The following is a 115,343-nucleotide window of genomic DNA, read 5'->3' on the forward strand; positions in this document are numbered from 1 at the left end:
AGTCTTGTGACATACCCATTGATAATTCATGTAATGGATATTGTGGATATGTTTCTTTTAATCTTTCTAATAATTCTCTTGTCTGTCTAAAATAAATTCGTGTATCTTCTGGTTCAATATTTGGTGCCATCATCATCAGTCCATCAACAATCAAAGATGGACATTTCATCAAATAATTCATCACTTCATCCATTTCTTCTATATCAAACCCATGTTTGCTTTCCTCTCTAGCAATATTTACTTGTAATAATATATGAACTTTTAAATCATGTTTTTTTGCCTGTTTTTCTAATTCATCAATCAAATGATAACTATTCATAGAATGAATCAAATCAACCTTATCAATAATATATTTCACTTTATTCTTTTGTAATGTTCCAATAAAATGCCAATGTCCTTGACCATGATATTGTTCATATTTTTCCAAAAAAGCCTGAACTCTATTTTCACCAAAATAAATACATCCGCATTCTTCTAATTTTTCAATTTCTTTTTCATCAACATATTTTGTTGCTGCAACAAGTTTAGCTGGTTTCACTTTCTCTAATATTTCTTTTACTGCTTGTTCATTGACATACATAAAAAAGCCTCCCATCTTTATTCGATATTTCTATTATATAATCTTTTTAACATAACTTAAATTATAAAATCATACATTTATCAAAAAGAGTTCATAAAATCGTGTTATAATGGATTCATAAATGAGGTGAAGTCAATGAATGATTTATTAGAAAGATATTTAGGTGCTGTCTGTTCTTATTTCTTCGGTCAAAAACGTCAATATGTTTATCATGATTTAAAACAACAAATTAGTCAATCTGTACACCAATATGAAGATATGGAAGATCTTCTTATAAGTTATGGGCATCCCTTAAGTGTCGCTTATTCTTATGGTTATCGTCCTATCGTTTTTCATCATTTTAATCCATATATTGTCAATCTCATTGAAAAATTTGTTTTTATTATTTCAGGAATCTATCTTTCTTTATCAACGATTTATTATCTTGAACAATTTGGTTGTTTATCATTTCAATCAACAAACAATGTTGTGACAACAATGAATACTTCATCTATCTTTGAAGCTTTTCTTTCTTATCCAATCATTATAATGATTGGTATCATTGCCATAGCAATCTTAGCTTTAATCATATTGGATAAAAAAGAGCCTATTCCTCAAGATTTAAATCTCCGTTGGAATATACAAGATCTGGATCATTTACCCCATCCATCCCATTATCCAAATCATACTATTGAAACCATCTTTATGATTATATTTATTGCTTTCTTTATTTGTTATGGTTTTTTCTTTTCTAGTGATATTATTATTAAAATACAACATGAATCATATCAAATGATTCATATGATGACCTATTTCTTTCAACCATTTATTATGATCATTATTTTTGATTATTTTATAGATATGACCAAAAAAATATATACCAAAAAATATTTAAAATATAGCTTTATCATTAATTTATTTACTATTGTTTCTTTAACAATCTTTGTTGTGAATTCTCATTTTTTAAGTCAATATTTATTACCTATAAATACAAATTTTCAATATATTCTTGTTAATGCATTTATTATTACAGCTTTATTCTTTATCTACTTTATTTCATTATATAAATTAGTGAGAAACATAAAATCATATCGTTTCTTATTTAAAAAATAGACCATAGAAATGATTCCATTTCTATGGTCTTGTGTTTTTATCTTATTTTTGTACCATTTGGTAAGTTTTCTACAGACACAAGTTCTAACATTTTTTTCTTAGATCCTGCAAGAATCATACCTTGAGATTCAACACCTCTTAATTTTGCAGGTTTCAAGTTAGATACAACAATAACTTTCTTACCAATCATATCTTCTGGTGTATAGAAGTCAGCAATACCACTGACAATCTGTCTTGTTTCTTTACCAATATTGATTTGAGAAACTAACAGCTTATCAGCATCAGGATGTTTTTCACATTTTTCAACTGTTCCGACAACAAGTTCAATTTTCGCAAAATCATCAATTGTAATTTGGTTTTCATCCTCTTGTTTTTCTTCTTTTTGAGGATATAAAGCTTCAACTTTCTTTTCTACTTCTTTAGGATCTAATCTTGCAAATAACTGTTGTGGTTTTTCAGTGACTTTTGTTCCTTCTTGATATAAACCAAAAGTATTTAAATCTAAGAAGTTTCTTTGATCTGTATTGATTTGATCTAAAATCTTTGTAGATGTTGAAGGCATATAAGGTTCTAAGGCAATCGCTGCAAAACGAATCGCTTCAATTAAGTTATAAAGAACTGTAGCCAAACGATCTTTCTTGCTTTCATCTTTTGCAAGTGCCCAAGGCATTGTATCATCAATATATTTATTTGTTCTTCTTAATAAAACAAAGATTTCATCTAAGGCTTTAGATGCTTTAAATTCATCCATATAAGCTTGAACTTTCTTTGGCATAGCTAAAGCGATTTCTTTTAATTCATCATCAACAGGTTCATTGACTTGTGGATTTGTCACAATACCATCAAAGTATTTATTTGTCATGGCAATGGTTCTATTGACTAAGTTACCTAAAATATTAGCTAAATCAGAATTAATACGTTCAACTAATAAATCCCATGTGATACTTCCATCGTTGTCATAAGGAATTTCATGTAAAACATAGTATCTGACAGCATCGACACCAAAAATTTTAACCAAATCATCTGCATAGATTACATTTCCTTTAGATTTAGACATTTTACTTTCACCTTGTAATAACCAAGGATGTCCAAAAACTTGTTTTGGTAAAGGAATATCTAAAGCCATCAACATAATAGGCCAATAAATCGTATGGAATCTCACGATATCTTTACCAATTAAATGTAAATCTGCTGGCCAATATTTCTTATATAATTCACCATGATTTCCATCAACATCATAGCCAAGTCCTGTAATATAGTTTGTTAAAGCATCAATCCATACATACACAACATGTTTAGGATCAAAGTCTACAGGGATAGACCATTTGAATGAAGTACGTGAAACACATAAATCCTGTAAACCTGGTTTTAAGAAGTTATTCATCATTTCATTCTTTCTTGAAACAGGTTGAATAAATTCAGGGTGTTCTTCAATGTGTTTGATTAAACGATCAGCATATTTAGATAATTTAAAGAAATAAGCTTCTTCTTTGGCATCATGAACTTCTCCACCACAATCAGGACATTTTCCATCAACCAATTGAGATTCAGTAAAGAATGATTCACATGCTGTACAATATTTTCCTTCATAATGTCCTAGATAAATATCTCCCTGATCATATAATTTCTTAAAGATTTTCTGTACTTGTTTTACATGATATTCATCTGTTGTTCTCATGAAACGATCATATGTTGTATCCATCATATCCCAAATTTCTTTGACAACAGCTGCTTTTTCATCAACAAATTGTTTAGGCGGAATACCAGCTTCTTGAGCTTTTAACTCAATCTTTTGCCCATGTTCATCAGTTCCAGTCTGAAAATAAACATTGTATCCTTCCTGTCTTTTACTTCTTGCAATAGCATCAGCTAAAATAATTTCATACGTATTACCAATATGTGGTTTCCCTGAAGTATAAGTAATCGCCGTAGTTAAATAATAATCTTTTGGATCTTTCATCATATCTCCTCCTTCAAAATAAAAAACGTCCTTATAAAAGGACGTATTATACGCGGTACCACCTTTTTTTATATCTGTCGATATACCCTCAAAACTTTAACGCAGTTAACGTTTATCTCTCACTATTCAAGATAACAGCTCCCAGCCCATCTTCATAAAAGTTATGTCCTGATTTGCACCAACCATCAGTTCTCTACAACGCCCTTTTAATCTCTGCTGTTCTTTGCCTTTTTTATACTCTTAAACATTATCAAATATTTTTTTTAAAGTCAATAAAGTTTCATAACTATTTTTATAAACCACAAAATAGAGATCTATCTTTTCTATTTAAATAAACGAAATAAATGATTTCATAACAATTATAATGATATAATAAAATAAATAAGAATAGAAAGGACTGATTTTATGGGTTTATTTAACAAAAAGAAAAAGATTGACGTTTGGGAAGATGCTTATAAAGCCACACCCCATTTTTATAAGCAGTCTGATGGGAGTGTATTTGGTGCGATGAGTTTAACTGAAGGTGTGAAAACAATGTTCTTAAAACAGCCTCAAATACATTTTGAAGTTGAAGGTCAGCGTATATCACAATGGAGAATCGCTCTTATCGATGCGACAAATGATTCTATGATAGGTGATATGGATTATTTTATGGCTTTAAAGAAATTACAGCCTTATATCCTTGCTGAAGATAGCAATTTTATTTTAGTAAGAGGATTAACTTTAGATGAATTAAAGAGCTTATAAAACAACACATCATAATGATAATCTTGTTATTGTTTGAATGATCTCATCAAAAACAGATATGGAATACATGAAAGAAAGGTGAAAAATAATGATTTTAGGTATTATTTTAGAGTTCATTGTTGTTTCTTGTATCATAGTCAAGATTTTGAATATAAAATATCGTGACCAAGAGCATTTAAAAAAAGCTAATTCTCTTTTCACTGCTTTGTTATTGATTTATCTACTGATTATCAACACGCAAAGAGATAGTGTCATCTCTTTTATTTCTTCTTATTCTATTATATATATCATAACTTTGATTATTTATATTGTTCTTATCATTATTGAAACAATAAACATAATGAGGGGAAAAGGATAATGTATAAAAAATAATGGTCAAGTTTTATCTTTTTACTATCACTTTTTTAAATGTTATAATATTGATAAGGAGTGAGTGCATATGAAAAAGCTGATTATTTGGGTTGTGATGCAGTTTTTATATCGTGGTATGAAAGTTCTTTATCATGATGATCCACGTATGAAAGAGGAATTAGACGGATGGAAACAAGATAAAGTTTTAACATTACAAGTCATGCATGGACCTTCCATCACAATCAAGTACACATATCAAAAAGGATTGCAGAAAGTCAAAAATGTAAAACCTGATATTTGTATTACCTTTAAAAGCATTCAGACAGCTTTGCTTGTTTTTACAGGTATGATGAGTGTCAAGAGTGCTTATTTAGAACATCGTTTTTCTTTAAGAGGAGATGTTTTTGAAAGTATGAGATTTGTCAGATGTGTTGATTTGGTGGAAACTTATCTTTTCCCTCGTTTTATGACAAAACGTATTTTAAATCATCAGGAAAAGAAATATAAACCGACTTTATTGATTTATATAAAAGCTTTATTTGCTTAGGAGGGATTATTATGTATTTTGAATTTGTCAATAAAACAAAGGTATGTGCTGGGCAAAATGCTTTAAGCCAACTTGAATACGAATGTCAACAATATCATATGAAACATCCTCTGATTTTAACAGACCATGTTTTATATCAACTCAAATATGTTGATATTCTTACCAAACATTTATCATTAGATTATAGTCTATATACAGATATTCCTGTTGATTCTTCTATTCATACAATTGAAGATATTCAAGATTATTATATTAAAGAAAATTGTGATGGATTGATTGCTTTAGGTGGTGGAAGTGTTCTAGATACTGCTAAAGGTGTTTATTTGATGTTATCACAGGAATGTGAATCCATTGAAGATATTTTAGGTTTTGAAGATTTAAAACTTGGTAAAGATGTGCCATTCTTTGCTATTCCAACAACAAGTGGTACTGGTAGTGAAGCGACATGTGTTGCTGTAGTCAGTCATCCTGAAAAGCAAGTCAAACTAGAAATTATTTCTCAACACATTCAAAGTCATGTGGCTTTTCTTGATCCTGTTTTAACACAAAATCTTCCATTAAAAACAACAGCTTCTACTGGTATTGATGCTTTAACACATGCGATTGAAGCTTACACATGTTCACAAAAAAATCCTATCAGTGATGCCTATGCAATTTTAGCTATCCAAACCATATCACAAAATATTTTAAAAGTTGTTGAAAACCCTAAAGATGAAAACATTCGACTGAATTTAGCTTTAGCTTCTTATGAAGCAGGATGTGCTTTTTCAAATTCAATGGTTGGTATTGTTCATGCGATTGGTCATGCTTTAGGTGCTGTCTGTCATATTGCACATGGTGATGCAATGAGTATGTTATTAGTTCCTTGTATGCGTTATAATCTTGAAGTCAATAAAGACTTATATGGGGATTTATTATTATATCTTGGACAAAAAGAACTTTATAGTCAAACACCAAAAGAACAATTAGGACAAAAAGCTATTGATTATATTGCTTCTTTATTACAGACTTTACATGAAAAGACAAATCTTCCTATTTCTTTAGAAAGTATTGAAAATTTAAATGAACATATAGACGAAGTCATAGAAAAAGCATTAAATGATGGGGCATTGATTGTTAATAATAAGTATGCAAATAAACAAGACATTCGTAATATATTGGAGGGTCATTATGGATATTAAAGAATTAGTTCAAACACAACGTGAGTTTTATCAAACACAATATACAAAAGATGTAAACCATAGAATACAAACACTTAAATCTATAAAAACTTGGATTTTAGAACATCAAAATCGTATTATTGATGCTTTAAAAAAAGATTTAAATAAAGATGCAGTAGAATCTTATATGTGTGAAATTGGTTTGGTTTTAAGTGAATTAAATTATCAGTTAAAACATATTAAAAAATGGAGTAAAAACAAATATGTCTGGACACCTTTAGCTCAATTTTATGGAACAAGCTTTGAATCTTATGAACCTTATGGTGTCACATTAGTTATGAGTCCTTGGAATTATCCTTTTATGTTATCGGTTGAACCAGCAATAGGAGCTATAGCTGCTGGAAATACTGTCATTATTAAACCAAGTGCCTATGCTCCTCATGTATCACATGTCATTAAACAAATGATTGATGAAAGTTGTAATGAAAAATATGTGGCAGTTGTAGAAGGAGGTAGAGCTGAAAATACTGAGCTTTTAGAACAACGTTTTGATTATATATTCTTTACTGGTAGTGTGACTGTAGGTCAACTTGTTATGGAAAAAGCCAGTCGCTATTTAACGCCTGTTACATTAGAATTAGGTGGTAAGAGTCCTTGTATCGTTGATGATGATAAAAGCTTAAAACTGGCTGCTAAACGTATTGCTTTTGGTAAGTTCTTAAATGCTGGTCAAACATGTGTTGCTCCTGATTATTTATTGATTAAAAAAGAATATAAGGATATGTTCATTCAACATATGAAAGATATTATTCAAGAGTTTTTTGGAGATCAGCCATTAAATAATAGTCAGCTTGTCAAGATTATTAATCAAAAACATTTTGATAGACTCTCTCATTTATTAGAAAATCAAGATATCGTGATTGGTGGAACAGGAAATCCAGAAACTTTACAAATAGAACCAACGGTTGTAGATCATGTTGATCAAAATAATCCATTAATGCAAGAAGAAATTTTTGGTCCTATTCTTCCTATTCTGACTTATTCACATATAGATGAAGCTATAGCTTTTATCAACCAAAGAGAAAAACCTTTAGCTTTCTATATCTTTTCGCATGATAAAGCCATTCAAAAGAAACTATTAAAACATTGTAGCTTTGGTGGTGGTTGTATCAATGATACAATTATCCATCTTGCAACAAGTGAACTTGGTTTTGGTGGTGTAGGGCATAGTGGTATGGGTGCTTATCATGGTAAAAAGAGTTTTGAAACTTTCTCACATACAAGAAGTATTGTAAAAAAAGCAACATGGATTGATTTACCAATGCGTTATTATCCTTATAATTCTTTTAAAGATAAATTGATTCGTATGTTTGTGAAATAATTTTACACAATCTTAACATATCCTTAAACAAAATCATGTATAATATCTTTATATCATTCATTTGGAGGTATAAATTATGAAATGTCCCGTATGTAAAGATGTCACATTATTAATGAGTGAAAAGCATGGTGTTGAGATTGATTATTGCCCTGAATGTAGAGGTATCTGGTTAGATCGTGGTGAACTAGATAAAATCATTGCAAGAGCTTCAGGAGAACAAAAACAACATGCATCTAAAGATCATGACAAATCACATAAAAAGAAAAAAAGCTCTACCTTATTAGATATTCTTGAAATCTTTGGTGGAGAATAAAAAAACTGCAAGAATAAGCGACATAAGCTGTTCTTGCGGTTTTTATTTTTCTAACTGTGATGTACAATGTGGACAACGTGAAGCTTGTATATGGATTTCTGATTGGCAATAAGGACATATTTTTGTTTTTGGAGCAACTGGTTCTTCTTTCTTACCAATTGACATTAATCTATTAAACATCTTTAATAAACAAAACAAAATAAATGCCATAATCAAGAAATTAACAACTGATGAAATGAATGATGAAGCAAAACCAGCTATATCTTGTAAAGAATAGATTCTTCCACCAGTAAAGAAATTTAAAATAGGGTTTATAAAATTATCAGTTAATGATGTCACTATTCCCGTAAAAGCACCACCAATGATAACCCCAATAGCCATATCGAGCATATTTCCACGCATTGCAAATTGTTTAAATTCATTAATAAACTTTTTCATAAACTCGCCTCTTTTCTTTAGACAGAATAACATATTTTTTGATAATAGAAAATAAAAAGAGTCAGTTTTTGACTCTAATTATTAACCCCATGATGAGGTGTAAATGATGTATCATCAATACCTTTAAAAGTATATCCTAATTTTTGATAATGTTCAATAATCTTTGGTAAAGCTTCCACTGTTGTTGATTTTGCAGCTGTATCATGCATTAAAAGATTAATATTTTTTGCTTTACTTGATGTTCCATTTTTCACTAGGACTGAAACAGCCTGATTGTTTCTTGCAGCATCTGTTGAATCAGCATTCCAATCATAATACTGATAACCTCTATTTTGGACTTCTGTCACTAATGTTGTCATTAATCCTTTACAATAACTTGCAGATTTTGTATTTGAACTTCCTCCCGGAAAACGAATATATTTAGGAACAAATCCTATTTGTTCTTTAACCATTTGTCCAATTTTATTTAAGTCTTCAAAATAAGCATCAACAGAAGCATAAACTTGATCATATTTATGTGAATAAGTATGTAATCCTATTGTATGTCCTTTTTCATAAGCTTCTTTAATATATTTGTTATATTTCTTTCCATTACCAGTGACAAAGAATGTTGCTTTTGCATTATATTTTTCCAATATATCAAGAATTTTCTTTGTATTTTGTGATGGTCCATCATCAAATGTTAGATAAACAATCTTTTCTTGAGAAGCTGGTACAGCTTTGGAAACAACCTTTTTTAAAACTTTAACATTTCTTGAAAAAGTTGCTGTATTTCCACTACGATCTTTAACTGTATATTTAACTTTATAAGTCCCTTCTTTTTTCAAATTCACTTCACTTGAATCAACTGTCACTTCAGGCTTTGGATCTCGATTATCTGTTGCTGATAAACCAGAAAGATAATCTACTTCTCCATTCACTTTTACAGTCAAATCATGTAATCCTTTTAATTGAGGCTTTTCTTTATCCTTAACAATATTCACTTCTATTTCTTTTTCTGTTTTATTACCTGCTTCATCTTCTACAACAACAGTCATTTTTTGTTGACCTTCTTTGGTAAAATCATAATCCTTTTTAAAATATGCTTTTGTTTTTGTAGAATCTTTAATATCAGATACAACATCTTTTATATCAACTTTCATTCCAACATCAATATCTAAATTCTTTGTTTTATATGTTGGTGCCTTTGTATCTACAACATGAACTAATAAATCATATTCTTTATCATTCAGTGTATATTTTATCTTATACTCACCTAATTTTTTTGTATTTACTTGACTTGAATCAATTTTAATATCACTCTCTTTATACTTTCCATTCACCTTTTCAATATAAGTCAATGGATCAGCTAATTTCTCATTAATTTCTATATCTATTTGATTCTTTTTAAACTGAATGTTTGGCTTATTGAATAATCGAAACACAAAAAACATCATAACCACAATACATAAAACACCAGCTAATAATATGAAATTTCTTTTTACATTTTTCTTTAATTTTAAACTCATATTTAACACCTTTCCTTACTGACCATCATATCAAATAGTTTTGAAATTTTTGTGGATATTTCTACTTATTTATATTATTCTGTGTTGAATTGTCTAAAAGATGAGTTTGTACTTCTTCAATAATTCCTTTTGCGATAGCTTTTCCCATTTCCTGTAATTTTTCATCATTACTTAAATAACTATAATCATTATCATTATTTAAATAGCCCAATTCTATAAGAACTGATGGAACCATATTATCTCTTAATACTTGTAAAGACTTTCCTCCATCTAATATTCCCCTATTTTTAGAATAATTTAATATTTCAATGTTTTTACCAATATTTTGTGCTAAGCTATGACTTTCATCATTTTTTTTATAAATTTCAAAGCCTGATACTTCATCAGATTCATCAAAAGAATTCACATGAATAGAAACAAAATAATTGGCATTATTTTCAGCACTTTTCGCAGCTCTTTTTTTCAGATCATCAATCTTATTATCGGATAATGAAATATCCGTTTCTCTTGTTAAAACGGCTTTAATATTTGCTTCATCTAAAGCTTGTTCAATTGCTTTTGATGTTGTAAGGGAAATATCTTTTTCTAATACATTACCCACATTAGCTCCCGGATCCCAATCTCCATGTCCCGGATCAATCACAACTGTTGCAATATAATTTTTAGGTTTTTCAATTTCTGGCTCTACGACTTCTTCTTGAACATCAGGTGTTAATAATGACGTTATACTTTGAAACGCCCATGTTATTCCTTTATATAGACCAAACCCTATAACCAATGCAACAACACATACAATAATAACTCTTTCTACTCTTAATTTTTTCTTTTTTCTAACCACATCATCACTTCCTTTTATAATCGTTGTTATTTTATCATTTTTTGTCATATATTCAAATAAAATAATTTTTTTATTTATTGAGAAAATAAAAATCATACCGAAAATCTCGATATGACTATTTTTTAGATTCAATTAAATCTAAAGCATCTTGTAAAACTTTTTTTCCATTCATCATTCCATAATCTTTCATATCAATAACAGCAATTGGTTTTGTTTCATCAAATAATGAACGAATGTGATCTTCTTGAAAACGAACTTGTGGACCTAACATAATTGCATCTGCATCTTTTCCATAAATAACAGTATCAGCAATTGGTCTGGCTTCAATATCAACATTTAAATGTCTTTCTTTTGCAGATGCCAACATTCTTTCAACTAATAAACTTGTTGACATTCCTGCAGAACATACTAATAAAATTTTCATAGCTATTCCTCCATCTATAACTATACCAATTTCAATTGAAGATGTAAAATATTTTAAAAAAACATAGAGAAAAAATCTCTATGTTAGTGTGTTGTTTTCACGTTAATTCTTGTGATTGCTTTCTTTAATGCTATTTCAGCACGTAAAACATCAATATTTTGTGATGATTTCAATCTTTCTTCTGCTCTTTGTTTAGAACTTTTCGCACGTTCTAAATCAATCTCATCTACTGATTCAATAGCACTAGTGATTATTGTCGTATCATTTTCACCAACATATACAAAACCACCTGCAATTGCAAAATATTGTCTTTCATGATTTTCATCAATATAATTCATTTCAGATATTTCAATATGACTTGCCAAAGGAATATGATGAGCAAGAATACCAATTTGTCCCGTTGCTGTTCGTAGATTTAACATCTCAACATCAGTTTCTTTATAAACACCAGCAGGTGTTACAATCTTTAATTTAAATGTTGTCATTTGTTAATGTCTTTGCCTTTGCAACTGCTTCTTCAATAGAACCTACATTATGGAAAGCCTGTTCTGGTAAATGATCCCATTTCCCTTCAAGAATTTCTTTAAATCCTTTGATTGTATCTTCTACACGTACATATTTTCCTTCCAATCCTGTAAATTGTGAAGCAACAGTAAATGGTTGTGACAAGTAATTACGAACACGTCTTGCCCTAGCAACAGTCACTTTGTCTTCTTCACTTAATTCATCCATACCCAAAATAGCAATAATATCTTGTAAATCTTGGAATCTTTGTAAAATCTGTTGAACACCATGAGCAACTTCATAATGTTCTTTTCCAACAATTAATGGATCCAATGCACGTGATGATGAATTCAATGGATCAACGGCTGGATAAATACCCAACGCAGCAATAGAACGATCCAAAACAACTCTAGCATCCAAATGGGCAAAAGTTGTCGCTGGGGCAGGGTCTGTCAAGTCATCAGCAGGAACATAGACAGCCTGTACAGAAGTAATAGACCCTTTCTTTGTTGATGTAATACGTTCTTGTAATTGTCCCATTTCTGTCGCAAGTGTTGGTTGGTAACCGGCCTGTGATGGAACACGTCCTAACAAGGCAGATACTTCTGAACCTGCTTGAGTAAAACGGAAAATATTATCAATAAACAATAAAACATCTTGATTTTGTTCATCTCTAAAATATTCTGCCATTGTCAATCCTGTTAAACCAACTCTTAAACGTGATCCCGGAGGTTCGTTCATCTGACCAAAGACAAGTGTTGTTTTATTTAAAACACCACTTTCTTTCATTTCATAATACAAATCATTACCTTCTCTTGAACGTTCTCCAACTCCAGCAAATACTGATAATCCACCATGTTGCGTAGCAATATTATTAATCAATTCCTGAATTAAAACTGTTTTACCAACACCTGCTCCACCAAATAAACCAATCTTTCCACCTTTAATATATGGACAGATTAAATCAATAACTTTTATTCCTGTTTCTAAAATTTCTGTTTCTGTTTTTTGATCGGCATATGATGGGGCATTTCTATGAATTGGCATTTTTTGAATATCATCAGGTAATGCTTCTTTTTCATCAATAGGTTGCCCTAAGACGTTAAACATTCTTCCTAACGTTTCATTTCCAACAGGTACACAAATAGGATGTTGTGTATCTTTAGCTTCTAATCCTCTTTTTAAACCATCAGTCGATCCCATCGCAATACAACGTACAACATCATCACCAATATGTTGAGCAACTTCTACCGTCAATAATTCATCATTATTTTGAATTTCAATTGCAGTATTTAATGATGGTAAATGTCCATCATCAAAAACAATATCAACAACGGGTCCGACTGCACGTACGATTTTTCCTATATTTGACATGCTGCACCTCCTTATTGAGCATTAGCACCAGCGACTATTTCACTAATTTCATTAGTAATAGCACTTTGTCTAGCTTGATTATATTTCAATAATAATTCTTCTATTAAATCTTCTGCATTATCTGTTGCATTTTCCATAGATGTTCTTCTTGAAGCATTTTCACTTGTTATAGACTCTACTAAATATCCATAGATCACTGATTGTAAATACATTGGTATTAAATCATTTAAAACAGTTTGTGGATCTGGTTCAAATAAAGTTGCTTTATGTGTTAATGATTTCTTTTCAAAGTTTTTTGTATCTACAGGTAATAGTTTCATCACATAAGGCTGGAATGTCAAATTGTTAATAAACTTTGTATAAATCATTTGAATACTTCCAATCTCATGATTTTGATAACGCTTTGTTAATTCTTGAACAAGTCTTATCACATCTTTAAAATCTAATGTTGTATTTAAATGAAGATATTGATCATGATAAGGAATCTGATGATGTTTTAAATAACTTGCTCCTTTACTTCCTATCATATATATTTCATCTTCAACTTGAATATATTCACTCATTGCTTTAAAGACATTCGCATTATAACCACCACATAAACCTAAACTGGAAGTCACAACAATATAAACTGTTTTTCCTTGTCTATTTTCCTGTAAATAAGGACTTTCAACCATCCCTTGATTACTTGTAAGAATCTCACTAACAACTTCCTGTGTTTTACTATAGTAAGGTCTTAACTCATCCATCTGTTTTCTTGCTTTTCTTAATTTAGAAGTTGCAACTAATTGCATAGCTTTTGTAATTTTCTTTGTTGATTCTACTGATTTTATACGTCTTTTAATAGACTGCATATCATTAGCCATAGACTAACCATCCTTATTCACTTTTAAAAAGTTTTCTACAAAAGCTTTCATTACTTCTTTCATCTTTAATGTTAATTCATCATCAATAGATTTTTCTTGTTGTATTTGATCAATAATTTCTGGATGTTGATTTTGTATAAACTGATATAATTCATCCATAAACATATTGACTTTTGTTACTGCAATTTGTTTTGTATATCCATATTTTAAAGCAAACAATGTTACCACTTGTTTAGCAACACTTCTAGGAGAGTATTGTGCCTGTTTTAAAACTTCACGAACTCTTTGACCATGTTCGAGTGTTGCTTTTGTTGCAGCATCCAAATCACTACCAAATTGCGCAAATGCCTGCATTTCAGTATATTGTGCAAGTTCTAATTTTAAAGAACTTGATACTTGTTTCATAGCTTTGATTTGAGCTGATGAACCAACACGACTGACAGATAATCCCGTATCAATAGCCGGTCTGATTCCTGAATTAAATAAATCCTGCTGCAAGAAAATCTGCCCATCTGTAATTGAAATCACATTTGTTGGAATATAAGCAGAGATATCTCCTGCCTGTGTTTCAATAATTGGTAAAGCAGTAATAGAGCCTCCACCATGTTCTTCATTTAAACGACAAGCTCTTTCTAATAAACGTGAATGCAAGTAGAAAACATCTCCCGGATAAGCTTCACGCCCCGGTGGTCTTTTTAATAATAAAGATACAGTACGATAAGCAACCGCATGTTTAGATAAATCATCATAAACAATCAAGACATCTTTACCTTCTTCTAACCATTCTTCTGCCATTGCACAGCCCGCATAAGGTGCAATATATTGAACAGGTGCTAATTCACTGGCTCCAGCAGATACAACTGTTGTATATTCCATTGCTCCACCTTGTCTTAATTTTTCTACAATTTGGGCAACTGTTGAATTTTTCTGACCAATCGCAACATAAATACAATATATATTTTGTCCTTTTTGATTTAAAATAGTATCAATCGCAATCGCTGTTTTCCCAGTCTGACGATCTCCAATAATCAACTCACGCTGTCCTCTACCAATTGGAATAATCGCATCAATACATGTAATTCCTGTTTGAAGTGGCTGATCAACAGATTTTCTTGTCATAACACCCGGTGCAATCTTTTCAATAGGACGTGTATGCTGATAAACAATTTCTCCCTGTCCATCAATTGGTTGTCCCAAAGGATTAACAACTCTACCTAAAAGTCCATCACCTACAGGAACTTCAATAATTCTTCCTGTACGCTTCACTTCATCTCCTTCTTTGATTGTTCCTTCATCACCAAGTAACACAGCTCCAACAGCATCTTCCTCTAAATTCATGACCATTCCATACACTTGACCCGGAAATAACAACAATTCTCCAAGCATTGCATCATCTAAACCATGAATTAAAGTGACACCATCACCTACTGTCATAACTGTTCCAATATCTTTAGATTCCAGCTGATCAGCAAAATGTTTAATTTGTTCTTTAATTAATGCACTAATCTCATCTGGTCTTAAATCCACATTCTCACCTACTTTCTTAATAATTCCTGTTTCAATAATCCCATCTTATAAGAAAGAGAATTATCATAAACATGATTATCAATTTCAACTTTAATTCCACCTATTAATTGTGTATCTACTTGCTGTTTTAACAATACCTGCTTATTCAATTGAGTAGACAAAGCATCTTGAATCTTTTTAATCTGATCTTCTGTCAATTCATAAGCACTCCATACTTTTCCTACTTGAATACCCAAGGCATCATAACACAACTGCTGAAATTGTTGACAAATCAAAAGAACACATTGAATTCTTCTTTTTTTAATTAATAATAATAAAAACTGATAAACATATGTTTGTATCTTTCCATGAAAGCTTTGTTTCAAGACTTGATATTTATCCTCATCTTGAATCGCAACATGACTAAAAAACTGAAGAATACTTTTATCATGAAAAACAGCTTCAACTGCTTCCATATCTTTTTGATATTGCTTGATGGCATTTTCTTCTTTAGCTAAAGCAAATAAAGCTTCAGCATATCGTAAAGCAACTGTATCCATTAATGAACAACCTGATCAACAAATTCTTCAACCATCTGTTGATTTTCCTGAGAATTCATTTCTTTACTCATCACTTTTGTTGCTGCCTCAATTGCAATATCCACCATTTCTTTTTTCATTTCTTCTCTTGCCTGTTGTTTTTCAGCTTCTATTTCTTTTTGTGCCTGTTCTATTTTGCGAGCAGCTTCTTCTTTTGCTTTTGTTAGTAAATCATCACGTACTCTCAAAGCATCATCTTTCGCTTTTTCTATAATATCATGATACTCCTTAGCTGATTGACGTGCCTGTTCTTCACTTTCAAGCATTAATTGCTTCGCTTTTTCTTGAGATGTTCTCGCATCTTCAATCTGTGATTCTATAAAATCAGCACGTTTTTGAAAATATTTTTGTACTGGAATCCAAAAGAACTTCTTAAAAATAATCAATAAGACACCTGTTGATATTAATTGAATCACAATCGTCGCAAGATTAGGAAACAACTTTCCTGCCACATCAATACTCATTGTATGCCTCCCTTCTTATAAAAAGCTTTTCCTTTTTATAAATATAAAGATGGGAATACGAAGATTAAAATAATTGCTATTAACAATCCATAAATCGCAACAGTTTCTGTTAAGGCAATACCTAAAATCATCATTGTTCTGATTTTACCTTCAGCTTCAGGATTTCTCCCTACAGCTTCAACAGCTTTACTTGCTGCAATACCTTCACCAATACCTGTCCCTAAACCTGCACATACTGCAATCCCTGCAGCAATCGCAACTAAACCAAAATCTGTCATATGTTTTTTACCTCCATTATATTTTTTATCTATCAAAACTATTTCTATAGTTAAGATCAATCCTCATTTTCCATCATAATTAATATAGATGAAATGGTTACAAATACTAATGTCTGAATAACACCAGCAAATAAATCAAAATAAACATGAAATACCGGAGCAATCACTGGCCCTAAAAAGTTGACCGTTGTTGGTAAAATCAAACCAGATAACCAAGCAGTAAACTGATAGAGCAGTGACATTAAAATACTCCCACTTAAAATATTACCAAAGATACGGAAAGATAACGAAATTAAAGGAGCTATCGTTCCAAAAATATTCGTTGGTGGCCATATATTACCGACAATATATGATTTGACCCCTTTTTTTCTAATAGCATTAAACTGTATCAAAACAAATGTAATGATTGTCATTGCAAGTGTAATCGAATAATTGGATGTTGGTGCATCAAAACCAATCAATCCACTAATATTCGCAACAATCAAATAACAAAATAACATTGCAAAATAAGGATAATAATTCTTTTCAAAATGACTAGGCATAATAGATTTAAAATAGTTATAAATCATTTCTACACCTGTTTCTACAACCAATACCAATCCCTTAGGTCTTTTGGTCGCATCCGCCAAAGCAACTTTTCTACCAGCATAAATAAAAAAGATTGCTAATATAGCCATGATAATCAAAGAAAATATCAACTCTACCTGTATAACAATATGCATCTATTTCAACTCCTTTCTTGTTTTTAAATTTAACCATTGTATCGTAATTGGGGTAATTAAATAACCAAAGAATACACTCAAAAGATGAATATAATCTTTAAAAAGAATAGCACTTAAAAATCCCAACGTCATTAAAATTAATTTTGACAAAAACATCAAAATAATAAGTAAAATATGATGTCCTTCCTTTAAAATTATATCACTGGATTGAATAGTTAAAATAAAATTGATATAACATATCATATATCCTACAATGACACCAATAGGATAAGAAAGACTTTTGAATAGAAAACCTACAAAACAAAAAATGAGCAACATGATTAAAAAGATTTTTTTTGATTCTCTTTGAACATCTTTTTCATTCACATTGCTCACTCCTTTGAAATATCATCTTTATTATACCATGTTTCAAAATCATTGACAATTTATTTGATATTCCTTTATTGATCTGTACCAAATAAACGATCCCCTGCATCACCAAGACCGGGAACAATATATCCTTTTTCATTCAATTTTTCATCCAATGCTGCAACAATCAAATCCACATCAGGATGCTTTTGTTCCATCACTTCAATACCTTCTGGTGCTGCCACTAAACAAGCAAACTTAATATTCTTCGCTCCACGCTTTTTGATATTTGTAATAGCGGCGCAAGCACTACCACCTGTGGCTAACATTGGATCAAGAACAAGCACATCTGCTTCTTTTAAACATGATGGAAATTTCGCATAATATTCTTCTGGTTGTAGAGTTTCCTCATTTCTTGACATACCAATATGTCCTACTTTGGCAGTTGGAATAATTGTTTTAAAACCATCAACCAAACCAAGTCCAGCTCTTAAAATAGGTACTAAAACAACTGGTCTTATTAATTGTTTTCCTGTCATAGGGCATATAGGTGTCACAATTTCAATATTTTGTAATGGTAATGATTTTGTCACTTCATATGCCATTAACATTGCAATTTCATCTAAATTTTGTCTAAATTCCTTTGTCCCCGTTTCTTTATTTCTCATAATTGTGAGCTTATGGTCAATAAGTGGGTGATTTAAAATTGTTGTTGCCATGAATCAAACCTTCTTTCTTTTATTTCTACTACTTTTTATTATATCAAATTATAAATACAAAGCCTACCATAATAACAACAAACTCAAAAAGAGAGTATTTTCTATAAATTTATTTGACACTGGTATAATCAATTGATAACATGTGTTTATAGGGAGTATATGGTTATATAAAAAGAGAGGAAGTGATGAAAATATTGGAATAAAAGCCGTGAAATTATGGGGTTAATCTCATTTTATATATGTAAAGCATCATATATAAAATGTAACTATATAGAAAGAGGTCATTATGAAAATACGCTTAAAAATATTATTTATAATTGTTGAAATTTTATTATTCGCATCATTTTTTCTAACTTGGTTTGGTGATGGAGATATGGTTGTTTTAAGAGGCGTAGATTTTGATGTATTTATGGGTTGGCTTATTTTCTTTTATATTGGGACATGGTTTTCGCTATTTTCTACATCAAAAAAGATTCATGTTACATCTCTAATAGCGTCTATCTGTGTTTTCTTATTAGAAATATATCAATTCTTAACTTGGCACTATTTAACTATAACCGGATATATAAGCCTCGCATTTTCTTTTGATATGACATCTCTTGGATTTTATTTATCTTTATTCATTTGTTGTATCAATATTGTTTGTAAAATCATTGGGATGAAATTATGTACTCATTCCATAATAGAAAAGAAATGATTTGATACTGTTGATGATTCATCAACAGTATTTTCATATACCAAAAAGGATTAACTTCATTCTTGAAATTAATCCTCATACTTATTAAAGATAAGATTTCCCTTGATACATTCTCACTTTATCTGTTAATGCTTTCACTCTTTTTAAACATGCTTCTTTAACTTCATCTGTTTCATCATTTTTTAAACGATAAGCAATGATTTTACCAACTTCTCTAAAATCATCTTCATTAAAACCTTTCGTTGTCATTGCTGGTGTTCCTACTCGAATACCACTGGCTTTAAAAGGTTTTTCAGTATCAAATGGAATCGCATTTTTATTAGCTGTAATATTGATTTCATCAAGTAATCTTTCTGCTTTTTTACCACTGATTCCACAACTTGCTTTAACATCAATTAAAATCAAATGATTATCTGTTCCATCAGCAACCAATCTAAATCCTTCTTCTTTTAAAGATTGTTCTAATGCTTTAGCGTTTTTAATAATCTGTTTCGCATAATCTTTAAACTCTGGTTGTAAAGCTTCATAGAAACATGCCGCTTTTGCAGCAATAATATGCATCAATGGACCACCTTGCATACCCGGAAAAACAGCTCGATCAATATCTTTCCCTAATTCTTCTTTACACATAATGACACCACCACGTGGTCCTCTTAAAGTTTTATGTGTTGTTGTGGTAACAACATCAGCATATGGGAAAGGTGATGGATGTAAACCAGCAGCTACAAGTCCAGCAATATGTGCCATATCTACCATAAATAAAGCCCCATTATCATGAGCAATTTGAGCCATATATTTAAAATCAATGATTCTTGAATAAGCACTTGCTCCTGCAACAACCAATTTAGGTCGAATTGTTTCTACCTTATGTTTATAATCTTCATAATCAATTGTTTCTGTATCACGAGAAACACCATAACTATAAAATTCATAATTGATTCCCGAATAATTTAATGGATGTCCATGGGTTAAATGTCCTCCATCAGCTAATGACATTCCTAATACCTTATCTCCATGATCTAATAAAGCTAAGTAAACGGCTGTATTGGCTTGTGCTCCACTATGAGGCTGAACATTAGCATATTCACAACCAAATAATTCTTTTAAACGATTGATTGCTAAGGTTTCTACTTCATCAACAAACTGACAACCACCATAGTATCTTTTACCCGGATATCCTTCAGCATATTTATTTGTTAAAACACTACCAGCTAATTCTAAGATTTCCTCAGATACAAAGTTTTCTGAAGCAATTAACTCAATATTATTTCTTTGTCTGTTTAATTCTTTTTCAACGCTCTTAAAGACTTCATTATCTCTCATTTTATTCACTCTCCAAAGCCATCATCTTGGCAATTCTTTGATCATGTCTACCACCTTCATAATCAGTATGTAACCATGCATTTAATATTTCTAACGCTAAACCTTCACCAATAACTCTTTGACCCATTGCTATCATATTTGTATCATTGTGAGCTCTTGTCGCTTTGGCACTAAATACGTCATGAACCAATGCACAACGAATACCTTTGACTTTATTACAAGTAATTGAAACACCTATTCCTGTTCCACAAACAACAACACCTTTTTCACATTCTCCATTTGCGACAGCTCTGGCAGCCTTTGCAGCATAATCTGGATAATCACAGCTTTCCTCATTATACGTTCCAAAGTCTACAACTTCATATCCTTGTTTTTTCAAATCTTCCATTAAAACATTTTTTAAACGAAAACCACCATGATCACATGCAACTGCTATTTTCATTTGATTACCTCCTCTATATCCTCTTTTGTTATTTTTCCTGCTCTTAATATTTTGATTTCATCCTGACTCACATCAACAACTGTACTGGCAATGTTATCGGATGTCTTTCCATCAACAACCAAATCAATTCGCCCATCTAACTGCTCTAAAACTTCTGCTGTTGATGTTGTATTGGGATGATTTGACAAATTTGCACTTGTTACCAGCATCGGGCCTACTTTTTCTAATAATGACAAAACAAATGAACTATCTGGTATTCTGATACCAATAGTTGGCTTCCCATTTGTCATGGCTTCACTCACAGTTTCTTTTTTCTGAAAGATGAGTGTTATCATTCCCGGCATAAAATGCTCTATTAATTTTTGTGCTTTTTCACTCACATAGGCATATTGAGAAATATCTGCTTTATTTGCAACCATCAATGTAATGGCTTTTGAATAATCTCTATTCTTTGCTTCCATTAAATGATCTAATGCTTTTTCATCTTCAAAACGAATGCCTACACCATAAACTGTTTCTGTTGGAAAAGCAACAATACCACCCTTTTGAATCACATCACAAATCTCATTCATTTGATTTTCTAATACAACTTTTGTCATCTTCATCACCTTAGCTGATATTCTAACACAAATGCTGCTAAAATTATACTAATATCACCTGAAAATTAAAAAATAGGCGATAGATTCTTTATTTTTCTATCGCCTCACTATTATTCTGTTTGACTATCAATAGATTTTTTAAACCAATGAATACACTTTTGAATGATTCTCCAAATAAATAAGACTTCACCCCAAATCATAACTGCAATACCACTATAAACCAACATCAGTGAAAATGTGGAAAGATAGTAATCAGCCATAGAACCACCTAAAATCATTAAGACTCCCAATCCAAAAATTTCTATTAATTTCTTCATAAAAATCTTCTCCTCTTATATATCATAACAAAAAGATATGGAAACATTATGACTAAATCTGTGATTTGATAACTTTCCATTCCTCTTCTAGCATTGACATCAAAATATCATCTACATACTGATTGCCAACTTTAATAGCATCTCTTAATACACCCTCATGTTTAAAGCCTACTTTTTCATAAGTATGAATAGCTCTTTGGTTGAAGACAAAGACATCTAAAGAAACATGATGTCATTTTAAAATAACACTTTTTCAATAATATGCTCCCTTTAATCAAAGAAAATAAAATCATAATGATCTTTTGCTTCTACAAAGCGAATAACTTCATCACGCTTATAAGATGATGGGCTCTCAATAAATTTTATAATTTATAAACCCCATATTTTTTATAAAGTCTTGCTCTTTTCAGTTTATTCAATATTCATTTTTTATTGTACAATGACTCTTTGTAAATGAGGAATTATGAGCATGCTTTTTTATTTGAAATATTTTCTTCATTTTCAATATGATATTCTATATATGAATTTGTAAAAGAAAACCCATATGATATTTTCACATGGGTCAAAATTATTATTTATTTGTATAAGATTATTTTATAGTTCGTAATCAATAATAACTTTAATTCCTTGTCCTGAAGCCGCAAATTCTAATGCTTTACTGATATCTTCATGTTTAAATTTATGTGTCACCATAATAGAAGCAATTGGCGTTTTTTTATTTAATATATGATCAATAACTTCAACAATTGTCTCATGCGTATAACCTTGAGAACCATAAATAATTGGTTGGGCTGCAATAAAAGGTCTTCCTTCTAATTCAACCTTTTGGAATACTGAGATTATTGCATATTTTGTATGATTTCTCGCATAATTAAATACTTCTGATAATAATGGTGGAGCTCCTGCTGCGTCTACATACATATCCACATCAGGAATTGGATCATAACTTGGATAAGTACCAAAAATCTCTATTAATTTATCCTTCAAATTTTCAGTAGAGGTATTAATTGTTTTTACTCCTAATAATGCTGCTTTGGATAATCTCAATTCATTTCTATCTACGACAACAACATTTTTTATACCTCTTCCAAGCAATCCCGCAGTAGCCCCTAATCCAATAGGACCTGCACCTAGCACAACAATCTTGTCGTCAAGTTTAGGATTAAATGCTAATGCTCCTTGGGCTCCAACAGACATTGGTTCAATAATAACCGCTTGATCTAAATCGACATCATCATCAAGTGGGTATAGATTCACACCAATTTTTGCATTTTGTACCAAAGCATATTCAGAAAATGCCCCTGCCATAGTTGAACCAGCAACTCCATACGGTTGACTCATGACAGGATCAACAAATACTTTTTCTTCTAATTTAATATCATCAGATACATTTTTTCCTTTTTCGACAACAATACCTACAAACTCATGCCCAAATTGTGATCCGGGAAATACACCATAGTTTTCACCACCATGATAATAGATACCAACATCAGAACCACAGATTCCAGCTCTTAACACTTTCACAAGAACATCATTTTCTTTGACTTCTGGAATAGGTCTCTCTTCAACAGTCACATTTTGAACAGAATTATAAATTGCACATTTCATCATTTTTGTCATAAAAACATCCTCCTTAAAAATATTTTAACAAAATAGATTAAGTGTTCAATTTACATTTTCTATAAAATGTGTAATATCAAGACTACCAGTTTGTTTTTTTATTAATGATAGACTCATGCATATTTTCGTAATTTTTATGTGAATCAAGATAGACTTCAGTCATAAATTCAGGTGATTCTACCATCCCATTATTCAACCATTTCTTGAGAAGCATCACTTGAGTAGAAGCATATTTATATGATAAATAATCTAATTTGATTTGATCTTGAATAATATCTTTATATAAATAAGAAAATACTATTTGATTTCTTTCAATAATTGTATCAAATAAAGAATTTTGTTCATCATCTTTTATAGCAACGATGAAAAAGTTTTTGTTTTTAAAAAAAGCTTTATAAATCTCTGTAATAAACATTTCTGTAGTCATTTTTTTATCAAAACATTCTTTAATTGTACTTTCTATAGTCTCAATATATATATCTTCTGTTATAGATTGTCGATCTGCATAATAATTATAGAAAGAACGTCTTGATATTTTGGCTCTTTTTACAATATCTTTGACAGAGATTTTAACTGTTTGTTTTTCAATGGCCAATGCAATAAAAGCATCTTTAATTTTTTCTTTTGTTGTCATATATAATCATCCTGTATTTCATTATTACTATTTTTCTATTTTCATCATATAAATTATTTTAAAAGAATATTTTGGATAAATTCCAGTTAAAGAACTTTTTCATCTCATCTTACTAATACTATATTCCTTAAGACAAAACTATCTAAAGTTTTAAGATGTTTTTTTAGTTAAGTCAACAGCAATTCATAAAACATCATTGATTAATTGTTTTTCTATCTCATCAATCATGAAGCTTCTCTTTTTAAAAATTCAATTTCATTATATGATTATATTATTTTTTAAAGAGAAGAATAATATAAATTGATAAAAAATAGAAATCAAATGAAAAGATAGTTAGAAATACCTATTGTATTGTCGCTAATTATACATAGTATTTATATATTTATCTTTCTATATAACTACTATTTTAACACTATTCTCAAATTCCATAAATATAAAAAGCATTTTTATTCATTGTTTATATATTCTTACTTTATACTAAAATGTAAATTTCAATCATCTTTATAAGATTCATCAGTATCTTCATTTTTTGATATTCTTAAAATATATCCATCTTTTTGATACATTATATTTTCACTACCTATATTAATTATAGTTGAAAAAGGGTATTATTTTCCTATAAATTTATGTTATGATATTATCATTAAGAAAGGAATGATGATATTGAAAAAGAAAACTCTTGCTTATGGTGCTTTAATATCTGGAGCTATTATTGGTTTTGTTGGAGTCACTGCAATTGATTTCGCATGTCGTAAAGATACACCTTTAAATAAACAAAAACCTAAAGTAGATCCTCGTATTGAAAAATATATTCCTTGGCTAAAACAACAACATTTTGAAACATGGGAAATGACTTCACATGATGGATTAAAACTGAAAGCTAAATTTTTAAAAGCAGATAGGGATACTAATAAGGTATTGATTGCAGTGCATGGTTATCGTTCATATAATTTGAAAGAATATGCTTATTATATTAAATTTTATCATGATTTAGGATTCCATATTTTATTACCCGATAATCGTGCCCATGGTGAAAGTGAAGGAACATATATTGGATTTGGGTGGTTAGATAGATTAGATTGTATTCAATGGATTGATCAAGTGAAAGAATATTTTCATAAAGATTTACAGATTGTTTTACATGGTATATCAATGGGAAGTGCTACTGTTTTAATGGCAAGTGGTGAAAAACTACCTGATGATGTCAAATGTATTATTTCAGATTGTGGTTTTACAAGTGTTCTTGATGAATTCAAACATGAATTAAATCAAAGACATATCCCTGCGCCACTTATTTTACCAACAGCAACTCTATTAAGTAAAAAACGTGTAGGATATAGCTTTAAAGAAGCTTCAACAATTGAACAAGTAAAAAAATCTAAAACACCAACTTTATTTATACATGGTGATCGTGATAATTTTGTGCCAACTTATATGGTTTATGATCTTTATAATGCATGTAGTGCTGATAAAGATTTATTAATCGTTGAAGGTGCAGGTCATGCTCAAAGTTATCTTGTTGATCCAAAACTATGTGAAAGTACAATTATAGAATTCATGAATAAATATATTAAAGAATAAATGACTGAAAACCAGTCATTTTTATTATCTTTGATAAAATGGACATCTTTCTTTGATACATTGTTGATTCAAATAAGAAAACTCACATTTTTCATCTGTATCTTCTAAGACAATATCATAATGTTCTTTGACAAACTGAATAGCTGTTTTTAATGAAAGAAAAGCATTTCTTTTGCAACATCTTGGTCCTCCAATTTCGGCTATATTACCAAGTGCTAAAGAAGTCAATCTTAAGTTATCCTTATAATATTCATTATCTGATAATGGAGTTGTTTGATGAATAATCGCTAAAGCCGCTCCTACAGAAGAACCAGAGCCACAAATTCCCCATTGGCCACATGTTGCTCCTGGCATTTTCTTTCCTCTTTTTTCCATCTCATCTAATGCCTCTTTAAAATCAAATTCAACACCAGCATTATGCATAGCTGTTAAAAAGGCATATCCATCAATAATATGATGTATAGGTCCATGAATAGGAATATCTTTTATTTTCATTAATGACTTTACTATTTCAATGGGATTGATACTCTTTTCATTCAAACATATTTCTTTGATCATCTTCATTTGTTCATCCATAATTTCATCTCCTTTACTTCATTGTATAAAAATATATACTTATAATCAAACTTTAAATAAAAAGATGAAATGATATTTCATTCCACCTTATGCATATTTTCTTTTATAAAGTATATAACAAGTATAATAACTGACAATATTCAATATAACAGCAAGTATACATCCTATCATTAAAATTTGATTTAACTTTAAATTCAAAAGTACATCAATACCAAATAATATATGAATACAAATATACCCAAACGCAAATATAATTGTCAGAATCATATAAACAATTGTTCCTTTTTTATTTCCTAACCAAAAGAAACCAATACTTGATAAAGCATTCATAATAAAAGCTGAAACAAAACCAATTGCCCATATAAAAAAGCCATTTTCTAAATTAACAGTATGAAAAATATATGTGTGAATAAATGTAATAGGTAAAGATATACAAATTTGAACGCAGAGTGTAAAAAGAAGAATAGACAACATTTTTGCTTGTATAATCTGTTTTTTTGTTACTGGAAAGGTTAATAGTATTTGATTATATTGAGAAATATCATCTTGTTCCATAGAATATTGTAGTGTCGATACACCTATCATTGGTAATGCAAGATTAATAATCAATAACAAAGAATATAAGTTATTTAATAGAAAAGTCATTGTCAATAAAAACAATAGAGAAATACACATACCAATAATATTCTTTTTAATACAAAATGTTTCATAAAAATCTTTAATCATAACCCCTAACATATCTCTTTCACTCCTTTTGCATAAAATAACATGATTTCTTCTATTGTTGGCCTCGTTATCTCTAAATCTTGAAAAACAGATTGTATCTGTTGTCGATTTTTAACAAGAATAGATATACTATAAGGTTCTTGAATATAAGCAACAATATCATCTTGAGATAATGTGTTTAATAAATCTTTTGTTCCATGAATAATTCCATAATTTTCATTCATTTCATCATAAGTTTGCATAAAAATACATTTTCCTTTATAAAGATAAACAATATAATCTGCAATTTTATCTAAATCACTTGTAATATGTGATGAGATTAAAACTGTATGATTTTCATCTTCTGTAAAAGCTCTAATGAGATTTAATATTTCATCTCGAATAATCGGATCTAAACCACTTGTTGCTTCATCAAGTATCAAAATTTTCGCATCATGACTAAAAGCAATTGCAAATTCAAGTTTCATTTTCATTCCTCTTGAAAATAACTTTATTTTTTTATCATAAGGCAATTCAAACTTCTGTAAATAACTTTGATAAAGTTCATGATTCCAGTTTTGAAACGTGTGACTTAAAATACGTTCAATCCAGCGTGGTGTCAATTCCAAATCATAATGTGTGGTATCAAAAATAACTGCTAAATCTTCTTTAATATTTTTTTCATTCTGTTTAAAATCTTTACCAAAATATGTTAATTTATCATATTGTGAGTCTACAATACCTAATATTGACTGAATCAATGTAGATTTTCCTGCTCCGTTTTCACCTATAATTCCTACAACTGTTCCTTTAGGAATTTTCAATGACACATGATTTAATGAAAAATCTTTAAATACTTTTGTTAAATGTTCTATTTCTATTGCAAAATCCATAATTAATTCTCCTCGTTAATATCTTCAATCAATTTCAATAAGAAATCCTTAGAAAACCCACTCTCTTGTGTTAAAGTATAAGCTTCTTTTAAAAGTTCTTTGATTTTCTTTAAGTTTTCTTCACGTATAGAATCCTGATTAGGTGTTGATACAAAGGCACCTTTTGCAGGAACAACAACAATAAATCCATCTTTAGAAAGTTCATCATAAGCCCTTTGTGTTGTAATAATACTCACATGTAAATCCTTTGCCAACTTGCGCATAGAAGGTAAAGGAGTCTGAGGTTTGAGTTGTCCATTCATAATCATCGCTTTGATTTGTAAGACAATCTGTTCATAAATAGGCTTAGAACTTGTTTGACTCAATATAATTTCCATGCATGTTCTCCTTATTTTATATATACTGTATATATCTTACATATACAGTATATAAGATTATCACCATACTGTCAATACTGTTTATATACAGTATAACAAAAAAACCATTCAGTAATGAATGGTCTGATTATCGAATAAAATTTGTTCTATGAAATTTTTCTTTTTCTGGTAATCCATATTTTTCTTTTCCATCATAAATACTCTTTAATAAAAATGACATATTTCTTGCGAGAACACGCATTGTTTGTAATCCTTCTTCATCTTGTAAAACTTCTCCCTGTTCCCTTCCATGAATCGCATTCCAATATTGTGTAGAAGCAATCGGCATTCCAGATATTGCAAAGAATTTGTTGATTTCATCATAAGTTGATGAAATACCACCACGTCTTGCAACAACAACACTTGCTCCTACTTTCATTGTTTTATCAAAAGATGTACTATAAAACAATCTTGTTAGAAATGATATCAATGTTGAATTAGCAGAACCATAATAAACAGGAGTTCCTACAACGAATCCATCACATTGTTCAAATTTCGGAGCTACTTGATTGACAAGATCATCAAAAACACATTGATTCTTTCCTTTTTTACACGTCATACATGCTATACAACCTCTAATATCTTGATGACCAACATGAATAATCTCTGTATCAATACCTTCTTTTTCAAATATCTTAACCATTTCATCCAGAGCTATTCTTGTATTACCTTTTACATGTGGACTTCCATTAATCATTAATACTTTCATTTTCAAATCTCCTCCTCATTATTATTTTATATAATCAAACATAAAAAGTACAATATCAATATCACATACCACTATAATCAAAACGAATAGCAAAAAAAGCCTCAATGTTAAATCATCAAAGCTTTCTCTACTTTATTTATTTCATCATTTCAACAACACTACGAATCATAGCCCCGGTTGCTCCAGTACCATCTTGATCAGCGGTTCCAGCGATATCCAAATGAATCCATTGTGTATCTTTTTCAATAAATGATTCTAAGAAATTCGCTGCAATACTTGCTCCAGCACCGGGTTTACCAGCAGAATTTTTAAGATCTGCACTATTTGATTTTAATTTGTCAAGATATGCCTGATCTAACGGTAATCGCCATCCTTTTTCATCTGCTGCTTTCATAGCTTCTTCAAATTCATGATAATAGTCATCGTCATTAGCAAAAACTCCAGTATAAGCATCTCCTAATGCTGTGACACATGCTCCAGTCAAAGTCGCAAGATCAATAAGTTTCTTTGCACCTAATTGTTGTGCATAAGTCATCGCATCACATAAGATTAAACGTCCTTCAGCATCAGTGCTTACAATTTCTACTGTTTTTCCAGATAATGTTGTGATGACATCTTGTGGTTTATATGCCTTTCCACTGACAAGATTCTCAGTGACTGGTACGATTCCATACACATTTGTTTTCGCTTGACTTCTTGCCAGTATCTGCATAACTCCTAGCACATCTGCTCCTCCACACATGTCATATTTCATTCCATAGCTATTTCCTTTAAGATTGTATCCTCCTGAGTCAAATGTCAGCCCTTTTCCTATCACTGCCTTATATGCATTGTCACCATCTCCATTATGCTTAAGAACAATCATATATGCAGGAATATCACTTCCCTGATTGACTGATAGGATTCCTCCTGCTTTCATATCTTCTAGCTGTGCCTTATCAAGAATGGTACATTCCATACCATAATCTTTAGCCAACTGAATGGATTCCTTGACCATATCATCTGGTGTCATTAGATTAGATGGTGTATCAGCCAGTCTTCTGGCATAGTTGATACCTTCGCCATAGATAATAGCTTCATTGATTTCATCTTGAACATCTACTGATGCAAGAACATCCATATCCATGATAGGTTTCGCATCATGTCCGATCTTTCTTTCTTCATATTGAGCTAAGATATGTGATTCTAACCAGACTCTTACCAATGTTGATTGATTGTCTAGATGATTCACAACAAGCTGTACAGGTTGCTTGATATCTTTGGATACAGTAGTAGCTATCTTTCTTAGCTTGTCTGTTGTGATTTCATTTTGTTTTCCCAGACCTACAAAGAGAATATAAGAGAAAGGATATTTTCCAAAAGTATGAATCTGAGTGATTTTAGAAAAGTCCTTATCAATATCTTGAGTAATATCATATCCTAGTGTATCAATGATATCCTGGCATACAGATTGTTCTTGATATATAGGATAAATCATAATGTTATTGTTGAATTGTTTGATTTGTTGCATAATTTAAACCTCCTTATGACACCTATTTTAACACTTTTATTGTCTTAATAGCAATTGTTTAACATACAACTCTTATTTCTTAAAGAAAAAAGCCTTTTGTAGGCTCTTTTCAAAATAACCAATCCCATATTAAAGATTTGGTTTTTAAATCTTTTGTAGTTTCACAATAATTAACTTTTAAATCACCAGTTAAACTTTTTCCTAATCCATCACCTAATATAATGGTATAGACACCTTGTTTAAAAGTTGCATGATAATCATCTTGATGATCAGCTAAAGCCTGATCTGGATTATCAACACCTTTGACCCATTCTTTATAATCTATAAGTAATTCATTTTTTATTTCATACATTTCATTAATATCTTCTTGTTTATAACTATTTGAAATAATTTTATATTTAGGATTTTGACTTTTTGCTTCAACACTAACACATAACATGCAGACAAGTATAATAAAAATAAGCTTTTTTAGATTGTTCATAATTTCACCTCATAGTGGAATTATGAACAATACTTTTTTATTTTATACATTATTATTAATAAATTCTCATATATATCTCATATAAATCACTGATAACAAGTTTATTTTTCTTATTCAATTAACCAATCCATTATGTTATATAATTTTATACCATTATATGACATAGTTTCATTATCTAAGGATAAAATAATTTTTTCATAATTATCGTTGACTTTTTCTAGTGGAGTTAATTCTCTTTTACGGACTGATTCACTTATCATTGATTCAGTAACTTGCACATACAATTTTTCATCAGCTTTAGTCGCAATAAAATCTATTTCTAACTGATTGATCTTTCCAACCGCAATATCATATCCTCGTTTTAACAATTCAAAATAAACAATGTTTTCTAATACATGTCCTGTATCTCTATTTCTATATCCTAACAAATAATTTCTTAATCCTATATCAACAATATAAAATTTTCCTAAGGTACGTAAATATTCTTTTCCCTTTATATCAAACCTCTTAATTTCATAGAAAAAATAAGCTTCTAATAAAGCATTAACATAAGCTTGAACAGTATGATGACTTGGTTTGGTTTTTCTTTCCTTTTCCAATAATCCCTCATCCATAAGAACATTTCCGATTTTTGAAATAGATATATTACTACCAATATTATCTGCAAGAAACATAATAATTTTTCTAAGTAAAACTGAATCAGTTATTTTTCTTTGACTTTTTAAAGTTTCTCTTTCTAAAATATCTCTCACTATAACCGTTGAATAAATGCCATCCAATAATGTTAAAACTCTTTCTTGTTCTAACCCTACATCAACAATTCCTGGCATACCACCATATCGCATATAAGCTTGAAATAGTTCATTTAATTCATATCTATCTCCTTTTGAATCATAAACATATCTTTTTTTATTTCCTAAGGCGTTGATTGTTTCCTTTATTGTAAAACCATGAAAATCAATAAATTCTTGAAAAGACAGTGGTAACATTTTGATTTCTACATATCTTCCAGATAAATAAGTAGAGTATTGTGACGATAATAAATAGGCATTTGAACCTGTAATATAAATATCACAATTAAAGTCAACACGAAAAGAATTAACAACATCTTCCCATCCAGTAATTCTTTGAAGTTCATCAAAAAAAAGATACATTTTTTGATGAGGTATAATCAATTGTGAAACATAATGATAAAAATCATCAGCATTCATTTTTCTATATACATATGATTCAAAATTCATCTCTATAATTTGTTCTTCATGAACACCAGATTCTAATAAATAATTCACCATAAGCTTTAAAAGACTCGATTTCCCACAACGACGTATTCCTGTCACAACTTTAACAGGTTCTGTATCTTGAAACACTTTTAACTTATTTAAATACAAATCTCTATTTTTTAAATCATATTTTTTCATAGAATCTCCTCCATTAAGCATATTATAGCAAAAACTTTTTATTTTATAAAGTTTTTGCTGTTGAGTGCAAAAAATTATATATTTATGTTTTTTTGCTATAGATTTATTTATAATTATTATAATGAGGGATATCTATAAATATTGTCATTTTATGTCAAGTATACAATATTTTAATAGAATAATGACCGAAGGTACTATTACTGATTCTAAAGTTTATATCATGCGTGGCACACGATAAAAATGGCAATGAGTAATCATTGTTCTTATACATGATAAAATAAATATATAATCATATCACCACTTTATTCAAATAACTCAATAGATTTAAAACAACCAATCCCATATTAAAGATTTGGTTTTTAAATCTTTTGTTGTTTCACAATAATTAACTTTTAAATCACCAGTTAAACTTTTTCCTAATCCATCACCTAATATAATGGTATAGACACCTTGTTTAAAAGTTGCATGATAATCATCTTGATGATCAGCTAAAGCCTGATCTGGATTATCAACACCTTTGACCCATTCTTTATAATCTATAAGTAATTCATTTTTTATTTCATACATTTCATTAATATCTTCTTGTTTATAACTATTTGAAATAATTTTATATTTAGGATTTTGACTTTTTGCTTCAACACTAACACATAACATGCAGACAAGAATAATAAAAATAAGCTTTTTTAGATTGTTCATAATTTCACCTCATAGTGGAATTATGAACATATTTAAAAACTTTATACCTCAATAAATAATCTTTTTTGAAGAAGATATTGCCAGACTTTAATAAGCCTACCAATCATAACTGCTGAAATGATAGTTCCTATACCTATTCCCATAATAGGATTATGTGTTATCCAACTTAAAACAAGTGAACATAAAATCATAGAAATATCAAACATATTTTTGACATTATAGAAAGGATAATGGAAAACTTCACTTATCGTTTTGACAATGCCATCTCCTGGATTTAATACAAAGTTTGTTTCACTTGTCAAATAAACGCCTAAAGAAATACAAAGTAAAGCAATACATAATAATAACAGTGAATATACAAAAGAAGATGGTGTTATATGAATAATATAATCATAAAAATCATTAAGATAACCAAATACAAAAGATAGTGGTATTTCTAAAAGGTACTCCTTCGTTATTTTCTTTGATAATAAACATTGTATTCCAACAAACATAATATACCAGATAATAGAGGCTGTTCCTAATGACATATGAAATATTTGGCTTGTTGTATAAATGGAACTTGATAAAGCAGCAACTCCTAGTCCTGTAGAAATATTCAATACAATTCCTAATGCTAAAAAATTTAAACCAATAATATAAATAATGATTTTTTTCATAATCTAACTCCTTCAATTTATACTTATTTTAATCAATTTATCATAATTGTCTAATATAAAAATGATATGATATAATAACTAAAAGTTATAATAAAGGAGTTTTTCTATGAATATTCAACAATTAAAATGCTTTGTCGAAGTTTCTAAAACTTTAAACTTTACAAAAGCCAGTCAAAATCTATTTATTTCTCAAACAGCCGTTAGTAATCATATTAAACATTTAGAAAAAACACTTGGTTTTCAGTTATTTATAAGAAACAAAAAGAATGTGCAGTTAACTCAGCAAGGAGAAATCTTTTTAAAAAGTGCTCTTAAAGTCTTAGAAGCAAATCAAGAATGTTATCAAACAATTCAATATTTACATCATGAAAATTTTGGTCAATTAAAAATTGGATATTTAAAAGGTATTGAACATTGTATTATGATTAAAAATATTCAAAACTTTTACCAATACAATAAACATATGGATATTCAGCTTTATCGTGATTCTAGACAAGAAATTGAAGATTTGTTAAAAAATTATAAAGTTGATTGTGTATTTACGGCTAGACTTAATCATAATCATATTTCTTTTGAAGAACAATTTGACTATCTGCATATCTATTCTTATCCATTTGTTGTTGCTATGAGTAAAAATCACGTTTTATCTTCATATTCATCTTTAAACTATTTTGATATAAAAAATCAAACACACGTGATTATGGATACAAGTCATCCTGATTTTATAAGCCATGATTTAGATACTCTTTTCATGCATTTAGCTATTAGTCAAGATACGGCCATCTTAGCCCAATTTGTTGAAGATTATTATGCTTATCAAAAATATCTTTGCTTTTTGCCTTTAAAAGACTTTTCTCAACAATTCCATATTTATCTGATTTGGCATAAAAATTCTCAAAATAAAAATTTAAATGCATTTTTACAAAGTATAAAAAAGAGAAAGAATAATGCTTCTTCCTCTTATTGATAATCTTCTTGAACATCAAAAGCTACTAAATCATCAAAAGTCTGTCTTCTAATGACTAATTTACTTTTACCTTGATAAGTAAAGACAACTGCTGGTTTTGGTAGCTGATTGTAATTTGATGACATAGAATAATGATATGCACCAGTAGAAAATTGAGCAAATATATCTCCGGGTTCAGGATAAGGTAACATAATTTCCTTAACGACAATATCTGCTGACTCACAAATCTTTCCAGCTACTGTTACCTTTGTATCACGACGTTCATAAGCTTTATTAACAATAATACCATCATATTGTGCATCATATAAAGCCGTTCTAATATTATCTGTCATACCACCATCCACACTCATATAAGTACGGACATCTGGGATATCTTTTACAGAACCTACAGTATACAATGTAATACCAGCATTTCCTACAACATAACGTCCCGGTTCTACTAAAACCATTGGCATATCCCAACCACGTTTATCATATCCATCTTTAATAATATTCATAATTTCAGATGTGATTGTTTCAAATTCTAGTGGTTCATCTTTTTTCGTATAGGCGATTCCATAACCACCACCGGCATTAATCACTTTGACCATGACACCTAACTGATCATATATTTCATAAGCAAAACGAACAAATCTATGCATTGCACTAATATAAGCATATAAATCAAAAACCTGTGAACCAATATGACAATGAATACCTTCAAATTCAATATGAGATGAATCTACAATTTGTTGAATCGCTTTTAAATAAATGCCGTTTCTGGCACTAAAGCCAAACTTTGTATCTTTGTGACCAGTTTGGATATAACCATGTCCCCCAGCCTTAATTTCTGGAACAACTCTTACTGTTGCATAAATTGTTTTATCATATTTTTTAGCATACTTTTCAACAAGTTCAATTTCATAAAAGTTATCAATCACAAAATGATCAACATCATGAGCAATCGCATAATCTATTTCTGATGGAAGTTTATTATTTCCGTGGAAATAAATCTTATGTGGATCAAATCCTGCTTTTAAAGCAATAGAAATTTCTCCAGCACTGACACAATCAATACCAATACCATATTCACTGGTAATACGATAAATTTCTAAACAACTAAATGATTTAGAAGCAAATAGTGGTAAAACATGATCATATTTATCCAAGAACTTTGTTTTTAATTCGTTCAATTGATGTCTTATATGACCTTCACTCATCACATAAAGTGGTGTTCCATATTTTTTCACTAAATCCATTGCATCCACATCGTCTATATATAAGCTACGATCTCTTATTTGAGCAAATTGTGTTTGTAAAACCATTTTTATTCCCCTTTAATATAAATTCTTTAAACTAAATAACCCATTATCTTTATCTACAATCTTCAAACAGGCACTAATCGCTCCTTGAACAAAAACTTCTTTTGATAAAGCTGTATGTTTCACTTCAATAATCTCATCATGCCCTGCAAATAAAACAGTGTGTTCCCCAAAGATTGTTCCTGCTCTTACTGATTGAATGCCTACTTCTTTCTTCTCACGTTTATGATGAACTGTTGAACGATCATAAACTTCTTTTGTTTCATTAATATCTTCATGAATCACATCATATAAAAGTTTTGCGGTACCACTTGGAGCATCAATTTTTTGATTATGATGTTTTTCTATAATTTCAATATCATAATCATTATCATAAAATTCTTTAGCTACTTCTTTTACAATCTTTGTTAGCATTGATACACCAAAAGAAGTGTTGTATGATTGAAAAATAGGAATTTGAGAAGAAGCTTCTTCAATATGTAAAATTTGTTGTTGTGTATATCCAGTTGTTGCTAAAACGAGAGCACAATGATTTTTAACACCGAACTTTAAAATATCACTTAAATTATCCGGATGTGAAAAATCAATAATTGCATCAATCTTTTCATTGACTTCACTTAATGATGTATACATTTTTTCGTCAATTTTCGCATCAAAGACAGGTGAAACAACACCCACTAAATTCATTTGTGTGTTGTTTCTTACAGCTTGGGCAACTTTTTTACCCATTAAACCAAATCCATAAACTAATACATTCATTTTAATAACCCTTCTTTTCAAATCTTTCCATTGCATCAAATAATAATTGTTTATTGGCTTGTGTTGTTGGAATTAAAGGTCTTCTTACCATTTCCCCACAAACACCCATTTTCTTTAAAGCTGCTTTAGGCATAATTGGGTTAACATCAACAAATAAATATTTGCTGACATCATTAAAATCATATGCCATTTCTTGTGCCAGTTTCATATCACCTTTTAATACAGCTTGAGCAAATTTTTCTGTTTCCCTTGGATAAAGATTAGATAATACAGAAATCACACCTTTTCCTCCAGCTGCTATAAACGGTAAAATATTATCATCACAACCACTGTACATATCAAAATCTAAATCTCTTGTCTGTGTTAAAACATCCATTGCATAAGCAATATTATCTGTTGCATCTTTCATGGCCTTAATATTTCTATGTTTTGCTAGTTCTACAACTGTATCTACACTAATATTCATTCCTGTACGTCCCGGAACATTATAAAGAATCATTGGAATATCCACACGATCAGCAATATAAGTATAATGTTCAATAAGCCCTCTTTGACTTGTTTTATTGTAGTATGGTGTCACAACTAATATTGCATCAGCTCCTACTTCCTTAGCAAACTTTGCTTTTTTCAAAGCTGTTTCTGTATCATTAGAACCTGCACCTGCAATGACTTTGATACCTGTTCCTTTTGTCATTTCCATAACAATTTTTGTTAATTCAAATTCTTCATCAATATGAATTGTTGGTGTTTCACCTGTTGTTCCATTCACTAAAATAGCTTGAACACCACCATCAATCATTCTTTGAACTTGTCTTTTAAAACCATCATAATCAATACTTCCATCATCTAACATGGGTAATACAAGCGCAACTGCACTTCCTTCAAAAATTGGTTCCATAAATAACCCTCCTATTTATATTCTTTTTTTATTTCTGACATAGCTAAATCAACACATTCCAATGGAATAACACAAGAAATAGATACTTCTGATGTTGTGACTTGAAGCAAAGGAATTTGATGTTTTCCTAAAACAGTAAATACTGCTGCTGCCACACCTATTTCATCTTTCATAGCATCACTTTCAATCTTAATTTTAGCGACTTGTCTATTTTGATAAATTTGTATACGTGGATGTTTTGTTCTTATTAAAGACAGTGCTTCATCTAAATTCTTTTGATCATCTTGACTACATGTAAAATCAATACGCATTTCATCTTCTAAAATCACTTCTGAAATCATATCAATATTCACATTCATTGAAGAAATTGTTTGAAAAATATCTCCAACAAATAATGAATTCTTTTCTACATTCATCAATTTGACTTGAATAATATGACTATCAGATTCAATCAATTTCATTACTTTCACCTTCTTTTATTAATAAAAAATTGCAATGGGCCCATTGCAATAATAAAGATGATTTTATTAAGCAATAGCACACCACTTTATCCTAAAGTGACAGTGATATAGATATTCTCTATACCCCCAGGCAATAATCACATGCAAATAATTATCCCTTCGGCAATCGTTCCTCCTTCTTTTTTAGTTGCACCTATTCATATAAAAGAACTCTTAACTCTTGCACCTCTATCTTTTTTTAATACTATCATATGCGTTCTTTGAAAGCAACCTTTATTTTTTGTTCAATTATGTTATACTTGTAAAAAAGAAAAGAGGTGTTCTTCATGATGCTTTTATTCTATACAATTTTATCTCTCTTTCTCATTATAGCACCTTTTTACTACTTCCTGTGTATATTTAAATATATGAAAAAAAGTGGACGTTATATTCTTTATCTTTGTACAAGTTTATCAATAGTCACTATTTTATTGAAAGTTTTATTGAAACCATCTTTTGATTTATGGTTTAACATTGTTAGCTTTTATATACTTTGTAGCTTTCTTTTGATGTTATGTTTGTTGATTTATCAACTCTGGTGTCATATTTTTAAGCAATCTTTTCAAAAATGGATTCTTTTCATATGTGTATTTATATCTATTTTTACAACTGGGATAGGTTACTATTCTCATTTTCATAAAGAAATAACACATTATAATATTTTAATTCATAAAGAAACATCTTTAGATTCTTTAAACATAGCATTTATTAGTGATATTCATATTGGCAGTGGAACAACACCTCAAGATATTCAAAATCTTGTAAAAAAACTTAATCAAAAACAATATGATTTAGTATGTTTAGGTGGAGATATTTTTGATGAATCCTCATCTATTGATAGTATTCATCAGGCCTTACAAATTCTTTCAACAATCCATAGCCAATATGGTATTATTGCGATTGATGGTAATCATGAAAAATATATATCTCTTTCTACTCGTGAACTCTATCAAAAATACAATATAACTTATTTAAATGAAAACTTTGTATGTATTGATGGTCTTTTTAATATAATAGGACGAGAAGATGTCAGTTATCATTCTTCTCACTCTATAGAAGATATTTGTCAAAACATGGATTCATCATTACCAACTATTGTCTTAGATCATAATCCTCAACGTTACCAAGAAAACTTAGAGATTGCTGATCTACAACTTTCAGGTCATACTCATGCAGGACAAGTCTTTCCTGGTTCTATTATTACTGGATTGATTTATGATAATGACTATGGTTTATTAACAAATCAAGATCAATCTTTGATTGTTTCTAGTGGTTTTGGATCATGGGGTTATCCTATAAGATTATTGACTCATTGTGAATATATTGAAGTACATGTTTCATTTTAAGAAAAAATTTTTTTATGGTAGACTTTTGATTTCAAATAATATATCATATGAAAAGCGAGGTAAGGGTTATATGGTTATAGAATTAGATAGTCAATATGAAAATAGAAAAGAAGTAATTGAAGGTATTGTAAAAAAGATTATTGAAGAACATCACATTGAAATATCTGAAGTATCTTTTGATAATTTAATTATTCATCTTTCTTTATGTATTTCTAGAGAAATTAATGGAACTTATATTCCAACAAGTGAAAGTCAAATTAATCATTTAAAAAATCACGAATATTATCAAGTTTCTAAACAAATTGTTAATGAATTAGATCAACAATTTCATGTTGAAATAGATGGAAATCAAGTTCAATATGTTACAATGTATCTAGCCAATATCAATCTTTTAGATATTGATTTTAATTGTGAATTTGATTTATGTGATGATGAAACTGAAGATATTATTAATGAAACTATTAATCGTATTCAAAACGATCTTCAATTAGATTTAAGAAAAAATAAAGAGTTCTATACAGGTATGACATTACATTTCTATCCTGCATTAGATCGTTTACAAAATAATCGTCAACTCACTGATAATCCATTAAAAGATAAGATTCAAGCTCAATTTCAATTAGAATATAAATGTGCTGAAATCTTTAATGACATTGTGGAACAACATTATCATAAAAGATTTAATGAACATGAATTAGCTTATATTGCTTTACATTTTGGTACAGCATTAAAAAAATAAAATGAAATTAACCAGAAATCATACAGAGTGATATGACTTCTGGTTTTATATTTATTATGATAAAAAGGAGAACTTATATGGATATTCATATTCAAAACTTAGACTTTGCCTATAAAAAAGAAATAATATTTCATCAGCTTAATGCATCACTTCACTTCAATAAGGATTGCATCGTTCTTATGGGACATAATGGTGCTGGAAAAACAACCCTTTTTAATCTTATATGTGGTATATTGACACCCCAATCTGGAAAAATAAGCATCTCTAAACCTAATGATATTGCTTATCTTCCCTATGACAGTAATCTTTACTTTAATCTTACTGTTATAGCAAATATTAAATTCTGGTATCAAATATATAACAATCAATCTTTGAATTTAAATGATGCTTTCTTTAATGAATTGATTGATTATCTGAAATTAAGGCAACTTCTTAACAAAAAATGTATTCACTTATCTTCAGGAGAAGAAAAAAAAGTTGCTTTTCTTATCACTATTTTGAGTCACTCAAAACTTATGATATTAGATGAACCTTTTAATGGAATTGATCCCATTTCCACAATAGAAATTACAAATCTCATTAACTCATTAACAAAAAAAGGATTCAATTTTCTCATATCTTCACATCAATTGGATATTTTAGAAAAAGTTGCAACACAATATATCATCATGAAAGATTACAAAATTATTGAAATGAATTATAAAAATAAAATAAATAATGAATCATTTTATAAAAAGTATAAAGAAATATATGGAGATGAAAGTCATGAAAACATGGTTGAATATATTTAAAATACAGCTCTATTTAAGATATCCATTGAAAACTTTATTTATTGCATTCATAAGCATGATTACCTTTGCTGCATTAACTATCTATATGAGTATCAATCCACTCAATATATTATTTACACCAGAAGTCATGAATATTATTTCTACAAAATTAAGTCTTTCTTATTTATCTCTTTTGAGTTTATCTGGTATTATCACATATTTATCTTATAATGGTTTTCTAGAAGATTCAGCTATTTTTATGTCAATGATTGCTAAAAAAATAAATCTTTTCTATATCATCTTAGCAAAGATTTCTGCCAGTCTAGTGTATTCTATTGTTCCCATTATTGCCACTTTTATTATTAATTATTTTTTTACAAATCTTCCTATACATATCTTAAGTATGCTTATTCTTTCTGAATTCATGATATTTTATATTATTTATTTTCTTGTATATTCATTATGCAATGAGAAAAACTTTGGTTTAATTCTTGCCTATACATTAGTTATATTTTCTATCATCAGTGTGCTTATTGATATCAAACTTCTTTTTATAATGACACTCCCTTTATTTATATTATGCAGTATATTCTTTTATTTACATCTTAACACTATTCTTACCAATTCAATGTTCAATATAAGAAAGGAACCATTTTCTTATTTAAAAGAAAAAATTGATCAATTCATATATTTAACCACTTATCATATAACTTGTTTCTTCTCAAGATATTCTAATAATTATCAATTTCAGGCAATCTTATATAAAGATTTCTATTATTTTATTCTTCATTTTCCACAACTTCTTATCTTATATCTTTGTTTAATTCCTGTTCCTAAAGAATTTGTATTTGTATCTTATATGTGTCTACAATTATCAATCTATAATTTTTATAGAAGAATTGTTGTAGAAGATCGTCAACTCTTGCAGCTAAGATTAATTTCTTATAAAGCGTTTTTCATATTTAAGTTTATTATTCTTAATATTTTTAATGTCATATACTCAATCATCTTTTATTTTATCTATCCTTTTTCTATATATCAGATTTTGATGAATATATTGATAATATTTATTATAGTTTTGTTTAATCATGTATTATCTTATTTCAAACTATTTAGATACATTTAATGAATATGTATAAAGGGAATCCTATATGAGATTCCCTTTTTTTATTTAGTCTAAACAAATGCATGTTTACGAACTTTAAAATAACAAATAAGTTGTGCTGTTAAAGTTAAAATCCATGAAATTGGATAAGAAACATAAAGTATAAATAAACTATGATTCATTTGGAAAATGGTAAAAATCCAAATAACTCTAAATAGACAAGCTCCTGTTAAAGAGATAAGCATTGGCATCATGGAATAACCCATACCTCTTAAACTTCCTACAATGACATCCATAATACCACATAAAAAATAGGATGCACTTACAATACTTAAACGAATAAGACCAGATGAAATAACTTGTGGATCAGTTGAATAAATTGTTAATAAAATATTTCCTAATAGATAAGCTCCAAATCCTAAAACAAAACCTATAACACTAACAACAGCTAAACATCTTACGAGAATTTGATTCACTCTTGAATAATTTTTTGCTCCCATATTTTGACTTGTAAAACTTAAAGATGTCTGATAAATAGAGTTCATAGCTGTATAAACAAATCCTTCAATATTACTTGCTGAAGTATTACCGGCGACTATAATAGAACCAAATGAATTGACTGATGATTGAATTAAAACATTAGAAATATTAAAAACCATTCCCTGTAATCCTGCAGGTAAACCAATTTTCAACATTTTAATTAATTTATCTTTATGAAAATGTAATTTATCTTTTGATAATTTTAAAACACCATCTGCTTGAATCAAACATCTCATGACTAATATAGCAGAAATACATTCAGACATAGCAGTAGAAATTGCAACTCCAGCAACTCCTAAATGAAATACAATGACAAATATTAAATTAAATATCACATTAATAATACCTGCCAATGTTAAAAAATAAAGTGGTCTTTTGGTATCACCAACAGTTCTTAATAATGCTGCCCCAAAGTTATAAATCATAAAACCTGGCATACCAACAAAATAAATACGCATATAAAGTGTTGCTAAATCAATAACATCACTTGGTGTCCCCATCAGCTGTAACATAGGTTCAGCTAGAATATTTCCCACAAATATCATGAGAATTCCACCATAAATAGCTGTACAGATGGCAGTATGTACTGTTTCCGATGCATTTTTATCATCGTTAGCTCCACAAAATCTTCCAAATAAAACATTAGCACCAACAGATATTCCGATAAACAAATTGACCAATAAGTTAATCAAAGAACTTGTCGAACCTACAGCTGCTAAAGCTTCACTTCCCGTAAATCTTCCAACAACAATAATATCTGCTGCATTAAAAAGTAACTGTAATATCCCCGATAGCATCAATGGTACTGAAAAAATAATAATTTGTTTTAACAATGGTCCATGACACATATCAATTTCATAACTTCTACTCATCATATTCTCCCCTTTCCCTCGTTTGATTATTATAGCACTCTTGTCTAAAAATAAGGAATCTTTTCTCTTTTTGAAATGAAAAAGATGAATTTCTTCATCTTCTTACTTACGTTTCAATATTAAATATAAAACATATAAAATCACACATTCCAAAAGACAGGCTAATGTCAATAATATAGCAAAATAACTGATGATAGAAAGTGTAGAATTATTTCGATTAAAAGCTGTAACAACCAGAAAAACAATCATACTAATTAAACCAATGGTTCTTAAATATTTAAAAAATTTATAATATCTTTCTGCTAAAAATTGATACTTTTTCATCTTTATTTACCTATACAAAAGCGTTTAAATAATTCATCTAATAAATCTTCTTTTGCTCTTTCTCCTAATATTTCTTTTAAACTTTCCCAGCTATCATATAAATCAGTAACAATTAAATCTGTTGGTATAGATTGTTCCATCGCTATAATAGCATTTTTTAATGACTGATTGGCTCTTTCTAATAATTGAATTTGTCTGGCATTCGCTAATATATCATCTTGTGAAGATGTAATTTTTCCTAATTCAAACATTTCTTTAATCTTTTGAATTAATGGCTCTATATCATGATTCTTCGCACTAATTTCAATACCATCAATATCATTGATTTGTCCTTGATCCTTTTTATTTATAACAATAATTCTTTGCGTATCTTTAGATAATTCTAATAATTCCTGATCTTCCCTCGTTAGTGGTTGAGAACCATCTAATACAAGTAATACTAAATCTGCTTGATGAATCAGTTCTTTTGATTTATGAACACCAATATTTTCAACAACATCATCAGTATCTCTGATGCCTGCTGTATCAATCATGTTTAAAACAATATGATCCAAACGAATCGTTCCTTCAACAATATCTCTTGTTGTTCCTGCAATATCTGTAACAATCGCTTTATCTTCATCTAATAAAGCATTCAATAAACTTGATTTTCCAACATTAGGTTTTCCTATAATCACAGTAGAAATACCATCTTTTAATAAATGAACATTTTTAGATGAATCAATAATATGATTCATCTTTTCTTGTAATTGAACACTTCTAGGAAGTAGAGATTGAGCTGTTAATTCTTCTACATCTTCATATTCAGGATAATCAATATTGACTTCTATTTGGGTAATAATTTGAATCAGATCTTCTTTTAAATCTTCAATAAAATGACTGATATTTCCTTGTATTCCTTTTAATGCTAATTGAGAAGCATAATCATTTTTGGCACTAATCAAATCACTAATTGCTTCAGCCTGTGATAAATCAATACGTCCATTTAAAAAAGCTCTTTTAGAAAATTCTCCATGTTCTGCCATACGGGCACCTTTTTTTAAACAAAGGTTTAACACCTTTTGTGTAATAAAAATACCACCATGACAGTTAATCTCTACCATTTCTTCACCAGTAAATGTTTTATGTCCTCGATATATATTTACTAAAACTTCATCTATTTTTTCATTGCCATCTTTTATAAATCCATATGTAATCGTATGACTTGCTTTATCCATGATTTTTCCTGTAAAAAATGCTTGAACAAAAGCTATACAGTCTTTTCCACTTAATCGAATAATAGATATAGCTGCTTCTAATCTTGAAGTCGCTATTGCAACAATAATATCATCATTCATGAAATCATTTCCTTTCTTTTTCATATAGTATAACAATATCTTTTCAAAATATCTATGCAGATATAGAAAAAAGGAAACAAAAAGTTTCCTTCATCCATTTTGAAATAACATATATCTTTCTTGAGAATTCAATTTCACAATATGTTTAAAGTATTCATTTTGATTTTGAAAATCATCTCTATGCAACTGTTCTGTTATTTTTCCATCTTGTATATATAATAATCTTGATGCATAAGATGCAACCATAACATCATGAGTGACTAATACAATCGTTTTACGTTCTTTTTCATGAAATGCTTTTAAAATATTCATTAATTCAAAGGTATTTTGACTATCGAGATTTCCTGTAGGTTCATCAGCAATAATCATCTCTGGTTGCCCTATAAATGCTCTTGCTATGGCAACTCTTTGTTTTTGTCCTCCTGAACATTCTCCCGGATATTTTTTTAATATATCTTCAACTCCTATTTTATAAGAAATTTTTTGTACTCTTTCTTTAATCTTGTTGGTAGGGACATTATTCATTGATAAGGGAAAAGCAATGTTTTCTTCAATTGTTAAATAATCTAAAAGTTGATAATCTTGAAATATAAAACCAATTTTTTGATTTCTAAACTGACAAATTTCATAATCAGTGAAATGAGATAAGGGTTGACCATATAAATAAACCTGACCATCTGTAGGTTGATCCATCGTTGACAGACATTGAATTAAAGTTGTTTTTCCTGAACCCGATGGCCCCATAATAGCAATAAATTCTCCGTCTTTCACTTCTAAGGAAACATGATCCAATGATTTCACTGGATAATCTGTCATCTGGTCATATATTTTTGTTAGACTTTGAGCCACTATAATAACATCATTCATAACAAATCCTCCTTTAAATATTGTTTTGTTGAATAATAACAAATCAGCATTGATATCAATACATTACATATAAAATAATCCATAATCACTGCAATAATAGTGAATGACATATGACTCAAGATATAGAATTTTATAAAAATAACAATAATATATAAACCTGGTAATAAACTCACCATCATATAGAAAAGTAACCATTCTTTTTTTAATAAAGTCAGTTGATGTATTTTTGTCATTCCCATTTTATGAATAAATTGTAGTGATTTTTTCTTTTGATGATTCATCATTAAATTCTTATATGTCATACAAAACATAATCATTGGTAACATAATGATATAAGCTATAATCATTCTATACATCTCAATACTGTTATCAAGATTAAAACAAACCAAAGTGACCATAATAATACTTACAATCATTAATATTTGTATAAATAAAACTGTATATTTTAGTTTTAAAAAGATTTCACCACAGACAATCAGTTGATCAACTTGATTCAACCATTTTGTACTTTTTTTCTTTTCAATAAATTCAGGTATAACATATCTTATGATTCCATATGTTCCTATAGCTCCTATAACTGAAAAGATAATATATGCTGTTGTTTGATGTTCATTAAAAATAGTTAATAATAAACCACAAAGATAAATAATGATATAAATTCGGCTTGAAAGAGTTATAAATGTTGCTTTTCGATATTTATTTTGTTTTGTTCCATTCAACATCTTGATTATATTTCCACGATACACATAGCCAATATTTAAAATCAAAGAAATCACATATAAACAAGACATCATTAATATTGTTTGAAAGAGTGTATCTTTTAAAATATAAACATCAGCATTGATATTTATAAGAACATATAAATAATTTATCATAGAAGGTGTTATCAAAATACCAAGTAGAATACCTACAAGACTTCCGATGAAATAAAGACATGTATTTTGATAAAAAAGATAGAAAATAAATCTTTTATTTGTCATCCCACATATTTTCATTAAAGAAATTTCTTTATTCTTATTTTCTAAAACATAGATATTCGTATAAATAATCAGACATCCAGTAAACATCACAACAAATAGTGTTGTAGCTGAACCCATCATCATCTTACTATAATAACTGACATCTAATGCAAAATAAGGATCATATAGTAATGCTAAGAAAATATAACAGATTACAGCCATAATCATAATAGTTATACCAAATAATAAAGATATTTTCTTTTGCCTCAATAAATTTTTTATCGCAAATTTCATTGTTTACATCCCCTTTATGATTTTAACTGAGAAATATTACATTTTGCATCAGTATAAACATTTTTAGCATGTTCTTCATCAATCATTTCTAACATACCATAAGCATCATTATAAACTTCTAAATTTTCTTTTTCTTTGACAAAGAACAAATAATCTTTTTGTTGTTGTGCTCTAAAATAAGCTTCTGGTACAACCTCAACATATGCTGTACTTCTAATTTGATCTGGTAGCTGTTCTAAACTGCCTTTATCTAACAAAGTTTCTTTTGGATAGTTAGCATAAGTTGAAGCCGATACACTTCCACCATCTCGCCATATAGTCACTTGTTGATCTAATTGACCTTTAATCATCTTCTTAATTGTAATTTTCATACTTTGTTTAATTTTTCCATTATCATAAATTTGAGATTTGTCATATTGATCCATTGTTCCAACAAAAACATAATCCACTTGATTCATCATATCTTGAGGATCAGTCATATCATATTTTTTATCTACTCTTTCTAATTGGGCACATAACTTATCCATATTATAATAAGTATGATAACCATTCACATCTGTAGTATTCGCATCATCAAAACTAGGAACATCTGCTTTTCCACATCCTACTAATACAAAACTCATTAAAATCATCAATATTTTTCTTTTCATTTTATTTATTCTCCTGTTTATTTTGTATATATTGATTTAAAATAGTATCAATTTTCTGGCCATCATCTTGAAGAATCATAGCATTAATCAGATTATATGTTTTCCCATCTTTTAATTGAAAATAATAATCATATGTGTTTATTTCTGTTGCAAGATTTGATCCGGGAATTTTCATAAATTTTGTAACTTTTTGGACTTGAACATGATCAATCTGATCATAATGAACATGATGAAGTTGTTCTTTTCCTTTAAGCACATCTCTTGCATATTTTATTCTTTCTTTAAAAGTTTTATTATCAACATAATGAATTCCAGAATCATCAAACTCTACAAATAACTGACTATGTGGCTGTATAGATAAAGTATTCATTTCACCTAATCCTAATCCATAAGCAATAACTTGAATGACTATAAATAAAATCATTGTTCCAACCAAAACAGATAAGCTTGTATTAACACCATAATACATCGCAACACCTAATAAACATGAAAGAATGACTTGAATAAAAATCTTTCTTTTTAATAATGACTTTGTTAATCTTCTTCCAATGCTCACTTTATTCGTTGTTTTTTGAAAACCTAAATGACTCTTTAACATATCATTTTCCTCCTCACATTTGATTTTCTTTCCTTTTCTGCCTTCATTGAACACTATAGAGTCACTTTACAGTCAAGTCTTTTTTGAAAAAAAACTTGATTTTTATTCATTTTATTGCTTACAGCATATATCTATATTTTTATCATATTCTTTTTGACATATTTATCAATAGAAGTACCACCAACAACACTTTATAGACTTATTCTACTTTTGTTGTTTAAAAATCTCATTATTGAACCCTATCTATCTCAATGACTTTTATAAATTGCTATGGTATAATGTAATCATAAAGAAAGGAAAGATTATAATGAAGCGTATCACAACAGGAACAGAAAATTTTAAAGAATTCATGGATAAGAATTATTATTATGTTGATAAGACAATGCTTATAGATGATGTCTTAAGTGACAAGGTGATGCTGTATACAAGACCTAGACGTTTTGGAAAAACGTTAAACATGAGTATGCTTTATTATTTCTTTTCTAACAAGGAAAAAGAGAATGCTTATCTTTTTGAGGGTTTGAATGTATCAAAACATCAACATCTCATGCTTCATCAAAATCAATATCCTGTCATTTTTCTATCTTTGAAAGATTTATCTAGAGAAAATATGAATTTGCAAATAGATAAATTTAAAGCTATGATTTCAAAAGTTGTTGAAGATTATTTTGAATTAAAGGACAGTCCATATTTAAGTGAAGCTGAAAAATTAATCATTGATAACTATCATTATAAAAAATCTTCTGAGAGTGATTTAAGAGATGCTTTGTATAACTTGAGTATTTTTTTAGAAAAACATTATCATCAAAAAGTCATCATTCTCATAGATGAATATGATGTGCCTTTACAGAGTGCCTATCAACATGACTACTATGATGAAATGGTTGATTTTATAAGAAGTGTCTTTTCATCTGCTTTAAAAACTAATGATGCACTGGAAAGAGGAGTATTGACTGGCTGTCTTAGAATATCTAAAGAAAGCATCTTTACAGGTCTTAACAACTTTACAGTGAGAACCATCATGGATGTAGAAACTTCTGATTGCTTTGGATTTACCCAAGAAGAAATTGATGAACTTTTGAAATACTATAATCTTATGGATAATCGTCAAGAGATGAAGGAATGGTATGATGGCTATCTGTTTGGAAAGACGGAAATCTATAATTCATGGAGTGCCTTGAACTATGTCAAGAAATTACTGAATGATGACCATTTTCAGGCTGTATCTTTCTGGGCGAATACCAGCAGCAATAATCTTGTTAAAACATATATCGAATATGCAACGATGACAATGAAGGAAGAATTTGAAAAACTAATCAATGATCAAAGCATCATCAAAAAGATTGTTCCTGAACTGACGTATCGAGAAATGGACTTTCATAGTATTCAGACAATGAATGACAATGTGTATAGTTTTCTGTTGTTTACTGGTTATCTGAAAATCAAGAGTAAGGTTGATAATGATCATCCTTATACCTATGAACTTGTGATTCCTAATAAAGAAGTCAAATATATCTATGAAGATATCTTTATGAAATGGTTTGACAGCTATCAAAGAAAAAGAGATTTGTCATTCATAGAAGCTTTGATACAAGAAGATGTCATGAAAGCTAATCGCTTATTGCAGGATGTTCTCCAACAGAGCATCAGCTATTATGATAACTATGAAAACTTCTATCATGGTTTCATGGTAGGCTTTTTAAAGGCTAATGGTTATAAAGTTCAATCCAACAGGGAAAGTGGAGAAGGAAGATTTGATATAGCAGTGCTTCCTTACAGTATACTTGATACAGCACTGATTATAGAATGTAAACATTCAACTGGTATCAAGGAACTAAGAAAAGACAGTGCCAAAGCAATTGAACAGATTATCAGACAGAAATATATTGAAGGACTGATAGAAGAAGGATACGAACATGTCATAGGATATGGTATATCTTTCTATAAAAAACAATGCATTATAACAAAAGCAGAATAATTTCTGTTTTTAATACTAACAATTATAAACAAAAGCAATGAATCTTTATAGAATCATTGCTTTTATTTTATCTTTTAAAAATACTTTTTTCTATGACAATAAGGACATTCATTTAATGATTTTGAAATGAAATGTTTATATAGTTTTTTCCCGCAATGAGGACATTTCCATGATGTCAGCCATAATACTATAGACAATACCAGAAATAAATCACTTCCTATATAACAAAACCATGCAACATACTCATTAGCATAAATAGGGAAAAAATAATTTGAATCTTGAGAAAATAACATACCCATTAAAGCTAAAAACACACACATCACTATGAATATATATAATACATTTACAACATTTCTTTTATTTTTAAAAAATTCTTTCATAACCTTATAAATTTGAACGATGATATATCTTTCAAATATATCCTCCTTTCTTTATTATTTATAAACATAACATAAAAATATGAAAAACTTGTGTCACAAAATATTTTATCATATGTAAAAAGGTTCTGACTTTAAAATAAGTCAAAACCTTAATAATATTAACAATAGTTTTGTAAATACATAGTGGGATAATCTTTATATTTTTGAGCTTCTTTTTCATCTAAGAAAATAGAATAATGAATTTGTTGAGATGAAATTTGATGAGGTCCACTACAGTTACCAAATCCTTCAATTTCAAAAGTATAAGATTTCTCATTTCCTTTTACATTAATGACTGTCCCACTCATGACGATACCTTGTACAATAAAATAGACAGTTTGTCCTTCTTTAAGCATTTTCTTCCAATCCTTCAAATTGTAAACGATAATATTTCGCATAAACATTATTTTTATTTAATAAGAACTGATGTGTTCCTCTCTCTACAATACCATTATTACCAATCACAATAATTTCATCAGCATTTCTAATTGTAGAAAGTCTATGAGCAATTGTAATACAAGTACGATTCTTTGATAAGGCTTCTAGACTTTTTTGAATATGACGTTCACTTTCATTATCCAATGCACTTGTTGCTTCATCAAGAATTAAAATCTTTGGATCTTTTAAGAATATTCTCGCAATAGAAATACGTTGTTTTTGTCCTCCACTTAAACGTGTACCTCTTTCACCAACATATGTATCATAACCATCAGGTAAACTCATAATAAAATCATGAATATTGGCTTTTTTAGCTGCTTCTATAATTTCTTCATCACTAGCATCTGGTTTTCCATAAGAAATATTCTCTTTGATAGACCCAGTAAATAAATAAACATCCTGTTGAACAATACCAATAGATTGACGTAATGATTTTAAAGTTAATTTTCTAATATCCTGTCCATCAATTTCAATACTTCCACCTGTCACATCATAAAAACGAAGTAACAATGAACATATTGTTGTTTTACCACCACCAGATGGACCTACTAAAGCAATTGATTTACCAGAATCTATATGAATATTTAAATGATCTAATACTTTTTCATCATCATATCCAAAGCTGACATCTTTATAATCAATAACACCTTTTACATTAACCAAATCATGACTATCTGGTGCATCTTCTATTTCAACTTGAGTTTCCATAACTTCATTAAATCTTTTAAATCCCGAATATCCTTTTTGAAGCATTTCTGTAAATTCTACTAAAACCTCAATAGGTGTAATAAAAATATTAATGTATAAAGCATAAGTTGCTAGAGCAATAGGTTCTAATGACCCTTGAGCAATAAAGAATCCTCCACCTACTAAGATTGTCACATAAAGTAAGCCTTGAAAGAAATTATTTCCACCTTGAAATCTTCCCATACAATGATAATTGTTTTTCTTACTCTGTAAAAATCTTTCATTACTTCTTGCAAATTTATGTCTTTCAATATCTTCATTTGCAAATGATTTCACAACTCTAATTCCTGCTAAAGTATCTTGTAAAGATGCATTAACCCCTGCAATTTTACGACGATTATCCATAAATGTCTGTTGCATTGCTTTATTTTGTTTTAAAGAAAATAACAACATACATAAAGTAACAATAATTAATAAGATTGTTAAAGGTACATGAATATACATTAACAACACAAATGAACCAATAATCTTTAATAAAGAAATAAAGACATTTTCAGGTCCGTGATGAGCAAATTCACAAATATCAAATAAATCACTCACCAGCTTACTCATCATTTCTCCAGTATTATTACGATCATAATAAGAAAAAGATAACTGTTCAAATTTATCAAATAAATCTTTTCTCATATCTCTTTCCATTTGAGCACCCATTATATGTCCTTGAGCAGATACATAATATTTACATAATGCTCTTATCGCATACATAATTAATAAGAAAACAGCTAACCAAAATAAACTTTGAATAATTGTCTGATGATCAGCAATATATAATGTATCGTTAAGATAATTTAATATTTGAGGAAAAGCCAAATCAATAAGACTAATAATCATGGCACAAATCATATCAAAAATGAAAACTGTTTTATATGGTTTATAATATTGTATAAACTTTCTCATTATCTTCATAAATTAAATTCCCCCTTTACAATGACTATTATTATAACATAGTTCATAAAAATAGCTATTCATATGTTTTAAAATTCTTGAAAATAAATTGCTTAAAGTCATATTATGTTTGTTGATACCTTATGACAATGATATAATGATAATATAATATACATAACGATGAGATTGTAAATGAAAAAAAATAATATGTCTAATTGTATTGCTTTAGGATTGTTTTTGGATTATGTGTTGGTACTATCATAGGTCAAAGCTTAGAATAAAAAGTAATAATGAACCAAAGGAGAATTTAAATGGATATTAATCAATATTGGAATGCTGTATAAAACAAAATAAAATACAATTAATAACTTTCTTTCATAAAGATGCTTATATTCGTTGGCATTGTACAAATGAACATTTTACTGTTGATGAATTTATTCAAGCAAATTGTGATTATCCTGGTCAATGGGATGGTCATATTGAAAGAATAGAATATCTTCATGATTTAATCATAACTGTTGTTCATGTATTTTCATCAGATCATTCTTTATCATTTCATGTTGTATCTTTTATAAAATTAAAAGATCAACTTATCATGTCTATTGATGAATATTGGGGCGATGATGGAATGGCTCCTCAATGGCGATTAGATAAACATATAGGAACACCTATTATCAAAAAGGAGGTATAATTCATGGAATAAAACAAAGTCACAGTTGTAAAAAAGACAGTCAAATCAGACATAAAATTTGGTAGTGCTTTAGCTATGGTTATAACTTATACAACATGGCATTCTGTTGGTTGGGCTATTTTTCATGGTTTATTAAGCTGGATTTATGTGATTTATTTTATTTTAAGATATTAAAATAGATTCATTTGCATTAGAAATAATACAATTATTATTAATACCTTTCTTCATTATTGTTTTTATAATATCCTATATAGTAAAATATCTATTATAACGAAATGTTTTTTTAAAGAATTGATTCACATCACTCTTTTTTATACAATGAAAAAAGAGTTTTTTACTTCATAAAATTTTTAGTTTTCATCTTTTGTTCAAATTTTTTTTATTCTTTCCTTCGTTTTGTACTTTCTAAAAAGAAAAAGATGTGATTTATTCACACCTTTATTCATATATCTTCTGTAAATATATTGTTATTTTTATAAATAAATTATTAGAATGTTTTTTTATATCTTTTTTCTTCCTCCATCTTCCTGATTTTTTCGTCATATAATTGTTGTTCATATTCAGGAGAATTGAGTGTTATTCCTTCCAAAATACTTGAAGATCCTCCTCCAACAGTATTGGCATAGTATCCCGTTCCTCCTCCTGGTGTAAAGCCCTCAGAAAAGGATGTAACAGTATCACTATATCCTCCTATTTCTCTATATGAAAAGTGAAGTTTTCCTAAAGTTTTAAATTCTAAAGATTTATAAAGATTAATCATTCCATCTTGTGTTAAATAATCATATCCATGTTCTCTAAATCCAAATCTTTCAGTTGAACCATCATATCTATGGATAAATACAGAAGCATGATTACCTTTACCAATTTGACTTGAAATAGCCCACCATCTATCTCTAGATGCTTGTTGATATATTTCATTAATAAGATTTTGTTGGTTTTTATGTAATTCTTCATCTTCTCTTTTTCTGTATTCCGCTTTTCTTTTTCTTTCTGGAATACTTAGTATGCTTCCAACAAATTTGGCAATAAGATAAACAATTCCAACAATAACTCCAATCATTAATAACCATAAAATAATATCTTGAATTATAAAAAATAAAGACATATTTCTCATCCTCTCTCTATATATATTTATTATATAATACGAAAAATAGATTGTCTATTCTTTTATTTTTTATAAAAATATTTAATCTTTTTAACACATAAAAAACTCTATCCCTGATAGAATAGAGTTTAATCTACATATGAAATTGTCGTAAATCTGTCTTTTCCTTCGCCTTGACTTTCAGTTTTTAAATGTTTATTAAAATCAGCAATTGTTTGATGCACAACTTTTCTTTCATCAGCTGGTAAAGGATCAAGTTTTACAGCAATCTTTGTTCTTAAAACTTGTTTACCTAGTTTTTTTGCCATAGCTGAAACTTTTTTATATCTTGTTTCTCTATAACCATTAATATCTAAACTAATTTCAAATCTTTTCTTAAATTCATTTTGAACCGCTTGTCTTGCGATAAGATTAAACGCTCTTAAAATAACTCCACCTTTACCAATTAAAATAGAATTATTATCCGTATTAATATTGCAATAAATGCGTCCATCTTGAATATAAGATACAGTTTCTACTTGAAATCCCATATTTGTAAGTGTCTTTCTTACAAAACTTTCCAAGTATTCTTGAACCATACTTTCACAATAACATTCAATAACAACTTTTTTAGAAAACAAACCCTTTTTTTCTTCAATAATTTCATATGTCAATTCATCAGGAGTAATTCCTAAATCTTGGCAAGCATGTTGAATGACATCATCTAAAGTTTTTCCTTCATATGTTTTCATATATTTGCCCAGTCCTTATTTATCTTTTTTCTTTTCAATGTGATAAAGTTGAATATAAATTGTTCTTGCAATTGTAATTAAACTTGTTGTAATCCAATATAATGACATTGCTGTTGGCATAGATACTGCAAACCAGACAATCATAACAGTCATCACAATATTCATTGTTTTCATTGATTGTTGTTGTCTTGATACCTTATAACGAGGATTTCTCTTTAACATAATACTGTTAATTTCAATCGCAAAATACTGTGTTAAACCAACTAAAGCGACAATCACAATATAAGCCCATTCACCTTTAGTAATAGCTGACATTGGTGTAATACCTAATTTTAATCCAAATAATGTTGAACTATATAATATTTCAACTCTTTGAACAGCCTGCCATACTGCTAACATGATAGGTAATGTTAAGAATGTTGAAAAACTACTAAACATACTGATATTATGCTTTTTATATAAAGCTTGGATTTCAGCAGTTTGACGCATTTGTGATGCCTGATCTTTTCTACCAGCATATTTTCTTTGAATTCTTTCCATTTCTGGTTGAAGCAACTGCATTTTTTGTGTTGATTCAGTTGACTTAATCATAATAGGTAAAATTAATAAGTTAATAAAGATTGTCATACCAACAACCCCATAAGCCACATTTCCTAACTTACTAATAAACAAAATACCTCTTGCAATTGGATAAGTTAAAATGAAATCAAAAAATCCTAATTCACTTAAACTCCAAGGTGTAGATTCAGTAATAGCTCGTGAAGCAATAAGATGTCCATTTTTATCAAGATTACTTGTACATCCCACTAACACAAAAATCACAGCTACTAAAGCAAATACCTTTAAAAACTTCTTTGTACGTTGATCTAAATACATTGTTATTTTTCCATCCTTCTCCTTATTTTATTATATAGAGATACAATACTATTTAAATTATCTTGATAAGAATGATTTAAAAAATCATATCTCACTATAATAATAAAATCCATCTTCTGATCTCTATCAAAAACTTGTTGAACCATCATTCTGACTTGTCTTTTAATCTTATTACGAACAACAGCGTTTCCTAATTTTTTACTTACTGAGATTCCCACTCTTAAATGATTATCATTTTGATGATAATAAACAACAAATTGTTTATTAGCTACAGATTTTTTCTTTTTTATAATAGTTTGGAAATCTTCATTCTTCTTTATACGATATTCTTTTTTCATATTTTTTTAGAAAAAAAACCACATTAAAGTGGAATTTTTTTAGGCAGATAAAACTTTTCTTCCTCTCTTACGGCGACGAGCAAGTACTTTTCTTCCGCCTACTGTTGCCATTCTAGCTCTAAAACCATGAGTTTTTGATCTTTTTCTCTTATTTGGTTGATATGTTCTTTTCATTCGTTACACCTCCAAATTAATAATTTTTTTATACACAATAACATATGCCCCATTATTATATGGGTTTTGTTTTTATAAGTCAATGAAAATATAGAAAATTATTTGATTATTCAAGCATTTTCACCTTCTCAAATGTTCTATTTTTTAATACTTTTGCATATGATAGAATAAAGAAAATATGTTTGTTCACAACTTATGCACATATTCTTAAAAGTTATGCACAATTGTGCATAACTTGGCAAATATTCATATATATCGACATTTTTCTTGTGCATAATATGTGAATTTTCTTGTGAATGAAAATATCTTTGACAAATTGTGCACAATTATGCACATGGCATAACTTTTTATGCACAATTCACTGCTATGAAAATTTGTGTAAAACTAAAAAAAGACCGATATATCAATATAATTTGATGTGCATAACTATGTGAATAAGTTGTGCACAATTTTTTTCATCTTCTATTTATGCACTTTTTCCTTTATAATGAGTCTTGGAGATGGTGAAAATGAATAATTTAGATATGAACTGGCAAAAAACTTTGAGCCTGTTTCAAGGAAAACTTGATGATTATGGTTTAGATAAGATTACATTTGATTCTTTTTTCACTACCTTAGAAATTAAAGACATTGTTGGAAGTGTTGTCACAATCACCATTGATACAAAATGGAGTTTAGATGTTGTAGAACCATATTTAACACATCTACAAGAAATTTATAACACTGTCACTAATGGGCATTATCAACTTCATTTAATGACTGAAGAAGATTTTCAAAAAAGTCATGTTCATCAGGAACATCTATTACAATTTGATGATCATTTAAATCCTGATTTAACATTTGATAATTTTGTTATTGGAAATAGTAATAGAATTGCTCAAAATGCATCTTTAGCCGTTGCAATGAAACCTGGTGTATCTTATAGTCCTTTATTTATTCATAGTAATTCTGGTCTAGGAAAAACCCATTTATTAAATGCAATTGGAAATTATGCTAAAAAACGTGATCCATCTATCCATGTCTTATTTACAACAAGTGAAAACTTTGTTAATGAATATATTCAATCATTAGCAAATCATTCTATGGATGAATTTAACTACAAATATCGTCAAATGGATATCTTATTAATAGATGATATTCAATTCATGGCTACCAAAGAATCATCAAGTGAAATCTTTTTTAACATATTTAATACTTTAATAAGTAATAAAAAACAAATTGTCATTACCTCAGATAAACCTCCTCGAGATTTAAAAGGAATGGAAAGTCGTTTAGTCAGTCGTTTTTCATCTGGTTTAACGGTAAGTATTGACACCCCAGAGTTTGAAACAGCTAAAGCTATCTTAAGAAAAAAAATAGAAATAGAAAATGTTGATTATCCGATTACTGAAGAAGTTTTGGATTTTATTGCTACTCATTTTAATACTGATGTGAGAGAACTTGAAGGAAGCTTAAAAAGATTATTATTTTATAAACTCATATGTGGTAAAAAATTAGATATTATTGATTTAAATTTTGCTTTGGAAGCTTTTAGTGATTCTTATAGTCAACCAGCGCAAAAGAAAGAATTAACAGTATCAAATATAAAAAAATGTGTTGCTGATTACTATAATTTAACAGTTGCTCAAATTAATTCTAAATCAAGAACATCAAGTATTATTGTCGCAAGACACATTGCCATGTATCTTGTAAGAGAATTGATTGAAGATATTTCATTTATTCAAATAGGACATGAATTTGGAGGGCGTGATCATTCTACGGTCATGAAAGCCTGTCATAAAGTTCAACAAAAATTAGAGAAAGATATGAATTATCGTCAAGCAATTCAAGATATTAAAAAGAAGCTTGTGTAAAAGTTATGCACAGTTATCCACAACTTATGCACATAGGAAAATAAAAAAAACCACGAATAAAACATGACTTTTTTTAACTTATTCATATTGTGCACAGTATTATTATTATGATATTATTTAAATAATATAAAATATAAAGGAGAACATTTATGAATTTTAAAATTAAAAGAATAGAATTATTAAATGCTTTAACAAAAGTTTCAAGAGCAGTTTCTATAAAAAGCCCTTTACCTGTTTTAACAGGAATTAAATTTGATTTAAAAGAAGATGAATTAATTTTAACTGGTAGTGATAGCGATATTACTATTCAAACAAGTATTCATGATAACATTGAAATTATTAAAACTGGAAGTGTTGTTTTATCTTCTCGTTATATTTTAGAAATTATTAAGAAGATTGATTCTGAAGATGTACATATTTTTATTGTAGATGGAACACTGACAAGAATTGAAGGAGCTAACTCTCGTTTTGATTTAAATGGAACATCTTATATTGATTATCCTCGTATTGATTTAAATAAAACAGGTGTAAATTTACAAATGAAATCTACTGATTTAAAAGAAGCTATAGAACAAACTTCTTTTGCGACAAGTGAAAAAGAAACAAGACCTGTTTTAACTGGTGTTAATTTTAAAGCAAAAAATCATGTTTTAGAATGTATTGCGACAGATAGTTATCGTTTAGCAAAACGTATTTTAAATATTGATTCTGATATTTCATTTAATATTATTATTCCTAAAAAGAGTTTAATTGAAATCAGTCGTATTATTGAAAAAGATGAATTGATTGATTTATATGTTTCTGATCGTAAAGTTTTATTTGTCTTTGATCATGTTTTAATCCAAACAAGATTAATTGATGGTACTTTCCCTGATACAGGACGTTTAATTCCAGATAGTTTTGATTATTCTATGAGTATTGATAGTACAAGTTTATTAAATTCTATTGATCGTGCATCATTACTTACAAATGAACAAACAAACATTGTTAAATTAACAATGGATCAAGATCATGTTATTTTATCTTCTTTTTCTCAAGAAATTGGTTCAGTTGAAGAAAATCTTTCGAGAGCTTTCTATAAAGGAGAACCATTAAAAATATCTTTTAGTGCTAAGTATTTAACTGACGCTATTAAAAGTATTAATGGTCAAAAAGTGAGAGTCCTTTTTACAGGTGAGATGCGACCTTTCATTATTAAAGATTTTGAAAGAGAAGATATCATTCAATTAGTATTGCCAGTCAGAACTTATTAAGCTAATCTATGATTGATTAGCTTTTTTTGTTATAATTTGGTTGGTGATATTATGGAAAAGATTTTACTGGTTGAAGATGATTTACAAATCGTTAAGCATTTAAATTCTTATTTAAGAGAAAATGGTTATCATTTAATAGCTGTTGATGGACAAAAAAAGGCAATGCAAATACTCCAACAACAATCTATAGATTTAATCTTATTAGATATTTCATTAAAAGAAGGTAATGGCTTTTCTTTATATAATGAAATTAAAGCTTATTATGATATTCCTATTATTTTCTTAACGGCCCAAAGTGATGAATTTAGTATTATTACAGGACTTGATTTAGGAGCAGATGATTATATATCAAAACCATTTCAACCTCGAATACTATTATCACGTATTCAAAATATTTTAAGAAGATATAAAAAACAAGATCAGATATTCCAATATCAGAATCTTCAAGTTTATATTTCTCAAGCTAAAGTCTTTAAAAATCATCAGGAAATCTTTTTATCAGCTTTAGAATATAAATTATTATTGATATTTGTACAACATGCTCATCATTTACTAACAAGAGAATTTTTATTAGAAGAACTTTATCAGATGACGGGTGAAGATATGAATGATAATACTTTGACTGTTTATATTAAAAGATTAAGAAATAAGATAGAAGATCAACCTCAACATCCTCAAATCATACAAACCAAAAGAGGATTGGGTTATCAACTAGGAGATTAGATCATGTATATCATTATATTCTTACTATGTTGTATTATTGGTGGTTTATGTTTTTATATCTATAAACAAAATAAAAAAATTATTTTTATTTCTAAACAAATCAATGATATTTTATTTCATCATAATGATTTTTATATTCAAAAATACAAAGAGGGAAATCTTTCTATCTTAGAGAGTGATATATGTAAATTAGTCAATAAGATTTATGAACAAAATCATTTATTAGAAAATGAAAAACTGATTCTAAAAGAATATCTGGAAGATATATCTCATCAAATGAAAACACCTTTAACAGCTTTAAATTTAATTCATGAAAGATTAAAGAAAGCAGAAGGCAATGAAAAAAGACAATTATTAAAAGAAGAAAAGAAATTATTAGATAAAATTGAATGGCTCGTGATGAGTTTATTAAAAATGGCGCAATTAGATGCCCAGACAGTCACTTTTCATCAGGAAAGTATTACACAGAAAGATTTTGTTTTGCAGTTATTAAATCCATTTGAAATACAAATAGATATGAAAGATATTCAATTACAAATCAATATTCAAGAATCAGATATATTCAAATGTGATATTTTATGGACTTTAGAAGCTTTATCCAATATTTTAAAGAATTGTATAGAACATGTTGAACAAAATGGAATCATTCATATAGAAATGAATCAAAATCCTTTATATGATGAAATTATTATTCAGGATAATGGTTGTGGTATTGATCAGGAAGATTTAAAGCATCTATTTGAAAGATTTTATAAAGGTAAAAATTCAAAAAATGATAGTGTTGGAATTGGATTGGCATTAAGTTTAATGATTGTTGAAAAACAAAATGGAACAATTCAAGTAGAAAATACATATCCGGGTACGAAGTTTACTATTCATTTATATAAAGAAAATGTATAGATATTTGATTATGACAAATCTGTCACTTTATTGTCACGGGTTTGTCATTTTTATTTGATACAATACAATTGAGGAGGGAGAATATATGGCAATACTAGAAGTTAAAAATTTAACAAAAATATATGGAAATGATGAAAATAAGGTTGTAGCCTTAGATCATGTTTCATTTACTGTTGAAAAAGGCGAATTTATAGCTATTGTAGGTTCATCTGGATCAGGAAAGAGTACATTGCTACATTTGATCGGGGGTGTTGATAAACCAACAAGTGGTGAAGTGATTGTCAATGGACAGAATGTCTATAAAAAGAATGAAAATGAATTAGCCATATTTAGAAGAAGGGAAGTAGGGTTGATTTATCAATTCTATAATTTAATTCCTATATTAACCGTTGAAGAAAATATGACATTGCCAGTATTGCTGGATAATAAGAAAGTGAATCAGGAAAGACTGGATGAATTACTACGTATATTAGATTTGAAATCAAGAGAAAAACATTTACCAAGAGAACTTTCAGGAGGACAGCAACAACGTGTATCAATAGGAAGAGCATTGATGAATGCACCATCACTGGTTCTTGCGGATGAACCAACAGGAAATCTTGATTCAAAAAACAGTAAAGAAATTATTGATTTATTAAAACTGACACAAAAAAGATATAAGCAGACATTGATTGTGATTACTCATGATGAAAATATAGCGATGCAGGCAGATAGAATCATAGTGATAGAAGATGGAAAGATAAAAAAAGATGAGGTTATCAGAAAATGAAAATCACGAATACATTGACTTTAAGATATTTGAAAGCCAATAAGAAAAGAAGTTTATTAACGATGTTATGCATTATGGTATCAGTAATTATGATGAGTAGTGTAGGAATAGCTTTTTCATCAGGTAAAGCCTATTATAAAAGTTATATAGAAAAAACAATAGGAGATTATCATTATCGCATTGTTGATAATAGACAAGAAATTATTGATTTAATAAAAGATGATTCTCAAGTCGATGAATATTATTTTTCTTGTACAACACAACTTGATTATCAAGATTCACAGTTATATATGAAGTCTGGTGATTCATTATATTTTCAAAAGAAAGGACTCTATGATTATATTATTGATGGAAGATTACCTGTTAATAAGAATGAAATTGTCATAACACCAGAATTTTTAAAAATGAATCATATTGATAAAAAAATAGGAGATCAGATAACATTTGATAATCAACAAACATATACAATTGTAGGATTTATGAATAGTTATCAATCTCAAGATTTCATGGGAAATATATATCAGGCATTTTCTTATATAGATTTAACTCAAGATTATACAATGTATATTAAAGATAAAGATGTTTCCAAAAATATATTTCAGCATGTACAAAATTTAAAGGAAAAAATACAAAACATGGAGAGTACAACATCTTCCAAATATTATATACCATATAATTCATCTTATTTGGCTGTACAGAATATCTTTGAAGAAGGTTTAACTGCTGGATATACAGATGTATATCATATGATTTATATTATGATTGGTATTATTAGTTTTGTATCTGTTATGATTATATATCAGGCATTCCATTTATCAACAACAGATCGTATTCAATATCTTGGGATGCTTTCAAGCGTAGGTGCTACGCCTAAACAAAAGAAATGTTCTGTTTATTTTGAAGGATTCATATTATCCATTATTGCGATACCATTTGGAATTCTATGTAGTTTTATAGGATTAAATATTGCTTTTTCATTTGCTAATCAAATGAAAATTTTAAAAGATCTCAACTTATCTATTCATACGCAAATCTCACCATTATATTTATGTCTCGTTATTATAGGTTCGTTTTTGATTACTTTTATCGCATTATATATACCTGCAAGAAGAATATCAAAAATATCTGTGATGGATGCTTTAACGAAAAGTGATGAAGTTAAAGTGAAAAAGAAAAGACTTCAATTAAATCGTTTTTTATCAAAATTTTTAAATGTTTCATGGCAATTGTCTATTAAAAATTATAAAAGACAAGGAATCAAATCCAGAGTTATTATTATTTCCTTAATGTTATCAATGATTATCTTTGTTTCTATGACAAGTTTTGGTAAAAATTTTATTAATACTGTCAAAAAAGAAAGTGGTATTCATGATTATGATATTTCAGTTTCAGATGTCAAAATGAAAAATAGACAAGATGTTATTGATATTTTAAATAACAGTCAATATGATAATGATTATTATTTGAGAGGATTAGAATTTGTTAATGTAGATATTGATCCTGATTATTTAACATATGAGAGTCCAAAAACTATAGGAATTTATATTCAGTGTATAGATGATCAAAGATTTAATCAATTATGTGAGGATAATGGTATTCAGCCATCAAATGATTTAGCATTAACATATAATCAATCTTTAATCTTGGGCGAAAATGAAACAGAAATTTCGTCAGTTTATAAAAAAATGGACAGAAACTTCATTCAAGATATATATATCAGTTATCTAGATGAAAAAACTGAAAAAGAAAAGAAGTTAGATATTCAAAATTTTCAAGATATTCAGATGATAGAAACATCTGATGAATATAATATAATGAATCCTTATGAATTAACTTTTATTGTTTCCACAGACTATTTTGAAAAAGAGTTTGGGTCTACGAATATAGAAATTTATATTCAGACACAACAACATGAACAATTAAATCAAGAATTAGAATCTTATGGATTAAGCAGTTACGATGAAACATCAGCTAATCAAGAAAGAATTGAGTTTATGACAATTGTAGAGATATTTGTTTATGGTTTTATAACAATTTTACTTATATTTACATTATTAAATATCTTAAATATGATGAGTGCCAGCATAGAAAAAAGGAAAAAAGAATTTGCGATGTTCATGAGTATAGGCATGAGTGTCAATGATATGAAAAAAATGTTATGGAAAGAATCTTCTATTTATGGCATAAAATCATTTGTATATAGTTTACCATTCTGTATAATAATAGAATTTCTATTATATAATTTATCTTTTAACACTATACCTTTTAGACCATCATGGATAGCTTATTTGATATCATTTATAGTGATGATGATAGTGATGATCTTAACATTTAAATTAGGATTAAATCGTTTTAGAAAACAGAATATTATAGAAACATTAAAAGATGATATGTAGTCAAAAAGACTATATATCATTTCAGACTGTTGACAAAGTGGTAGAATTTTTTATTAAATCTACCACTTCTTTTATTTTTTTATGAAAATTGATAAATTTGTATTGTTTTCCTTATATTTCCTTCTTTTTTATTGGGTGAAGGAATATTTATGAGTCCTTTCCTTTTCTTCATTCTCGCTAATTTGCCTAAATTATGGCAGCCAAAAATAATCAACGATTCCTGTTGATTTTTCTTTAGTCCTTTTAATCTTGTGAATCTTAGTCCATGCTTTTCTTTGCAATCTGCATAGACTCTTTCTATCGTCTCTTTTCTTAGTGGATAGATATCTTTCCATTCTGGTGTATATCTGTTCTCATCTGCTATTTCTCTATATTCCTCCCATACATGTCTTGTGATGACCTTCTGATGATTTTTGCTCTGTGTACATTTCTCTAAAAATGGACATCCTTCACAGTCCTTTGGATTTGATTTGTATTCCCTGTATCCTGATCTGTTTGTTGTAGTATATTTCAAATCCTTGTTATTGGGGCATATATAAATATCCAACTTTTCATCATAGACATATTCATATTTCTTGAAGTATCCTTTTTTGTCATGGGTCTTTTATATGGCATATATGCTCTGATTCCATCTTCTATGATTTCTCGACATATTGCTGGTGTCATGAATCCTGCATCTAAACTGATGTTATGTATTAAATCTCCATAGGTGTTCAACAGCTTTCTATATGCATCATGAAAAACAACACTATCGTGCTGATTGCCTGGTGCCACTGTATTATGCAGTACAAATCCGTGTCTATCACAGAATGTTAGATTTGTATATGCAAAGCATTTCTGTTTTTCTCCCTTATGAAAGCATCCGCTTTCCGGATCTGTCTTGCTTACCTTTATTGATTTTGTTCCTTTTCCTTCAATGAGTTCACCTGTTTCTTCGTCATATGCAAGTTCTATATCCTTTGTTTCCTTTATTGGCTTTTTCTCATGGGCTTTTCTATCCTTGTTGATTTCCTCCAGAAGTTCATCGTCATAGTATTTCTTTACTATTTCTACAGCCTTATTTTCATGTTTTCTATTATTGGCATTGGCCTTTCGATGTGTTCCATCTCCAAATACCGTATCAAGATCCACAAAATCATATGCGATGGCTTCTTCAATAATTTTTTTGAAAATCTCATCGAAAACTTCAGAATCTCCATATCTTCTGATGTAGTTCTGTGACCATGTTGAGTAGTTTGGAACCTCATCATCAATGGACAACCCTAAAACCATCTGTAGGCAAGGTTCACCTTTGTTTCTTCACATGTTCTTCTCATGGAATGAATACCAAATGCAAAGTTGATAAAAAGCATTTTAAAAAGTACCACCGGGTCAATACTTGGTCTGCCAAAAGAACTATATAAAGGTCTAACGAGAGGATATATGAAATTCCAGTCAATAGCTTCTTCAAGCTCTCTTACCTTGTGATCCAATGGTACTAATTCATCTATAGTACTCAAAATCAAGCTGTCATTTTTTCGATTGTTTAAACATGTCATTGCCATAATATTTTACCTCCAAATATGCATTTACATTATACCATATTTTCATGATATAGTGGTAAAATAAAAAGTCGTGGAGCCTCAAAATTTGCATATTTGGAACGAAGTCATCCACGACAATAGATATAATACCATATATTTTTCTATTTGAAAACTAAAAGCTGTTGACTTTTTACTTTGTCAACAGCCTGAGATGATATGTAGTCAAAAAGACTATATATCATTTTTTAGCTTATATTTAGCTTATAAGAGGTTTTTATATAAAAATGAGATTTATCACTTTTTTTATAAATATTGAATATAAGCCATAAAAACTATCATTTTTGATGTTTTTGTGATATAATAGTTCAGGTTATGAAAGTATGGGTGATAAATATATGAAAGAAGTTACAATTCATAGTGAGTATATTACTTTAGGACAATTACTTAAATTAGCTGATGCTGTAAGTAGTGGAGCTGAAGCTAAATTAGTCATTAGTGATGGACTGGTTCTTGTCAATGGTGAAGTAGAAACAAGATGTGGGAAAAAGCTCTATCATCAGGATATTGTTTCTTTTGATGGACAAGAATATCTAATCATTAATGAAGATTCATAGTATTCAATTAAAGAATTTTAGAAATTATATTGATTGTTCAGTAAAATTTGATCCTTTTATTAATATTTTAATTGGTCAAAATGCTCAAGGAAAAACAAACTTATTAGAAGCTATATATATTTTATCAATGTCTAAAAGTTTTAAGACAAAAGTCATAGATGAAATGATTTATTTTGATCAGGACTTTGCGAAAATTCAAGGACAGGTTATTAATAATCAAAAGACATTAAATTTAGAGATTGTTTTATCAAAGTTAGGAAAGAAAGCTTTGATTAATCATAATGAAATTAAAAAAACAAGTGATTATGTTGGTTATTTAAATGTTGTTTTATTTATTCCTGAGGATTTAATGTTAATAAAAGGGAGTCCAAAATTAAGAAGAAAATTGATTGATATGGAGTTATCTAAAATATCACCTATATATATGTATGATTTTAATAAATATCAAAGATTATTAAAAGAAAGAAATAAATATTTGAAATTATTAAATGAAAAACATTTAAAAGCTGATGATTACTTAGAGGTTTTATCTGAACAGATGGCACGATTACAAGTTCAATTATTAAAGAAAAGAATTGAATTTGTTGAATTATTAAATGAGATATCTACGAAAATGTATGATTATATTGCTTTACATCAGGAAGTATTATCAATTCAATATAAAACACATTATAAAGATATGAGTTATGAAGGTATTTTAGAAGATTATCGAAAGAATTATCAAAAAGATATTGCTTTTAAACAGACAACACATGGTATTCATAAAGATGATCTGGTGATGTGTTTAAATCAACAGGATGCTATAACTTATGCTTCACAGGGGCAACAAAGATCTATTGTTTTAGCAATCAAAATCGCTTTATTAGAATTGATTAAAAAAGAAATCGGAGAATATCCTGTTTTGTTATTAGATGATGTTTTAAGTGAACTAGATGATACAAGAAAGACGAAGTTATTGAATTTAATTGAAGGAAAGGTTCAGACTTTTTTAACTTCAACAAATATTGATGGTATTCATCATCAGGTTATAGATAAAGCAAAGAAAATCGTCATTGAAAATGGAAATGTGAAAGGAGAAAGCTATGGAAGAAAATAAAGTTCAACACAGTTATAATGAATCTGATATTCAAGTCTTAGAAGGATTAGAAGCTGTTAGAAAAAGACCAGGTATGTATATTGGTTCAACGTCTTCTAGAGGTTTACATCATTTGGTATGGGAAATTGTTGATAACTCTATTGATGAAGCTTTAGCTGGATTTTGTAGTGAAATTAAAGTGATTTTAGAAGAAGGCGATGTTGTCAAGGTTATTGATAATGGACGTGGTATGCCAACAGGTGTTCATGCGAAAACTGGTAAGAGTACAGTTGAAACAATTTTAACTGTTTTACATGCTGGTGGTAAATTTGGTGGTGGAGGCTACAAAGTTTCTGGTGGTCTACACGGTGTTGGTGCCAGCGTTGTTAATGCATTAAGTGAATGGTTAGAAGTTTATGTACATAGAGATGGTCATATTTATTATCAAAGATTTGAAAAAGGTGGACAACCTGTTGAAGATTTAAAGATTATTGGTGATTGTGATGATACTGGAACAACTGTTACTTTTAAAGCTGATCCTTTGATTTTTGAAGAAACAACTGTATATGATTATGAAACATTAAATCAGAGAATCCGTGAATTGGCTTTCTTAAATAAAGGATTGAAATTAATTTTAGAAGATCATAGACAGACACCACATAAGAAAAATGAATATCACTATGAAGGTGGTATCAAAGAATACGTAGCTTATTTAAATCGTAATAAGACACCTATTCATGAAGAAATTATTTATGTAGAAGATGAAATAGATGATATTAAGGTTGAAGTTGGTATGCAATATAATGATGGATATCAGCCAAATATCTATTCTTTCTGTAATAATATTAATACGCATGAAGGAGGAACTCATGAAGAAGGTTTCCGTCTTGCTTTAACAAGAGTCATTAATAATTATGCCAAAAATAATAATTTCCTGAAAAAAGATGAGGAATCTTTAAGTGGGGATGATTGCCGTGAAGGGTTAACAGCGATTATTTCAGTGAAACATCCTGATCCTCAATATGAAGGACAGACAAAAACAAAATTAGGAAATGCTGAAGTGAGAAAAATCGCAAGTAATATCATTTCAACAGCGTTAGATAAATTCTTATTAGAAAATCCAAATACTGCACAAATTATTATCAATAAAGCTATTGTTGCAAGTCGTGCCAGAATGGCAGCCAAACGTGCCAGAGAAATGACAAGAAGAAAAACAGCTTTAGATAGTATTGCCTTGCCAGGTAAATTAGCTGACTGCTCATCTAAGGATCCTAGTGAATGTGAAGTATTCATTGTCGAAGGGGATTCTGCCGGTGGTAGTGCCAAGATGGGTAGAGATCGTAGAACTCAGGCCATTTTGCCATTACGTGGTAAGATTTTAAATGTTGAAAAATCAAGATTAGATAGAATTTTAGGAAATGCTGAAATTCGTTCAATGATAACAGCTTTTGGAACAGGTATTGGTGAAGAATTTGATATTAGTAAATTAAGATATCATAAAATTGTCATCATGACCGATGCTGATGTTGATGGTGGACATATTCGTATTTTGATGTTGACATTCTTATATCGTTTCTTAAAGCCATTAATTGAAGAAGGATATGTGTATGCTGCACAGCCACCATTATATTTATTGAAACATGGAAAAGAAGAATATTATTTATATTCTGATTATGAATTGGAGAAGAAAAAAGAAGAAATTGGTGAAAATGCCAAAATTTCTATTCAGCGTTATAAAGGTTTAGGAGAAATGAATGCTGAACAGTTATGGGATACAACAATGAATCCAGAACATCGTGTTTTATGGCAAATTGATTTAGATGATGCGATGCAGGCTGATGCTATGTTTGATATGCTGATGGGTGAAAAAGTTGAACCAAGACGTGAATTTATTCAAGAAAATGCACAAATGGCAGAATTAGACTTATAGTAAAGGAGAGAAAAAATGGAAGAACGTGGAATTAAGAAAAGATCATTAACAAAAGAAATGAAACAATCCTTTATCAATTATGCCATGTCAGTTATTGTTCAAAGAGCTTTACCAGATGTGAGAGATGGATTAAAGCCTGTTCAAAGAAGAATTGTGCATGGAATGAATGAACTTGGATGTTATAGTGATAAACCATATAAGAAATCAGCGCGTATTGTTGGGGAAGTTATGGGGAAATACCATCCTCATGGTGACTCTTCAATCTATGAAGCTTTAGTTCGTATGGCACAGGATTTCAGTTATCGTTATATGTTAGTAGACGGTCATGGAAACTTTGGTTCTATTGATGGTGATGGCGCTGCGGCACAACGTTATACTGAAGCCAGAATGTCTAAGATTTCTATGGAAATGGTGAGAGATATTAATAAAGATACAGTCAATTTTATTCCTAACTATGATGGTGAAGAATCAGAACCAGAAGTTATGCCATCACGTTTCCCTAACTTATTAGTCAATGGGACAACAGGAATTGCGGTTGGTATGGCTACAAATATTCCACCTCATAATTTAGGTGAAGTCATTGATGCCATATTGGCTGTTTCTCATAATCCTGATATTACGATTCTAGAATTAATGGAAAATTATATTCAGGGACCTGATTTTCCAACAGGAGCTTATATTTTAGGTAAATCAGCGATTAAAAAAGCTTACGAAACTGGTAATGGCTTAATTGTCATGAGAGCGAAAACGGATATTATTGATATTCATGGTGGTAAAAAAGCTATTGTTGTTACTGAAATACCATATATGGTCAATAAAGCTCGTTTAATTGAAAAAATGGCTGAACATGTTAAAGAAAAACGCATTGAAGGTATTACAGAAATACGTGATGAATCTAACCGTGAAGGTATTCGTATTATGATTGAACTTCGTAAAGATGTTCAACCAGAAGTTATTTTAAATCAGTTATTTAAATTAACAGCTTTACAGACAACATTTGGTGTCAATTCTATTGCCTTAGTGAATAACCAACCTCAAACTTTAAATCTAAAACAAATGATTACTTACTATCTTGATCATCAAGAAGAAGTGATTAGAAGAAGAACAGCTTATGATTTAAAGAAAGCTGAAGATCGTGCTCATATTTTAGATGGTTTAAAAAGAGCATTAGATCAGATTGATGCTATTATTGAACTCATTCGTTCATCACGAACAACAGAAATTATTCAACAGAGATTGATGGATGAATTTGATATGTCTGATCGACAAGCAAAAGCAATCAGAGAAATGCAGCTTCAAAGATTAGCTGGTTTGGAAAGAGAAAAGATTGAAAATGAATTAAATCAATTATTAGAATTGATTGCTGATTTAAAAGATATTCTTGCAAAAAGAGAAAGAATATTAGAAATTATTGAAAAAGAATTATTAGAAATTAAAGCTAAATTTGCTGATAAGAGAAGAACTGAAATTATTCAAGGAACATTTGATTTAGAAGATGAAGATTTAATTCCAGTCGAAGATGTTATTATTTCTTTAACTTCTAATGGATATGTCAAACGTATGCCTGTTGATACTTATAAAACACAAAATAGAGGTGGTAGAGGTATCAAAGGTATGGGAACCAATGAGGATGATATTGTGGATGCTCTTATTCATATGAGTACTCATGATGATTTATTATTCTTTACAAACTTTGGTAAAGTCTATCGTTTAAAAGGATATAATATTCCTGAATTTGGTAGAACTGCTAAAGGATTACCTGTTGTTAATTTATTAAATCTAGATAAAGATGAAAGTGTTAAATCTATGATTTCTATTGATAAAGATGATATTGATGAAGATAAGAATCTATATCTATTCTTTGTGACATTAAATGGTTTAGTTAAGAAAACTTCTATTGAAGAATTTAAAAATATTAGACAGTCTGGTAAGATTGCGATTAATTTAAAAGATGAAGATCAGTTGGTTGCTGTGAAATTAACAAAAGAAAATGAAGAAATTCTCGTTGCAGCATCTAATGGAAAATTAATTAGATTTAATGAAAATGATGTCAGACCAATGGGTAGAACAGCATCTGGTGTCAGAGGTATTAATGTAGATGGTAGTCATGTTGTGGGTATGACAACAAATGGAGAAGGACAATATATTATGGCTATAAGTGAAAATGGTTATGGTAAGATGTCTCCAATAGAAGATTACCGTGAATCACATCGTGGTGGTAAAGGTGTAAAAACCATTAATACGACTGAAAAGACAGGACAATTGGTAGCTTTAAGAGCTGTTAATGGTGATGAAGATTTATTAATTATGACAAGTGAAGGAATCATGATTAGACTTCCAATGGAACAAGTAAAATTAGCTGGAAGAAATACTCAAGGTGTTAGATTGATTAAAGTTGCTGAAGGATCAATTGTTTCAAGTGTAGAAGTTGTATCTAAATCAGAAGAAGAAATTGAAGAAAATGAAGTAACAAAATAAGATTTTGTTAACACGAAAAATAGGATCTCTTTTATAAAAGATCCTATCAGGCTGTTGACAAAGTAAAAAGTCAACAGCTTTTAGTTTTCAAATAGAAAAATATATGGTATTATATCTATTGTCGTGGATGACTTCGTTCCAAATATGCAAATTTTGAGGCTCCACGACTTTTTATTTTACCACTATATCATGAAAATATGGTATAATGTAAATGCATATTTGGAGGTAAAATATTATGGCAATGACATGTTTAAACAATCGAAAAAATGACAGCTTGATTTTGAGTACTATAGATGAATTAGTACCATTGGATCACAAGGTAAGAGAGCTTGAAGAAGCTATTGACTGGAATTTCATATATCCTCTCGTTAGACCTTTATATAGTTCTTTTGGCAGACCAAGTATTGACCCGGTGGTACTTTTTAAAATGCTTTTTATCAACTTTGCATTTGGTATTCATTCCATGAGAAGAACATGTGAAGAAACAAAGGTGAACCTTGCCTACAGATGGTTTTAGGGTTGTCCATTGATGATGAGGTTCCAAACTACTCAACATGGTCACAGAACTACATCAGAAGATATGGAGATTCTGAAGTTTTCGATGAGATTTTCAAAAAAATTATTGAAGAAGCCATCGCATATGATTTTGTGGATCTTGATACGGTATTTGGAGATGGAACACATCGAAAGGCCAATGCCAATAATAGAAAACATGAAAATAAGGCTGTAGAAATAGTAAAGAAATACTATGACGATGAACTTCTGGAGGAAATCAACAAGGATAGAAAAGCCCATGAGAAAAAGCCAATAAAGGAAACAAAGGATATAGAACTTGCATATGACGAAGAAACAGGTGAACTCATTGAAGGAAAAGGAACAAAATCAATAAAGGTAAGCAAGACAGATCCGGAAAGCGGATGCTTTCATAAGGGAGAAAAACAGAAATGCTTTGCATATACAAATCTAACATTCTGTGATAGACACGGATTTGTACTGCATAATACAGTGGCACCAGGCAATCAGCACGATAGTGTTGTTTTTCATGATGCATATAGAAAGCTGTTGAACACCTATGGAGATTTAATACATAACATCAGTTTAGATGCAGGATTCATGACACCAGCAATATGTCGAGAAATCATAGAAGATGGAATCAGAGCATATATGCCATATAAAAGACCCATGACAAAAAAGGATACTTCAAGAAATATGAATATGTCTATGATGAAAAGTTGGATATTTATATATGCCCCAATAACAAGGATTTGAAATATACTACAACAAACAGATCAGGATACAGGGAATACAAATCAAATCCAAAGGACTGTGAAGGATGTCCATTTTTAGAGAAATGTACACAGAGCAAAAATCATCAGAAGGTCATCACAAGACATGTATGGGAGGAATATAGAGAAATAGCAGATGAGAACAGATATACACCAGAATGGAAAGATATCTATCCACTAAGAAAAGAGACGATAGAAAGAGTCTATGCAGATTGCAAAGAAAAGCATGGACTAAGATTCACAAGATTAAAAGGACTAAAGAAAAATCAACAGGAATCGTTGATTATTTTTGGCTGCCATAATTTAGGCAAATTAGCGAGAATGAAGAAAAGGAAAGGACTCATAAATATTCCTTCACCCAATAAAAAAGAAGGAAATATAAGGAAAACAATACAAATTTATCAATTTTCATAAAAAAATAAAAGAAGTGGTAGATTTAATAAAAAATTCTACCACTTTGTCAACAGTCTGATAGGATCTCTTTTATAAAAGATCCTATTTTTTTATGAGATATGCTAATCCTTTCTTTGAAGAAAAATATAATATATAATAGAGTTATACAAAGTAAATAGAAAGAAGGAGAAATATGTTTTTTAGACGAAAACCAAAAACAAATTATTATAATACATCAATGTTTGATAACAATGATTTTGCAAACATGGTACTTCAGAAAATTAATAGTTACTCTGATATTGTTTCTATAGAAATAGAAACTAGTCAAATAATCATCAACCCTAAAAATGTTTTAAGTGAAGAATATTCGTACAGTGGCTATGGGTATGATTATATGACGTTCGAACAGACAGCAACCTTTGCTCATTGGATTCATGAACATATGAATCATAGTGGATTATATGAATGTACTACATATACAAAATGTGGTGGGGGCGGAGAATTTCCAGTAGATATTATCGTTCCAATAGGTAATAATCCTTATGCCCCATTAAAAAAATGGTAATAAATTAGTGATTTTTAAAATCAAAAAGAGAAATCGTAACAAATGATATGATAACCTCCCAGTAGACAGTGTAAATAATAAAACACTGATACGGGAAGTTTTTATATTGTAAAGAAAAAGTAAATATTCTAAAGGAGTAAAAATAGAAATATGCAAACTGTGTTCACATAAATCCTATCAATTATTCATAATTCTGAATTGCTTCTTTAAATTTATCTAAAAAAGTATCTTCACCAAAGGTATTAATTTTAAAGAACATTGCTTGACTTCCACCGGAACTAATGGCAGTGACATGAAGATGATTTTGATATTCTGTTATAGTAATAGACAAGCTTAATCGGTTTCCTCCTGTATAACTATATCTCTCTAATATTAAAATACCAACATGAACATCATGTATATCATAATAATGTTCATCTTCAATGGAAGCAGAAAAGCTTGATTTGATTAATTCATTCTTTAAAAATTGACAAAAATGCTGAAAAGAACCATGCAGTTCACAAGAATATTTAGCCATGATTATTCCTCCTTATTTATAGATTATCATGAAGTTTTGAAAATCATGTGTATTTTATATATTCATATCATTTCAACAATATTTGACAAATATCTTGATCTTTTCTACAATATCTGTAAGTAGGTGAAATGAATGAAAAAAATACAAATCAGTCAAACTTTAAAAAATATTATTGTTATTGTTGTGATAGCAGTTGTTTTCTTTTTTGTTGGAAAAGTATGGCCAAGTGGTGAAGAACCAACAGCCATTACAAGTGATTTATTATCACAACAGATTCAAAGTATTAGTGAGTTAGCAAGTGTAGAATATAACTATACAAATATGGGAAAATTTGAAAATCAGGCAACCTTTTATGGATGGAAAGTTCCATTTACAACAAAGAGCTTTATTTTATCTTATGATGGAAAAATAAAAGCAGGAATAGATATGAGTTTAGTAGAAGTTCATATGAGTGGAAAGAATATCAATATTAGTATTCCTGAAGCTAAAATTCTTTCTCATGAGATAGATGAAAAAAGTATTGAAGTTTTTGATGAAACAAAGAATATTTTTAATCAAATTAGTATTACTGATTATAATCAATTTGCGATAGATCAAAAAGAAAGTATGGAAAATAAAGCAAAAGAGAAAGGATTATTAGAAGAAGCACAGAATAAAGCACAAGAAACGATTAAAACTTTTGTTGAATCTATGTGTTCTTCAGATGATGAATATAAAATTGAAATAAAGATGGCAGAATCTTAAGATGTTCTGCTTTTTTTGTTGAAATATGTAAAGTTTATAGTATAATGTTAGAAGTTTGGAGATAAGTGGGAGGTTATATATGAAATCAACACAAAGTGGTAAAAAACTAGCAAAGAAAATGATTATTGCTTTAATTTGTGGTTTGGTTGCTGGATTAGGTTGTATCTTATTAAGAGAAAACTTATTAGCAAGTGGACAGGAATCTTTATGGAATACTATTAATAATGTATTATTCCAAGATATTACTGCTGAAGGAGCTAATAATGCAATCGGAATATTTTACATTGTAGGTCAACTCTTTGTTAATGCATTACAGTTAATTATTATACCTATGGTTTTTGTTTCTATTATATTAGCTATATGTGTTATTACTGATACAAAGAAATTAGGAAGAATTTCATCTAAAACAATAGGAACATTCCTTATAACAACAGTATGTGCTTTAATATGGGCTGGTATTATTGGTTCTATTGTTTACAAATTAGGAGCCTTTAATGCTGTTCATGCTGATAATCTCATGATACAGGAAGGAACTGTTGGATCTAATCCATTAAATATCATTGTTTCAGTCATTCCTAATAATTTAATTAATGCTTTTACAAATAATGGGAATGTTTTAGCAGTTGTTTTCTTAGCAGTTGCAATAGGTTTAGCAATGAATCAATTAAAAGATAAAACAAAAACATTAAAGAAACTATTAATTGAATGTAGTGATATTATTTCTGTATGTTTATCATTTGTTATTACAAAATGTGCACCTTATGCCATCTTTTGTTTATTGACAAGGACATTTGCTATTTATGGAATAGATTATTTATTACCTGCATTAGCGTATGTATTAACAGTTATTTTTGCTTTAATTGTTTATTTATTTATAGCTTATCCTATTTATTTAATGGTTATGGGAAAAATGAATCCAAAACCATTTATGAGAAAAATACCTAAAGTTGCATTGTTTGGTTTTTCAACTTCATCAAGTGCTGCTACATTACCTATCAATAAAGAAACAACAGTTAATGAATTAGGTGTCAGTGAAGAAATTGCTTCATTTGTTCTTCCTTTAGGAATGACAGTTAATATGGATGGTACAGCTATTATGCAAGTTATTGCCGCTATATTTATTGCAGCAAGTTCTGGATATGATGTTACAATTACATCTATGGCTGTCATTGCTTTTCTTGCTTTAATTGCTTCAGTTGGAACACCTGCTGCACCTGGGGCAGGAGCAGTTATTTTATTTACTATCTTAACAGGTATGGGATATACAAATGATGGGGCATTATTGGCTTATTCATTAATTTTAGCAATCAACAGACCAATTGAAATGCTTGTCACATCTTTAAATGTTGTTGGTGATTCAGCAACTTCTGTTATTGTTGGTAAAAAAGAAAATATGTTAGATGAAGATATTTATCATAGTTAAGTAGACTCAAATTGAGTTTACTTTTTTAATCATTATATTTGCTTAAAGTAAATGTTGAAAATAAATCTACACTTTCTAGATAATATAGAATCTCATTTTTAATATTGATATAATGCATATGGAACAGTAATAACGGTAGGTGGTTATGCCTTAGTCGTGGGACGAAGGCACGTGATCCTTCGTTGACATAGATATCCATTTAATAGATGGAAATATGAAAAACGGAGGTGATACACATGACATCTTATGAGATAGTCATGATAATGTTAGGAATACTAACATTTATCATGACTGTAATAAGTGTGATTGTGAAATTACTTCTTATTATTATTGATAAGAGTACAAAAAAATAACTACCTCGTGCTTCGGATAAATTGAGGTAGCTATTTTCTCAAACAAATCTAAGGCATAACCGTTTATTGGCTGTTCCTTTTTCAATTACATTATAGTTTATGTGATTTGATAAGTCAATATACAAATAAATTATGTTTGCCTAAAGTAAATATCAAAATTAAATCTACAATCTCTAGATAATATAGAACCTCATTTTTAATATTGATATAATGCATATGGAACAGTAATAACGGTAGGTGGTTATGCCTTAGTCGTGGGACGAAGGCACGTGATCCTTCGTTGACATAGATATCCATTTAATAGATGGAAATATGAAAGACGGAGGTGATGCACATGACATCTTATGAGATGGTCATGATGGTGTTAGGAATACTAACATTTATTATGACTGTAATAAGTGTGATTGTGAAATTGCTTCTTATCATTATCGATAAGGATAATAAAGCAAAAAAAATAACTACCTCTTGCACTGGAAAATTGAGGTAGTTATTTCTCCTTAATTTAATCTAAGGCATAACCGTTTATCGGCTGTTCCTTTTTCAATTACATTATAGTTTATGTGATTTGATAAGTCAATATACAAATAAATTGTATTTGCCTAAAGTAAATATAAAAATTAAATCTACATTCTCTAGAGAGTATAGAATCTCTTTTTTGATATTGATATAATGCATATGGAACAGTAATAACGGTAGGTGGTTATGCCCTAGTCGTGAGACGAAGGCACGTAATTCTTCGTTGACATAGATATCCATTCAATAGATGGAAATATGAAAGACGGAGGTGATGGACATGACATCTTATGAGATAGTCATGATAATGTTAGGAATACTAACATTTATTGTGACTTTAATAAGTGTGATTGTGAAATTGCTTCTTATTATTATTGATAAGAGTGTAAAAAAATAACTACCTCTGGCTCTGGTAAAGTTGAGATAGTTATTTCCAACCAAATCTAGGGCATAACCGTTTATCGGCTGTTCCTTTTTCAATTACATTATAGTTTATGTCATTTTAGATGTCAATATACGAATAAATATATTTATTTAATTCAATATTTAACAATGTTATAATATATTTAAAAAGTAGAGGTGTTTTAAAGATGAAATGCATAATAAGAAAATGGAAAAGAGAAGATGCCGAAGATTTATATCAGAATATTAATGATTTAAGAATTTTAAATAATTTAACAGATCGTATACCTTATCCATATCATTTACAGGATGCCTATGATTATATAGAAGCTATGTTATCTGCTGATGAAAATGAAATCTTTGCTTTTGCGATTGAATATGAAGGAAAGGTTGTTGGAAGTATTTCAGTTTTAAGACAAGATGATATTTATCGTAGAAGTGGAGAGATTGGATATTATTTAGGTTATAAATATTGGGGTAAAGGAATTATGAGTGAAGCTGTGAAACAGACATGTCAATATGTTTTTGAACATAGTGATATAGAGAGAATTTTTGCGGCTCCTTTTGATTATAACCCAGCCTCACAAAGAGTCTTAGAAAAATGTGGTTTTGAACGTGAAGGTATTTTACGTAAGAATGGCTTTAAAAATGGTGAGTTTCATGACATGATTATGTATTCTTTGATTAAATAATTATTGAAATTATTAAGTCTTATGCTATAATCAGTATATCAAATCGTTGCATTGGATAAGTAAATGTGAAATCATGATAGAGAGCTGATGGTTGGTGTAAATCAGTATGAGGAAACATTGAAATCTACCAATAAGAGGAGCTAATCCCTCCCGGTTGAACCGTTATCTCATAAAAGTTATCAGTCTGATAAGAAATAGGGTGGCACCACGATATATTCGTCCCTTGTAAAAGGTGCTTTTTATTTTATTGGAAAAGGAGAATGAAAAATGATTGATATAGCAATACTTAGAGAAAATCCAGAAGCAGTAAAAGAAAATATGCGTAAGAAATTTCAACATGATCGTTTGCATTTGGTTGATGAAGCTTATGCATTGGATAAGGAATATCGTGAAGCTTTGACAAAAGCGAGTGAGCTTCGTGCTATGCGTAATTCATTGTCTAAAGAAATTGGACAATTTATGCGTGAAGGTAAAAAAGATTTAGCTGAAGAAAATAAAAGAAAAGTCAGTGAAATGGCAGATACTTTAAAAGAATTAGAAGCAAAAGAAATAGAATTAGGTCCTAAATTAAAAGAAGTGATGATGAAAATTCCTAACTTTATTGATGATAGTGTACCTATTGGAAAAGATGACAGTGAAAACGTTGAAATTCAAAAATATGGAGATCCTGTTGTTCCTGATTATGAAATCCCATATCATGCGGATATTATTACAAAATTAAAAGGATTAGATAAAGAAGCAAGTGGAAGAACAAGTGGTAATGGTTTCTATTATTTGATGGGTGATATTGCTAGACTTTCTTCAGCAATGTTATCTTATGCCAGAGATTTTATGATTGATAAAGGATTTACTTATTGTATTCCTCCATTTATGATTAGAAGTGATGTTGTGACTGGTGTTATGTCATTTGAAGAAATGGATGCTATGATGTATAAAATTGAAGGTGAAGATTTATACTTGATTGGAACAAGTGAACATAGTATGATTGGTAAATTTAAAGATCAGATTGTTAAAGAAGAAGAATTACCAATTACATTAACTTCATATTCTCCATGCTTTAGAAAAGAAGTTGGGGCTCATGGTATTGAAGAACGTGGTATTTATCGTGTACATCAATTTGAAAAACAGGAAATGGTTGTTTTATGTAAACCAGAAGAAGCTATGGAATGGTATGATAAAATGTGGTCATATACTGTTGAATTATTTAGAAGTTTAGATATACCTGTAAGAACACTAGAATGTTGTAGTGGTGATTTAGCTGATTTAAAAGTGAAATCTTGTGATGTAGAAGCATGGTCACCTAGACAGAAAAAATATTTTGAAGTTGGTTCTTGTTCTACATTAGGAGATGCACAAGCTAGACGTTTAGGTATTCGTACAAAAGGTGAAAGAGGAACATATTATGTTGCTACTCTTAACAACACTGTTTTAGCAAGTACACGTGCATTAATTGCATTTATTGAAAATAATTATAATGAAGATGGAAGTATTTCTATTCCTGAAGTGTTAAGACCATATATGGGAGGAAAAGAAAAAATCGGTTAAGACAAAAATCTTAACCTTTTTTTATACTTAATTTTTGAATATGTTGAATCAAAGGAAAATATTCATTAACAAGGGAAACAAACTTTCCAACAGTGAGTGCTGAAACAACAGTGCCTAAACCAACCCCTTGTAAAGAATGGAAAAAGAAAAATGAACATAAACTGGCAATAATAATCAAAGTGATATCAAAACATATTTTGACCATACCAAAATCTTTATGTGTCACATCACTGATTGCTTTGACAATACCTTCTCCTGGAACCATAATGACATTAGGAGCAACTTCAATACTGATTCCAAATGCTAAAATTATACAACCTATAATCAGGCTTATAATACGTATAAGTAATGTTTCTGGTTGAAACCAGTTCATCAAATACATACTTATATCAATAAAACTACTAAAGATAATATTCGCAAGAATTTGTAAGAATTGGATAGGTTGAAAATCTTTTTTTAATATGATAATTTGAATGATAATAAAAATCATATTAAAAATGAAAGTCATCATACCAAAACTCATATGTGTAAAATAAAGACTAAAAACATAAGGAACACTTGATATTTGTGAAGTTCCCAGAGCACTTTTGGTAATAAAAGCAATACCAAATGAGTTAATAAAAAGACCTAATAAAAAATAAAAATATCTTAAAATTGTTTTATTCATCATATTCCTCCCTCAAATTATCAAGTACTTGATTCAATATCTGATTCACTTCTTTTTGATTTAAAGATTGATAAGCTATCTGATCAACTTCATAACATATTCTTTTGACTTCTATTGCTTTTTCTTTGCCCAATTCAGTCAGAAAAATGAGTACTGATCTTTTATCATTTAATTGATTTTGACGATAAATCAATTGCTGTGTTTCCATCTTTTGAATAAGACTTGTCATAGTTGACTTATCTAAGACACAAGTTTGACCTATTTCTTTAGGGGTTTGCCCATCTTTTTCATAAAGACATTCAAGAATTTTAGGTTGACCGGGATAAAGCCCAATGTTTGATGTTTTTTGTGTCATCAGTTTATGACTATAATGAAAACATTTTAATAATAAAAAGTGTATCTCATAATTTAACATATTTTTCACCTCATTTAGTTTGAAATCAAACTAAATTATAATTTATAAAGATGATTTGTTAAGTGACTTTGTACACATAAATTTCATATTTTTTCCACTTGATATTCACATGGTTTTGTTAGAATCTTCTCGAAAAAGGAGGTTGTGTATGAAAAATATTCTTGAATTTTTAGAACAATCATCACAAAAATATTTTACAAAAATAGCTTTTAGTGATGATAAAAATGAAATAACATATGGTCAATGTGTTGAAAATGCTCAAAGAATAGGAACAAATTTATCATCATTGCAGATACGTAGACAACCTATAGCAGTAATGATGGATAAAAATGTAGAAAGTTTAACAGCATTCTTTGGCGTTGTTTATAGTGGAAACTTTTATGTTGTGATTGATATACATATGCCAGATGATCGTATTCAATCTATATTTGAAACTTTACATCCAATAGCTTTGATTACGGAAAAACAATATGAGCATAAAGCACAAAATTTACATCCTCAAGTTTTTATTTATGAAAATATGATTCCAACAGAAATAAATCATCAAAAATTAAATGAAATCAGAAATCAAATGATTGATAATGATCCACTTTATGCTTTATTCACTTCTGGTTCTACAGGTGTTCCTAAAGGTGCAGTTGTATCACATCGTAATGTTATGAATTATGCCTCGTGGTTTAAAGAAACGTTTGATATTCATGAAGATACACAATTTGGAAGTCAGACACCATTTTATTTTAGTATGTCTGTTTCAGATGTATTTAGTACGATTATGGCTGGAGCTTCACTTCATATATTGCCTAAAAAATTGTTTTCTTTCCCTGTAAAGCTCATTGAATATATGAATGAAAAACAAGTCAATACTATTTACTGGGTTCCTTCAGCATTAGGAATTATAGCGAATATGAAAGTATTGGATTATATAAAATTAAATGATGTTCAAAAGGTTTTATTTGCTGGTGAAGTTATGCCAACTAAACATCTCAATTATTGGAAGAAACATCTTCCTCATGCTTTGTATGCAAATTTATTTGGACCAACAGAAACGACTGATATTTGTACATATTATATTGTTGATAGAGAATTTGAAGATGATGAAGTTTTACCGATTGGCAAAGCTTGTCAAAACTGTGATGTTTTCTTATTAGATGAAAAGAATCAAGAAGTCATAGATGATCGTGAAGGAGAACTTTGTGTTAGGGGATCGTTTTTAGCATTAGGTTATTACAACAATCCAGAAAAGACACAAGAAGTTTTTGTTCAAAATCCATTAAATCAAGCATATCCTGAAATCATTTATCGTACAGGTGATTTGGTGAAATATAATGAACGTGGCGAATTAATTTATATCACACGTAAAGATTTTCAGATTAAACATATGGGATATCGTATTGAACTAGGTGAAATTGAAGCAGCAGTTTATGCTTTATCAAAGATTCAAAGTTGTGCAGTTATTTATGATGAAAAAGAAGATAAGATTATTTTGATATATACTGGTAAAATAACAGATCAAGAGATTATGGAAGGAATATCTCATAAATTACCACAATATATGTATCCTAATAAGATGATTCAGTTAAAGGTTATGCCTTTAAATCAAAATGGGAAAATAGATAGAAAATGGTTAAAAAATCATTATCATGAGGAGGAAAAATAAATGAATGAATTATTAGATATTTTAAAAGATTTAAAACCGGGTGTTGATTTTGAAAATGAAAAGAATTTAATTGATGATAGAATTTTAGATTCTTTGGATGTTATGAATTTAACGGTTGAACTCAATGATGAATTTGATATTGAAATTACACCTTTAGATATATTACCTGAAAACTTTCAATCAATAGAAACAATCTATCAGTTAATTACTCGTTTACAGGAAGATAATTAATGGCATATACAACATATATATATTTATTACTTTTTTTAGGAAGCACATTTTTACTTTATACAGTGTTTCCTAAAAAATATAAATGGATTGTTTTATTATCAGCAAGTTATCTTTATTACATTCTTGCAAGTCGTGTATGGATGATTATTTTTATATTACTGACAACTATTTCTATATACATAGGTGCTATATGGTTAGATAAAATTAATGATATATTTGTATCAGTCAAAAAGTCTTTAGATCGACAACAAAGAAAAGAATTAAAAGAGAAAATATTATGGCAAAAGAAATGTGTTGTTATGTTTATATTGTTTATAAATCTAGGATTACTGATTTTCTTAAAATATTCAAACTTCTTAATAAGTTTACTTAATATCAGTATTTTAGAACAATTTCAAATTTCCATTCCACTCATTAAATTATTTTTACCACTAGGAATATCTTTTTACACATTACAAGCCATAAGTTATATAGTAGATGTTTATCGTGGGAAATATCATGCAGATGAATGTTTATCAAGAGTCGCTTTATACTTAGCGTTCTTTCCAACAATCGTAGAAGGACCTATAACAAGATATAACGAAGTAGCATATCAACTATATGAAGGTCATTCTTTTGATTATAAAAATTTTACTTTTGGATTACAGCTTATTTTATGGGGAATGTTTAAAAAGATTGTTATTGCTGATCGAGCAAATATGCTCGTTAATTATGTCTTTGATGATTATTTAAAGTTTTCAGGTTTAAGTGTAGTGATTGCGATTATTTTTTATACAATTCAATTATATACAGAGTTTTCCGGATGTATGGATATTGTTAGAGGAAGTGCTCAACTATTTAGTATTAGACTACCAGATAATTTTAGACAGCCATTCTTTGCGAAAAGTATCAATGAATTTTGGCAACGTTGGCATATAACATTAGGTTCATGGTTAAGAGATTATGTTTTTTATAGTGTATCTTTATCAGCACCATTTAAAAGATGGAGTCAGTTTGTTAAAAAACATGGCAATGAATATGTCAGTAAACTCTTACCAGCTTCAACAGCTTTATTTTTTGTTTGGATATGTAATGGATTATGGCATGGTGCCAGTATAAAATATGTCATGTATGGAATGTATTATTATCTATTGATGATGTTAGGTATGTATTTAGAACCTGTCTTTATGAAAATAAAAGATACTTTCCATATTCAAAATCAAAATAAACTTTTTCAAATCTTTTCTATTATAAGAACTATTTTTATTGTCAATATTGGTATGCTTATATTTAGAGCTGATACTTTATCTTCAGCATCGCATATGCTTGTATCTTGTTTTCAAGGCACAATGGATATTCCTTACATGGGATTAGCCTTGAAAGATATGATGATAGTGATTATGGGTGTTATCATTGTTTATATCATGAGTTTATTGAAGGAAAAAAATATATCTGTAAGAGAACATATTGCAAAGTGGCATATTGTACCACGTTGGACTTTTTATTTAACTGGATTGATGATTGTTGTGATTTTTGGAGCCTATGGTAGAGGCTATGATATTGTTAGCTTTATCTATGCACAATTCTAGGAGGGGTGAGGATGAATAAACAGAATATGAAAAATATTTTAAAAATGATGATTTTCTTATGTTTAGTGATTACTCTTTTACATCTTTCATCTCGTATTGTAGAACCTAAACAAAATACAAAAGAATCTGGTATAAAATATGAAAATGCAAGAGGATTTTATGGTGAAAGACAAAATTCTTTAGATATTATTGCGATTGGAAATAGTGATTTATATAATGCAATGAATCCTTTACAATTATGGCATGAACAAGGAATTCCTTCTTATGTCTGTGCTGAACCTAGTCAAAAAATTGTTGAAGCATATTCTTTATTGAAACAGACTTATTTGAATCAAACACCTCAATTAATTATATTAGAAGTAGATGAATTATTTACAAAGAGTGATGTTGATGATTTAGATATAAGTATCTCTGAAACTTTAAAAGAAATTTTTCCTGTTTTTGATTATCATAATCGTTGGAAAAATATTCAAAAGGATGATTTTATAAAAGAAAAAGTTTATAATCAAAAGATTTTGACAAAAGGCTATAAATACTATAATAATGTTCAATCTTATAAAGGTGGAAAATCATATTTAAAGAACAAAAAGAAAAGTTCTTTAACATATACAACACAATATTATCTTAATGAATTTATAAAATATGCCAAAAACAATGGCTCACAAGTTTTATTGATGTGTTGTCCTACAGCGAATACATGGACAATGGATAAACATCATACAATCCAAAAAATTGCTGATCAATATCAATTACAATTCTTAGATTTTAATATGTTATTAGATGATATTGATTTTGATTGGACTCATGATACAAGGGATGGTGGAAATCATCTTAATGATTTTGGAGCACAAAAAGTCACTCATTATTTAGGTAACTATTTAAAAGCACAATACCATTTTCAAGATTATCGTACACACCAAGATTATCAAAACTGGAATCAGGATTATTTAGAATATCACCAAAAATTAAAGTATTATAAAGGAAAAAATGGTTTTATTGGAAAATAGAATTTTTTATTGATTTGTCTAAGAAATATGCTATAATATTTCTTGCCATTACAATAGGCGGCTTCGAACCATGTCAGGACCGGAAGGTAGCAGCATTAAGAATGTCCGTTTATGTGTAGTGGCTTTTTTCTAAGGGGTGAAAGCAATGAATGATGAAGAATATATGCAATTAGCTTATCAACAAGCTTGTTTTGCTAGAGATATTGATGAAGTTCCTATTGGTGCGATTATTGTCAAAGATGGGAAAATTATTGCAACAGGATATAATCAAAAAGAATCTCAATATGATGTCACAGCACATGCTGAAATGATTGCAATAAGAATAGCTTGTCAAAAGCTAAAATCTTGGCATTTAGATGGTTGTGTCCTTTATTCGACTTTAGAGCCTTGTATTATGTGTAGTGGTGCTATTATCCAAAGTCGTATAAAAAAAGTGGTTTATGCAGCTAAAGGACAACGTTGGCATGGTTTATCAACATTTTTGCAAAGTCATGAATTTAACCATCATCCTCAAATTGTTTCTGGTATTTTAGAGGAACAATGTTGTTTATTGTTATCACAATATTTTAAAGAAAAAAGAAAACATGATAAATGATAGATTGGAGATTTTCGTTTGGAAATCTCTTTTTTTATTTGGTAGGTAGTCATATGGGAATTGAATTTGTAAATATTGATTGATAAAGTAGAGTTTATTGGGTGGATTATCAGCTTTAGGATTAATTTTATTAAAGAAAAAAGCATAAATTATTGAGGGATTCTTTTGATGAAGAATCTCTTTTGTTATGGAGAAATGTTGTTTTATTATCAATAGTTCAATATTTTTTCATATAAATATGATAAAATATATATAGAGGTGATAAATATGGATCAACGTATGTTAACTGAGCAGTTTGATTATGAAAATTTTTTATTAAAAGTGCTAAGATGGGTATTTGTAGGGGTTGCTGTTACAGCAGTAACTTCTATTGTTGTGATATTATCTGGAGTAATTAATTATTTGATTGACTTTTATTTTCCAGTATTGTTTATTTCTGTTATTGTTGAAATTGCTTTTGTTTGGGTGATAGGTAAGAAACTTCAAAATCATGGAGATCAAGTTTCTTATGCAATGGCAAAGAGATATTTTATTCTTTATTCAATAGTTAATGGTGTGGTTTTTTCTTTCATTCTTTCAGTTATTTCTGTTTATATTACAGCATTAGCTTTTGCCTTAACATGTGCTTATTTTGGATTATTATATACCATAACAAAATATACAAGTTCAGATTTCTCTTTTGTAATGAAAGTTTGTATTTCAGTATTACCGATTCTGATAATTGGATATATTATTTTAATATTTATTCATGCACCTGCTCTTTATTATATTATTGTTTTGATTGATTTGGCAGTATTTACAGGAATAACGCTTTATGATTTAAAAAAAATTTCAACAGCTTATCATCAATCTTTAGAAAATCAAAGAGAAGGTTTAGCTTTAATGTGTGCTTTGAATCTGTATCTTGACTTTGTTAATATATTTATTGATATTTTAATGTTAATCAGTGATAATAATTAATTAAGGGTATCGTAAGGTACCTTTTTTTGTGTTATAATGTGACAGTATAAGGAGTTGATACATGTGGCATATAAAACATTATATCGTGTTTATCGTCCCCAAAGATTTGAAGATGTTGCTGGGCAGGAACATATCATTACAACATTAAAACATGCAGTAGAAGAAAATAAGATTGCTCATGCTTATCTGTTTTGTGGTCCACGTGGAACAGGAAAAACAACAATTGCGAAATTGTTGGCTAAAGCTGTAAACTGTACGGGTTCACCTAAACCATGTGATCAGTGTGAAAACTGTCAACAGATTACATTGGGTACACATCCTGATGTGATTGAAATTGATGCTGCAAGTAACAATGGTGTTGATGAAATTAGAGATTTAATTGAGAAGGTCAAATATGCTCCAACACAGGGAAAATATAAAGTATATATTGTTGATGAATTTCATATGATGTCACCCAGTGCATCAAATGCCTTATTAAAAACACTAGAAGAACCACCAACTCATGTTATTTTTATTTTTGCAACTACGGAACCACATAAGATTTTACCAACGATTATATCAAGATGTCAGAGATTTGATTTTACAAAATTAAGTGTTCCAGATATTGTTTCAAGAATGGAAGATATTTTAAAAGAAGAACATTATCAATGTGATCAAGAAGCATTAGAATTGATTGCAAAATTAGCCGATGGTGGAATGAGAGATGCTTTATCTATTCTAGAACAATGCTTAGCTTATAATGATAAACATTTGACTGTTCAAGATGTTAATCAAATTTATGGTATAGTTTCATTGGAAAATAAGATCGATTTTATTAAGATGATTCTTTCTAAAGATATGAAAAAAGCATTATCGACATTAGAAGATATGAAAATGAATGGTATAGATATTAAAAGATTGACTTTGGATTTAGTTGATATTTTAAAAGATATTGTGATTTATCGTAATACACAAGATGAATCTATATTGTTTGTTTTATCTAAGTATTATTTAGATTTAATTGTTCCTTATATAGGTTGTGAAGAAGCATTGAATTTTATTGATATACTTATGGATGCCAGTGAAAAATATGCAAAAGTAATCAATCCATCAGTTTATTTTGAATTGGCTATTTTAAAGATGTGTAATCAAATTCAAGATGAAAAGATTGTTCATATTGAAACAGTCAAAGTACCACAGCAACAAGTTGTAGAAACACCAGTAAATCCAGAAGTTATAGAAGATGAAGAAATCATGGATGAACCTGTTCAAGATATAGGTGAAGATGTGATGGAAGAAGAACCTTATATTCTTCAAGAGGTTATAGAGGAAGTCCCAACTTTTGAATTTGAAAAGGAACCTGATATTCAAGCTGATGTTGATAACGATATTCATGTTGATGAAGCAGATATTATGAATATTCTTGTTCAGGCGAAAAGAACGATATTAGAAAGTATTCAAGAAAGATGGCCTATTATTAAAAGATATTTGGCTAATTTAAATATGGCAAAGAGTGCTGGAATGCTTTGTGATGGAACTGCTGTAGCGGCTTGTGAAGGTGGATTAATTATTTCTTTTGAATATCAGCCATCTGTAAATGCAGTTAATTATTATAAGAATTATAAACAGTTAAGTGCTTTCTTACAGGAAGTTTTAGGGAGTGAATATCGTTTTATTGCAATTCAACAGGATGAATGGATTAAAATGCGAAGTCATTTTATTGAATTAAAGCGACAGAGACAATTACCTGAACCACATGAGTTGACATTAAAACATATAGATTGTCATGATTTAGATCATGTTGATATGACTGAAGCACAAGAATTTGCTGTTCAGTTATTTGGTGAAGATATTGTGGAATTTAAGGAGGATTAAAGAATGAATTTTGGAAATTTATTGCAACAGGCACAACAAATGCAACGTAAAGTCAATAAAGCAAAGAAAGAATTTAATGAAAGAGAATTTGAATTTAAAAGTCAAGATGATTATATTGTTGGAAAGATGAAAGGCAATCTTTCTATTAGTGAATTACATATTCAAGATTCCTTGATTCAAGAAGATAAGGAAAATATGGAAGCACTCTTAATAGCAACAATTAATCAAGCTATTGAAAATGTTTCTAAAGAAAGGGAAGATACATTAAATAAAGTCACAAATGGTGTTGATGTATCAGCATTTCTATAATGGAATATCCACATAGTTTTGAGGAACTTGTTGAATGTTTTAAAATGTTACCAGGTATTGGTACAAAAGGTGCTGAACGTCTGGTTTATCATGTTTTATCAATGGACTTTGAGCAAGTTGAGAGATTTTCTGATGCTTTATTAAATTTAAAAAAGAACATTCACTATTGCCAAAAATGTGGACATATATGCGAAGGTGATATTTGTGAAATATGTCAAGATTCCACAAGAGATCAGACAACAATCTGTGTTGTTGAATCGCCTAAAGATGTCTTTGCAATGGAGAAACTCAAAGAATATCATGGTTTATATCATGTTTTACATGGGACAATTTCTATTATGGATGGGAAAACAATAGATGATTTAAATATTCAATCTTTGTTTGATCGTTTAAATGAAAATATTAAAGAAGTGATTATTGCCACAAATCCTACACGTGATGGAGAAACAACAGCCTTATTTTTAGCAAAACTTCTTGCTAAACAAAATATACCTGCTTCAAGAATTGCGAATGGATTGCCTATGGGAAGTAATCTTGATTACGCTGATGAATTAACGTTGTTAAAATCACTAGAAGGAAGAAAAAAACTTTAATCATCTCATATAATACAATGAGGTGATTTTTTTGTTTAAAATAACACGTATTTTTATAAGATTGCTTATGGCAACTCTATCGATTTTTATTTTTAATAGTTTTCATCATATAACGCAAATAACTTTATCCTTAAATATATTTAATATTGTTATGATTTCATTGTTTAATATTTTTGGTTTTATTCTTTGTATTGTCTTAAATATTGTCCTATAAATGCAATGAAATAAAACTTTATCTTTGTGTCAATTTTATATATAATAGAGAAAGAAATGAGGTGTTATAATGGCAGGTGTTTTTATTACTTTTGAAGGTGGAGAAGGTAGTGGAAAAACAACTATAGCAAATATGATTCAAAAGACATTAGCACAGGAAGGTTATCATGTTGTTTTAACAAGAGAACCAGGTGGTGTAGAAATAGCAGAAAAGATTCGTGATATTATTCATGATGTGAAATATATAAATATGGATAGAAAAACCGAAGCATTACTCTATGCAGCAAGTCGTCGACAACACTTAGTTGAAAAAGTGATTCCTGCGTTAGAAAATGACGCTATCGTTATTTGTGATAGATTTGTAGATAGTTCTATGGTTTATCAAGGAATAGCAAGAGGTATAGGTATTGATGAAGTTTATCAGATGAATTTATTTGCTACCGAAAATATCTTACCAAAACGAACGATTTTCTTTGATATACAACCAGAAGATGGTTTAAAGCGTGTATATGCAAATAAGGATAGAGAAGTCAATAGGTTGGATTTAGAGAACATTGATTTCCATAGAAAAGTCTATCAAGGCTATTTAAGTTTATGTGACAAGTTTCCTAATAGAATTGTCAAAATAGATGCTTCTTTGGATATTGATCATGTCTATCAGCAAGTATTAAAAAAAATTAGAGAAATACTATGATTTATAAAGATATTTTAAAACAACAACAACCTATTTTATATCAAATTCTCTTACAAAGCTTTCAAAATCAGAAAATTCCCCATGCTTTTTTACTTGTGGGAAAAAATGCCAGTTTACCAGCTCATTTTATTGCAAAAAGTTTGATTTGTGAAGATGATATTCTTGCTTGTGATCAATGTAATGAATGTCGACGTATTGACGAGCATAATTATGGTGATTTTATATATTATAATGGGCAAGATGAAACAATTAAAAAACCACAAATCGAATATATACAAGATCAATTTTCCAAATCTGCTTTAGAAGGAAAAGCTAAGATTTATCTAATGGAAAATATTGAAAATTCAACAAGCGAAGCAATGAATAGTTTATTGAAAATGTTGGAGGAACCAACTGCTGGTATTTATGCTATATTTACTTGTCAGAACTTAAATAGAGTTTTACCAACTATTCAGTCAAGATGTCAAGTCATTCAGCTTTTACCATCTTCTCAAAAAATGTTAAGAGAAGAATTAAAAAAAGAAGATATATCACAGGATGATGTAAATATTCTTGCTGAGTTATTTACGAGTTATAATGAGTGTAAGGAATATATTGAATCTGAATCTTTTGAAAAATTAAAAGAAGAAGTATATCATTTTATTGATGACTTATATTTTCACAGAGATAATTTGATTATTAATGTTCAGACACACTTACTTAAAGAATTTAGTGATAAGAAAAATATTCAATTTTTTCTTAACATGCTAGTATTGGCATTAAGAGATTTGTTTCACGTGAAACATTCTATGAACTTAACTTACCCATCATTTAAAAGTTTATATGATAGAATTAATGATCAGGAAGAAAATATCATTCAAAAGATTGATTTAATATTAAATACAGAATACTTATTAAGTACCAATGCAAATGTGATGTTGTTAATGGACAGCATGATGTATAGAATATAGGAAGGAGAAAGTATGGAAGAAAGATTAGCTCTTGTACGTTTTAACAATGTTGGAAAATCTTATTATTTTTCTACCGACTTGGAAGTGTATAAAGGAGATAAAGTTGTTGTAGAAACAATAAGAGGATTAGAGTTAGGAGAACTGGTATCAGATTTAAAGCATCTATCAGAATTTAATCTTGATACAGAACTCAAAAAAGTAAAGAGAAAAGCTAATAGAGCTGACATAGAGCTTTACGCATATAATGAAGCAAAAGCTGAAAAGTCACTTGAAATTTGTAAAGATATTGTAAAACAATATGATTTGGAGATGCATTTGGTCAGCTGTGAATATACACTTGATGCATCAAAAGTAATATTTATGTATACATCAGAAACACGTGTAGACTTTAGAGAACTACTTAAAGAATTGGCAAGTGTTTTTAAATGTCGTATTGAATTAAGACAGATAGGTCCACGTGATAAATCAAAAATTGTTGGTGGTTTGGGATCTTGTGGTTTGCCATTATGTTGTTCATCTTTTCTTGGAGAATTTGATGGTGTGTCTATTAATATGGCAAAAAATCAGATGTTAGCTATTAATATTGATAAGATTTCTGGATCATGTGGTCGATTACTTTGTTGTCTTAAATACGAAGATGATACATATACAAAAGAAAAACAAAGATTTCCTAAGATTGGTTCAAAAGTGAAATATGATAATAAAATTGTTAAAGTTACTGGTTTAAATGTCATTAGTGATTTAGTAAAAATAGAACATGACGGTAATATATCATTTGTATCTTTAGATGAAATTCAAATACTGCCACCAAGAGAGCATAAGCATGAACCAAGAAGTCGTTAATTATTTATTAGCATATGAAAATATGAAAATTATCCAAAGAAAAGATATGTTTAATTTTTCTTTGGATACTGTTTTATTAGCACATTTTTGTACAATTAATAAAGATTTAGATGAAATAGTTGACTTTGGAACAAATAATGCAGCTATTCCTCTATTATTAAGCTTAAGAACTGATAAAAAGATTACAGGAATCGAAATACAAAAAGAAGCAGTAGATTTAGCATTGAAAAATATACAATTAAATCACTTAGAACAACAAATAGAAATTATTCATTCAGATATTAAGGAATATGTTAAAGATGCTCAAAAGGTTAAACTTGTTATATGTAATCCTCCTTTTTTTAGAGTAGATGAGAGAAGTAATTTGAATGAGAATGAATATTTAAAAATTGCTCGTCATGAAATAAAAATCAATTTAGAAGAAATTGTACAATCAGCAGCAAGAATATTGGATAATAAAGGTCGTTTTGCGATGGTGCATCGACCTGATCGTATGATTGAAATTATTAATATGATGCAAAAATATGATATTGAACCAAAGCGTATTCGTTTTGTTTATCCAAAAGTAGGGAAAGATTCACATATTTTTTTAATTGAAGGAATGTATAAAGGAAATAAAGGATTAAAAATAGAAGCACCATTATATGCTCATAATGAAGATGGTAGCTATTCAAATGAAGTGAGAAAGATGTTTGGAGAAGATATTCATGAATAGACAAAAAAGTTTTGAAAATCAAAAACCGACACTTTTTGTTGTCGCTACACCAATTGGAAATTTAAATGAAATGACTTATCGTGCAATACAGGTTCTTAAAGATGTTGATTATATTGCAGCAGAAGATACACGTAATACTGTGAAACTATTAAATCATTTTGACATTTCAACAAAGCTGGTTTCTCACCATGAACATAATCTGATGACAGCTATACCAAAGATTGTTCATGATTTAAAAAATGGTTTGAATATTGCATTAGTAAGTGATGCAGGATATCCTGCAATTAGTGATCCTGGTTACGAGCTTGTGAAAGAGGTTATTAAAGAAGGAATGAATGTTGTTCCGATATCTGGAGCAAATGCTTGTTTAGATGCATTGGTTGTTTCTGGTATTGCACCACAACCTTTTCTCTTTTATGGTTTTTTAGATAGAAATGATAAAAATAAGAAAAAAGAGCTGGAAAAACTAAAAAAATATCAAGAAACAATTGTTTTTTACGAAGCACCACACCGTATTAAAAAAACATTGAAATTGATGTACGATATTTTAGGAAATCGTTCTATTGCCTTATGTAGAGAATTAACAAAAAAACATGAGGAAATTAATAGAGGAACAATTGAAGAAATATTATCTGTCATTGATGATATGAAAGGTGAAATGGTTATTGTTGTTGAGGGAAGTCATGAAGAATTTCAGGATCAGCCTCTTGTATTTGAACAAAGCATTGTAGAACATGTTGAAGAATATATTGAAAAAGGAATGTCAACAAAAGATGCTATTAAAGAAGTAGCAAAAGAAAGAAAGTTATCTAAAAATATTGTATATAATGAGTATCATAAAAATTGAATATAGAAATATATTCTTTTTTTTATACTTTATTGTATAATAAGGATATCACAAGGAGGGAAAAATATGATTTATACAATAACGTTTAATCCGTCAATTGATTATATGGTAACTGTAGATCAATTTCAGACAGGAGAAGTTAATCGTGTTCAAGATGAATATATTCTTGCAGGGGGAAAAGGAATTAATGTATCTATTGTTTTAAAAAACTTAGGTGTTGAAAGCCAGACACTTGGATTTATTGCTGGATTTACAGGAAAAGAAATACAAAAGCGTGTAGAAGAAAAAGGGATTCATACTGATTTTATAGATGTTCATAATGGTTATTCTCGCATTAATTTTAAATTAAAAAGTCAACAAGAAACAGAAGTTAATGGGAATGGACCTCATATATCAAAACAAGATATTGAGTTATTAATGGAAAAGTTAAAGAAGTTAAAGAAAGGGGATATACTTGTTTTATCAGGAAGTATTCCTCAATGTGTTTCTAATGATATTTATGCTAATATTATGAAAGAATTACAAGATATAGGTATTGAAATCATTGTTGATGCAACAGGGGAATTATTAATGAAAGTATTGGAATATAAACCTTTCTTAATTAAACCTAATAACCATGAGTTAGCAGAAATGTTTCACGTGAAACTTTTTGATCAAAAAGATATAGTGACTTATGCAAAGAAACTTCAAGAAATGGGAGCAAAGAATGTTTTGATTTCAATGGCAGGTGATGGAGCATTCTTTATTTGTGAAAATGGAAAAGTATACTTTAGTGAGGCACCAAAAGGTATTGTAAAAAATTCAGTAGGAGCAGGAGATTCAATGGTTGCTGGGTTTATTGCAGGATATGAAAAAACAAAAGATTACATCCAAGCGTTTAAAATGGGAGTAGCGACAGGAAGTGCCAGTGCCTTTTCACATGATTTGGCTACACAGGAAGAAGTCGATGAATTATTGAAAACAGTTCATGAGGTAGAGTATGAATATTAAAGATTTATTAAAGGAAGATAGTATTATTTTAGATACAACGGCTACAAATAAAGAAGAAGCTATTCAAGAAATGGTAGCAAAACATTATCAATGTGGTCATATACAAAATCAAGATATTTACTATCAAGCTATATTAGAAAGAGAAAAACTTTCATCAACAGGAATAGGACATTTTATCGCAATACCACATGCACAGAGTGAAACCGTCAATTATCCTTCATTGGTTGCAATGGTCAGTCCAAAAGGAATAGAATACGATTCATTAGATCAAAAGCCAGTGCATTTATTATTTATGATTGCTGTTCCAAAAGAAGCAGGATCAAAACATTTAGAAATATTAGCACAACTCTGTCAAATATTAATGGATGAAAAAATTGTGGATCAACTTATTCATAGTTCCCATGAAAAAGAGTTTTTATCTATTCTATGTCATGATTTAGAAAAGAAAGAAGATCAAAAGGAAGAATCGAAAGAGTTAGATATTGTTGCAGTGACAGCTTGTCCAACAGGAATAGCCCATACTTATATAGCTGAAAAAGCATTGATTGAAAAAGCAAAAGAAATGAACATATCTATCAAAGTAGAAACAAATGGAGCCAGTGGTATTCAAAATACATTAACAAAAGAAGATATTCAAAAAGCACGATGTGTCATTGTAGCTGCTGATAAAAAAGTAGAAATGGAAAGATTTCATCATAAACCTTTAATTCAAGTTCCAGTTACTAAAGCTATTTATCACACAGAAGAATTACTACAAAAGGCAATGAGTTCAAATATAGAAGTTTATCAATCAAGTGAACAAAAACAGGAAACAAATGAAAAAGGAATTAGAAGAATTTATCAGCATTTAATGAGTGGTATTTCACAGATTATACCTATTCTTATGATTTCAGGTATTTTTATAAGTTTAATACCTTATATTCAAAATATGGGTATTGAAAGTGAATACTTAACATTAATTTATTATATTGCAACTTTAGCAATTAATATTGCTATTCCTATTATGAGTGCATTTATAAGTGATAGTATTGCAGGAAAACCAGCATTTATTGTATCATTAGTTTCTTCTATATTACTGATAAATATGCAAGGAAATGTTATTGAGGGAATTATTCTAGGATATATTGCAGGATATTTTGTTTTAGGTTTATCACGTATATTAAGATATTTACCTAAAGATTTTCAAAGCTTATCTCCTAATCTTTTTATACCATTAATAGGAAGTTTTGTGATGGGAGTGATTATCTATTTGACGTCACCTTATTTTGCTTCTTATATTTCATTGATGACACAAGAATTGAATCCAGTTATGCTGATTCTTATAGGAGCTTTACTAGGTATTATGATGTCTATAGATTTAGGAGGACCTATTAATAAAACAGCTTATACAATTGGAATTATAGGTATTTTTATTGGTAGATATGATTTAATGTCAGCAGTGATGCTGACAGGTATGTTACCACCACTAATTATTTGGTTGACAATGCTTATAACACATATTTTTAATGATGAGGAAAGAAAACAAAAATGGTCTTGTCTTTTTAATGGATTATGCTTTGTCAGTGAAGCTGCAATTCCTTATATGCAAAAAAATAAATATACAATTCATTATCCATGTATTGTTGCATCAGCCATAGCTGGAGCATTGACCATGTATTTTGGATGTAGTCAAGCATTTCCACATGGGGGTATATGGACAATTATGTTTATTAATCAGCCATTATATTTTGTATTTAGTTTAGTCCTTTCAACAGTTATTGGAACACTTTTCATTATTTTTACAAAATATTTATTATCCCATTTTCATAAAACAAGAGTCGAATCTTAAAAAGACTCTTGTTTTCTTTTGATTAATAATAATATAATGAAAATAAGGAGGTAAGACATAAGAATGAGTCAAATGATTATTAAAAACTATGTTAAGAATGATTATGTAAAATGTATGTTTGTGTTTGATGAAAATATACAAGAGTTAAAGAATAATTGCTCTCATCTGGTGTTTGATAATGAAAAGATATATCTTCTTAATGATCATCATTACCCACAATTTTTCTATCAGCATATAAAATCTATAACCATCTCATTATGTAGCTGATTAATGAGTTACTGTGGAAATCATCAAGAAAAGTTTTCTTTGTTTAGTGATGAATATTGGAAAGTAGATGAACCAATATTATATTGTGGGCATATGGGTGCTAATCTCACTTATTGTCTGGATATGATTATTCATTATCATGATAAAATATATGCTTTTGAAAGTTTTTCAATACTTCAAACACAAAGAATTATCGAATTACTCAAAAAGAATCACGTTTGTTTAAATGATCCTATCCATATTGAAAATATAGTGACGACATATCATACAAAATATGAACTACAACATTATTTACAATTTCATTATAATGAATTAGCCAAAAAATATCATTTAGATAATCCAAGAGGACAAATAATATATAGCTAAATTGCCTTAAGCAATAAATAGATAATAAAAAATCTGTATGAACTATTCATACAGATTTGCTTTAATATAATCTTCTATAATTATAAACATATCTTTCCCAATATCCAGACAGTGGAGCTGTTTTTACACATTGATCTGCATATTGACCAACAGTACCAGACCCTTCACCAGAAGCATGAACAAAACTTCCACCACCAATATAGATACCAATATGTGCAACACCACTACCATAGCTAAATGTGATGACATCTCCCGGTTGTAGTTGAGAACGTGAAATAGATTGTCCACTACCAGCATATCCAGCAGCTGTTGTACGACCTAATTTGACGCCAGCTTGATTATATGCCCAATATACTAAACCAGAACAATCAAAATAGTTTGGACCATTAGCTCCCCACCAATAGCGACATCCTCGTCTTGTTAATGCTTTTTGAGCAATAGCGTTACCAACAGATGAATCACCGGGAACATATGATCCACCACCGCCACCACCACTAGGAGCACGAGAAATCAATTCAGAAAGAGCAGCATCTATTTTCTTTTGTGCTGAAGAAACTTCTTTTGATTCTTTTTGATTATCTTTAATTTTCTCTTGTTGTGAAGCTTTTAATTCAATATATTTTTCTTGTAATGCTTCTTGAGATTTCTTTTGTGATTTTAAATTTTCTCTTGCAGTTTCTAAAGATTTTTGTTGTGTATCAAGATTCTTTTTTTGTTGTGTAAGTTCATCAACTAATTCTTTTTCATAAGCAGTGATATCATTAACACTACTTAAACGAGAGAAGAAAGTACTAAAGTCATCAGATCCAAATAAGAAATCAACAACCCAATTAGAATTATATGTTGTTTGCATAACATATAAACGTTCTCTCATTTGTTCTTCTTTTTTAGCTATATCTTTTTTTATTTTTTCAATTGATTTTAACATATAATCAATTTCTTTATTCTTTTGATCAATTTGAGAATTTAATTGATCGATTTTTTGAGAAACTTCTTCAAGATTATCATTCGTTTTAGCTAAATCATCTTTTGTATCTTGAATTTCCTCTTTTAAATCCTGATTTTTTTCCTTTAAATATTTGTTAAACTCTTGACAAGTCTTCTTATTAGAATTGGTAAGATTTGAAGAACAAATTTTAATATATTGATCTTCTTTACCTTCAAAATCAATCGCATGAACATCTATTGGAAAAAGAGTCATAGCGAATACTGAACAAAAAGTTAAAAGACTTATTGATATTTTCTTCATTCAATCACCTCTGCAAGAAACATTATAACACAAAACAATAAGAAAAAAATAACCAAATCATAGAAATTATAAAATGTCATGTTTTATATATTGAGAACATATAATAGAAAGTCATGAAAATCTATGGCAAATGTGCAGACATTTTTATAAAAGTAACATATTGTATTTTGAGGAGGTGAAGGAATGGCTAAAGAAGGAATTGATGTTTCACAATATCAAGGTGAAATTAATTGGGAGCTTGTGAAAGATCATATTGATTTTGCAATACTACGTTGTGGTTACGGTCAGGATATACCGGGACAAGATGATCCGACTTTTAAAAGAAATGCAGATGAATGTACAAGATTAGGTATTCCTTTTGGTGTCTATCTTTATTCATACGCAACAGATGAACGTGCAGCTTTATCTGAAGCAAGACATGTTATGCGTTTGATTGAAAATTATCAAATGGAATATCCAATTTATTTAGATTTAGAAGATCCCCGCATTGGTCAGTTAACAAATGATCAGATTGAAAGAAATGCCAGAGTCTGGGCAGAAGAACTTGCTAGAAATCAATATTTTCCTGGATTTTATGCTTCATATTACTGGTGGACAACAAAATTAACAGGGGCTACATTTAAAAGATATACAAGATGGGTCGCTCGTTATGCTGAAGAACTAGGAGCAGAAGGATTTGATATGTGGCAATATACAGATCATGGATTTGTAGAAGGAATCAATGCACCTGTAGATAGAAATTATGCTTTTAGAGATTTTCCATCTGAAATTAAGGATGGGGGATATAATAATTTCCGTATAGAAACAACGCCAGAACCAGAAAGTCCAGAAGATAAGTATCAGATAGGAGATCATGTCACTTTTGATCATGTTTTTATTTCATCAGAAAGTAGTGTTCCTTTGATTCCATATATGAATCATGGAACAATTACAAGAGTTGTCCCTCATGCCAGAAATCCTTATTTAATTGGAAATGGTTTGGGATGGGTCAATAATGAAAGCATTACAGGAACATTGAGATATCTTTCTCATCCAACATATCGTGGTGACTCTCTTGTTGATGCATTGGATCAAATTGGTGTAGATTCTTCTTTTGCTTCAAGAAAAGAACTTGCTCAAAAGAATGGTATTGATAATTATACAGGTAGTGCCAGACAAAATCTGGAATTATTAAGACTGCTTCAAGAAGGACGTTTAAAAAGTTAAGGGCATTGTATAAAGCAATGCCTTTTCTATTGTATTTATGTTTGTACAATAGTATAATGAATGCGTCTTAAGGGAGAGTGACTATAAAATGGTTTATGCCAAAACGAGAAATGAAAAAGAATGGAAAAAACATATAACGGCACTGATTTGTGTATTTATAGCTTCTATTATTATGTCAATCAATATTAAATCATTTGTTAGGGCTGGAGATTTAATTCCGGGTGGTTTTACGGGTTTATCATTATTGATACAACGATCAGCCAATCTTTTTGCTGGTATTGAATTACCTTATTCAATTATCAATATTTCATTAAATGCTTTACCAGCTTTTATTGGATTTAAAATGATAGGTAAAAAATTTACCAGTTATTCAGTCTTGATGATTGTTTTAAATTCCTTTTTAGTTGATTTAATACCAGTCACACCGATTACATATGATCCACTATTAGTTTCTGTTTTTGGGGGTATTTTAAATGGTATAGCAATTGTCATTGCATTATATGGAAAGGCTTCAAGTGGGGGAACAGATTTTATTGCAGTTTATTTATCTAATAAACTTAAGAAACCTTCATGGAACTTTGTGTTCGGAATTAATACGATTATTTTGATGGTTGGTGGTTTTATCTTTGGTTTTGAAGCTGCTATGTATTCTATTATCTTTCAATTTGTTTCTACTCAAGTCATTGAAAGATTACATCGTCGTGATCATAAAGTCACTTTATTGATTATTACAAAAGAAGGAGAAACTATTGGTCAAGAATTATTAGAATATACTCATCATGGTGTGACAAAATTTGAAGGACAGGGATGTTATTTAAAAGAAAATAAAACAATGTTATATACTGTTGTTGGTGCTGATGAAGTGAAAGATGTTGTTCATCTTATTAGAGAACTGGATTCACATGTTTTCATTAATATTATGAATTCTGAGGGAGTGACAGGAAACTTTTATCAAGAACCAATTGAATAAAAAGGCATAGGCCTTTTTATTTTGCGTTATATTCATTAAGAAAAGATTCAAAGATTTGAAGATGGAGTTGTTCATCTTCAATAATGCGATAGAGTATTTTTTGAATTGTTTGATTGTATATACAATGAATTTGTTTTTGATAAATATCAATCGTTTGTTGTTCTTGAATCATAGCATTCTCTAAAAGAGATTGTAAATGACATGGATAGACATTATAACTTGGACTCCAGTATTCTAGATACCCTTGTTGACAATCCCATAAACGAGGATCAGTTCCAAGTTGGTAGGCTAATTGGGCAAAAATGTCTAAATGATGCATTTCTACAATACTTATCTTTTCCATAGCTTCAGATAGTTCTGGCCAAGTATCCATTAAAATAATATGGTTGTAGAAATAAAGACTGACAGCATTCATTTCTGAATGTAAACCACCTAAATTTGAAAGCATCATAGATGCATATTGAGGATTAGGTTGTATATTTTGAATTTTAGGATAGGGTTTATTAATTAAATAGTTCATAAAAATAACCTCCACACTCTAATGTATGATGGTTATTTTCATTTATTCACATATTTTTTCAAAACCGATACGACGAGCACCACTCAATAAAGTAATTTCACCACATACTTCAAAGCTATGTTTTGTTAAAAAACGCTGCATAGATAAATTATCTTTATGAGTATCAATACGAATACTTTGAATGTGATGATTTTGACATTCTTTCATTGCATACATCAATAATTGATGAGCTATATTTTGACCTTTGTGATTTTCATCTACAACGATTCTATGAATCACAGCGTAAGGTTGATTTGCTGTTTTCCATGCCCCGTCAATGATATGATAAGTTGGTTCATCTTCAATTGCAAAATACATAGTTCCAATTATTTTTGTATCTTCAATGACATAACTTTTTCCCTGGTTGATATCTTGAATAATATCATCAGCTTGTGGATAACCATCTTGCCACTGATCTATACCAGCTTTTTTAAAATAAGACTGAGCTTGATGGATAAGTGTCATAATATCTTTAACATCATCAAGCGATGATTTTCTTATTTCCATATTGTTCTCCTTAAACTATAAATAATAATATCATGATATTGAAAATTTTTATAAGCATGTTCATATAAATATCCTTCTTTAACAAATTGATTGGCTTCTAGCACATGACAGGATGCCAGATTTTCTACAAAAACTTCAGCATATATTTTATGAATATGATAATTTTCAAAAACATATAAGCAAAAAAGTTTAACAGCCTGTTTCATAATACCTTTATTGGCATAGGCAGGATTGAGCCAATAGCCTAATTCACAATTATGCACATCAATATCATTGTGCAAAGTTCCACCAATACATCCTACACATATTCCATCAACAACAATGCCAAAATCTAACCCATGATTTTCTAATGAATGGGTGATAAATGACATCGCATGATCAAGAGTATATGGGTAGGGGAAGGAATTTCTTAAATAGTTTCCAATACTTTGTTCATTAGCGTGATAAGCTAATTGACATGGATCAATTTGATCCAATGTTTTTAACTCAATAATCATGTATTCTCCTATGGTAAAGGCTTTTCACTGGCAAGATATAAATCATACCATTGTTGACGTGTTAAATGAACATCACATGCCTGTACCATTTCTTGAAGATGAACAGGTGAAGTTGTCCCCATAATGGGTTGCATACAGGCTGGATGACGAAGTAACCATGCTATCGCAATAGCACTTTTTGTTACATGATATTCTTTAGCAAGTTCTTCCATAACACTATTTAATTTTTCATAGTTAGGATGATCAATAAAACATCCTTCTGCCCATGAAGCTTGAACAACACTCCAAGGTTGAATTGTGATGTCATGTAGACGACAATAATCTAAAACACCACCATCTTTATCTTGAGCCCAAGCTTCTTTCATGTTCATATTTAAACCAGAATCAATCATTACAGAGTGAACAATAGACAATTGAAGCTGATTAATAATAATAGGGTATTTTGAATACTTTTGTAAAAGTTCAACTTGTAAAGGTGTATGATTAGAAACACCAAAATATTTCACTTTTCCACTTTCATATAATTCATCAAAAGCTTCACTAACTTCTTGAGGATCACATAAGGCATCAGGACGATGTAATAATAAAATATCTACATAATCTGTCTGTAATCTATCTAAAGAATTTTGAACGCTTTGTAAAATATGTTCTTTAGAAAAATCATAACGTTTTCCAGGAACAATTCCACATTTTGTCTGAATAATCATTTTTTGACGATATTCAGGATGTCTTTTTAAAACTTCACCAAAAATAGCTTCTGATTGACCACCACCATAAATATCTGCATGATCAAAGAAATTAATACCTGATTCCAACGCTGTTTCAACCAGTTTTTCAACTTCATCAACGCTCTTATCGGCAATACGCATACATCCTAAAGCAAGACGTGATGCTTTTAAATTTGTTTTAGGTATTTGAAAATAATTCATAATTTGAACCTCCTGTTGTTATTATATAAAATAATGATTATAATGTAAAAGAGAATGAAATGACTTTTTAAATATTTTTAGGGAGGTTATATGGTTTATCATATTGTTAATATTGTTGTTTATATTATTTCAATAGTTCTAGCAATGATTGGTTTAAGCTGTTTTCGTTTTGATCAATATATAAGAAAAGGAAAAGAAAGAGAATTCCATATCTTTTTTATAGTCACGTCCATTGCTTTAGGATATTTATTTGCATCTTTTGTATTATCTTTTGGAAGTTTAAGTTTTCAATTCTAAATCAGAAGTTTGTACATATATAATAATGATGAAAAAAATATATGTAAAACTTCTTTTTGTTTGTTCACTTCTATTGATTATTGGATGTTTTCGTTATCAGGAAGCATTGACGTGGTTAGATTTTCAATATCAAGTAAAACAACAAGAAAAGATTGTTCAAGTTCAAACATCAAATCAAGTGATATCAATCCCGTTAGAAGAATATCTTATTGGTGTTATTGCCGGGGAAATGCCAGTAAGTTTTGAAAAGGAGGCACTGAAGGCACAGGCAGTAGCAAGTCGTACTTTTGTTTTATCAAGAAATTTAAAGGTAGATAATACGACAAATTCACAGGTATATTTAAATGAAGATCAAATGAAAGAGAATTGGGGAAAACAGTATGAACAAAATAAAAAGAAAATAGAAGAAGCTATTCAAGAAACCAAAGGTAAAGTAATGACTTATCAAGGTAAGTATATTTCTGCTTTGTTTTTTTCTAGCAGTAATGGAAAGACTGTTAATAGTGAGGATTATTTTACTGGAGAAGTTGCTTATTTAAAGGCTGTAGATAGTCATTGGGATACAAGTATTGATCCTCATAATATAAGAAAAAAGACTTTTACAAAAAAACAATTAGCAGATATTTTTAATGTTGTACCAGAAGATATTCGAGTTACATCACATACATCAAGTGGCTATGTTCAACAAGTCACAATTAATCAAAAAACATATACTGGTAGAGAAATAAGAGAAAAGTTATCTTTACCATCTTCATGTTTTCAAATTGAATTTTCATCAAATGGCTATACTTTTATTACCAGAGGAAATGGTCATGGTGTAGGAATGAGTCAATATGGAGCTCAAGCTATGGCTTTAGAAAATAACAATTATCAAGATATTTTACATCATTATTATCAAAATATTGAAATTGAAAGTATAGACTCTTAACTTTTGTTCATACTTAAGTTGAGGTGAAAGCATGAAGAAAAGATCTTTTCATTATAAGAAAGTCCTAGGAATCTCACTGGCATTGGCTTTATTTTTAGGTGGTATTGGTATTGTTCAAAATATTTTAGATGAACGTACAAAAAGTTTTGAAGATGAAACTGTTGTGAAAGTAGATGAAAACAAAACACAGGAAACAAAAAAAGAAGAAAATAAAGTAGAAACTTTAAAATCGCCTGTAAAAGATGGTATTGGCATTGTGAGATATTATTATGATAAAGATGATGATGAGTCTAAACAGGAACAATCGCTAATTCTGTTTGAAGATGTCTATCGTCCAAATCAAGGTATCGATTATGCAAATAAAAATGAAGTCTTTGATGTGATGGCAGCTATCAGTGGAACAGTGACAAAGAAAACAAATGATCCAGTTTTAGGATGGGTTGTCACAATTACAAATAGTGATAACATTTCTACCACGTATGAGTCTTTATCAAAAGTATCTGTTGAGTTAAATCAAGAAGTCAAACAGGGAGATATCATTGGGAAAAGTGGAGAAAATGTATATGAGGCAGATTTGAAAAATCATTTACATTTTATTTTACAAAAGGATGATCAACTGTATAATCCAGAAAAATTTATTGGACAAACACTGGATATGATTAAGTAAATTTAGATTCTTAGGAATCTAAATTTTTTAAAATATTCACATAAATTTCATACATTTATTATATTATCATTGTGATAGAGATAGAGTTTTTGAAAAGATAAAAATTATGTTGATATAGTAATAATTTTTTCTTGTAATTAATAAGAAAAATGATACAATAGAAATGCTTATAGGAGGAATGTTCAATGAAATTATCAAAGGAAATTGGTATTGACTTGGGAACTGCTAACATTCTTATTTATGTTAAAGGTGAAGGGATTGTTGTGAATGAACCTTCTGTTGTGACTATCAATACTGAAACAAATAAACCTATCGCTGTTGGAGAAGAAGCCAGAGATATGCTTGGAAAAACTCCAGGTAAATTTCAAGCTATTCGTCCTTTAAAAGATGGGGTTATCGCAGATTTTCAAATTACTGAAATATTATTAACTCATTTTATTAATAAACTTAACTTAAAAGGAGTTTTCTCAAGACCAACAATCTTAATTTGTTGTCCATCTAATATTACTTCTATTGAAAAGAGTGCTATTCAAGATGTGGCTTTAAGATGTGGTGCTAAACGTGTTTATATTGAAGAAGAACCAAAGGTTGCAGCTATTGGAGCTGGTTTAGATATTTCTAAACCATCTGGAAATATGGTTGTTGATATTGGTGGGGGAACAACAGATATTGCTGTTCTTTCATTAGGTGATATTGTAACAAGTACATCTTTAAAAATTGCTGGAGATAAGATGGATGCTGAATTAATTAAATATGTTAAAGATAAATATAAATTATTAATTGGGGATCGTACAGCAGAAGAAATTAAGATGACAATTGGTAGTGCTTATGAAGCAGATCCAAAAGATGTTATGGATGTAAGAGGTAGGGATTTAGTAACAGGTTTACCTCACACAATTCAATTAAATGCTAAAGAAACTCAAGAAGCATTAGAAGAATGCTGCATGACAATTTTACGTTCTACAAAACAAGTTCTTGAACAAACACCACCAGAACTTTCTGCAGATATTGTGAATAAGGGTGTATTCTTAACAGGTGGAGGAGCTTTACTTCATAATTTAGATAAATTCTTAGAAGAAGGTTTAGGAGTTCCTGTATTTGTTGCTGAAAATGCTCTTGACTGTGTTGCTGAAGGTTGTGGAGTTATGTTAGAAAATACTCAATATTTACAGTAATCTTTAATGTATCATCATTATGGTGATACTTTTTCTTATTTTGTAAAAAAATAGATTTTTGATAAGGTTTTGTTAAAATGGTTAATAGAGGTGATGAAAATGGGGAAAAAGAAGTATTTTTTCTTTGATATTGATGGAACTTTAGCTGTTGGAACTCCGGGTGACCAATATGTTCCTGAATCAGCGAGAAAAACAATTAAAGAATTAGAAGCAAAAGGACATTTTGTTGCTATTGCAACAGGTAGAAGTTATGCAATGGCAGTCAATCATATGAAAGAATTAGGATTTAAAAATATGGTGAGTGACGGGGGAAATGGAATCACTATCAATGAAAAACTAATTGAAATCAAACCTTTAGATTATGATAAGTGTCTAGCATTAATTGATGAATGTAAAGAAAAAGGATTCATTTGGGCAATATCACCAGATAATGAAACAAGACGTTTAGCACCAGATAATCGCTTTTATGATTTTACCCATGATATTTATATGGATACAGTTGTTGAAGAAGGATTGGATCCAAGAAATTATGATCAAATCTATAAAGTTTATGTGGCTTGTTTTACTCCAGAAGAACAAAAACTAGAAACTCTAAAGGAATTACCTTGGTGTCGTTTCCATAAAGAATATTTGTTTGTTGAACCTGGTGATAAATCAGTAGGTATTAAAGCTATTGTTGATCATTTTGGTGGAGATTATAAAGATGTTGTTGTTTTTGGTGATGAGAAAAATGATTTAAGTATGTTTAGTGATGAATGGACTTCTATTGCAATGGGAAATGCAATTGATGAGTTGAAAGCAAAAGCAACATATGTTACAGATGATGCTGATAAAGATGGGATTTATAAAGCATGTCAGCATTTTGGATGGGTGGATTAAATGAGTAGGAAAATTATATTTTTTGATATTGATGGAACATTGTTTTGTCCAGAGTTAGGACGTATTACTGATGAAGTGAAAAATGCAATTAAATCAGTTCAAAAGCAAGGACATTTATGTTTTGTTGCAAGTGGTAGACCTTATGGATTTATTGCTGAAAATGTAAAGGAAATAGGATTTGATGGATATGTACTAGCAAATGGAGCTAATGTGAAATATCATAATAAAGATTTAACAGCAAGATATTTAAATCCAGAAAAGGTTAAAGAATTGACTGAGTGTTTAAAGTCTAAAAATATTGAATATATTTTGCAGACACCAACACTTTGTTATTTGAATCAGTCAAACCAATGTTTATTAGATTTCTATTCTCATTGTAATATAGATTTTCATAATTTATGTTATCAATATGATGAAGAAGATATTATAAAAAGAACGGTTAAAATGGAAGCATGGACAAAAAATCAGGAAGAGTTAGATTATGCGATTTCATGTTTTCAATCTTTTTCTTACGAATTGCATCCAGATCATCATAGCTTAGAAATTTATTCTAATGAAGTATCTAAGGCAACAGGTATATTAGATGTCTTACATGAATTAAATATTGATATTAAAGATAGTTACTGTTTTGGGGATGGTCCTAATGATGTAGAAATGTTTGAAACAGTTGGACATCCTATTGCGATGGGAAATGCTATTGAAGATATTAAAAAAAGAGCAGAAATCATATGTCCAAGTGTTCAGGAAAATGGAGTGGCTATACAATTAGAAAAGATGTTTAATGAATAACTAGCTATCAAAGCTAGTTTTTTCGTATTATTGATAATATAAAAAGAGCAGAAACATTCTGCTCATATAAAATCTACATAAATAATATCATTGCAAGCATAAAAAGTAAGGATATACTGGCAACTAATAGTGCAAAGTTAAAGCCAGTTTTTTCGTGTACTTCATTTTTAATACCGAAAGCAAATGAAAACACAAAGAGAAAAGGCAAAATAAACCAGGTAAGATATATCAATGTATGAAAGCCATCAGTTTGAAAGAGTTCACTCAACATTGTTTGTATCCTCGTTAAGAAGTTGAACAAGAATTTGGTCTAATTCAGGTAGAGATCTTTTTAAAATAATTGGTCTACCATTTTGATTAAGAAAACAATGTAAACTTTTCCCAATAGCTACAATGTCATCATTGACTTTCATCGTATATTCTATTTCTAGACGTGTTCCCTTATATGCAGAAACCTTTGTTTCAATGGTAATAAGATCAGGGAAAGTCGTACTTTTTTTATAATCACATTGAATGCCTATAACAGGAGAACTAATACCTAATTCTTCCATCTTATCATAACCAAAACCAATATGATTTAAAAAATCAATACGCGCTTCTTCCATAAAACGAATGTAATTAGAATGATGTGTAATTTGCATTTTATCGGTTTCATAATATTGAACTTGATGTGTATATGTGTGCATAATCTAATCTATACTCCTTTAAATTTTTTTAGCAATTTGAGATGTTAATAAATCTATATATAAGAAAAATACAATTTGATTTTCAAGGTATTGTTGAAAATTCTGATTGGTTGATGAAGGTAACCATATATATTGGTCACAATATTTTTTTATAGATAATTTATCATTCATTGTAATAAGAGCTAATTGATACTGAATATTTTCTTTTGATTCTTTTAAAAGAGGTTTTAAAGTATTTAAACCATTTCCTCTATTTGTAAAGAAGATGAAAATATCTTGAGAAGTAATAATATGAGGAAGTTCATGAATCTCGTCATTGTTTAAAACGATAGCTTTTTTATTAAATTTAAATAAATTATATTGTAACATTTTAGCTGGCAAAGAGCTTTTATGAAAGCCTGAAATAATCACATTTTCAGCTTGGATAATATCATTTGCAAGATTCTCTAATTGCTGATAATCTAAAGAACTTTGAATGATATTGAATAAATGTATATAAGAATCAATGTATGTTTCATTATCTAAAGACGAATCAGTATTTTTCTTTTCTAAGCGAAAGACATCAAATTTAAATTCATTAAAACCGTCATATCCAAGTTTTTGACAGAAACGTGTAATTGTTGCCTGAGAAACATGATAATTTTTAGATAAGTCAGTAGCAGAACTTCTTAGTATGATTTCTAAATCGTTATGTAAAAGATCATATATAATCATTTCTTTTTTTGTAAATGTTTCTTTTTTTAACTCCATTTTTTCAAAAGGATTCATTGTATCATCTCCTAAAGCTATTATAATAAAAAAAAGACTATTTCGCAAAATGAAATAGTCTTACTTGCATAATTCTTTTGCTTTTAAAATAGTGTTTTCTATAAAATGATCAGCATTTCCCTTTTCTAATCTTGAAATATATGTTTCGAAATATAATCCATAATCTTCTTTGCATACAAAATAGTTAGAATAATTTTCACAATATCCTATTATGATAATGAGCTTATCAGGAAAGGCATCTCTTATTTTTTTACCTAAGATTGCAGTAATGTCACCAGGTAAAGAGACAAACATGATATTTCCTAAATTGATAATATGACTATATAAAGTTAAAGTCATAGGACTTTTATCACGCTTTAAGATTAAATTATTTAATAGCATTTGTTTAACTGGAATCTGTTGATCGCTAGGATTTTGTTGGATTTCATATTGCAACTTAGGAATTTCATTTGTAATAAATGCATCTTTTCCAGTATAAATATAATCATGACAATATGAAGACCATTGTAAATTATTTATTGATGTCTGAATAATTTTGGCATTGTCTAATTGTTCTAATATTAATGAAGATACACGATCCAATTCTTCTTCACCACTTTTTTCTCTATAAAAGCGAGTTGAAACATCACCACAGCATCCATTGATAATCATACATGGCTGATGGTATTTATTTTGATATTTTTGTCTAATGTGACCTAATAAGTCAGCAGAAAGCTTATAGTTATATTGATTTAAAATAGTTGGATGACAAGCTAAAGAAATAAGAGAAAAGATAGGTAATTTTGAATGGACATTCATAAATTCTAGAATATATGCATTTTTGTCCGCATAGCCATCCACTTTGTTTCTATTACCATAAACACCTTGAATGATAGTATGTTTTATTTGAATAGTTGCTTCAGTTAATGAGTCCATAGCTTTATGAATAGAGAAAATAAATTGTGAAATAAGCTGTTTTTGAAGTTCTTTTTCGATAGTTGTTTTTTCAAAAAATGGTCGAAAATAAGCTGGCGCTGAATGAGTATGAATACACCCAATAATGACTTGCTCATCTGATAAATGATATTCACGACAAATCTCATTTTTTATTGGTTTTATCACACTATTTTCGATAATAATTGAATCTAAAATAGAAATAACAAACAATTTTTCCTGATAAGATAAAATCATTGTATTAATCTCAATAGGATCTAAAATACCTTGTGATTGAAAAGGACGATTATAACCAGCCATATATACACTCTTTTGAGGAGTAATATCTAATTTATGATAACCTATTTTCATGATTTCCACCTCCGCTTTTAGTATAGCATAGTTTTTCTAAAAATGAAAGAGTATTCAAAAAAATAAATTTAATATTGCAAAACCATTCATAATGTGATACGCTATATATGTCAAATGAAACCGGTTAACAAAATGACAGATTATAAAGGAGGGAAATCTATATTATGGATTCAACACAAAAAGGATTTATGGCTAAGTTCCAGGCAGTATTAGAAAAATATGTTGTTCCTGTAGCAACAAAAATCTCACAGCAAAGACATTTAGCTGCTGTTAGAGATGGATTAACAGTTTTAGTACCTGTTACAATTATTGGAGGATTTGCAATATTATTGGCCCAGCCGCCCGTTGACGCATCTTTACAACCAACAAATTTTTTCTTCTCATTTTTATGTATGTGGCGTGATTGGGCCTCAGCAAACGCTGCGACATTATTAACACCTTACTATTTAACAATTGGAGCTATTTCTGTTTATGTTGTTTTGGGTGTTGCATATCAATTATGTAAAACATATAAAATGAATACAATTTCAAATATGATTTCAGTTTTACTTGTTTATTTATGTATTGCTGGTGTTCCTCAAACTTATACAAGTGGAGAAGTAAGTGTGAGTGCTATTCCATTAACAGATTTAGGAGCTTCAGGAATGTTTACAGCTATTGTTGTAGCATTGGCAGTCATCGAAATTAACCATTTATTTATAAAGAATCATTGGGTGATTAAATTACCTGAACAAGTACCACCAAATGTGGCAGCACCATTTAATGTCTTAATTCCAGGTATCGTGAGTTTATTAGTATTTATGATTTTCAATTCTGTATGTATTAGCTTTTTTGGTACAGGTATTACTGGTTTGATTTATGCTGCTTTCCAACCTTTAATTTCAGCAACAGGATCATTACCATCAATTATTCTTATTAATGTTTTAATGACAACATTCTGGTTCTTTGGTGTTCATGGAGCAAATATGGTTGGAGTTGTCACAACACCATTAACAACACTTGGTTTAACATTAAATGCTGAAGCTTATGCTGCTGGAAAAGAATTACCTAGTATTTTTGCAGGAGCAGTTAATAGTGTATATGGGGGATGGATTTCTTATTTTGCAGTAGTGATTGTCATTTTGTTATTCTGTAAATCTTCACAAGCAAGATCAATTGCGAAAATCGCTTCTGTACCTGCGTTCTTTAATATTAATGAACCATTAATCTTTGGATTGCCAACAGTATTAAATCCATTTACACTTATTACTTTCTTAATTTGTAATAACTTGAATTTTACAATTGTTTATTTCTTAATGGACAGTGGTTTTTTAGGAAAATTCTTTGTATCTTTACCATTTACTGTGCCAGGGCCATTTCAAGCTTGGTTAGCATCTATGGATTTGAAAGCTATTCTTGTCTGGGCTGTCTTGCTTGTATTAGATGTCATTATTGCTTTACCATTCATTAAAGCATATGATAAACAATTACTAGCAAGTGAGGAGGGTGCAGAATAATATTCTGCACTTTTTGAATATGAAAGTTATTATCAATGCTGATGACTTTGGTTATACCAAAGCTGTGACAGATGGCATAATCAAAGGATATCATCAAGGAATTGTTCGTTCTACAACAGCTTTATGTAATATGCCTTATATTGAATATGGAAAAAATTTATTAAAAGATTGTCCAAATTTATCAATAGGGGTTCATTTAACATTGACGTTAGGAAAATCATTAACGAAAAATAAGACTTTAACAGATGAAGAAGGATATTTTTATAAGCCAGCAAAACTACAAAATCATTATTTTGATGTTGAAGAAGTTTATAATGAATTTAAAGCACAGATAGAAAGATTTATTGAAGTCTTTGGTTGTATGCCTAGTCATCTAGATAGTCATCATGGTATGCATGATTTTCAAAATAATCTTCAAGCAACGAAGAAGCTTGCACAAGAATATCATTTACCAATAAGACGATATAATCATTTTCAGTTTGTCAATGAATTTATCAAAGATAATGTATCAATAGAGGGGCTTATCCATATATTAGAAAAATATAAAGATCAAGATATAGAAATAATGTCACATTGTGGGGAATGTGATTTGGAATTATATTTAAAAAGTTCATATGCTTTACCACGTGTTCAGGAACTTGCTGTATTATGTGATCCAGCGATTAAAGACTATATACAAAAAAACAAAATTATCATAACAAATTATTTAGACGAGGAGGTTAATCAATGAAAACAATAAGAATTGGTTCAGGTGCAGGATATGGTGGAGATCGCATTGAACCAGCAATAGATCTTATACAAAGAGGAAATCTTGACTATATTATTTTTGAATGTTTAGCTGAAAGAACAATTTCGCTAGCTCAAAAAAATAAGCAGAAAGATCCTCAACTAGGATATAATGATTTATTTGAATATCGCTTTGATAAAATATTAGATGCTATTAAAGACCATCCCGTTAAGGTTATTACAAATATGGGAGCAGCAAATCCTAAAGCAGCTGCATATAAATGTCAAAGCATGGCTCAAGAAAAAGGAATTAAAAATTTAAAAATTGCCTATGTAGAAGGTGATGATATCACAGATAAACTTTCAGAGTACATGGATTATCAGGTCATGGAAACAGGAGAACCATTGAATCATATTGATGGAGAGATTTTATCTGCAAATGGTTATATTGGTATTAAAGGTATTGTAGAGGCTTTGCAAAATCAGGCTGATATTGTCATTACTGGCCGTGTAGCGGATCCATCATTAGCCTTAGGACCATTAGTTTATGAATGGAATTGGTCTATGGATGATTATGATAAACTTGGAAAAGGGACATGGATTGGTCATTTATTGGAATGTGCTGGGCAAGTTACAGGAGGATATTTTGCTGATCCAGGTTATAAAGATGTTCCAGAACTATGGAATCTTGGATTTCCAATTATTGAAGTTGACGAAAATGGTGATGGTGTCGTCACAAAATTAGAACATACAGGTGGTATAGTGACTGAACAGACTGTAAAAGAACAGACACTCTATGAAATTCAAGATCCTACAAAATATTTTACACTAGATGTTATTGCTGATTTTTCACATGTTCAAGTCCAACAAATTGGAAAAGATCGTGTTAAAATCAGTGGAGCAACGGGACATGCACCTAATGGATATTATAAAACAAGTGTTGGCTATCATGATTGTTATATTGGAGAAGGGCAAATCAGTTATGGTGGTTTAAATGCATTATCAAAGGCTCAGT

Annotated in this window: 121 protein-coding genes, 1 other RNA gene, 2 pseudogenes, 1 riboswitch and 2 other annotated features (2 of these 127 only partly in view); of the genes and pseudogenes, 62 read left to right on the plus strand and 62 right to left on the minus strand. The window is 29.3% G+C overall.

Annotation, left to right across the window (positions count from 1 at the left end):
* Positions 1–580, minus strand: the 5' portion of a protein-coding gene (locus KEC48_RS11410; RefSeq protein WP_211962363.1) for a YggS family pyridoxal phosphate-dependent enzyme. The gene continues 65 nt to the left of window position 1, outside the view; the window shows 580 of its 645 coding nt (coding positions 1–580); its start codon is at positions 578–580; the stop codon falls past the left edge of the window.
* Positions 581–715: 135 nt separating this feature from the next.
* Here KEC48_RS11410 and KEC48_RS11415 point away from each other — a divergent pair, with 135 nt between their 5' ends.
* Positions 716–1,672, plus strand: coding sequence for a hypothetical protein (locus KEC48_RS11415; protein ID WP_211962366.1), 957 nt, complete (start codon positions 716–718; stop codon positions 1,670–1,672).
* A gap of 37 nt (positions 1,673–1,709) precedes the next feature.
* On the opposite strand, the gene metG is transcribed toward KEC48_RS11415, so the two are convergent.
* Positions 1,710–3,704, minus strand: a complete 1,995-nt coding sequence (metG, locus tag KEC48_RS11420; RefSeq protein ID WP_283092242.1) for a methionine--tRNA ligase — start codon at positions 3,702–3,704, stop codon at positions 1,710–1,712.
* Positions 3,667–3,865, minus strand: a binding site (T-box leader). (Overlaps the previous gene by 38 nt.)
* A gap of 172 nt (positions 3,866–4,037) precedes the next feature.
* Between metG and KEC48_RS11425 the strand changes: the two genes are divergently transcribed.
* From KEC48_RS11425 to KEC48_RS11450, 6 genes are all read left to right on the plus strand, one after another.
* Complete coding sequence (locus KEC48_RS11425) at positions 4,038–4,379, plus strand: DUF4299 family protein (RefSeq protein ID WP_211962370.1); 342 nt, start codon at positions 4,038–4,040, stop codon at positions 4,377–4,379.
* A gap of 88 nt (positions 4,380–4,467) precedes the next feature.
* On the plus strand, positions 4,468–4,737 hold the full coding sequence (locus KEC48_RS11430) for a hypothetical protein (protein WP_087357812.1): 270 nt from the start codon (positions 4,468–4,470) through the stop codon (positions 4,735–4,737).
* Positions 4,738–4,818: 81 nt separating this feature from the next.
* A complete protein-coding gene (locus KEC48_RS11435; RefSeq protein ID WP_087245141.1) occupies positions 4,819–5,277 on the plus strand; it encodes a hypothetical protein in 459 nt (152 codons plus the stop codon).
* Positions 5,278–5,288: 11 nt separating this feature from the next.
* Positions 5,289–6,458 (plus strand): iron-containing alcohol dehydrogenase, encoded by a 1,170-nt coding sequence (locus KEC48_RS11440; RefSeq protein ID WP_211962372.1) that lies wholly within the window; start codon positions 5,289–5,291, stop codon positions 6,456–6,458.
* The gene (locus tag KEC48_RS11445; protein ID WP_087357810.1) at positions 6,448–7,818 is read left to right on the plus strand and encodes an aldehyde dehydrogenase; all 1,371 of its coding nucleotides are present in this window, start codon (positions 6,448–6,450) and stop codon (positions 7,816–7,818) included. Before KEC48_RS11440 ends, KEC48_RS11445 begins: the two co-directional genes overlap by 11 nt.
* A 76-nt stretch (positions 7,819–7,894) precedes the next feature.
* The gene (locus KEC48_RS11450; protein WP_087357809.1) at positions 7,895–8,131 is read left to right on the plus strand and encodes a zf-TFIIB domain-containing protein; all 237 of its coding nucleotides are present in this window, start codon (positions 7,895–7,897) and stop codon (positions 8,129–8,131) included.
* A gap of 42 nt (positions 8,132–8,173) precedes the next feature.
* On the opposite strand, the gene mscL is transcribed toward KEC48_RS11450, so the two are convergent.
* The 14 genes from mscL to upp all read right to left on the minus strand — a co-directional run bounded on the left by mscL (position 8,174) and on the right by upp (position 18,716).
* On the minus strand, positions 8,174–8,569 hold the full coding sequence (gene mscL / locus KEC48_RS11455; protein WP_087357808.1) for a large conductance mechanosensitive channel protein MscL: 396 nt from the start codon (positions 8,567–8,569) through the stop codon (positions 8,174–8,176).
* Between the two features lie 74 nt (positions 8,570–8,643).
* Positions 8,644–10,077 (minus strand): polysaccharide deacetylase family protein, encoded by a 1,434-nt coding sequence (locus KEC48_RS11460; protein WP_087357807.1) that lies wholly within the window; start codon positions 10,075–10,077, stop codon positions 8,644–8,646.
* Between the two features lie 61 nt (positions 10,078–10,138).
* Positions 10,139–10,963 (minus strand): N-acetylmuramoyl-L-alanine amidase, encoded by an 825-nt coding sequence (locus KEC48_RS11465; protein ID WP_211962374.1) that lies wholly within the window; start codon positions 10,961–10,963, stop codon positions 10,139–10,141.
* A gap of 67 nt (positions 10,964–11,030) precedes the next feature.
* Complete coding sequence (locus tag KEC48_RS11470) at positions 11,031–11,339, minus strand: PTS sugar transporter subunit IIB (RefSeq protein WP_211962376.1); 309 nt, start codon at positions 11,337–11,339, stop codon at positions 11,031–11,033.
* An 83-nt stretch (positions 11,340–11,422) separates the two neighbouring features.
* Complete coding sequence (gene atpC / locus KEC48_RS11475) at positions 11,423–11,824, minus strand: ATP synthase F1 subunit epsilon (RefSeq protein WP_087357805.1); 402 nt, start codon at positions 11,822–11,824, stop codon at positions 11,423–11,425.
* Positions 11,811–13,217, minus strand: coding sequence for a F0F1 ATP synthase subunit beta (atpD, locus tag KEC48_RS11480; protein ID WP_087357804.1), 1,407 nt, complete (start codon positions 13,215–13,217; stop codon positions 11,811–11,813). Before atpD ends, atpC begins: the two co-directional genes overlap by 14 nt.
* Before the next feature lie 11 nt (positions 13,218–13,228).
* Positions 13,229–14,080, minus strand: coding sequence for an ATP synthase F1 subunit gamma (gene atpG, locus KEC48_RS11485; protein ID WP_211962384.1), 852 nt, complete (start codon positions 14,078–14,080; stop codon positions 13,229–13,231).
* Positions 14,081–14,083: 3 nt separating this feature from the next.
* A complete protein-coding gene (gene atpA, locus KEC48_RS11490) occupies positions 14,084–15,607 on the minus strand; it encodes a F0F1 ATP synthase subunit alpha (RefSeq protein ID WP_087357802.1) in 1,524 nt (507 codons plus the stop codon).
* An 8-nt stretch (positions 15,608–15,615) separates the two neighbouring features.
* Positions 15,616–16,146, minus strand: a complete 531-nt coding sequence (locus KEC48_RS11495) for a F0F1 ATP synthase subunit delta (protein ID WP_205089173.1) — start codon at positions 16,144–16,146, stop codon at positions 15,616–15,618.
* Positions 16,146–16,649 carry a F0F1 ATP synthase subunit B gene (gene atpF / locus KEC48_RS11500; RefSeq protein WP_087357800.1) on the minus strand — a complete coding sequence of 168 codons (504 nt, stop codon included), beginning with the start codon at positions 16,647–16,649 and terminating at the stop codon, positions 16,146–16,148. The genes KEC48_RS11495 and atpF overlap by 1 nt, the downstream gene beginning before the upstream one ends.
* Positions 16,650–16,684: 35 nt before the next feature.
* Positions 16,685–16,927 carry an ATP synthase F0 subunit C gene (atpE, locus tag KEC48_RS11505; protein WP_087357799.1) on the minus strand — a complete coding sequence of 81 codons (243 nt, stop codon included), beginning with the start codon at positions 16,925–16,927 and terminating at the stop codon, positions 16,685–16,687.
* 56 nt (positions 16,928–16,983) lie between these two features.
* Positions 16,984–17,649, minus strand: a complete 666-nt coding sequence (locus KEC48_RS11510; protein WP_087357798.1) for a F0F1 ATP synthase subunit A — start codon at positions 17,647–17,649, stop codon at positions 16,984–16,986.
* Positions 17,650–18,015, minus strand: coding sequence for an ATP synthase subunit I (locus KEC48_RS11515; protein WP_087357797.1), 366 nt, complete (start codon positions 18,013–18,015; stop codon positions 17,650–17,652).
* 74 nt (positions 18,016–18,089) lie between these two features.
* Positions 18,090–18,716, minus strand: coding sequence for a uracil phosphoribosyltransferase (gene upp / locus KEC48_RS11520; RefSeq protein WP_087357796.1), 627 nt, complete (start codon positions 18,714–18,716; stop codon positions 18,090–18,092).
* A 286-nt stretch (positions 18,717–19,002) separates the two neighbouring features.
* On the opposite strand from upp, the gene KEC48_RS11525 reads away from it, so the two are divergent.
* Entirely contained in the window at positions 19,003–19,413 is a 411-nt protein-coding gene (locus tag KEC48_RS11525; protein ID WP_087357795.1) for a hypothetical protein, read from the plus strand.
* An 84-nt stretch (positions 19,414–19,497) separates the two neighbouring features.
* Here the strand turns inward: KEC48_RS11525 and glyA are convergent, their stop codons facing one another.
* The 6 genes from glyA to KEC48_RS11555 form a co-directional block, all read right to left on the minus strand.
* Positions 19,498–20,736, minus strand: coding sequence for a serine hydroxymethyltransferase (gene glyA, locus KEC48_RS11530; protein ID WP_087357794.1), 1,239 nt, complete (start codon positions 20,734–20,736; stop codon positions 19,498–19,500).
* 1 nt (position 20,737) lies between these two features.
* Entirely contained in the window at positions 20,738–21,178 is a 441-nt protein-coding gene (gene rpiB / locus KEC48_RS11535; protein WP_087357793.1) for a ribose 5-phosphate isomerase B, read from the minus strand.
* Positions 21,175–21,777, minus strand: coding sequence for an L-threonylcarbamoyladenylate synthase (locus KEC48_RS11540; protein WP_087357792.1), 603 nt, complete (start codon positions 21,775–21,777; stop codon positions 21,175–21,177). Before KEC48_RS11540 ends, rpiB begins: the two co-directional genes overlap by 4 nt.
* A gap of 110 nt (positions 21,778–21,887) precedes the next feature.
* Positions 21,888–22,094 carry a hypothetical protein gene (locus KEC48_RS11545; protein WP_087357790.1) on the minus strand — a complete coding sequence of 69 codons (207 nt, stop codon included), beginning with the start codon at positions 22,092–22,094 and terminating at the stop codon, positions 21,888–21,890.
* 594 nt (positions 22,095–22,688) lie between these two features.
* Positions 22,689–23,714 carry an alcohol dehydrogenase catalytic domain-containing protein gene (locus tag KEC48_RS11550; RefSeq protein ID WP_087296951.1) on the minus strand — a complete coding sequence of 342 codons (1,026 nt, stop codon included), beginning with the start codon at positions 23,712–23,714 and terminating at the stop codon, positions 22,689–22,691.
* Between the two features lie 82 nt (positions 23,715–23,796).
* Positions 23,797–24,348: a TetR/AcrR family transcriptional regulator gene (locus KEC48_RS11555; RefSeq protein ID WP_211962386.1), complete on the minus strand. Its 552-nt coding sequence runs from the start codon at positions 24,346–24,348 to the stop codon at positions 23,797–23,799.
* A gap of 663 nt (positions 24,349–25,011) precedes the next feature.
* Between KEC48_RS11555 and KEC48_RS11560 the strand changes: the two genes are divergently transcribed.
* Positions 25,012–25,929 carry an alpha/beta hydrolase gene (locus KEC48_RS11560; protein WP_211962388.1) on the plus strand — a complete coding sequence of 306 codons (918 nt, stop codon included), beginning with the start codon at positions 25,012–25,014 and terminating at the stop codon, positions 25,927–25,929.
* Positions 25,930–25,953: 24 nt separating this feature from the next.
* Here KEC48_RS11560 and KEC48_RS11565 read toward each other — a convergent pair whose 3' ends face one another.
* The 10 genes from KEC48_RS11565 to KEC48_RS11610 all read right to left on the minus strand — a co-directional run bounded on the left by KEC48_RS11565 (position 25,954) and on the right by KEC48_RS11610 (position 33,992).
* Positions 25,954–26,505, minus strand: coding sequence for a DUF5714 domain-containing protein (locus KEC48_RS11565; RefSeq protein WP_211962389.1), 552 nt, complete (start codon positions 26,503–26,505; stop codon positions 25,954–25,956).
* A gap of 87 nt (positions 26,506–26,592) precedes the next feature.
* Positions 26,593–27,243 carry an ABC-2 transporter permease gene (locus KEC48_RS11570; protein WP_087357787.1) on the minus strand — a complete coding sequence of 217 codons (651 nt, stop codon included), beginning with the start codon at positions 27,241–27,243 and terminating at the stop codon, positions 26,593–26,595.
* On the minus strand, positions 27,237–28,103 hold the full coding sequence (locus KEC48_RS11575; protein WP_211962391.1) for an ABC transporter ATP-binding protein: 867 nt from the start codon (positions 28,101–28,103) through the stop codon (positions 27,237–27,239). The genes KEC48_RS11570 and KEC48_RS11575 overlap by 7 nt, the downstream gene beginning before the upstream one ends.
* Positions 28,104–28,105: 2 nt before the next feature.
* Positions 28,106–28,480: a GntR family transcriptional regulator gene (locus KEC48_RS11580; protein ID WP_087357785.1), complete on the minus strand. Its 375-nt coding sequence runs from the start codon at positions 28,478–28,480 to the stop codon at positions 28,106–28,108.
* A 127-nt stretch (positions 28,481–28,607) separates the two neighbouring features.
* Positions 28,608–29,228, minus strand: coding sequence for a flavodoxin family protein (locus KEC48_RS11585; protein ID WP_211962393.1), 621 nt, complete (start codon positions 29,226–29,228; stop codon positions 28,608–28,610).
* Between the two features lie 136 nt (positions 29,229–29,364).
* Entirely contained in the window at positions 29,365–30,738 is a 1,374-nt protein-coding gene (locus KEC48_RS11590) for a leucyl aminopeptidase family protein (RefSeq protein ID WP_211962401.1), read from the minus strand.
* A 109-nt stretch (positions 30,739–30,847) separates the two neighbouring features.
* A complete protein-coding gene (locus KEC48_RS11595) occupies positions 30,848–31,219 on the minus strand; it encodes a hypothetical protein (protein WP_211962403.1) in 372 nt (123 codons plus the stop codon).
* A 110-nt stretch (positions 31,220–31,329) separates the two neighbouring features.
* Positions 31,330–32,637, minus strand: a complete 1,308-nt coding sequence (locus tag KEC48_RS11600) for an ATP-binding protein (RefSeq protein WP_211962405.1) — start codon at positions 32,635–32,637, stop codon at positions 31,330–31,332.
* Positions 32,638–32,961: 324 nt separating this feature from the next.
* Positions 32,962–33,333: a hypothetical protein gene (locus KEC48_RS11605; protein ID WP_211962403.1), complete on the minus strand. Its 372-nt coding sequence runs from the start codon at positions 33,331–33,333 to the stop codon at positions 32,962–32,964.
* Positions 33,334–33,374: 41 nt separating this feature from the next.
* Positions 33,375–33,992: a DUF6198 family protein gene (locus KEC48_RS11610; protein WP_249191357.1), complete on the minus strand. Its 618-nt coding sequence runs from the start codon at positions 33,990–33,992 to the stop codon at positions 33,375–33,377.
* A gap of 106 nt (positions 33,993–34,098) precedes the next feature.
* On the opposite strand from KEC48_RS11610, the gene KEC48_RS11615 reads away from it, so the two are divergent.
* Positions 34,099–34,959 carry a LysR family transcriptional regulator gene (locus KEC48_RS11615; protein WP_211962407.1) on the plus strand — a complete coding sequence of 287 codons (861 nt, stop codon included), beginning with the start codon at positions 34,099–34,101 and terminating at the stop codon, positions 34,957–34,959.
* On the opposite strand, the gene lysA is transcribed toward KEC48_RS11615, so the two are convergent.
* From lysA to KEC48_RS11635, 4 genes are read right to left on the minus strand one after another with little or no spacing between them, the layout of a single operon-like run.
* A complete protein-coding gene (lysA, locus tag KEC48_RS11620) occupies positions 34,953–36,263 on the minus strand; it encodes a diaminopimelate decarboxylase (protein ID WP_211962409.1) in 1,311 nt (436 codons plus the stop codon). The two genes, KEC48_RS11615 and lysA, sit on opposite strands and share 7 nt — an antisense overlap.
* A gap of 12 nt (positions 36,264–36,275) precedes the next feature.
* Positions 36,276–37,019 carry a 4-hydroxy-tetrahydrodipicolinate reductase gene (gene dapB, locus KEC48_RS11625; RefSeq protein ID WP_087359904.1) on the minus strand — a complete coding sequence of 248 codons (744 nt, stop codon included), beginning with the start codon at positions 37,017–37,019 and terminating at the stop codon, positions 36,276–36,278.
* A gap of 1 nt (position 37,020) precedes the next feature.
* A complete protein-coding gene (dapA, locus tag KEC48_RS11630; RefSeq protein ID WP_087359907.1) occupies positions 37,021–37,917 on the minus strand; it encodes a 4-hydroxy-tetrahydrodipicolinate synthase in 897 nt (298 codons plus the stop codon).
* 11 nt (positions 37,918–37,928) lie between these two features.
* Complete coding sequence (locus tag KEC48_RS11635) at positions 37,929–38,378, minus strand: ACT domain-containing protein (RefSeq protein ID WP_211962411.1); 450 nt, start codon at positions 38,376–38,378, stop codon at positions 37,929–37,931.
* A gap of 66 nt (positions 38,379–38,444) precedes the next feature.
* Positions 38,445–38,617: riboswitch (Lysine riboswitch) on the minus strand.
* 168 nt (positions 38,618–38,785) lie between these two features.
* Between KEC48_RS11635 and KEC48_RS11640 the strand changes: the two genes are divergently transcribed.
* From KEC48_RS11640 to KEC48_RS11655, 4 genes are all read left to right on the plus strand, one after another.
* On the plus strand, positions 38,786–39,763 hold the full coding sequence (locus KEC48_RS11640) for a metallophosphoesterase (RefSeq protein WP_211962413.1): 978 nt from the start codon (positions 38,786–38,788) through the stop codon (positions 39,761–39,763).
* A gap of 70 nt (positions 39,764–39,833) precedes the next feature.
* Positions 39,834–40,502 carry a PRD domain-containing protein gene (locus tag KEC48_RS11645; RefSeq protein WP_211962415.1) on the plus strand — a complete coding sequence of 223 codons (669 nt, stop codon included), beginning with the start codon at positions 39,834–39,836 and terminating at the stop codon, positions 40,500–40,502.
* Between the two features lie 77 nt (positions 40,503–40,579).
* Complete coding sequence (locus tag KEC48_RS11650; protein ID WP_211962417.1) at positions 40,580–41,293, plus strand: ABC transporter ATP-binding protein; 714 nt, start codon at positions 40,580–40,582, stop codon at positions 41,291–41,293.
* Positions 41,268–42,398: a hypothetical protein gene (locus KEC48_RS11655; protein WP_211962419.1), complete on the plus strand. Its 1,131-nt coding sequence runs from the start codon at positions 41,268–41,270 to the stop codon at positions 42,396–42,398. The genes KEC48_RS11650 and KEC48_RS11655 overlap by 26 nt, the downstream gene beginning before the upstream one ends.
* Before the next feature lie 50 nt (positions 42,399–42,448).
* On the opposite strand, the gene KEC48_RS11660 is transcribed toward KEC48_RS11655, so the two are convergent.
* From KEC48_RS11660 to KEC48_RS11690, 7 genes are all read right to left on the minus strand, one after another.
* The gene (locus tag KEC48_RS11660) at positions 42,449–43,789 is read right to left on the minus strand and encodes an MATE family efflux transporter (RefSeq protein WP_087359925.1); all 1,341 of its coding nucleotides are present in this window, start codon (positions 43,787–43,789) and stop codon (positions 42,449–42,451) included.
* 102 nt (positions 43,790–43,891) lie between these two features.
* On the minus strand, positions 43,892–44,113 hold the full coding sequence (locus tag KEC48_RS11665) for a hypothetical protein (protein WP_087359928.1): 222 nt from the start codon (positions 44,111–44,113) through the stop codon (positions 43,892–43,894).
* A 2-nt stretch (positions 44,114–44,115) separates the two neighbouring features.
* The gene (gene mnmE, locus KEC48_RS11670) at positions 44,116–45,474 is read right to left on the minus strand and encodes a tRNA uridine-5-carboxymethylaminomethyl(34) synthesis GTPase MnmE (protein WP_249191358.1); all 1,359 of its coding nucleotides are present in this window, start codon (positions 45,472–45,474) and stop codon (positions 44,116–44,118) included.
* 66 nt (positions 45,475–45,540) lie between these two features.
* On the minus strand, positions 45,541–46,317 hold the full coding sequence (locus KEC48_RS11675) for an ABC transporter ATP-binding protein (RefSeq protein ID WP_211962421.1): 777 nt from the start codon (positions 46,315–46,317) through the stop codon (positions 45,541–45,543).
* On the minus strand, positions 46,314–47,570 hold the full coding sequence (locus KEC48_RS11680) for an FtsX-like permease family protein (protein WP_211962423.1): 1,257 nt from the start codon (positions 47,568–47,570) through the stop codon (positions 46,314–46,316). The genes KEC48_RS11675 and KEC48_RS11680 overlap by 4 nt, the downstream gene beginning before the upstream one ends.
* A gap of 14 nt (positions 47,571–47,584) precedes the next feature.
* Complete coding sequence (locus tag KEC48_RS11685) at positions 47,585–48,220, minus strand: hypothetical protein (RefSeq protein ID WP_087304817.1); 636 nt, start codon at positions 48,218–48,220, stop codon at positions 47,585–47,587.
* A 1-nt stretch (position 48,221) separates the two neighbouring features.
* A complete protein-coding gene (locus tag KEC48_RS11690; RefSeq protein WP_211962425.1) occupies positions 48,222–48,818 on the minus strand; it encodes a hypothetical protein in 597 nt (198 codons plus the stop codon).
* Positions 48,819–49,125: 307 nt separating this feature from the next.
* Here KEC48_RS11690 and KEC48_RS11695 point away from each other — a divergent pair, with 307 nt between their 5' ends.
* Positions 49,126–50,796, plus strand: coding sequence for an AAA family ATPase (locus tag KEC48_RS11695; RefSeq protein WP_211962427.1), 1,671 nt, complete (start codon positions 49,126–49,128; stop codon positions 50,794–50,796).
* A 538-nt stretch (positions 50,797–51,334) separates the two neighbouring features.
* On the opposite strand, the gene KEC48_RS11700 is transcribed toward KEC48_RS11695, so the two are convergent.
* Positions 51,335–51,571 (minus strand): hypothetical protein, encoded by a 237-nt coding sequence (locus KEC48_RS11700; RefSeq protein WP_087304820.1) that lies wholly within the window; start codon positions 51,569–51,571, stop codon positions 51,335–51,337.
* Positions 51,564–53,306 carry an ABC transporter ATP-binding protein gene (locus KEC48_RS11705; RefSeq protein WP_087356833.1) on the minus strand — a complete coding sequence of 581 codons (1,743 nt, stop codon included), beginning with the start codon at positions 53,304–53,306 and terminating at the stop codon, positions 51,564–51,566. The genes KEC48_RS11700 and KEC48_RS11705 overlap by 8 nt, the downstream gene beginning before the upstream one ends.
* A gap of 307 nt (positions 53,307–53,613) precedes the next feature.
* Between KEC48_RS11705 and KEC48_RS11710 the strand changes: the two genes are divergently transcribed.
* On the plus strand, positions 53,614–53,976 hold the full coding sequence (locus KEC48_RS11710; RefSeq protein WP_349291033.1) for a nuclear transport factor 2 family protein: 363 nt from the start codon (positions 53,614–53,616) through the stop codon (positions 53,974–53,976).
* Between the two features lie 487 nt (positions 53,977–54,463).
* On the opposite strand, the gene KEC48_RS11715 is transcribed toward KEC48_RS11710, so the two are convergent.
* The 5 genes from KEC48_RS11715 to rpmH form a co-directional block, all read right to left on the minus strand.
* On the minus strand, positions 54,464–55,081 hold the full coding sequence (locus tag KEC48_RS11715; protein ID WP_211962429.1) for a hypothetical protein: 618 nt from the start codon (positions 55,079–55,081) through the stop codon (positions 54,464–54,466).
* 128 nt (positions 55,082–55,209) lie between these two features.
* Positions 55,210–55,812 carry a R3H domain-containing nucleic acid-binding protein gene (locus tag KEC48_RS11720; protein ID WP_211962431.1) on the minus strand — a complete coding sequence of 201 codons (603 nt, stop codon included), beginning with the start codon at positions 55,810–55,812 and terminating at the stop codon, positions 55,210–55,212.
* 15 nt (positions 55,813–55,827) lie between these two features.
* Entirely contained in the window at positions 55,828–56,688 is an 861-nt protein-coding gene (locus KEC48_RS11725) for a YidC/Oxa1 family membrane protein insertase (RefSeq protein ID WP_087356835.1), read from the minus strand.
* A 2-nt stretch (positions 56,689–56,690) separates the two neighbouring features.
* Positions 56,691–57,026, minus strand: coding sequence for a ribonuclease P protein component (gene rnpA / locus KEC48_RS11730; RefSeq protein WP_205090324.1), 336 nt, complete (start codon positions 57,024–57,026; stop codon positions 56,691–56,693).
* Positions 57,027–57,065: 39 nt separating this feature from the next.
* A complete protein-coding gene (gene rpmH / locus KEC48_RS11735; protein ID WP_003535525.1) occupies positions 57,066–57,200 on the minus strand; it encodes a 50S ribosomal protein L34 in 135 nt (44 codons plus the stop codon).
* 509 nt (positions 57,201–57,709) lie between these two features.
* Between rpmH and dnaA the strand changes: the two genes are divergently transcribed.
* From dnaA to KEC48_RS11765, 6 genes are all read left to right on the plus strand, one after another.
* Positions 57,710–59,053, plus strand: coding sequence for a chromosomal replication initiator protein DnaA (dnaA, locus tag KEC48_RS11740; RefSeq protein ID WP_087356837.1), 1,344 nt, complete (start codon positions 57,710–57,712; stop codon positions 59,051–59,053).
* Between the two features lie 149 nt (positions 59,054–59,202).
* Positions 59,203–60,306 carry a DNA polymerase III subunit beta gene (dnaN, locus tag KEC48_RS11745; RefSeq protein WP_087356838.1) on the plus strand — a complete coding sequence of 368 codons (1,104 nt, stop codon included), beginning with the start codon at positions 59,203–59,205 and terminating at the stop codon, positions 60,304–60,306.
* Between the two features lie 51 nt (positions 60,307–60,357).
* Positions 60,358–61,029: a response regulator transcription factor gene (locus tag KEC48_RS11750; RefSeq protein WP_087245084.1), complete on the plus strand. Its 672-nt coding sequence runs from the start codon at positions 60,358–60,360 to the stop codon at positions 61,027–61,029.
* Between the two features lie 3 nt (positions 61,030–61,032).
* Positions 61,033–61,929 (plus strand): HAMP domain-containing sensor histidine kinase, encoded by an 897-nt coding sequence (locus KEC48_RS11755; protein ID WP_211962433.1) that lies wholly within the window; start codon positions 61,033–61,035, stop codon positions 61,927–61,929.
* 85 nt (positions 61,930–62,014) lie between these two features.
* Entirely contained in the window at positions 62,015–62,698 is a 684-nt protein-coding gene (locus KEC48_RS11760; protein ID WP_211962435.1) for an ABC transporter ATP-binding protein, read from the plus strand.
* Positions 62,695–65,094 carry an ABC transporter permease gene (locus KEC48_RS11765; protein WP_211962436.1) on the plus strand — a complete coding sequence of 800 codons (2,400 nt, stop codon included), beginning with the start codon at positions 62,695–62,697 and terminating at the stop codon, positions 65,092–65,094. Before KEC48_RS11760 ends, KEC48_RS11765 begins: the two co-directional genes overlap by 4 nt.
* A gap of 175 nt (positions 65,095–65,269) precedes the next feature.
* Here KEC48_RS11765 and KEC48_RS11770 read toward each other — a convergent pair.
* Positions 65,270–66,632: pseudogene (locus tag KEC48_RS11770) on the minus strand (IS1182 family transposase); the annotation flags it as partial.
* Positions 66,633–67,012: 380 nt separating this feature from the next.
* On the opposite strand from KEC48_RS11770, the gene KEC48_RS11775 reads away from it, so the two are divergent.
* The 6 genes and pseudogenes from KEC48_RS11775 to KEC48_RS11800 all read left to right on the plus strand — a co-directional run bounded on the left by KEC48_RS11775 (position 67,013) and on the right by KEC48_RS11800 (position 74,958).
* Complete coding sequence (locus tag KEC48_RS11775) at positions 67,013–67,231, plus strand: RNA-binding S4 domain-containing protein (RefSeq protein WP_211962438.1); 219 nt, start codon at positions 67,013–67,015, stop codon at positions 67,229–67,231.
* Complete coding sequence (recF, locus tag KEC48_RS11780) at positions 67,218–68,327, plus strand: DNA replication/repair protein RecF (protein ID WP_087245080.1); 1,110 nt, start codon at positions 67,218–67,220, stop codon at positions 68,325–68,327. Before KEC48_RS11775 ends, recF begins: the two co-directional genes overlap by 14 nt.
* Complete coding sequence (gene gyrB / locus KEC48_RS11785; protein WP_087356843.1) at positions 68,314–70,236, plus strand: DNA topoisomerase (ATP-hydrolyzing) subunit B; 1,923 nt, start codon at positions 68,314–68,316, stop codon at positions 70,234–70,236. Before recF ends, gyrB begins: the two co-directional genes overlap by 14 nt.
* Positions 70,237–70,251: 15 nt before the next feature.
* Positions 70,252–72,714, plus strand: coding sequence for a DNA gyrase subunit A (gyrA, locus tag KEC48_RS11790; protein WP_211962440.1), 2,463 nt, complete (start codon positions 70,252–70,254; stop codon positions 72,712–72,714).
* A 241-nt stretch (positions 72,715–72,955) separates the two neighbouring features.
* Positions 72,956–74,318, plus strand: a pseudogene (locus KEC48_RS11795) (IS1182 family transposase); the annotation flags it as partial.
* 268 nt (positions 74,319–74,586) lie between these two features.
* The gene (locus KEC48_RS11800) at positions 74,587–74,958 is read left to right on the plus strand and encodes a hypothetical protein (protein ID WP_211962442.1); all 372 of its coding nucleotides are present in this window, start codon (positions 74,587–74,589) and stop codon (positions 74,956–74,958) included.
* 181 nt (positions 74,959–75,139) lie between these two features.
* Here the strand turns inward: KEC48_RS11800 and KEC48_RS11805 are convergent, their stop codons facing one another.
* The gene (locus tag KEC48_RS11805; protein WP_211962444.1) at positions 75,140–75,475 is read right to left on the minus strand and encodes a DUF6054 family protein; all 336 of its coding nucleotides are present in this window, start codon (positions 75,473–75,475) and stop codon (positions 75,140–75,142) included.
* 132 nt (positions 75,476–75,607) lie between these two features.
* Here KEC48_RS11805 and KEC48_RS11810 point away from each other — a divergent pair, with 132 nt between their 5' ends.
* The 4 genes from KEC48_RS11810 to serS all read left to right on the plus strand — a co-directional run bounded on the left by KEC48_RS11810 (position 75,608) and on the right by serS (position 81,147).
* Positions 75,608–76,219: a DUF4230 domain-containing protein gene (locus tag KEC48_RS11810; protein WP_211962453.1), complete on the plus strand. Its 612-nt coding sequence runs from the start codon at positions 75,608–75,610 to the stop codon at positions 76,217–76,219.
* Between the two features lie 79 nt (positions 76,220–76,298).
* The gene (locus KEC48_RS11815; protein WP_249191359.1) at positions 76,299–77,642 is read left to right on the plus strand and encodes a dicarboxylate/amino acid:cation symporter; all 1,344 of its coding nucleotides are present in this window, start codon (positions 76,299–76,301) and stop codon (positions 77,640–77,642) included.
* Between the two features lie 1,456 nt (positions 77,643–79,098).
* Entirely contained in the window at positions 79,099–79,602 is a 504-nt protein-coding gene (locus tag KEC48_RS11820; RefSeq protein ID WP_211962455.1) for a GNAT family protein, read from the plus strand.
* A 37-nt stretch (positions 79,603–79,639) separates the two neighbouring features.
* Positions 79,640–79,829: a binding site (T-box leader), on the plus strand.
* 40 nt (positions 79,830–79,869) lie between these two features.
* The gene (gene serS / locus KEC48_RS11825; protein WP_087356851.1) at positions 79,870–81,147 is read left to right on the plus strand and encodes a serine--tRNA ligase; all 1,278 of its coding nucleotides are present in this window, start codon (positions 79,870–79,872) and stop codon (positions 81,145–81,147) included.
* A gap of 10 nt (positions 81,148–81,157) precedes the next feature.
* Here serS and KEC48_RS11830 read toward each other — a convergent pair whose 3' ends face one another.
* Together KEC48_RS11830 and KEC48_RS11835 are read right to left on the minus strand one after the other, a co-directional pair.
* Positions 81,158–81,814 (minus strand): DUF6198 family protein, encoded by a 657-nt coding sequence (locus KEC48_RS11830; RefSeq protein ID WP_211962457.1) that lies wholly within the window; start codon positions 81,812–81,814, stop codon positions 81,158–81,160.
* Positions 81,807–82,229, minus strand: a complete 423-nt coding sequence (locus KEC48_RS11835; protein ID WP_211962459.1) for a MarR family winged helix-turn-helix transcriptional regulator — start codon at positions 82,227–82,229, stop codon at positions 81,807–81,809. The genes KEC48_RS11830 and KEC48_RS11835 overlap by 8 nt, the downstream gene beginning before the upstream one ends.
* 148 nt (positions 82,230–82,377) lie before the next feature.
* Here KEC48_RS11835 and KEC48_RS11840 point away from each other — a divergent pair, with 148 nt between their 5' ends.
* From KEC48_RS11840 to KEC48_RS11930, 19 genes are all read left to right on the plus strand, one after another.
* Positions 82,378–83,886, plus strand: a complete 1,509-nt coding sequence (locus tag KEC48_RS11840; protein ID WP_211962461.1) for an amino acid adenylation domain-containing protein — start codon at positions 82,378–82,380, stop codon at positions 83,884–83,886.
* Positions 83,887–84,117 (plus strand): phosphopantetheine-binding protein, encoded by a 231-nt coding sequence (locus tag KEC48_RS11845; protein ID WP_087356855.1) that lies wholly within the window; start codon positions 83,887–83,889, stop codon positions 84,115–84,117. It begins immediately after the preceding gene.
* Positions 84,117–85,685: an MBOAT family protein gene (locus KEC48_RS11850; RefSeq protein ID WP_211962463.1), complete on the plus strand. Its 1,569-nt coding sequence runs from the start codon at positions 84,117–84,119 to the stop codon at positions 85,683–85,685. Before KEC48_RS11845 ends, KEC48_RS11850 begins: the two co-directional genes overlap by 1 nt.
* A gap of 11 nt (positions 85,686–85,696) precedes the next feature.
* On the plus strand, positions 85,697–86,692 hold the full coding sequence (locus tag KEC48_RS11855; RefSeq protein WP_211962465.1) for an SGNH/GDSL hydrolase family protein: 996 nt from the start codon (positions 85,697–85,699) through the stop codon (positions 86,690–86,692).
* 41 nt (positions 86,693–86,733) lie between these two features.
* Positions 86,734–86,821, plus strand: an RNA gene (gene ffs / locus KEC48_RS11860) — signal recognition particle sRNA small type.
* A gap of 16 nt (positions 86,822–86,837) precedes the next feature.
* Positions 86,838–87,287 carry a nucleoside deaminase gene (locus KEC48_RS11865; RefSeq protein ID WP_211962467.1) on the plus strand — a complete coding sequence of 150 codons (450 nt, stop codon included), beginning with the start codon at positions 86,838–86,840 and terminating at the stop codon, positions 87,285–87,287.
* Between the two features lie 267 nt (positions 87,288–87,554).
* Positions 87,555–88,247 (plus strand): Bax inhibitor-1 family protein, encoded by a 693-nt coding sequence (locus KEC48_RS11870; protein WP_211962476.1) that lies wholly within the window; start codon positions 87,555–87,557, stop codon positions 88,245–88,247.
* Positions 88,248–88,310: 63 nt separating this feature from the next.
* Positions 88,311–90,101, plus strand: coding sequence for a DNA polymerase III subunit gamma/tau (gene dnaX, locus KEC48_RS11875; protein WP_211962483.1), 1,791 nt, complete (start codon positions 88,311–88,313; stop codon positions 90,099–90,101).
* A 3-nt stretch (positions 90,102–90,104) separates the two neighbouring features.
* The gene (locus KEC48_RS11880) at positions 90,105–90,410 is read left to right on the plus strand and encodes a YbaB/EbfC family nucleoid-associated protein (protein ID WP_087356864.1); all 306 of its coding nucleotides are present in this window, start codon (positions 90,105–90,107) and stop codon (positions 90,408–90,410) included.
* A complete protein-coding gene (gene recR / locus KEC48_RS11885) occupies positions 90,410–91,003 on the plus strand; it encodes a recombination mediator RecR (protein WP_087356865.1) in 594 nt (197 codons plus the stop codon). The genes KEC48_RS11880 and recR overlap by 1 nt, the downstream gene beginning before the upstream one ends.
* A gap of 280 nt (positions 91,004–91,283) precedes the next feature.
* A complete protein-coding gene (tmk, locus tag KEC48_RS11890) occupies positions 91,284–91,910 on the plus strand; it encodes a dTMP kinase (RefSeq protein ID WP_283092243.1) in 627 nt (208 codons plus the stop codon).
* Entirely contained in the window at positions 91,907–92,860 is a 954-nt protein-coding gene (locus tag KEC48_RS11895) for a hypothetical protein (protein ID WP_211962487.1), read from the plus strand. The genes tmk and KEC48_RS11895 overlap by 4 nt, the downstream gene beginning before the upstream one ends.
* Positions 92,861–92,872: 12 nt before the next feature.
* A complete protein-coding gene (locus KEC48_RS11900; RefSeq protein ID WP_211962489.1) occupies positions 92,873–93,703 on the plus strand; it encodes a stage 0 sporulation family protein in 831 nt (276 codons plus the stop codon).
* Positions 93,684–94,418, plus strand: a complete 735-nt coding sequence (locus KEC48_RS11905; protein WP_087356870.1) for a tRNA1(Val) (adenine(37)-N6)-methyltransferase — start codon at positions 93,684–93,686, stop codon at positions 94,416–94,418. Before KEC48_RS11900 ends, KEC48_RS11905 begins: the two co-directional genes overlap by 20 nt.
* Entirely contained in the window at positions 94,411–95,265 is an 855-nt protein-coding gene (rsmI, locus tag KEC48_RS11910) for a 16S rRNA (cytidine(1402)-2'-O)-methyltransferase (RefSeq protein WP_087356871.1), read from the plus strand. Before KEC48_RS11905 ends, rsmI begins: the two co-directional genes overlap by 8 nt.
* Positions 95,266–95,331: 66 nt before the next feature.
* On the plus strand, positions 95,332–96,255 hold the full coding sequence (pfkB, locus tag KEC48_RS11915) for a 1-phosphofructokinase (protein WP_087356872.1): 924 nt from the start codon (positions 95,332–95,334) through the stop codon (positions 96,253–96,255).
* Entirely contained in the window at positions 96,245–98,083 is a 1,839-nt protein-coding gene (locus tag KEC48_RS11920; protein ID WP_211962491.1) for a fructose-specific PTS transporter subunit EIIC, read from the plus strand. The genes pfkB and KEC48_RS11920 overlap by 11 nt, the downstream gene beginning before the upstream one ends.
* A gap of 63 nt (positions 98,084–98,146) precedes the next feature.
* Positions 98,147–98,350 carry a hypothetical protein gene (locus KEC48_RS11925; protein WP_087356874.1) on the plus strand — a complete coding sequence of 68 codons (204 nt, stop codon included), beginning with the start codon at positions 98,147–98,149 and terminating at the stop codon, positions 98,348–98,350.
* A 3-nt stretch (positions 98,351–98,353) separates the two neighbouring features.
* Positions 98,354–98,716 (plus strand): hypothetical protein, encoded by a 363-nt coding sequence (locus tag KEC48_RS11930; protein WP_211962493.1) that lies wholly within the window; start codon positions 98,354–98,356, stop codon positions 98,714–98,716.
* 61 nt (positions 98,717–98,777) lie between these two features.
* Here KEC48_RS11930 and KEC48_RS11935 read toward each other — a convergent pair whose 3' ends face one another.
* Entirely contained in the window at positions 98,778–99,965 is a 1,188-nt protein-coding gene (locus tag KEC48_RS11935) for an NlpC/P60 family protein (RefSeq protein WP_211962495.1), read from the minus strand.
* Positions 99,966–100,148: 183 nt separating this feature from the next.
* Here KEC48_RS11935 and KEC48_RS11940 point away from each other — a divergent pair, with 183 nt between their 5' ends.
* A complete protein-coding gene (locus KEC48_RS11940; protein ID WP_087356877.1) occupies positions 100,149–101,171 on the plus strand; it encodes a GH25 family lysozyme in 1,023 nt (340 codons plus the stop codon).
* An 88-nt stretch (positions 101,172–101,259) separates the two neighbouring features.
* Positions 101,260–102,141, plus strand: a complete 882-nt coding sequence (locus tag KEC48_RS11945; RefSeq protein WP_211962497.1) for a YitT family protein — start codon at positions 101,260–101,262, stop codon at positions 102,139–102,141.
* Positions 102,142–102,157: 16 nt separating this feature from the next.
* Here the strand turns inward: KEC48_RS11945 and KEC48_RS11950 are convergent, their stop codons facing one another.
* From KEC48_RS11950 to KEC48_RS11965, 4 genes are read right to left on the minus strand one after another with little or no spacing between them, the layout of a single operon-like run.
* Positions 102,158–102,661: a ferritin family protein gene (locus KEC48_RS11950; RefSeq protein ID WP_211962499.1), complete on the minus strand. Its 504-nt coding sequence runs from the start codon at positions 102,659–102,661 to the stop codon at positions 102,158–102,160.
* 42 nt (positions 102,662–102,703) lie between these two features.
* A complete protein-coding gene (locus tag KEC48_RS11955; RefSeq protein WP_087356880.1) occupies positions 102,704–103,207 on the minus strand; it encodes a GNAT family N-acetyltransferase in 504 nt (167 codons plus the stop codon).
* The gene (locus KEC48_RS11960; RefSeq protein WP_087356881.1) at positions 103,198–103,704 is read right to left on the minus strand and encodes a GNAT family protein; all 507 of its coding nucleotides are present in this window, start codon (positions 103,702–103,704) and stop codon (positions 103,198–103,200) included. Before KEC48_RS11960 ends, KEC48_RS11955 begins: the two co-directional genes overlap by 10 nt.
* A gap of 8 nt (positions 103,705–103,712) precedes the next feature.
* A complete protein-coding gene (locus tag KEC48_RS11965; RefSeq protein ID WP_211962500.1) occupies positions 103,713–104,633 on the minus strand; it encodes an aldo/keto reductase in 921 nt (306 codons plus the stop codon).
* Positions 104,634–104,723: 90 nt separating this feature from the next.
* Here KEC48_RS11965 and KEC48_RS11970 point away from each other — a divergent pair, with 90 nt between their 5' ends.
* From KEC48_RS11970 to KEC48_RS11995, 6 genes are all read left to right on the plus strand, one after another.
* Positions 104,724–104,930: a DUF1146 domain-containing protein gene (locus tag KEC48_RS11970; RefSeq protein WP_087356883.1), complete on the plus strand. Its 207-nt coding sequence runs from the start codon at positions 104,724–104,726 to the stop codon at positions 104,928–104,930.
* Positions 104,931–104,958: 28 nt separating this feature from the next.
* Entirely contained in the window at positions 104,959–105,858 is a 900-nt protein-coding gene (gene spoIID, locus KEC48_RS11975) for a stage II sporulation protein D (RefSeq protein WP_087356916.1), read from the plus strand.
* A 31-nt stretch (positions 105,859–105,889) separates the two neighbouring features.
* Positions 105,890–106,525 carry a M23 family metallopeptidase gene (locus KEC48_RS11980; RefSeq protein WP_087356884.1) on the plus strand — a complete coding sequence of 212 codons (636 nt, stop codon included), beginning with the start codon at positions 105,890–105,892 and terminating at the stop codon, positions 106,523–106,525.
* Positions 106,526–106,710: 185 nt separating this feature from the next.
* Positions 106,711–107,700 (plus strand): rod shape-determining protein MreB, encoded by a 990-nt coding sequence (gene mreB, locus KEC48_RS11985; RefSeq protein WP_087356885.1) that lies wholly within the window; start codon positions 106,711–106,713, stop codon positions 107,698–107,700.
* Between the two features lie 99 nt (positions 107,701–107,799).
* Positions 107,800–108,579 carry an HAD-IIB family hydrolase gene (locus KEC48_RS11990; protein WP_211962509.1) on the plus strand — a complete coding sequence of 260 codons (780 nt, stop codon included), beginning with the start codon at positions 107,800–107,802 and terminating at the stop codon, positions 108,577–108,579.
* On the plus strand, positions 108,580–109,368 hold the full coding sequence (locus KEC48_RS11995; protein WP_087297246.1) for a Cof-type HAD-IIB family hydrolase: 789 nt from the start codon (positions 108,580–108,582) through the stop codon (positions 109,366–109,368). It abuts the gene before it with no gap.
* A 260-nt stretch (positions 109,369–109,628) separates the two neighbouring features.
* Here KEC48_RS11995 and KEC48_RS12000 read toward each other — a convergent pair whose 3' ends face one another.
* Genes KEC48_RS12000 through KEC48_RS12010 form a run of 3 tightly spaced genes read right to left on the minus strand, consistent with a single transcriptional unit; the run spans position 109,629 to position 112,106 of the window.
* Positions 109,629–110,054 carry a thioesterase family protein gene (locus KEC48_RS12000; RefSeq protein WP_211962512.1) on the minus strand — a complete coding sequence of 142 codons (426 nt, stop codon included), beginning with the start codon at positions 110,052–110,054 and terminating at the stop codon, positions 109,629–109,631.
* Positions 110,055–110,072: 18 nt separating this feature from the next.
* Entirely contained in the window at positions 110,073–110,822 is a 750-nt protein-coding gene (locus KEC48_RS12005) for a MurR/RpiR family transcriptional regulator (protein ID WP_087356889.1), read from the minus strand.
* Between the two features lie 60 nt (positions 110,823–110,882).
* Positions 110,883–112,106, minus strand: a complete 1,224-nt coding sequence (locus tag KEC48_RS12010) for a neutral/alkaline non-lysosomal ceramidase N-terminal domain-containing protein (protein ID WP_211962514.1) — start codon at positions 112,104–112,106, stop codon at positions 110,883–110,885.
* A 164-nt stretch (positions 112,107–112,270) separates the two neighbouring features.
* Here KEC48_RS12010 and KEC48_RS12015 point away from each other — a divergent pair, with 164 nt between their 5' ends.
* The 3 genes in view from KEC48_RS12015 to KEC48_RS12025 are tightly spaced (at most 19 nt apart) and all read left to right on the plus strand, a layout consistent with a single transcriptional unit that may run on beyond the window.
* The gene (locus tag KEC48_RS12015; RefSeq protein ID WP_087356891.1) at positions 112,271–113,602 is read left to right on the plus strand and encodes a PTS transporter subunit EIIC; all 1,332 of its coding nucleotides are present in this window, start codon (positions 112,271–112,273) and stop codon (positions 113,600–113,602) included.
* Between the two features lie 19 nt (positions 113,603–113,621).
* Positions 113,622–114,332 carry a carbohydrate deacetylase gene (locus KEC48_RS12020; RefSeq protein WP_211962516.1) on the plus strand — a complete coding sequence of 237 codons (711 nt, stop codon included), beginning with the start codon at positions 113,622–113,624 and terminating at the stop codon, positions 114,330–114,332.
* Positions 114,329–115,343: the 5' portion of an acyclic terpene utilization AtuA family protein gene (locus KEC48_RS12025; protein ID WP_211962518.1), read on the plus strand. 335 nt of this gene lie beyond the right edge of the window; the window shows 1,015 of its 1,350 coding nt (coding positions 1–1,015); it begins with the start codon at positions 114,329–114,331; the stop codon falls past the right edge of the window. The genes KEC48_RS12020 and KEC48_RS12025 overlap by 4 nt, the downstream gene beginning before the upstream one ends.

This window comes from Clostridium sp. C1, from assembly GCF_018223625.1.
Taxonomy (GTDB): domain Bacteria; phylum Bacillota_I; class Bacilli_A; order Erysipelotrichales; family Coprobacillaceae; genus Allocoprobacillus.

What these genes read in the sequence shown, in the direction of transcription:
- mscL (WP_087357808.1), bottom strand. Translation starts at nt 8,569, where the DNA reads ATGAAAAAGTTTATTAATGAATTTAAACAATTTGCAATGCGTGGAAAT.
- dnaN (WP_087356838.1), top strand. Translation starts at nt 59,203, where the DNA reads ATGAATTTTAAAATTAAAAGAATAGAATTATTAAATGCTTTAACAAAA.
- KEC48_RS11450 (WP_087357809.1), top strand. Translation starts at nt 7,895, where the DNA reads ATGAAATGTCCCGTATGTAAAGATGTCACATTATTAATGAGTGAAAAG.
- KEC48_RS11960 (WP_087356881.1), bottom strand. Translation starts at nt 103,704, where the DNA reads ATGATTATTGAGTTAAAAACATTGGATCAAATTGATCCATGTCAATTA.
- KEC48_RS11460 (WP_087357807.1), bottom strand. Translation starts at nt 10,077, where the DNA reads ATGAGTTTAAAATTAAAGAAAAATGTAAAAAGAAATTTCATATTATTA.
- KEC48_RS11470 (WP_211962376.1), bottom strand. Translation starts at nt 11,339, where the DNA reads ATGAAAATTTTATTAGTATGTTCTGCAGGAATGTCAACAAGTTTATTA.
- KEC48_RS11905 (WP_087356870.1), top strand. Translation starts at nt 93,684, where the DNA reads ATGAACCAAGAAGTCGTTAATTATTTATTAGCATATGAAAATATGAAA.
- KEC48_RS11955 (WP_087356880.1), bottom strand. Translation starts at nt 103,207, where the DNA reads ATGGAAATAAGAAAATCATCGCTTGATGATGTTAAAGATATTATGACA.
- KEC48_RS11590 (WP_211962401.1), bottom strand. Translation starts at nt 30,738, where the DNA reads ATGCAACAAATCAAACAATTCAACAATAACATTATGATTTATCCTATA.
- KEC48_RS11945 (WP_211962497.1), top strand. Translation starts at nt 101,260, where the DNA reads ATGGTTTATGCCAAAACGAGAAATGAAAAAGAATGGAAAAAACATATA.
- dapA (WP_087359907.1), bottom strand. Translation starts at nt 37,917, where the DNA reads ATGGAACCAATTTTTGAAGGAAGTGCAGTTGCGCTTGTATTACCCATG.
- KEC48_RS11900 (WP_211962489.1), top strand. Translation starts at nt 92,873, where the DNA reads ATGGAAGAAAGATTAGCTCTTGTACGTTTTAACAATGTTGGAAAATCT.
- KEC48_RS11935 (WP_211962495.1), bottom strand. Translation starts at nt 99,965, where the DNA reads ATGAAGAAAATATCAATAAGTCTTTTAACTTTTTGTTCAGTATTCGCT.
- KEC48_RS11655 (WP_211962419.1), top strand. Translation starts at nt 41,268, where the DNA reads ATGAAAACATGGTTGAATATATTTAAAATACAGCTCTATTTAAGATAT.
- KEC48_RS11995 (WP_087297246.1), top strand. Translation starts at nt 108,580, where the DNA reads ATGAGTAGGAAAATTATATTTTTTGATATTGATGGAACATTGTTTTGT.
- KEC48_RS11435 (WP_087245141.1), top strand. Translation starts at nt 4,819, where the DNA reads ATGAAAAAGCTGATTATTTGGGTTGTGATGCAGTTTTTATATCGTGGT.
- KEC48_RS11920 (WP_211962491.1), top strand. Translation starts at nt 96,245, where the DNA reads ATGAATATTAAAGATTTATTAAAGGAAGATAGTATTATTTTAGATACA.
- dapB (WP_087359904.1), bottom strand. Translation starts at nt 37,019, where the DNA reads ATGAATGTATTAGTTTATGGATTTGGTTTAATGGGTAAAAAAGTTGCC.
- KEC48_RS12005 (WP_087356889.1), bottom strand. Translation starts at nt 110,822, where the DNA reads ATGAATCCTTTTGAAAAAATGGAGTTAAAAAAAGAAACATTTACAAAA.
- KEC48_RS11600 (WP_211962405.1), bottom strand. Translation starts at nt 32,637, where the DNA reads ATGAAAAAATATGATTTAAAAAATAGAGATTTGTATTTAAATAAGTTA.
- KEC48_RS11640 (WP_211962413.1), top strand. Translation starts at nt 38,786, where the DNA reads ATGAAAAAAAGTGGACGTTATATTCTTTATCTTTGTACAAGTTTATCA.
- KEC48_RS11950 (WP_211962499.1), bottom strand. Translation starts at nt 102,661, where the DNA reads ATGAACTATTTAATTAATAAACCCTATCCTAAAATTCAAAATATACAA.
- KEC48_RS11675 (WP_211962421.1), bottom strand. Translation starts at nt 46,317, where the DNA reads ATGAATGATGTTATTATAGTGGCTCAAAGTCTAACAAAAATATATGAC.
- KEC48_RS11930 (WP_211962493.1), top strand. Translation starts at nt 98,354, where the DNA reads ATGAGTTACTGTGGAAATCATCAAGAAAAGTTTTCTTTGTTTAGTGAT.
- KEC48_RS11810 (WP_211962453.1), top strand. Translation starts at nt 75,608, where the DNA reads ATGAAAAAAATACAAATCAGTCAAACTTTAAAAAATATTATTGTTATT.
- rpiB (WP_087357793.1), bottom strand. Translation starts at nt 21,178, where the DNA reads ATGAAAATAGCAGTTGCATGTGATCATGGTGGTTTTCGTTTAAAAAAT.
- atpE (WP_087357799.1), bottom strand. Translation starts at nt 16,927, where the DNA reads ATGACAGATTTTGGTTTAGTTGCGATTGCTGCAGGGATTGCAGTATGT.
- KEC48_RS11690 (WP_211962425.1), bottom strand. Translation starts at nt 48,818, where the DNA reads ATGTTAAAGAGTCATTTAGGTTTTCAAAAAACAACGAATAAAGTGAGC.
- recF (WP_087245080.1), top strand. Translation starts at nt 67,218, where the DNA reads ATGAAGATTCATAGTATTCAATTAAAGAATTTTAGAAATTATATTGAT.
- mreB (WP_087356885.1), top strand. Translation starts at nt 106,711, where the DNA reads ATGAAATTATCAAAGGAAATTGGTATTGACTTGGGAACTGCTAACATT.
- KEC48_RS11865 (WP_211962467.1), top strand. Translation starts at nt 86,838, where the DNA reads ATGAATGATGAAGAATATATGCAATTAGCTTATCAACAAGCTTGTTTT.
- KEC48_RS11720 (WP_211962431.1), bottom strand. Translation starts at nt 55,812, where the DNA reads ATGAAAACATATGAAGGAAAAACTTTAGATGATGTCATTCAACATGCT.
- KEC48_RS11665 (WP_087359928.1), bottom strand. Translation starts at nt 44,113, where the DNA reads ATGAAAAAGTATCAATTTTTAGCAGAAAGATATTATAAATTTTTTAAA.
- gyrB (WP_087356843.1), top strand. Translation starts at nt 68,314, where the DNA reads ATGGAAGAAAATAAAGTTCAACACAGTTATAATGAATCTGATATTCAA.
- mnmE (WP_249191358.1), bottom strand. Translation starts at nt 45,474, where the DNA reads ATGAAAAAGAAAGGAAATGATTTCATGAATGATGATATTATTGTTGCA.
- KEC48_RS11525 (WP_087357795.1), top strand. Translation starts at nt 19,003, where the DNA reads ATGAAAATACGCTTAAAAATATTATTTATAATTGTTGAAATTTTATTA.
- spoIID (WP_087356916.1), top strand. Translation starts at nt 104,959, where the DNA reads ATGAAAAAAATATATGTAAAACTTCTTTTTGTTTGTTCACTTCTATTG.
- KEC48_RS11660 (WP_087359925.1), bottom strand. Translation starts at nt 43,789, where the DNA reads ATGAGTAGAAGTTATGAAATTGATATGTGTCATGGACCATTGTTAAAA.
- dnaA (WP_087356837.1), top strand. Translation starts at nt 57,710, where the DNA reads ATGAATAATTTAGATATGAACTGGCAAAAAACTTTGAGCCTGTTTCAA.
- KEC48_RS11765 (WP_211962436.1), top strand. Translation starts at nt 62,695, where the DNA reads ATGAAAATCACGAATACATTGACTTTAAGATATTTGAAAGCCAATAAG.
- atpC (WP_087357805.1), bottom strand. Translation starts at nt 11,824, where the DNA reads ATGACAACATTTAAATTAAAGATTGTAACACCTGCTGGTGTTTATAAA.
- rnpA (WP_205090324.1), bottom strand. Translation starts at nt 57,026, where the DNA reads ATGAAAAAAGAATATCGTATAAAGAAGAATGAAGATTTCCAAACTATT.
- KEC48_RS11715 (WP_211962429.1), bottom strand. Translation starts at nt 55,081, where the DNA reads ATGTCTTTATTTTTTATAATTCAAGATATTATTTTATGGTTATTAATG.
- rpmH (WP_003535525.1), bottom strand. Translation starts at nt 57,200, where the DNA reads ATGAAAAGAACATATCAACCAAATAAGAGAAAAAGATCAAAAACTCAT.
- KEC48_RS11595 (WP_211962403.1), bottom strand. Translation starts at nt 31,219, where the DNA reads ATGAACAATCTAAAAAAGCTTATTTTTATTATACTTGTCTGCATGTTA.
- pfkB (WP_087356872.1), top strand. Translation starts at nt 95,332, where the DNA reads ATGATTTATACAATAACGTTTAATCCGTCAATTGATTATATGGTAACT.
- KEC48_RS11940 (WP_087356877.1), top strand. Translation starts at nt 100,149, where the DNA reads ATGGCTAAAGAAGGAATTGATGTTTCACAATATCAAGGTGAAATTAAT.
- KEC48_RS12000 (WP_211962512.1), bottom strand. Translation starts at nt 110,054, where the DNA reads ATGCACACATATACACATCAAGTTCAATATTATGAAACCGATAAAATG.
- KEC48_RS11925 (WP_087356874.1), top strand. Translation starts at nt 98,147, where the DNA reads ATGAGTCAAATGATTATTAAAAACTATGTTAAGAATGATTATGTAAAA.
- KEC48_RS11855 (WP_211962465.1), top strand. Translation starts at nt 85,697, where the DNA reads ATGAATAAACAGAATATGAAAAATATTTTAAAAATGATGATTTTCTTA.
- KEC48_RS11565 (WP_211962389.1), bottom strand. Translation starts at nt 26,505, where the DNA reads ATGGATGAACAAATGAAGATGATCAAAGAAATATGTTTGAATGAAAAG.
- KEC48_RS11895 (WP_211962487.1), top strand. Translation starts at nt 91,907, where the DNA reads ATGATTTATAAAGATATTTTAAAACAACAACAACCTATTTTATATCAA.
- KEC48_RS11705 (WP_087356833.1), bottom strand. Translation starts at nt 53,306, where the DNA reads ATGAAGATAATGAGAAAGTTTATACAATATTATAAACCATATAAAACA.
- KEC48_RS11815 (WP_249191359.1), top strand. Translation starts at nt 76,299, where the DNA reads ATGAAATCAACACAAAGTGGTAAAAAACTAGCAAAGAAAATGATTATT.
- glyA (WP_087357794.1), bottom strand. Translation starts at nt 20,736, where the DNA reads ATGAGAGATAATGAAGTCTTTAAGAGCGTTGAAAAAGAATTAAACAGA.
- KEC48_RS11980 (WP_087356884.1), top strand. Translation starts at nt 105,890, where the DNA reads ATGAAGAAAAGATCTTTTCATTATAAGAAAGTCCTAGGAATCTCACTG.
- KEC48_RS11990 (WP_211962509.1), top strand. Translation starts at nt 107,800, where the DNA reads ATGGGGAAAAAGAAGTATTTTTTCTTTGATATTGATGGAACTTTAGCT.
- KEC48_RS11800 (WP_211962442.1), top strand. Translation starts at nt 74,587, where the DNA reads ATGTTTTTTAGACGAAAACCAAAAACAAATTATTATAATACATCAATG.
- KEC48_RS11700 (WP_087304820.1), bottom strand. Translation starts at nt 51,571, where the DNA reads ATGCTTAAAGAAGGACAAACTGTCTATTTTATTGTACAAGGTATCGTC.
- KEC48_RS11755 (WP_211962433.1), top strand. Translation starts at nt 61,033, where the DNA reads ATGTATATCATTATATTCTTACTATGTTGTATTATTGGTGGTTTATGT.
- KEC48_RS11570 (WP_087357787.1), bottom strand. Translation starts at nt 27,243, where the DNA reads ATGTTAGGGGTTATGATTAAAGATTTTTATGAAACATTTTGTATTAAA.
- serS (WP_087356851.1), top strand. Translation starts at nt 79,870, where the DNA reads ATGATTGATATAGCAATACTTAGAGAAAATCCAGAAGCAGTAAAAGAA.
- KEC48_RS12020 (WP_211962516.1), top strand. Translation starts at nt 113,622, where the DNA reads ATGAAAGTTATTATCAATGCTGATGACTTTGGTTATACCAAAGCTGTG.
- KEC48_RS11615 (WP_211962407.1), top strand. Translation starts at nt 34,099, where the DNA reads ATGAATATTCAACAATTAAAATGCTTTGTCGAAGTTTCTAAAACTTTA.
- KEC48_RS11430 (WP_087357812.1), top strand. Translation starts at nt 4,468, where the DNA reads ATGATTTTAGGTATTATTTTAGAGTTCATTGTTGTTTCTTGTATCATA.
- recR (WP_087356865.1), top strand. Translation starts at nt 90,410, where the DNA reads ATGGAATATCCACATAGTTTTGAGGAACTTGTTGAATGTTTTAAAATG.
- KEC48_RS11805 (WP_211962444.1), bottom strand. Translation starts at nt 75,475, where the DNA reads ATGGCTAAATATTCTTGTGAACTGCATGGTTCTTTTCAGCATTTTTGT.
- KEC48_RS11840 (WP_211962461.1), top strand. Translation starts at nt 82,378, where the DNA reads ATGAAAAATATTCTTGAATTTTTAGAACAATCATCACAAAAATATTTT.
- KEC48_RS11465 (WP_211962374.1), bottom strand. Translation starts at nt 10,963, where the DNA reads ATGACAAAAAATGATAAAATAACAACGATTATAAAAGGAAGTGATGAT.
- KEC48_RS11540 (WP_087357792.1), bottom strand. Translation starts at nt 21,777, where the DNA reads ATGACAAAAGTTGTATTAGAAAATCAAATGAATGAGATTTGTGATGTG.
- gyrA (WP_211962440.1), top strand. Translation starts at nt 70,252, where the DNA reads ATGGAAGAACGTGGAATTAAGAAAAGATCATTAACAAAAGAAATGAAA.
- KEC48_RS11970 (WP_087356883.1), top strand. Translation starts at nt 104,724, where the DNA reads ATGGTTTATCATATTGTTAATATTGTTGTTTATATTATTTCAATAGTT.
- KEC48_RS11685 (WP_087304817.1), bottom strand. Translation starts at nt 48,220, where the DNA reads ATGAAAAGAAAAATATTGATGATTTTAATGAGTTTTGTATTAGTAGGA.
- KEC48_RS11415 (WP_211962366.1), top strand. Translation starts at nt 716, where the DNA reads ATGAATGATTTATTAGAAAGATATTTAGGTGCTGTCTGTTCTTATTTC.
- KEC48_RS11880 (WP_087356864.1), top strand. Translation starts at nt 90,105, where the DNA reads ATGAATTTTGGAAATTTATTGCAACAGGCACAACAAATGCAACGTAAA.
- KEC48_RS12010 (WP_211962514.1), bottom strand. Translation starts at nt 112,106, where the DNA reads ATGAAAATAGGTTATCATAAATTAGATATTACTCCTCAAAAGAGTGTA.
- KEC48_RS11610 (WP_249191357.1), bottom strand. Translation starts at nt 33,992, where the DNA reads ATGAAAAAAATCATTATTTATATTATTGGTTTAAATTTTTTAGCATTA.
- KEC48_RS11820 (WP_211962455.1), top strand. Translation starts at nt 79,099, where the DNA reads ATGAAATGCATAATAAGAAAATGGAAAAGAGAAGATGCCGAAGATTTA.
- KEC48_RS11605 (WP_211962403.1), bottom strand. Translation starts at nt 33,333, where the DNA reads ATGAACAATCTAAAAAAGCTTATTTTTATTATTCTTGTCTGCATGTTA.
- KEC48_RS11580 (WP_087357785.1), bottom strand. Translation starts at nt 28,480, where the DNA reads ATGGAAATTATATTGAGTCAAACAAGTTCTAAGCCTATTTATGAACAG.
- KEC48_RS11835 (WP_211962459.1), bottom strand. Translation starts at nt 82,229, where the DNA reads ATGTTAAATTATGAGATACACTTTTTATTATTAAAATGTTTTCATTAT.
- KEC48_RS11650 (WP_211962417.1), top strand. Translation starts at nt 40,580, where the DNA reads ATGGATATTCATATTCAAAACTTAGACTTTGCCTATAAAAAAGAAATA.
- KEC48_RS11760 (WP_211962435.1), top strand. Translation starts at nt 62,015, where the DNA reads ATGGCAATACTAGAAGTTAAAAATTTAACAAAAATATATGGAAATGAT.
- lysA (WP_211962409.1), bottom strand. Translation starts at nt 36,263, where the DNA reads ATGGTTTTACAAACACAATTTGCTCAAATAAGAGATCGTAGCTTATAT.
- KEC48_RS11680 (WP_211962423.1), bottom strand. Translation starts at nt 47,570, where the DNA reads ATGAAATTTGCGATAAAAAATTTATTGAGGCAAAAGAAAATATCTTTA.
- KEC48_RS11495 (WP_205089173.1), bottom strand. Translation starts at nt 16,146, where the DNA reads ATGGATACAGTTGCTTTACGATATGCTGAAGCTTTATTTGCTTTAGCT.
- KEC48_RS11575 (WP_211962391.1), bottom strand. Translation starts at nt 28,103, where the DNA reads ATGGATTTTGCAATAGAAATAGAACATTTAACAAAAGTATTTAAAGAT.
- KEC48_RS11555 (WP_211962386.1), bottom strand. Translation starts at nt 24,348, where the DNA reads ATGACAACAAAAGAAAAAATTAAAGATGCTTTTATTGCATTGGCCATT.
- KEC48_RS11695 (WP_211962427.1), top strand. Translation starts at nt 49,126, where the DNA reads ATGAAGCGTATCACAACAGGAACAGAAAATTTTAAAGAATTCATGGAT.
- KEC48_RS11870 (WP_211962476.1), top strand. Translation starts at nt 87,555, where the DNA reads ATGGATCAACGTATGTTAACTGAGCAGTTTGATTATGAAAATTTTTTA.
- KEC48_RS11635 (WP_211962411.1), bottom strand. Translation starts at nt 38,378, where the DNA reads ATGAAATTGATTGAATCTGATAGTCATATTATTCAAGTCAAATTGATG.
- KEC48_RS11545 (WP_087357790.1), bottom strand. Translation starts at nt 22,094, where the DNA reads ATGAAGAAATTAATAGAAATTTTTGGATTGGGAGTCTTAATGATTTTA.
- atpG (WP_211962384.1), bottom strand. Translation starts at nt 14,080, where the DNA reads ATGGCTAATGATATGCAGTCTATTAAAAGACGTATAAAATCAGTAGAA.
- KEC48_RS12015 (WP_087356891.1), top strand. Translation starts at nt 112,271, where the DNA reads ATGGATTCAACACAAAAAGGATTTATGGCTAAGTTCCAGGCAGTATTA.
- KEC48_RS11550 (WP_087296951.1), bottom strand. Translation starts at nt 23,714, where the DNA reads ATGACAAAAATGATGAAATGTGCAATTTATAATTCTGTTCAAAATGTG.
- KEC48_RS11965 (WP_211962500.1), bottom strand. Translation starts at nt 104,633, where the DNA reads ATGAATTATTTTCAAATACCTAAAACAAATTTAAAAGCATCACGTCTT.
- KEC48_RS11725 (WP_087356835.1), bottom strand. Translation starts at nt 56,688, where the DNA reads ATGTATTTAGATCAACGTACAAAGAAGTTTTTAAAGGTATTTGCTTTA.
- KEC48_RS11750 (WP_087245084.1), top strand. Translation starts at nt 60,358, where the DNA reads ATGGAAAAGATTTTACTGGTTGAAGATGATTTACAAATCGTTAAGCAT.
- KEC48_RS11425 (WP_211962370.1), top strand. Translation starts at nt 4,038, where the DNA reads ATGGGTTTATTTAACAAAAAGAAAAAGATTGACGTTTGGGAAGATGCT.
- upp (WP_087357796.1), bottom strand. Translation starts at nt 18,716, where the DNA reads ATGGCAACAACAATTTTAAATCACCCACTTATTGACCATAAGCTCACA.
- KEC48_RS11845 (WP_087356855.1), top strand. Translation starts at nt 83,887, where the DNA reads ATGAATGAATTATTAGATATTTTAAAAGATTTAAAACCGGGTGTTGAT.
- atpF (WP_087357800.1), bottom strand. Translation starts at nt 16,649, where the DNA reads ATGAGTATTGATGTGGCAGGAAAGTTGTTTCCTAATCTTGCGACGATT.
- KEC48_RS11585 (WP_211962393.1), bottom strand. Translation starts at nt 29,228, where the DNA reads ATGAAAGTATTAATGATTAATGGAAGTCCACATGTAAAAGGTAATACA.
- rsmI (WP_087356871.1), top strand. Translation starts at nt 94,411, where the DNA reads ATGAATAGACAAAAAAGTTTTGAAAATCAAAAACCGACACTTTTTGTT.
- atpD (WP_087357804.1), bottom strand. Translation starts at nt 13,217, where the DNA reads ATGTCAAATATAGGAAAAATCGTACGTGCAGTCGGACCCGTTGTTGAT.
- KEC48_RS11445 (WP_087357810.1), top strand. Translation starts at nt 6,448, where the DNA reads ATGGATATTAAAGAATTAGTTCAAACACAACGTGAGTTTTATCAAACA.
- KEC48_RS11775 (WP_211962438.1), top strand. Translation starts at nt 67,013, where the DNA reads ATGAAAGAAGTTACAATTCATAGTGAGTATATTACTTTAGGACAATTA.
- KEC48_RS11645 (WP_211962415.1), top strand. Translation starts at nt 39,834, where the DNA reads ATGGTTATAGAATTAGATAGTCAATATGAAAATAGAAAAGAAGTAATT.
- KEC48_RS11440 (WP_211962372.1), top strand. Translation starts at nt 5,289, where the DNA reads ATGTATTTTGAATTTGTCAATAAAACAAAGGTATGTGCTGGGCAAAAT.
- KEC48_RS11850 (WP_211962463.1), top strand. Translation starts at nt 84,117, where the DNA reads ATGGCATATACAACATATATATATTTATTACTTTTTTTAGGAAGCACA.
- KEC48_RS11510 (WP_087357798.1), bottom strand. Translation starts at nt 17,649, where the DNA reads ATGCATATTGTTATACAGGTAGAGTTGATATTTTCTTTGATTATCATG.
- KEC48_RS11830 (WP_211962457.1), bottom strand. Translation starts at nt 81,814, where the DNA reads ATGAATAAAACAATTTTAAGATATTTTTATTTTTTATTAGGTCTTTTT.